The sequence below is a fragment of the Mycobacterium sp. NGS66 genome, from assembly GCF_059812225.1.
This window is the reverse complement of record NZ_JCALCG010000020.1, coordinates 1-96,414: the sequence shown is the minus strand read 5'-3', so window position 1 is coordinate 96,414 and position 96,414 is coordinate 1. Positions and strand designations below refer to the sequence as shown.

91 protein-coding genes, 1 tRNA gene and 2 pseudogenes are annotated in these 96,414 nt (G+C 65.5%); 68 read left to right on the top strand and 26 right to left on the bottom strand.

The features are described 5' to 3' along the window. The first annotated feature begins 120 nt into the window (after positions 1–120). The 3 genes from AC5Y2L_RS27030 to AC5Y2L_RS27020 are packed head-to-tail and all read left to right on the top strand — an operon-like array spanning position 121 to position 1,432. Entirely contained in the window at positions 121–345 is a 225-nt protein-coding gene (locus AC5Y2L_RS27030; protein ID WP_499945377.1) for a hypothetical protein, read from the top strand. Next, complete coding sequence (locus AC5Y2L_RS27025) at positions 342–743, top strand: RusA family crossover junction endodeoxyribonuclease (protein ID WP_499945374.1); 402 nt, start codon at positions 342–344, stop codon at positions 741–743. Before AC5Y2L_RS27030 ends, AC5Y2L_RS27025 begins: the two co-directional genes overlap by 4 nt. A 14-nt stretch (positions 744–757) precedes the next feature. Next, the gene (locus AC5Y2L_RS27020; protein ID WP_499945372.1) at positions 758–1,432 is read left to right on the top strand and encodes a DUF7341 domain-containing protein; all 675 of its coding nucleotides are present in this window, start codon (positions 758–760) and stop codon (positions 1,430–1,432) included. 160 nt (positions 1,433–1,592) lie between these two features. Here the strand turns inward: AC5Y2L_RS27020 and AC5Y2L_RS27015 are convergent, their stop codons facing one another. After that, a complete protein-coding gene (locus tag AC5Y2L_RS27015) occupies positions 1,593–1,715 on the bottom strand; it encodes a hypothetical protein (protein ID WP_499945382.1) in 123 nt (40 codons plus the stop codon). A 115-nt stretch (positions 1,716–1,830) separates the two neighbouring features. Between AC5Y2L_RS27015 and AC5Y2L_RS27010 the strand changes: the two genes are divergently transcribed. From AC5Y2L_RS27010 to AC5Y2L_RS26855, 32 genes are all read left to right on the top strand, one after another. After that, positions 1,831–2,046 (top strand): HNH endonuclease, encoded by a 216-nt coding sequence (locus tag AC5Y2L_RS27010; RefSeq protein ID WP_499945370.1) that lies wholly within the window; start codon positions 1,831–1,833, stop codon positions 2,044–2,046. Positions 2,047–2,592: 546 nt separating this feature from the next. Next, positions 2,593–2,967 carry a phage terminase small subunit P27 family gene (locus AC5Y2L_RS27005; protein ID WP_499945368.1) on the top strand — a complete coding sequence of 125 codons (375 nt, stop codon included), beginning with the start codon at positions 2,593–2,595 and terminating at the stop codon, positions 2,965–2,967. Next, positions 2,918–4,738, top strand: coding sequence for a terminase large subunit (locus AC5Y2L_RS27000; protein ID WP_499945366.1), 1,821 nt, complete (start codon positions 2,918–2,920; stop codon positions 4,736–4,738). The genes AC5Y2L_RS27005 and AC5Y2L_RS27000 overlap by 50 nt, the downstream gene beginning before the upstream one ends. 81 nt (positions 4,739–4,819) lie before the next feature. Next, complete coding sequence (locus tag AC5Y2L_RS26995) at positions 4,820–6,142, top strand: phage portal protein (protein ID WP_499945364.1); 1,323 nt, start codon at positions 4,820–4,822, stop codon at positions 6,140–6,142. Then, positions 6,129–6,932, top strand: a complete 804-nt coding sequence (locus AC5Y2L_RS26990) for an HK97 family phage prohead protease (protein ID WP_499945362.1) — start codon at positions 6,129–6,131, stop codon at positions 6,930–6,932. The genes AC5Y2L_RS26995 and AC5Y2L_RS26990 overlap by 14 nt, the downstream gene beginning before the upstream one ends. Further along, complete coding sequence (locus tag AC5Y2L_RS26985; protein WP_499945360.1) at positions 6,932–8,203, top strand: phage major capsid protein; 1,272 nt, start codon at positions 6,932–6,934, stop codon at positions 8,201–8,203. The genes AC5Y2L_RS26990 and AC5Y2L_RS26985 overlap by 1 nt, the downstream gene beginning before the upstream one ends. Next, positions 8,200–8,388 carry a hypothetical protein gene (locus tag AC5Y2L_RS26980; RefSeq protein ID WP_499945358.1) on the top strand — a complete coding sequence of 63 codons (189 nt, stop codon included), beginning with the start codon at positions 8,200–8,202 and terminating at the stop codon, positions 8,386–8,388. The genes AC5Y2L_RS26985 and AC5Y2L_RS26980 overlap by 4 nt, the downstream gene beginning before the upstream one ends. Then, complete coding sequence (locus AC5Y2L_RS26975; RefSeq protein ID WP_499945356.1) at positions 8,381–8,929, top strand: hypothetical protein; 549 nt, start codon at positions 8,381–8,383, stop codon at positions 8,927–8,929. Before AC5Y2L_RS26980 ends, AC5Y2L_RS26975 begins: the two co-directional genes overlap by 8 nt. Beyond that, the gene (locus AC5Y2L_RS26970; RefSeq protein WP_499945354.1) at positions 8,926–9,240 is read left to right on the top strand and encodes a hypothetical protein; all 315 of its coding nucleotides are present in this window, start codon (positions 8,926–8,928) and stop codon (positions 9,238–9,240) included. Before AC5Y2L_RS26975 ends, AC5Y2L_RS26970 begins: the two co-directional genes overlap by 4 nt. Next, the gene (locus AC5Y2L_RS26965; protein WP_499945352.1) at positions 9,237–9,539 is read left to right on the top strand and encodes a hypothetical protein; all 303 of its coding nucleotides are present in this window, start codon (positions 9,237–9,239) and stop codon (positions 9,537–9,539) included. Before AC5Y2L_RS26970 ends, AC5Y2L_RS26965 begins: the two co-directional genes overlap by 4 nt. Beyond that, positions 9,536–9,919: a hypothetical protein gene (locus AC5Y2L_RS26960; protein ID WP_499945350.1), complete on the top strand. Its 384-nt coding sequence runs from the start codon at positions 9,536–9,538 to the stop codon at positions 9,917–9,919. The genes AC5Y2L_RS26965 and AC5Y2L_RS26960 overlap by 4 nt, the downstream gene beginning before the upstream one ends. Positions 9,920–10,020: 101 nt before the next feature. After that, positions 10,021–10,827 (top strand): hypothetical protein, encoded by an 807-nt coding sequence (locus tag AC5Y2L_RS26955; protein WP_499945348.1) that lies wholly within the window; start codon positions 10,021–10,023, stop codon positions 10,825–10,827. After that, complete coding sequence (locus AC5Y2L_RS26950) at positions 10,827–11,141, top strand: adenylosuccinate synthase (RefSeq protein WP_499945346.1); 315 nt, start codon at positions 10,827–10,829, stop codon at positions 11,139–11,141. Before AC5Y2L_RS26955 ends, AC5Y2L_RS26950 begins: the two co-directional genes overlap by 1 nt. 173 nt (positions 11,142–11,314) lie before the next feature. Then, on the top strand, positions 11,315–11,527 hold the full coding sequence (locus AC5Y2L_RS26945) for a hypothetical protein (RefSeq protein ID WP_499945345.1): 213 nt from the start codon (positions 11,315–11,317) through the stop codon (positions 11,525–11,527). Between the two features lie 2 nt (positions 11,528–11,529). Beyond that, the gene (locus AC5Y2L_RS26940; RefSeq protein WP_499945343.1) at positions 11,530–14,187 is read left to right on the top strand and encodes a VldE C-terminal domain-containing protein; all 2,658 of its coding nucleotides are present in this window, start codon (positions 11,530–11,532) and stop codon (positions 14,185–14,187) included. Further along, positions 14,188–15,600, top strand: a complete 1,413-nt coding sequence (locus AC5Y2L_RS26935; RefSeq protein WP_499945341.1) for a hypothetical protein — start codon at positions 14,188–14,190, stop codon at positions 15,598–15,600. After that, positions 15,597–17,348 (top strand): Gp37-like protein, encoded by a 1,752-nt coding sequence (locus tag AC5Y2L_RS26930; RefSeq protein ID WP_499945339.1) that lies wholly within the window; start codon positions 15,597–15,599, stop codon positions 17,346–17,348. Before AC5Y2L_RS26935 ends, AC5Y2L_RS26930 begins: the two co-directional genes overlap by 4 nt. Next, positions 17,345–17,734, top strand: a complete 390-nt coding sequence (locus AC5Y2L_RS26925) for a hypothetical protein (RefSeq protein ID WP_499945337.1) — start codon at positions 17,345–17,347, stop codon at positions 17,732–17,734. The genes AC5Y2L_RS26930 and AC5Y2L_RS26925 overlap by 4 nt, the downstream gene beginning before the upstream one ends. Further along, a complete protein-coding gene (locus AC5Y2L_RS26920) occupies positions 17,731–20,481 on the top strand; it encodes a glycine-rich domain-containing protein (protein WP_499945335.1) in 2,751 nt (916 codons plus the stop codon). The genes AC5Y2L_RS26925 and AC5Y2L_RS26920 overlap by 4 nt, the downstream gene beginning before the upstream one ends. After that, the gene (locus tag AC5Y2L_RS26915; RefSeq protein WP_499945333.1) at positions 20,478–22,169 is read left to right on the top strand and encodes a hypothetical protein; all 1,692 of its coding nucleotides are present in this window, start codon (positions 20,478–20,480) and stop codon (positions 22,167–22,169) included. Before AC5Y2L_RS26920 ends, AC5Y2L_RS26915 begins: the two co-directional genes overlap by 4 nt. A 12-nt stretch (positions 22,170–22,181) precedes the next feature. Then, on the top strand, positions 22,182–22,589 hold the full coding sequence (locus AC5Y2L_RS26910; protein ID WP_499945331.1) for a hypothetical protein: 408 nt from the start codon (positions 22,182–22,184) through the stop codon (positions 22,587–22,589). 21 nt (positions 22,590–22,610) lie between these two features. Beyond that, positions 22,611–22,805 carry a hypothetical protein gene (locus AC5Y2L_RS26905; protein ID WP_499945330.1) on the top strand — a complete coding sequence of 65 codons (195 nt, stop codon included), beginning with the start codon at positions 22,611–22,613 and terminating at the stop codon, positions 22,803–22,805. A gap of 69 nt (positions 22,806–22,874) precedes the next feature. After that, entirely contained in the window at positions 22,875–22,997 is a 123-nt protein-coding gene (locus tag AC5Y2L_RS26900; protein ID WP_499945328.1) for a hypothetical protein, read from the top strand. Between the two features lie 286 nt (positions 22,998–23,283). After that, the gene (locus AC5Y2L_RS26895; protein WP_499945326.1) at positions 23,284–23,790 is read left to right on the top strand and encodes a hypothetical protein; all 507 of its coding nucleotides are present in this window, start codon (positions 23,284–23,286) and stop codon (positions 23,788–23,790) included. After that, positions 23,787–24,191: a hypothetical protein gene (locus AC5Y2L_RS26890; RefSeq protein ID WP_499945324.1), complete on the top strand. Its 405-nt coding sequence runs from the start codon at positions 23,787–23,789 to the stop codon at positions 24,189–24,191. Before AC5Y2L_RS26895 ends, AC5Y2L_RS26890 begins: the two co-directional genes overlap by 4 nt. Continuing rightward, entirely contained in the window at positions 24,191–25,522 is a 1,332-nt protein-coding gene (locus AC5Y2L_RS26885) for a glycoside hydrolase family 19 protein (RefSeq protein WP_499945322.1), read from the top strand. Before AC5Y2L_RS26890 ends, AC5Y2L_RS26885 begins: the two co-directional genes overlap by 1 nt. Continuing rightward, complete coding sequence (locus AC5Y2L_RS26880) at positions 25,519–26,733, top strand: peptidoglycan-binding protein (RefSeq protein ID WP_499945319.1); 1,215 nt, start codon at positions 25,519–25,521, stop codon at positions 26,731–26,733. The genes AC5Y2L_RS26885 and AC5Y2L_RS26880 overlap by 4 nt, the downstream gene beginning before the upstream one ends. 21 nt (positions 26,734–26,754) lie before the next feature. After that, positions 26,755–27,138, top strand: a complete 384-nt coding sequence (locus AC5Y2L_RS26875) for a hypothetical protein (protein ID WP_499945317.1) — start codon at positions 26,755–26,757, stop codon at positions 27,136–27,138. Further along, the gene (locus AC5Y2L_RS26870) at positions 27,131–27,541 is read left to right on the top strand and encodes a hypothetical protein (protein ID WP_499945315.1); all 411 of its coding nucleotides are present in this window, start codon (positions 27,131–27,133) and stop codon (positions 27,539–27,541) included. Before AC5Y2L_RS26875 ends, AC5Y2L_RS26870 begins: the two co-directional genes overlap by 8 nt. After that, on the top strand, positions 27,541–28,035 hold the full coding sequence (locus tag AC5Y2L_RS26865) for a hypothetical protein (protein ID WP_499945313.1): 495 nt from the start codon (positions 27,541–27,543) through the stop codon (positions 28,033–28,035). The genes AC5Y2L_RS26870 and AC5Y2L_RS26865 overlap by 1 nt, the downstream gene beginning before the upstream one ends. A 13-nt stretch (positions 28,036–28,048) precedes the next feature. Next, a complete protein-coding gene (locus tag AC5Y2L_RS26860) occupies positions 28,049–28,732 on the top strand; it encodes a hypothetical protein (RefSeq protein WP_499945312.1) in 684 nt (227 codons plus the stop codon). Next, the gene (locus AC5Y2L_RS26855) at positions 28,729–28,950 is read left to right on the top strand and encodes a hypothetical protein (protein ID WP_499945310.1); all 222 of its coding nucleotides are present in this window, start codon (positions 28,729–28,731) and stop codon (positions 28,948–28,950) included. The genes AC5Y2L_RS26860 and AC5Y2L_RS26855 overlap by 4 nt, the downstream gene beginning before the upstream one ends. Positions 28,951–29,555: 605 nt before the next feature. Here the strand turns inward: AC5Y2L_RS26855 and AC5Y2L_RS26850 are convergent. Both AC5Y2L_RS26850 and AC5Y2L_RS26845 read right to left on the bottom strand, forming a co-directional pair. Further along, entirely contained in the window at positions 29,556–30,386 is an 831-nt protein-coding gene (locus AC5Y2L_RS26850; protein WP_499945308.1) for an Rv2253/PknI dimerization domain-containing protein, read from the bottom strand. Positions 30,387–30,412: 26 nt separating this feature from the next. Beyond that, entirely contained in the window at positions 30,413–31,102 is a 690-nt protein-coding gene (locus AC5Y2L_RS26845; protein WP_499945306.1) for a tyrosine-type recombinase/integrase, read from the bottom strand. Between the two features lie 366 nt (positions 31,103–31,468). On the opposite strand from AC5Y2L_RS26845, the gene AC5Y2L_RS26840 reads away from it, so the two are divergent. From AC5Y2L_RS26840 to AC5Y2L_RS26800, 9 genes are all read left to right on the top strand, one after another. Further along, positions 31,469–33,151 carry an acyclic terpene utilization AtuA family protein gene (locus AC5Y2L_RS26840; protein WP_499938089.1) on the top strand — a complete coding sequence of 561 codons (1,683 nt, stop codon included), beginning with the start codon at positions 31,469–31,471 and terminating at the stop codon, positions 33,149–33,151. After that, positions 33,148–34,296 (top strand): acyl-CoA dehydrogenase family protein, encoded by a 1,149-nt coding sequence (locus AC5Y2L_RS26835; protein WP_499937927.1) that lies wholly within the window; start codon positions 33,148–33,150, stop codon positions 34,294–34,296. The genes AC5Y2L_RS26840 and AC5Y2L_RS26835 overlap by 4 nt, the downstream gene beginning before the upstream one ends. 49 nt (positions 34,297–34,345) lie before the next feature. After that, on the top strand, positions 34,346–35,941 hold the full coding sequence (locus AC5Y2L_RS26830) for an acyl-CoA carboxylase subunit beta (RefSeq protein ID WP_499937925.1): 1,596 nt from the start codon (positions 34,346–34,348) through the stop codon (positions 35,939–35,941). A 5-nt stretch (positions 35,942–35,946) separates the two neighbouring features. Beyond that, positions 35,947–37,923 (top strand): acetyl/propionyl/methylcrotonyl-CoA carboxylase subunit alpha, encoded by a 1,977-nt coding sequence (locus tag AC5Y2L_RS26825; RefSeq protein ID WP_499937924.1) that lies wholly within the window; start codon positions 35,947–35,949, stop codon positions 37,921–37,923. Beyond that, positions 37,923–39,089, top strand: coding sequence for an acyl-CoA dehydrogenase family protein (locus AC5Y2L_RS26820; RefSeq protein ID WP_499937923.1), 1,167 nt, complete (start codon positions 37,923–37,925; stop codon positions 39,087–39,089). Before AC5Y2L_RS26825 ends, AC5Y2L_RS26820 begins: the two co-directional genes overlap by 1 nt. Beyond that, positions 39,089–39,892, top strand: a complete 804-nt coding sequence (locus AC5Y2L_RS26815) for an enoyl-CoA hydratase family protein (protein WP_499937921.1) — start codon at positions 39,089–39,091, stop codon at positions 39,890–39,892. Before AC5Y2L_RS26820 ends, AC5Y2L_RS26815 begins: the two co-directional genes overlap by 1 nt. Positions 39,893–40,013: 121 nt before the next feature. Next, positions 40,014–40,616: a DUF1707 SHOCT-like domain-containing protein gene (locus AC5Y2L_RS26810; protein ID WP_499937920.1), complete on the top strand. Its 603-nt coding sequence runs from the start codon at positions 40,014–40,016 to the stop codon at positions 40,614–40,616. Positions 40,617–40,725: 109 nt separating this feature from the next. Continuing rightward, entirely contained in the window at positions 40,726–41,079 is a 354-nt protein-coding gene (locus tag AC5Y2L_RS26805) for a WXG100 family type VII secretion target (RefSeq protein ID WP_499937919.1), read from the top strand. Then, on the top strand, positions 41,060–42,748 hold the full coding sequence (locus AC5Y2L_RS26800) for an alpha/beta hydrolase (RefSeq protein WP_499937918.1): 1,689 nt from the start codon (positions 41,060–41,062) through the stop codon (positions 42,746–42,748). Before AC5Y2L_RS26805 ends, AC5Y2L_RS26800 begins: the two co-directional genes overlap by 20 nt. Before the next feature lie 82 nt (positions 42,749–42,830). Here AC5Y2L_RS26800 and AC5Y2L_RS26795 read toward each other — a convergent pair whose 3' ends face one another. The 6 genes and pseudogenes from AC5Y2L_RS26795 to AC5Y2L_RS26770 all read right to left on the bottom strand — a co-directional run bounded on the left by AC5Y2L_RS26795 (position 42,831) and on the right by AC5Y2L_RS26770 (position 50,799). Next, positions 42,831–44,819, bottom strand: a complete 1,989-nt coding sequence (locus AC5Y2L_RS26795; protein ID WP_499937916.1) for a vWA domain-containing protein — start codon at positions 44,817–44,819, stop codon at positions 42,831–42,833. Then, on the bottom strand, positions 44,812–46,194 hold the full coding sequence (locus AC5Y2L_RS26790) for a sigma 54-interacting transcriptional regulator (protein ID WP_499937915.1): 1,383 nt from the start codon (positions 46,192–46,194) through the stop codon (positions 44,812–44,814). The genes AC5Y2L_RS26795 and AC5Y2L_RS26790 overlap by 8 nt, the downstream gene beginning before the upstream one ends. A 46-nt stretch (positions 46,195–46,240) precedes the next feature. Further along, complete coding sequence (purH, locus tag AC5Y2L_RS26785) at positions 46,241–47,806, bottom strand: bifunctional phosphoribosylaminoimidazolecarboxamide formyltransferase/IMP cyclohydrolase (RefSeq protein WP_499937913.1); 1,566 nt, start codon at positions 47,804–47,806, stop codon at positions 46,241–46,243. Positions 47,807–47,813: 7 nt separating this feature from the next. After that, positions 47,814–48,455: a phosphoribosylglycinamide formyltransferase gene (gene purN / locus AC5Y2L_RS26780; protein ID WP_499937912.1), complete on the bottom strand. Its 642-nt coding sequence runs from the start codon at positions 48,453–48,455 to the stop codon at positions 47,814–47,816. 76 nt (positions 48,456–48,531) lie between these two features. Beyond that, positions 48,532–49,806, bottom strand: a pseudogene (locus AC5Y2L_RS26775) (cell division protein PerM); the annotation flags it as partial. 39 nt (positions 49,807–49,845) lie between these two features. Beyond that, a complete protein-coding gene (locus AC5Y2L_RS26770; RefSeq protein WP_499937910.1) occupies positions 49,846–50,799 on the bottom strand; it encodes a DUF5336 domain-containing protein in 954 nt (317 codons plus the stop codon). Between the two features lie 145 nt (positions 50,800–50,944). On the opposite strand from AC5Y2L_RS26770, the gene AC5Y2L_RS26765 reads away from it, so the two are divergent. Further along, positions 50,945–51,793: an LLM class F420-dependent oxidoreductase gene (locus AC5Y2L_RS26765; protein WP_499937908.1), complete on the top strand. Its 849-nt coding sequence runs from the start codon at positions 50,945–50,947 to the stop codon at positions 51,791–51,793. Between the two features lie 64 nt (positions 51,794–51,857). On the opposite strand, the gene AC5Y2L_RS26760 is transcribed toward AC5Y2L_RS26765, so the two are convergent. From AC5Y2L_RS26760 to sucC, 3 genes are read right to left on the bottom strand one after another with little or no spacing between them, the layout of a single operon-like run. Then, entirely contained in the window at positions 51,858–53,384 is a 1,527-nt protein-coding gene (locus AC5Y2L_RS26760) for an acetyl-CoA acetyltransferase (protein WP_499937906.1), read from the bottom strand. A gap of 54 nt (positions 53,385–53,438) precedes the next feature. Continuing rightward, positions 53,439–54,341, bottom strand: coding sequence for a succinate--CoA ligase subunit alpha (gene sucD, locus AC5Y2L_RS26755; RefSeq protein ID WP_499937904.1), 903 nt, complete (start codon positions 54,339–54,341; stop codon positions 53,439–53,441). A gap of 21 nt (positions 54,342–54,362) precedes the next feature. Further along, positions 54,363–55,526, bottom strand: coding sequence for an ADP-forming succinate--CoA ligase subunit beta (sucC, locus tag AC5Y2L_RS26750; protein WP_499937902.1), 1,164 nt, complete (start codon positions 55,524–55,526; stop codon positions 54,363–54,365). 283 nt (positions 55,527–55,809) lie between these two features. On the opposite strand from sucC, the gene AC5Y2L_RS26745 reads away from it, so the two are divergent. Both AC5Y2L_RS26745 and AC5Y2L_RS26740 read left to right on the top strand, forming a co-directional pair. Further along, positions 55,810–56,892 carry a M23 family metallopeptidase gene (locus AC5Y2L_RS26745; RefSeq protein WP_499937900.1) on the top strand — a complete coding sequence of 361 codons (1,083 nt, stop codon included), beginning with the start codon at positions 55,810–55,812 and terminating at the stop codon, positions 56,890–56,892. 4 nt (positions 56,893–56,896) lie between these two features. Continuing rightward, a complete protein-coding gene (locus AC5Y2L_RS26740) occupies positions 56,897–57,451 on the top strand; it encodes a hypothetical protein (protein WP_499937899.1) in 555 nt (184 codons plus the stop codon). A gap of 19 nt (positions 57,452–57,470) precedes the next feature. On the opposite strand, the gene pcrA is transcribed toward AC5Y2L_RS26740, so the two are convergent. Continuing rightward, positions 57,471–59,825 carry a DNA helicase PcrA gene (gene pcrA / locus AC5Y2L_RS26735; RefSeq protein ID WP_499937897.1) on the bottom strand — a complete coding sequence of 785 codons (2,355 nt, stop codon included), beginning with the start codon at positions 59,823–59,825 and terminating at the stop codon, positions 57,471–57,473. A gap of 200 nt (positions 59,826–60,025) precedes the next feature. On the opposite strand from pcrA, the gene AC5Y2L_RS26730 reads away from it, so the two are divergent. Together AC5Y2L_RS26730 and pgi are read left to right on the top strand one after the other, a co-directional pair. Continuing rightward, positions 60,026–60,340, top strand: a complete 315-nt coding sequence (locus tag AC5Y2L_RS26730) for a chorismate mutase (protein WP_499937895.1) — start codon at positions 60,026–60,028, stop codon at positions 60,338–60,340. A gap of 86 nt (positions 60,341–60,426) precedes the next feature. Next, complete coding sequence (gene pgi / locus AC5Y2L_RS26725) at positions 60,427–62,088, top strand: glucose-6-phosphate isomerase (RefSeq protein ID WP_499937893.1); 1,662 nt, start codon at positions 60,427–60,429, stop codon at positions 62,086–62,088. A gap of 65 nt (positions 62,089–62,153) precedes the next feature. Here the strand turns inward: pgi and AC5Y2L_RS26720 are convergent, their stop codons facing one another. Next, entirely contained in the window at positions 62,154–62,735 is a 582-nt protein-coding gene (locus AC5Y2L_RS26720) for a TetR/AcrR family transcriptional regulator (RefSeq protein WP_499938087.1), read from the bottom strand. 86 nt (positions 62,736–62,821) lie between these two features. On the opposite strand from AC5Y2L_RS26720, the gene AC5Y2L_RS26715 reads away from it, so the two are divergent. Further along, positions 62,822–64,141 carry an oxygenase MpaB family protein gene (locus AC5Y2L_RS26715; RefSeq protein WP_499937891.1) on the top strand — a complete coding sequence of 440 codons (1,320 nt, stop codon included), beginning with the start codon at positions 62,822–62,824 and terminating at the stop codon, positions 64,139–64,141. 82 nt (positions 64,142–64,223) lie between these two features. On the opposite strand, the gene AC5Y2L_RS26710 is transcribed toward AC5Y2L_RS26715, so the two are convergent. The 4 genes and pseudogenes from AC5Y2L_RS26710 to cobF form a co-directional block, all read right to left on the bottom strand. Then, entirely contained in the window at positions 64,224–64,973 is a 750-nt protein-coding gene (locus AC5Y2L_RS26710; protein ID WP_499937889.1) for an SDR family oxidoreductase, read from the bottom strand. Positions 64,974–64,989: 16 nt separating this feature from the next. Beyond that, positions 64,990–65,457, bottom strand: coding sequence for a zinc finger domain-containing protein (locus AC5Y2L_RS26705; RefSeq protein ID WP_499938085.1), 468 nt, complete (start codon positions 65,455–65,457; stop codon positions 64,990–64,992). A 159-nt stretch (positions 65,458–65,616) separates the two neighbouring features. Continuing rightward, a pseudogene (locus AC5Y2L_RS26700) lies at positions 65,617–65,949 on the bottom strand (DNA-formamidopyrimidine glycosylase family protein); the annotation flags it as partial. Then, positions 65,894–66,634 (bottom strand): precorrin-6A synthase (deacetylating), encoded by a 741-nt coding sequence (gene cobF, locus AC5Y2L_RS26695; protein WP_499937887.1) that lies wholly within the window; start codon positions 66,632–66,634, stop codon positions 65,894–65,896. The gene cobF and the pseudogene AC5Y2L_RS26700, both read right to left, overlap by 56 nt. A gap of 123 nt (positions 66,635–66,757) precedes the next feature. Here cobF and AC5Y2L_RS26690 point away from each other — a divergent pair, with 123 nt between their 5' ends. The 4 genes from AC5Y2L_RS26690 to AC5Y2L_RS26675 all read left to right on the top strand — a co-directional run bounded on the left by AC5Y2L_RS26690 (position 66,758) and on the right by AC5Y2L_RS26675 (position 70,931). Then, complete coding sequence (locus tag AC5Y2L_RS26690; protein WP_499937886.1) at positions 66,758–67,663, top strand: AurF N-oxygenase family protein; 906 nt, start codon at positions 66,758–66,760, stop codon at positions 67,661–67,663. After that, positions 67,660–68,916 (top strand): DUF4873 domain-containing protein, encoded by a 1,257-nt coding sequence (locus AC5Y2L_RS26685; RefSeq protein WP_499937884.1) that lies wholly within the window; start codon positions 67,660–67,662, stop codon positions 68,914–68,916. Before AC5Y2L_RS26690 ends, AC5Y2L_RS26685 begins: the two co-directional genes overlap by 4 nt. 297 nt (positions 68,917–69,213) lie before the next feature. Beyond that, entirely contained in the window at positions 69,214–69,987 is a 774-nt protein-coding gene (locus AC5Y2L_RS26680; protein ID WP_499937882.1) for an STAS domain-containing protein, read from the top strand. A 74-nt stretch (positions 69,988–70,061) separates the two neighbouring features. Further along, complete coding sequence (locus AC5Y2L_RS26675; RefSeq protein ID WP_499937880.1) at positions 70,062–70,931, top strand: TIGR03619 family F420-dependent LLM class oxidoreductase; 870 nt, start codon at positions 70,062–70,064, stop codon at positions 70,929–70,931. Positions 70,932–71,155: 224 nt separating this feature from the next. Here the strand turns inward: AC5Y2L_RS26675 and AC5Y2L_RS26670 are convergent, their stop codons facing one another. The 4 genes from AC5Y2L_RS26670 to AC5Y2L_RS26655 form a co-directional block, all read right to left on the bottom strand. Next, on the bottom strand, positions 71,156–71,962 hold the full coding sequence (locus AC5Y2L_RS26670; RefSeq protein WP_499937878.1) for an enoyl-CoA hydratase/isomerase family protein: 807 nt from the start codon (positions 71,960–71,962) through the stop codon (positions 71,156–71,158). A gap of 93 nt (positions 71,963–72,055) precedes the next feature. Then, positions 72,056–72,358 (bottom strand): YciI family protein, encoded by a 303-nt coding sequence (locus AC5Y2L_RS26665; RefSeq protein ID WP_499937876.1) that lies wholly within the window; start codon positions 72,356–72,358, stop codon positions 72,056–72,058. Between the two features lie 135 nt (positions 72,359–72,493). Further along, a complete protein-coding gene (locus AC5Y2L_RS26660; protein WP_499937874.1) occupies positions 72,494–74,425 on the bottom strand; it encodes a fumarylacetoacetate hydrolase family protein in 1,932 nt (643 codons plus the stop codon). Continuing rightward, positions 74,422–76,725 carry an ATP-dependent DNA ligase gene (locus AC5Y2L_RS26655; RefSeq protein WP_499937872.1) on the bottom strand — a complete coding sequence of 768 codons (2,304 nt, stop codon included), beginning with the start codon at positions 76,723–76,725 and terminating at the stop codon, positions 74,422–74,424. The genes AC5Y2L_RS26660 and AC5Y2L_RS26655 overlap by 4 nt, the downstream gene beginning before the upstream one ends. 186 nt (positions 76,726–76,911) lie before the next feature. Between AC5Y2L_RS26655 and AC5Y2L_RS26650 the strand changes: the two genes are divergently transcribed. The 7 genes from AC5Y2L_RS26650 (at position 76,912) to AC5Y2L_RS26620 (ending at position 86,262) form a co-directional block, all read left to right on the top strand. Continuing rightward, positions 76,912–78,450, top strand: a complete 1,539-nt coding sequence (locus AC5Y2L_RS26650; RefSeq protein WP_499937870.1) for a mannitol dehydrogenase family protein — start codon at positions 76,912–76,914, stop codon at positions 78,448–78,450. Beyond that, entirely contained in the window at positions 78,447–79,304 is an 858-nt protein-coding gene (locus AC5Y2L_RS26645) for an HAD family hydrolase (RefSeq protein ID WP_499937868.1), read from the top strand. The genes AC5Y2L_RS26650 and AC5Y2L_RS26645 overlap by 4 nt, the downstream gene beginning before the upstream one ends. Before the next feature lie 70 nt (positions 79,305–79,374). Then, complete coding sequence (locus tag AC5Y2L_RS26640) at positions 79,375–80,754, top strand: mannitol dehydrogenase family protein (protein ID WP_499937866.1); 1,380 nt, start codon at positions 79,375–79,377, stop codon at positions 80,752–80,754. Further along, positions 80,751–81,617, top strand: a complete 867-nt coding sequence (locus AC5Y2L_RS26635) for a carbohydrate kinase family protein (protein ID WP_499937864.1) — start codon at positions 80,751–80,753, stop codon at positions 81,615–81,617. The genes AC5Y2L_RS26640 and AC5Y2L_RS26635 overlap by 4 nt, the downstream gene beginning before the upstream one ends. Positions 81,618–81,704: 87 nt before the next feature. Further along, positions 81,705–82,604 carry a non-homologous end joining protein Ku gene (gene ku / locus AC5Y2L_RS26630; protein ID WP_499937862.1) on the top strand — a complete coding sequence of 300 codons (900 nt, stop codon included), beginning with the start codon at positions 81,705–81,707 and terminating at the stop codon, positions 82,602–82,604. A 60-nt stretch (positions 82,605–82,664) separates the two neighbouring features. Further along, the gene (gene pstS, locus AC5Y2L_RS26625; RefSeq protein WP_499937860.1) at positions 82,665–83,780 is read left to right on the top strand and encodes a phosphate ABC transporter substrate-binding protein PstS; all 1,116 of its coding nucleotides are present in this window, start codon (positions 82,665–82,667) and stop codon (positions 83,778–83,780) included. 223 nt (positions 83,781–84,003) lie between these two features. Next, positions 84,004–86,262 carry a serine/threonine-protein kinase PknD gene (locus AC5Y2L_RS26620; protein WP_499937858.1) on the top strand — a complete coding sequence of 753 codons (2,259 nt, stop codon included), beginning with the start codon at positions 84,004–84,006 and terminating at the stop codon, positions 86,260–86,262. A 4-nt stretch (positions 86,263–86,266) separates the two neighbouring features. On the opposite strand, the gene pstA is transcribed toward AC5Y2L_RS26620, so the two are convergent. The 3 genes from pstA to pstS (AC5Y2L_RS26605) are packed head-to-tail and all read right to left on the bottom strand — an operon-like array spanning position 86,267 to position 89,298. Beyond that, positions 86,267–87,172 carry a phosphate ABC transporter permease PstA gene (gene pstA, locus AC5Y2L_RS26615; protein WP_499937856.1) on the bottom strand — a complete coding sequence of 302 codons (906 nt, stop codon included), beginning with the start codon at positions 87,170–87,172 and terminating at the stop codon, positions 86,267–86,269. Then, positions 87,169–88,167, bottom strand: a complete 999-nt coding sequence (gene pstC, locus AC5Y2L_RS26610; protein ID WP_499937855.1) for a phosphate ABC transporter permease subunit PstC — start codon at positions 88,165–88,167, stop codon at positions 87,169–87,171. The genes pstA and pstC overlap by 4 nt, the downstream gene beginning before the upstream one ends. 3 nt (positions 88,168–88,170) lie before the next feature. Beyond that, on the bottom strand, positions 88,171–89,298 hold the full coding sequence (gene pstS, locus AC5Y2L_RS26605; RefSeq protein ID WP_499937853.1) for a phosphate ABC transporter substrate-binding protein PstS: 1,128 nt from the start codon (positions 89,296–89,298) through the stop codon (positions 88,171–88,173). Between the two features lie 264 nt (positions 89,299–89,562). On the opposite strand from pstS (AC5Y2L_RS26605), the gene AC5Y2L_RS26600 reads away from it, so the two are divergent. From AC5Y2L_RS26600 to AC5Y2L_RS26590, 3 genes are all read left to right on the top strand, one after another. Beyond that, positions 89,563–90,354: an SDR family oxidoreductase gene (locus AC5Y2L_RS26600; protein ID WP_499937851.1), complete on the top strand. Its 792-nt coding sequence runs from the start codon at positions 89,563–89,565 to the stop codon at positions 90,352–90,354. Between the two features lie 87 nt (positions 90,355–90,441). After that, complete coding sequence (locus AC5Y2L_RS26595) at positions 90,442–91,521, top strand: NAD(P)H-dependent amine dehydrogenase family protein (protein ID WP_499937849.1); 1,080 nt, start codon at positions 90,442–90,444, stop codon at positions 91,519–91,521. A 101-nt stretch (positions 91,522–91,622) separates the two neighbouring features. Continuing rightward, positions 91,623–92,849 carry an Nramp family divalent metal transporter gene (locus AC5Y2L_RS26590; RefSeq protein ID WP_499937847.1) on the top strand — a complete coding sequence of 409 codons (1,227 nt, stop codon included), beginning with the start codon at positions 91,623–91,625 and terminating at the stop codon, positions 92,847–92,849. A 15-nt stretch (positions 92,850–92,864) separates the two neighbouring features. Here the strand turns inward: AC5Y2L_RS26590 and AC5Y2L_RS26585 are convergent, their stop codons facing one another. Continuing rightward, positions 92,865–93,509 carry a TIGR03085 family metal-binding protein gene (locus tag AC5Y2L_RS26585; protein ID WP_499937845.1) on the bottom strand — a complete coding sequence of 215 codons (645 nt, stop codon included), beginning with the start codon at positions 93,507–93,509 and terminating at the stop codon, positions 92,865–92,867. A 214-nt stretch (positions 93,510–93,723) separates the two neighbouring features. Between AC5Y2L_RS26585 and AC5Y2L_RS26580 the strand changes: the two genes are divergently transcribed. From AC5Y2L_RS26580 to AC5Y2L_RS26565, 4 genes are all read left to right on the top strand, one after another. Then, positions 93,724–94,776: a poly-gamma-glutamate hydrolase family protein gene (locus tag AC5Y2L_RS26580; protein ID WP_499937844.1), complete on the top strand. Its 1,053-nt coding sequence runs from the start codon at positions 93,724–93,726 to the stop codon at positions 94,774–94,776. A gap of 26 nt (positions 94,777–94,802) precedes the next feature. Next, positions 94,803–95,627 carry an LLM class F420-dependent oxidoreductase gene (locus AC5Y2L_RS26575; protein WP_499937842.1) on the top strand — a complete coding sequence of 275 codons (825 nt, stop codon included), beginning with the start codon at positions 94,803–94,805 and terminating at the stop codon, positions 95,625–95,627. 115 nt (positions 95,628–95,742) lie between these two features. Next, positions 95,743–95,991, top strand: a complete 249-nt coding sequence (locus tag AC5Y2L_RS26570) for a type II toxin-antitoxin system Phd/YefM family antitoxin (RefSeq protein ID WP_499937841.1) — start codon at positions 95,743–95,745, stop codon at positions 95,989–95,991. A gap of 342 nt (positions 95,992–96,333) precedes the next feature. Further along, positions 96,334–96,406 (top strand) — tRNA-Arg (locus tag AC5Y2L_RS26565). Positions 96,407–96,414: the final 8 nt, after the last annotated feature.

Here is a 96,414-nt window from a genome sequence, read left to right as displayed (position 1 = left end):
ATACTGGGTGTTCGTCCGGTATGTCGGCGACGGCCATTCGAAAGCGACCACACCATCCGAGCTAGAGCTACTCGCCACCGATGACGATGACGACTACACGCTGCGCCACATGGTCGGCTGATGAGCGCCACTATCAGCCGCGAACTCACCCGACTCATGCACGGCGGCCCACTAGCCCAACTGCTTTCACAGCACGCCCCGTACCTGTCCAAGCGCAGCGACAACAAGCTCTGCCTACGCTGCCTCGACCAAGACGCCCACGGCGAATTCCTGACCGTCGACGACTGGGCAGCCCACGTCGCCGCAGAACTCACCGCGGCCGGATGGAAACGCGCACGCCGATGACCGTCGAATTCTTCGTCCCAGGCCGCCCAATCCCTCAAGGCTCCAAACGCCACGTCGGTCGCGGCATCATGGTCGAATCCGCCAAAGACCTCGGACCCTGGCGCGAACGCGTCGCACTCGCCGCACACAACGCCATGCACGGCCAACCACTCATGACTGGGCCCCTCACCGTCGAACTCGCTTTCGTGCTGCCCCGACCGAAATCAGCGCCGAAACGCTCCACGCCGGCGGCCACCAAACGCCCGGACGTGGACAAACTCCAGCGCGCATGTCTCGATGCACTCACCGGATCGGCGATCTACGACGACGCGCTCGTCGTCGACATTCGTGCCACCAAACGCCTCGCTGAACACGGCGAAACCCCCGGCGTCCACATCCGAGCCGAGCCCCACCAGTGAGCACCGCCGCCACGATGACCGAACGCCCAAAACACACCGACGACCTACCCCACGCCCGCGAACAACTCCACAACGCCATCCACACCCTCATCGACCCACAACCCACCACCATCAACGACGAAATCCACTGGACCGACTCCCGCTACACACAGCTCGTCAAGGCCATCCCCGGCCAATACCTCGGCCGCACCGGAGCCCCCCAATCACAACCACCCGTCTGGGTCGCAGCCATCGACCACCTCCGCCTCATCGACACCAAAGCCCGCGAATGGCAACCCGACCTACACGACCACGCAGTGTTCAACCTCGGTGGCCGCATCATCCACGCCCGAATCCACATCCCCAACCCCACACTCCGACGCCTACGCCTCCTCGCCAACCACACCTGGCGACCCCAAGACACCAGCTACATCACCAACATCGCCAACCAGATCACCGGCCTCGCCCAAAAGATCGACACCCTGTTCACCGAGCACCACACCAAACACCTGCCCGCACCCTGCCCGGCCTGCTCCACCAAAACCGTCTACCGCACCGACGACGCCGGCGAAAAAGTACGCCAACCAGCCCTGCAAATCACCGTCAACGGCTGCGAATGCCTCAAATGCCGCACCACCTGGGGCCCACACCTGTTCATGCACCTCGCCCGCGTCCTCGGCTACGACAAACCCCAAGGAGTCCTGGAATGACACGCCGCAAATTCCCGCGAAATTGCATGCACGTAATTTCCGCTGCTACATTGGCGCCATACCACCAGTGTGCCCACAGCCACCTGGTGGTTTCGCCGTCTCAAGGAGAGGAAAACCCTCGATGATCATCCTCGGCCTCGTCCTACTCCTGCTCGGCTAACTACTCGCCATCCCAATCCTCGAAACCCTCGGCATCATCCTGCTCATCATCGGCCTGATCCTCCTGCTCCTCGGCGGCATCGGACGCCCCGTCGCAGGCCGCCGCTACTGGTGGTAACACCATCGCCACAGCACCACCCAGAGCCTGCGCACGCTGCCACCAACCCGTACCCCGCGGCCAACGCTGCCCATGCCGACCCGCCTACGAAGGCAGCACCCACATCGGCGGCAAAACCGACATGCGCATGCGCCGCAGCATGGACACCTACCGCGCCACACACCCTTACTGCGAGATACCCGGCTGTCCACGACTCATGGACCAGGTAGACCACATCGTCCCACTCGCCGAAGGTGGCGACCGATACGACTGGAACAACTACCAGTCCCTATGCAGACCACACCATGACCACAAGACCGTGCAGGACGCACTGCGCGGCAAGACCAGAGCGAGGTGACCACGATGGCCATAGCCGTAGACCTACGCCACACGCCAACGCTAGGCCACCAAGCCAGCAAACACAGCAAACACCAGAGTCCCATGCCTCCTGACGCAGCAAACACCGAGCTACCCACAGTTAACCCACGGCAGTGTCCAGCAAACACCGAGCACACCGCCTCGCTATCAGTGCAGGTCACAAGCGCAGCAACAGGCACAGCCAGCAAACACCTAGCTAGCCCAAATACGTGGCTGACCAGGGGGGATGTAATCGCTACGAACCCCCAGCGACCCCCACGCCGCGGTGCGCCTCTTCATTTCTGCACAAAATTGCTGGTAGGGGGGCTATTTCGGCCTTGGGGCGCGTTTCCTCAGCTAAGTCTGTCCCTGTTGCAGCAAACTTCGGCCGTACGCCAGCAAACTTTGGTGGCGAACGGTGGGTAGACCGCCTCAGCCAGCAAACTTGCTTCTGCTGAACGGGAGAGGTCAGGGGAAGGACTCTGCTGGGCGCCCGGTCGCTCCGCCGCCGGCGTTCAAGCGGTTGGCGCCGAAGCCGCCGACGTGGATGTCCGCCGAGGCGAAGGCTGAGTGGCGTCGCATTGTCCCTGGTCTGACGCGTCTGGATCTGGTTAAGCCAGAGGATCGGGCGGCGCTGACGGCGTACTGCGAGTTGTGGTCCCGGTGGGTAACGGCGGTGCGCGACATCGCCGCGAACGGCCAGGTTGTGCGGAACACGTCGGTGAAGAAGGACGGTACGGAGTCGGTCTGGTGGACGAAGAACCCGTCGGTGGCTGTGGCGGAGCAGGCTGAGACGCGGCTGCGGCAGTATGCGAATGATTTCGGGTTGACGCCGGCGGGTGAGCGGAACGTGTCGAAGCGGGATGACGATCGTGGCGAGCACGAGGCGAACCCGTTCGCGGGCACCGTCGGCGACGACTGACGAGGTCGATAATGGCTGGTCAGACGCCGATCTTGACGAGCTGAAGCTGAGTCTCGAGGTTGCCTGGTACCTGGAGTCGCGTAGCTACGGTGTTCCGGACTGTCCACCGTTGATCAAGACCCCGGAGCCGCGGGATGTCCCCGGCGCGCGGTTTGATCCGGCGCGGGTTGACCGGGTGATCTCGGCGTTTCGGCAGTTGCGGCACACGAAGGGCCGGTTCGCGGGTCAGCGGTTCGATCCGGAGTCATGGCAGGTCGCGTATCTGCTGGCCCCGGTGTTCGGATGGGTGCGCCGGTCGCCTGACTCGGGCAACTGGGTGCGGATCATCACGATTGCGTATTTCGAGATGCCACGTAAGAACGGCAAGACGACAACCGTCGGCGGTATCGGGATCTACCTGACGGCGGCTGACGGCGAGTTCGGCGCCCAGGTGGTTGCGGCCGCGACGACGAGGGATCAGGCCGGGTTCGTGTTCGAGCCGGTCCGGCAGCTGGTGAACAAGTCGCCGGGGCTGAAGCGCCACATGCGGGCTTTGAAGCACCGGATCACTCACGCGGCGTCGGGGAGTTACTTCCAGCCGATCGCGAATGCGGGTGATGCTCAGCACGGCGCCGACATCCACGGCGGTCTAGTTGACGAGTTGCACCTGCACAAGGTGATGGATCTGATTGAGGCGCTGGAAACCGGCACTGGTTCGCGCGAGCAGCCGTTGATCGTCTACATCACGACGGCGGACGCAGGGAAGCGGCACACGCCGTATGACGAGAAGCGGTCGCTGATTGAGAAGCTCGCCAAGGGTGTGCTGAGGCGGCCTACGACGTACGGCGTCGTGTTCGCTGCGGAGAAGCCCGAGTACCACGACGGGAAACTCGTGGAGGGCGATGATCCGTTCGCCGAGGCGACGTGGAAGAAGGCGAATCCTGGGTACGGGATCTCGCCGACGAGGCGCTACATGGTTGAGGCTGCGGAGAAGGCGAAGGACTCTCCGGCCGAGCTGGCGCGGTTCCTGCGGCTGCACTTGGGGATTCGCACGAAGCAGGAGACGCGGTATCTCGACGTTGATCAGTGGGACATGAACGCGTCGATCGTCGACCTGCCGCGGTTGAAGGGTCGCGAGTGCTGGGGTGGGCTGGACCTGGGGTCGACGTCGGACCTGTGTGCGTTGGCGTGGGTGTTCCCGGCCGACGACGGCGCGTTCGATGTGCTGTTGCGGTGCTGGGCGCCGGAGGACTCGCTTGACGCCCTGGACGCGCGGACCGCGGATGCGGCGTCGGCGTGGGTGAAGCAGGGGTGGTTGACGGTGACGCCGGGTGATGTCACGGATTATGACTTCATCAAGGCGCAGATCGGACGGGATCGCGATGAGTTCCTGGTCCAGGAGATCGCGTACGACCGGTGGAACGCGACTCAGATCGTCAACGATTTGACGATGGATGGTGCGCCGATGATCACATTCGGGCAGGGGTTCGCGTCGATGTCAGCGCCGACGAAGGATTTGCAGCGGCTGATCAAGGTGGGTGCGCGCGCCGACGAGCGTGGTGAGCCGGTGAAACCGTTGATCCGGCATGGCGGCAATCCGCTGTTGCGGTGGATGGTGGACAACTTCGCGGTGGCGCTGGATCCCGCGGGAAATGTGAAGCCGGACAAGAAGAACGCCGGCGACAAGATCGATGGTGTGGTGGCGCTGATCATGGCGCTGGCGCGCGCGGTGGCGGCTAAGGAAACGGAGACACGTAGTGCGTATGAAGACAGCGATTTCATCGCGTTGTGAGGCTGACCGGTGGGCTTAGCCTCCTGGCTTGGGTTTAGACCGAGCTCGCCGGCTCCGGTCGCCAGTCTGCCGGTCCGCCCCGTGTACGAGCTGATCCCGGAGGGGATGTCGCTCGACGAGTACCTCAGAAGCGTGCTGCATCAGCCCGTCGAGAAGCTGTGGCGGGAGCAGCCGCATCTGCGGACGGTGGTCGGGTTCGTGTCACGCAATATCGCGCATCTGGGTTTGCACGCGTTCGAGCGTGACGACCAGGATGGCCGCAACCGGATCCGCTCTGGACCGCTGTTCGACCTGCTGAATGAGCCGAACGCGAACATGACGCAGTTCGACCTGATCGAAGCGACCGTGGCGTCGCGCATGCTGTACGACGAAACGTACTGGTACGTCGCTCGGGATTTGTCGGCGCCGTCCGGGTGGGTGATTCGGCATATCCCAACGTCTTGGGTGATCGGCGTGACCGGTGCTGCGGCGTTCGATGTGGGCGGATACAAGGTGGCGGTGCCGGGGTCGAGCGGCCGATGGGTAGAGATCCCAGCAGACGACATGATCGTGTTCCGCGGGTGGAATCCCGTCAACCCGACATCGGGTGTTTCGCCGGTGCACGCGCTGAAAGCCATTCTGGCTGAGCAGGTGCACGCCCAAGTGTTCCGCGATCAGATGTGGAAGCGCGGCGGCCGCGTGGGGAACTTTCTGACCCGACCCGTCGGAGCGCCCGACTGGGGCAAGTCCTCCGGCCCGGATCAACCGAGTGCACGCAGCCGATTCGTTGAGCAGTGGCAGGAGAAGTTCTCTGGTGACACCGGCTCCAATGCTGGCGGAACTCCGCTACTCGAAGATGGCATGGAGCTCAAGACGACGCGTTTCTCGGCGAAGGACGAGCAGTTCATTGAGGCGTCCAAGCTGTCGCTTGAGACGTGCGCGCAGGTGTACTTCGTGAACCCGACGATGGTCGGGATTCTGGATAACGCGAACTACTCCAACGTTCGCGAATTTCGAAAGGCGTTGTACGGGGACAACCTTGGTCCCGAGATTGAGCGCGTGACTCAGCGGATCAACAAGGAACTGGTGCCGAAGCTGGCCGACCGCAGCCGCGTGTATGTCGAGTTCAATTTGCAGACGAAGCTGGCGGGCTCGTTTGAGGAGCAGGGTGCGTTGCTGCAGACCGCGATCGGCGGCCCGTACATGACCCGCAACGAGGGCCGCTCGCGGCTGAACATGCCGCGTATCGATGGTGGCGACGAGCTGATCGTCCCCCTGAACGTGACGGCCAACGGCGATCAGAATCCGATCCCCGCCGCCGCGCCGCCCGACGAGAACCCGGATCCAGAATCAACCGAGGAGCCGAAACACAATGGGCACACCCATAACAACGAGTACGCGCGAGGGCTCCATGTCACCGTCTGACCCGCGGATGGGCACGGCCGGCGTCAAGTCCGTCGTCGTCAAGTTCAAGACCGACGGCCTGGCTGAGGGCGAATTCACCGGGTACGCATCAGTGTTCGGCAACAAGGATTCGTACGGCGACGTCGTGATGAAGGGCGCATTCGCGAACACGCTTGCCGAGTGGGAGCGTAAGGGTGTCCCGATCCCGCTGCTCTGGGGCCACAACTGCGCGGACCCAGACTTCAATCTGGGCGAGATCGTGTCGGCCGAAGAGGACGACCGCGGCTTGAAGGTGCACGGCCGACTCGACATGGAGTCGCCGAAGGCGGCCCAGACATATCGGTTGCTGAAGTCCGGTCGCGTCAACCAGATGTCGTTCGCGTACTCGATAGTTGACGGCGCGTACGTCGAGCCGATCAGCGACGACGGGACGACGTCGTGGCGCGATGCTTATTACGAGCTTCGCGAGCTCGACCTGTATGAGGTGTCGATCGTGCCGATAGGCGCCAATCAGGAGACCGAGATTCTGGCGGTGAAGTCCGTCATCGGGTCGCTGGCGGCGAAAGCTGGCCGCACCCTGTCGACGAAGAATGAGGAAGCGATCCGCGGAGCGCTTTCCCAGGCGGAGGAGATCGTCTCTGCCCTCAAAGGTGTGCTGCCGGAAGACAGTTCGGCAGACGAAGAAGACCAGGACAAGACCAGCGGTAAGGAACCGTCCTCCGACGACGCCAAGTCGTCCGATGCGACCACGCCAAGCCCGTCCGTCCTCCTGGCGCTGGCCGAAATTCAAATCGCAGAAGGAGATATCTGATGACCGCACCCGCGGCAGCGCCATCCAAGGAACGGCGCGACGAACTGATCACCGAGGCCAAGGCGATCGCAGAGAAGGCGAAGGCGGAGAAGCGTGACCTCACCGCCGACGAGCAACAGGAGATCGGCGGCAAGCTGACCGAAGTCAAGTCGATCAGCGAAGCGTTGGTGTCCGCGGCGAAGTCCGCCGACATCTTCGCCCAGCTGAACGGCATGGCAGCTTCGGCGCCCAGGGATGATGCACCCGGCGGACGCGGCAACGCCGATGTCGCGGCGAAGACGCTCGGCGAACACTTCATCAAGCACGCGCACGGCCGCATGCTCGACGCCAAGGGCCAGTCGGGTGTAACCATCTCGGCACCCGAGTTCAACGTGAAGGCCAACACCGACAACCACGTCGTCGGCGGATGGACCGACGGAGTCCCGTTCCTCACCGACTTCGACCGGACCATCGTCCAGGCGCTGCGGATCCGGCTCACCGTGGCCGACCTGCTCGGTCAGGGCACCGTCTCGGGCAACGCGATCTCGTACCTCGTCGAGGGCGCGATGGAAGGCGCGTTCACGACCGTCGCAGAAGGGGGCGCGAAGCCGCAGATCCACTTCGTCAACCCGACGCAGGTGACCGACGCCCTGAAGAAGATCGCCGGCTTCATCAAGCTGACCGACGAGTTCCTCGAAGACGCCGATTTCCTCAAGACGGAGATCGACAACCGGCTGATCTACCAGCTCGGCTACTTTGAGGAGCAGCAGCTGCTCAACGGCAACGGCACCGGCCAGAACCTGCTCGGCCTGCTGAACAGGTCCGGCATCCAGACGGAGGCGTCGGCATCGTTCGCGACGACCCCGACGGACTGGCCCGACGCGATCTTCCGCGCCATGACCAAAGTCGAGGTCAACTCGGGCTTCCCAGCCGACGGTCTGGTGATGCACCCGACGGACTACCAGACGTTCCGGCTGCAGAAGGACGGCAACAAGCAGTACTACGGTGGGGGGTTCTTCGAAGGCCCGTACGGCAACGGCGGGATCCCCGACAAGCCGCCGCTGTGGGGTCTGCGCACCGTCGTCACCCCGGCGATCGCGCAAGGCACCGTCGCCGTGGGCGCGTTCAAGTCCGTCGCCACGGTGTACCGCAAGGGCGGTGTGCGCGTCGAGTCCGCCACGCAGCACGCGACGGACTTCACGTCCAACCTGGTGACCATCCGCGCAGAGGAGCGGGTGGCTCTGGCCTGCCGCGTTCCGCTGGGCATCTGCAAGGTCACGCTGACCGCATGAGTGATGGGAGCAGTGGCATGAAGGAGTACACCTTCACACCGCCGGACGGCATGGAGACCACCGTGTTGCTGTCCGATGAGGACGCCAAAGCGCGCGGACTCACCGCGGCGTCGAAGGCGAAGACGCCGGCCAATAAGCAGGCGGCTCCGGCGAACAAGGCGGCGTCGAGCAAGGGCGATGGCTGAGCTATCTGCTGCTGACGTCGAGCGGTACACGTCAGGCCGGCTGGCGGCAAACGCTGCGGAAACGCAACGCCTGCTGTCAGCCGGCTTGACCGCTGCACGACGTTTCTGCGGCTGGCACGTGACCGGTGTCGTCGAGGACGATGAGGTCACGCTCGACGGCCCCGGCTCGGTGCTGTTGGTGTTGCCAACGCTGAAACTGGTCGCCCTGACCGGAGTCGTTGAGGACGGCGTCGCGCTCGACGTGGAGACCGATCTGTGCGTGTCGGCGCGCGGGCTGGTGCGGAAGCGTTCCCGCGGCTGCTGGTCTCGGCACTACGGCGCCGTCACGGTCACGATGGATCACGGGTTCGACGACGCCGACGACTTCAACGCCGCAGTCCTGTCATGGGTGGATCGGTCATCGTTGACTCCCACCGGCGGTCGGCTGAAAGCGGTGGGCCCATTCCAGTACTACGACTCCGAGGCGATGGCCGCCGGGTCCGCGTTCAGCGCTGTGGAGCGGTCGCTGCTTGAGCCATACCGGTTGGAATCAGCTCCGTGAGTGAGCAGGTGATCCGGCACCGCGGCGGCGGCCGCGACGAGAACGGACAGCTGATCCCCGCATCTGATGTGCCGTTGGTGGCGTTCGGGCTGGCGCCGAGTATTTACCCGGCGGAAAATTCGCGGGAGAGGGTCAGCAAAGGCCGCGACGGCGAGAACATCGGTGCTGTCGTTTACTTCTCTCCCGGAACGGATTTGGTCAACAGCGACGAACTCACCGTCCGCGGCGAGCGGTACCGGATCGTCGTCAACGACTGGCGGATGCAGGGCCGCGGAGGTCTTGAGGTCGTCTGTTTCCGGGGGCAGGGATGACCGAGAGCAAGATTGGTTTTCATCTTGACCTGGCCGGCGGCGCCGAGGTACTCAAGGAGATGGCCGCCAAGAGCGTCGCGGGGATAGCTGCGGAGGTCGCGGCTGCAGCGGGCCCGGACGCGCAGGTGACGCAGACGGTTACCGACCGTGCCCGCTCGACTGTGAGGGTTCCGGCTGAGCAGCAGGCCAAGGAAGGTGTGCTGAGCCGTGCGGCGACCGCGGCGGGCCTGGAAATTGTGCAGCGCCCGCGCAAACGGCGGCCGCGCAAGTCCCGCGCCACCAACAAGGCCGAGAAGTGACTTTTGAACCGGCCGACATGGCCAGGCTGATCAAAGACTGCCTGAAAACCGACCTGGCGCAGCGGTTCCCGGAACTGCAGGTGCGTTTGGAACTGCCGGGAGATTGGAAGCTGGGGGCAGCGCCGGTATTGATCGTCGCCGATGACGGCGGATCGATGGACTGGTGGCCAGCGGCCACCGCTTCATCGATCCGTTTGACGTCGTGGACGTCGGGCCGCGACCGCACCTACGTGAACGCCGCGACAGCGCGGGTACTGGCCGGCGGCATCCCCGGCATTGCAGCGACGGTGCCCGGCTCGGGGATCTTGGAAGGCCGCGATTCGTCGACCGGCGGCGATCTCGCCTCCGTCATTGTGCGGGCGGTCGCCCGCACCCAATAGCGCGCACCCAAGGCGCGCACCCTGTTCGACCCCGACCCAAACCGGGCCGGGGTTCTTTGGAGCCCGCAAGGGCAGAAACGCCCTTGAAGGAGGGAAACACTATGGCGCAGACCATCAATCCCGAAGCGACCATCATTCCGGATCAAGCCGAAGTGTGGTTCGCGCTCAAGTCCGACGTCACCGATCTCGCCACGATGACGCCCGACAACCCCGACGACGACCTAGAGGCTCTCGGCTGGGAGGAAGTCGGCCTGGTCGACGACCAGAAGGGCATCCCGCTCGACCCGAGCGGCGAGGTCAAGGAATACGACGCGTTCGGGCATCCGGCGTTTCGCACGAAGTTCTTCAAAGGCAAACTCAAGTCCGGATTCACGGCGTTGGAGTGGAACTCGGTGACCCGCAAGTTCGTGCTGCCGGGGTCAGCGGCCAACAAGATAGGCGCCCCGAAGGACGTTCAGGGTTACTTGCTATACCGCCACGTTGACGAGGATCGGTCTGTCGTGTGGTTGCAGCTACGGCCGGCGCTGCTCGAGCTGAAGTCGCACGGCGGCATCATCGAGGGTGCGCTGTCATTCGCCGAGATTGCGGTTCATCACACCGCGGACGCCGACGGTGACGTTTTCCAGGTCATCGGTGACACGTCCGATGATGTCGTGAAGACGTTCACGATCGACGCCGGCGTCACCGCGTACACGGCCACTGTGGGCGGGCAGACGACAGCGTCGATCGTGACGAAGACGGCCGCCGCGTTGCAGTCCGCGCTGCGGCTGCTGTCGACCGTGACCGCGCTGCCGGATTCCGGTGTGACCGTGGAGGGCCCGACGGGCGGGCCGCTTGTCGCCACGTTCACCGGCCCCGTCGGCACGGTGTCGGCGTCCGGTACCGGCGGCACCGTCACCGTATCCTGATGGCATCCGACGACGCGCCTGCGCCGCAGGACCACAAGCCCAAGAAGCCCAGAAAGTCGGCTGCAGCCAAAGCCCGCGAAGCCGAAGCCGCAGACGACTTCGTGGTCCTTGAGCAATGCGGCGTGAAGCTGCGAATCCCGATCGGCAATGTTCCTATCGCCGCGATCGACGCCGCCCGCGCTGGCGACAACTACGGCTGCACCAAGGCCCTGCTCGGCGAAGAGCAGTGGAAGGCGCTCAGCGACGCCGGCGCCGGATCCCGCGACGTCGAAGAGTTGGGCCGGAAGATCGCGGAGGCTACCGGGGGAAACTAGTCGGCCTCTGTGAGCAGCTTGACGAGCATGGCTCCGCGATAGAGGCAGACCTCCTCCCGTACGGTGTCGACCTTCTCGACTTCTACCGCGGCCGGGTGTCGCCGCGGCGGTTATCCGTCCTGATTGAAGGGCTTCCCGCTGATTCGGCGACCGCCCGGTCCATGAATGGCGGGATGCCGGTGTGGACGCTCACCGATCATCTGCTCGCTGATCTGTGGGTGGTGACGGTCGCGATGAACTCGCCGAAGAACTCGCTGCCGACGGGGTTTGATCACCCGCTGCGCGCCGCGATGACAGTCAAGGCTAAGGCCGCTGCGATGGCGCGGCTCAAGGCCAGATATCAGCAACGCAAACGCGACAGAGCGCAACGACGGAAGGGGGGATAGCCATGGCGGACACCACAATTGGATACGCTGTCCTGCAGGTCATCCCTTCCCTCAAGGGTGTGTCGGAGGCGATTGAGAAGCAGCTCGCCGGTCAGGTTATTCCGGTCACGATTGAACCGAAGACTGATGCCGCGAAGGTCGACAAGTCGATCAAGGATGCGGCCAAGAAGGCGAAGCCACCCGAGGTGGAGATCCAGCCTAAGGTCGATGCCGATAAGGTCGGCAAGCAGATCAACGATGCGGTGAAAAAGGCTGGCCAAGAAGCCAAGTCGCAGCAAATTGAGTTGCCGCCGATCGATCCGACGAAGGTCCGCGAGCAGGCCAAGAAAGCCGGCACGACGATCAGCGACGTGATCAAAGACGCCAAGAACACGAAGGTCGAACTGCCGCCGATCGACATAAATCAGGTTGGTGTGCAGGCGCGCGGCGCGGGCCGTGTTCTGGCAGAGACGATCAACGATGCGCTGCGGCAAGCTGCCGCCGATCAGGGGATGTCGCTCGACGAGCTGAAGTCTGCGATCGGTGAACGGATCGGGAAAGCGATCGGCGAGAGGGTCGGGCAGGCGATCGGGAATTCCCCGGTCGGCGAATGGCTACGTGAAGTCGGAGACCAGATCGGGCCGGCTGTCACCGGCGTCCAGCAACTTCGCGACGCGTTCCAGGGAATCAAGGATCATGACCCGGCGGCAGTCCTTGCGGGGGTTGATGGGGCGCTGCGAACCATAGGGCAATCCGCCGCGGCCGACCATTTACAGAGGATCGCCACAAGCGTCGGGAACATCGCAGCACTCGGCAAGGGTGCTAGAGAAAATATTCAAGGCATCGCAGAATCCGGTAAAGGATTAGGCGGGCTGTTCGCTAAAATAGGGCATAGCGGCGGGCTGATCAGCAATGTCACCGGAACAATTGTCGAATTAGCGGATATCAACCGCTACCTGAGAGATAACTTCTCTTGGCTCGACAGGTTCGAAAATAAGTGGTTTGAAGGCGGAAAACAGAAGTCAGCCACCGAAGAGTCTTTGCAGAATATCGCCACCTACATAGCCGCGATACCGCCCGGTAAAGACATTAGAGTCAGGGCACTAGACGACGGCGTTGAGGATCAACTTAAATCGTGGGGATTCCAAGTAACGCATTTACCGAACGGGATCATAACCATCACTGCAGATACGACGGCAGCTAGAAGCAAAGTTGAATCCTGGCGTCAACAGGAAGTCAGCAATCCTATTGATATGAAAATAAATCCGGATCTTGAGCCTGCTAATACAAAGATGAAGGATTTCATCGACGCGTGGACGCGGGCGATCATCGCTCCGCACGTCGAACCCCAGTCCCCCGGAGCGCCGCCGATCATCGGACCGCCGACACCGGCACCCAGCGCTCCGCCGGCATCCAACGCTCCCAGCGTTTCGCCCCCGCCTGGTGCTGCCCCCCCGGCTGCCCCGACTCCGGGCAAGAAAACTTGGCTAGACCTCCTTCCGCACGCCAGTGGCGGTACGGCCGAGGCGGTGAACGGGTTGATCCGCGGCCCTGGCACCGGCACGTCGGACAGCATCCTCGGCTGGCCGGCCGGCGTACGCGTGTCGAATGGCGAGTTCATCACCAACCAGCAAGCTACGGAACGTAATTTGCCGCTGCTGCGCGCGGTGAATGCTGGTGCGCCGCTGTGGGATTGGCTGAAGAGCATGCCAGGATTCGAGGGGGGAGGGCTGGTTGCCGGTTCCCAGCAGCTCCGCAAAATCATCATGGAACGCTTCGGAATCAGCGACATCGGTGGGTGGCGGCCCGCCGACAAGTACGGCGAGCATTCCACCGGCCGCGCGCTGGACGTGATGGTCGGAAACGACAAAGCCAAGGGCGACGCCGTCAAGGACTTCGCGCTGGCCAACGCCGCAGCGATCGATCTGAAGTGGGCGATTTGGCAGCAGAGGATGTGGTACCCCGGCGGCAGGTCCGAGCCGATGGAAGACCGCGGCTCGCCGACGCAAAACCACATGGACCACGTCCACATCTTCTCGGGGACGGGCATCGTCAACGGCCTTCTCGGCGCTCTGCAAGGCAAAGGCTCAGCAACCCCGCCGCTGGGTGGCACCCCGGGTAGAGGCGATGATGCTGCCACACCGGCAGGGCTGAAGGATGTGGGGGGCGCTCCGGGCGCAACCCCAGCCCCTGCAGTAGCGGGGCCAGGCGGATCGTCGGGCGGTGTGTCGATTCCGACGTCGTTGCCCGGCCTAGCCAGCTGGGGTTTCGACAACCTGGCCGCTGGCGCGGACAGCGGGCCAGGACACCGCAACCCCATGGCGTACTTCCCCAAGGCTGCGAGCGCCGCCGTCAGCGGGCAGGTGTCTTCGGCGCTCGACGCGTTCGGCGTCCCGGGTTCACCCCATTGGCTGCAAGGCATCTCACAGTTCGTCGGAGGCATATCAGTTGGTGGGCCAGGCAGCGGCGGACCCGGCAGCGGCGGTGCAGTCCCAGCGTCGCTGTCCGCGGGGGCGCGGACACCCGCCGCGGCGCCCGCAGACGTCAACGGGGGAGGCCAGCAGCCCGGCCCGCAAACCATATTCAACATCCAGACCGCCCGCGTCGAGGACGCCTTCGTCCGAGCGGAGCGCCTCGCAAAAGAGAAGGCTTTAGCGAGGGTGGAAAGGTTCGGGGTGTAGGTGGCGGTCTCCACGATCACCCTCGAATCATCCAACGGAGACAGCGTCGTCGTCTCCGCCCCGAACGACGACTACCTCGACGACGACATCATCCTCGACACCAACCCGCAGGGCTTGTACGACGTCGGCTTCAAAGTGCGCACCATATCCGGTGCCTTTGAAATCGGCGGCCGCCCGGTCAACGAGGACGTACCGATCCGCGAGCCGATCCTGCCGTTCTGGCTCACCCCCACCTCCCGGCCACGATTCCAAAGACTATGGGGCACACCAGGCAACTTGCAGAAGGTGAAGGCCACCTGGGACGGCCCATCCGGGGCGCGCTGGCTGATCTTGAAGCTGGCCAAAGAGATCAGCTACACCACCGAGGACGGCATGGACGCCGACATCGGCCAGGTCTATCACGCCGTCGTGTCCACGCACGCCTATAACCCGATGTACGAGGCCGCCGAAGACGCCCAGTCGTGGACCAACCCGGACGACCGCTTCACCGTCGCGATCGTCGCCACCGGCGGCACATACAGCTTGACGTTCGGCGGGGAAACCACCGATGTGTTCTCAGTCAACATCGTCGGCACAGGCGGCACATTCACCCTGACGTTCGGCGGGCAGACCACCACAGCAATCCCCTATGACGCGGCGCCGGCCACCGTGGAAGCGGCGTTGGAGGCGTTGTCCTCGGTCGGGGTGGACAACGTCAGCGTGGGAGGCACGGCCGGCAACTACCTCATGGTGTTCGCCACGTCCGACCCCCTGACCGGATCAGGCAGCAGCCTGACCGGCACAGGCCACGCGGTCAACATCACTGCGGGAATCCCGTACAACGCCAACGCCGCAACGGTCCAGGTGGCGCTAGAGGCCCTGTCTACGGTCGGCCCAGGGAACGTCACGGTCACCGGAACCCCCACCTCGTTCCTTGTGGTGTTCGCAGTCGGCACCAACGGTGTGCTCACCGGATCGGCGACCAACCTCACAGGCACCGGCCACGCGGTCACCATCGCCTACGCGCCCAACACCGGCTGGTTCGACGTGTGGAACCCCACCGATCAACCGCTATGGCTGGAATGGGCCCTCGACCCCGCGCAACAGTGGCAGTTCCCCGACTTCAGCTTCGGGCAAGAACGCAAATGGGGCCGGGCCATCGGCCAGGACGCCGCGCGGATGATCGTCACCCCGGAACTGACGCAGCTGCTGTCGGTGATGGCCGACCCGTTCATGGACACCTACGTCAACGCCGACCTGTCCAACGCGGCCGGTTTATTCAACGGCGTGGAACCGATCTACGCGGTTCCGCCGTACACCGGCACCGAAGCCGATCCGGTCCTAATGCCAGTGATCTGCCGCGGCCCGGCAGGATCGGAAGCAACTCTGCGGCAACGACGCTTCTGGTCAGCAGAAAGCGGCCTGGAAGCATGACCGCGGCGTTTGGTGAGCCGTTCACCGGCACCGACCACGACGACTTCATCGCATGGGCGCGCGAGCTACGCGCATACCGCATCGAACGCGCATACGACCCGCCCCGCGCCATGCTCTACGACGGCAACTGGGTGTACCGGGGCACCGTGTACGGCGAACTCGGCGGCTCGGTGAACATCATCGTCAACGAGACCGGCACGATCCAGTTACGGCTGCCGATCGACCTGGACGACCGGCGCGGCACCTGGGCGGCGTTCTGGGCGCTCGACGAGGAAGCCCGCGGCACAAGCAACATCCACGTCCGCGTGGAAATGATGGGCGCCCGGGTCTGCGGCCGGATGAAGCCCAAAAACGGCGTCACCGTCAAGCGCAGCGAGAAAGGCGACGAAGTCGTCCTCGACTTCCTCGACGACATCGAAGAACTGAAATACGTTCACACAGCGGGCAATCCGTTCCTACCATTGTCGCTGATTCAGCAGCCGAAGGCGTGGATGCTGCTACTCCAAGCCGACTACGCGATCCTGCTCACCCTGGCGGCGAACCTGCTCCGGCTGCAACTGACGAACATCAGCATCGAATCGATCCTGAACCTACTCAACCCCGCCCATTGGACGATAGACGGAATCCTCGACTCGCTGATGAACATCTGGCAGCAGTCGCAGATCATCGTCAAACCAAGAGCCTTCGGCGACTCAGTAGCGCCGCTGACCCTGCTAGTCGGCAGCATCAAAACATCCATCTTCGACGTCGCGGCGCCGATCCTGGAAGACGCCGAGCTGCAATGGGATTTACACAGGTGGTTCACCGGCGACCCCGAGCCGTGGGAAGGTGCGGGCACCGGCTGGCGCAACGGCACCCTGTTCGTCGGGATCGTCAACAAGTCAGGATTCCGTGAGGGCACATCGATCGGCGGGAATCTGCTGCTCGGCCTGACACGCACCATCGCCGATGTTCTGTCGAATTACGTTGAGGATTCCTACGATCTGTTCACCGGGGAAACCATCGACGAACGGTATTACCGGCTGCCCGGCATACTCGGCACGCTGCCGTCACACCCGTATGTGATCTATCGGGATGGCGACATCACCGGGATTGAGACGTCGGAGTTTTCGCGGTCACCCGGCGGCCCGGGCCGCATCACCGTGGGCGGTCAGTCAATGCCCGGCGTCAACGAACTCATTTCGGCGGCCATCCAGTACGGCGGAGATGTGTTGGGGGACAACCTGAGCGGGTATTTCGGAGGCGGTTTCAGCCTGGGATCGCTCGGCGGCGCGCTAGACAGCTTCCTCAATCCGATCTATAGAGACAGCATCCTGGCCCACATTTCGGTGCCGCTGCTGCTGCGCGTCTCCAAGCAGGGTTGGGGACACTACCTCGAAACCACCTCAACGAATGTGACGCAGGCGTTCACTGCGGCCAGCATCATGGACTTGCGGCGGCGTCGACGTGAAACCGACCCTGACCTTGTCTTCACGTTGACCGTGGCCCAAGCGGCGCCGTGGATGATCGGCGACAACGGCTTCGGGCATTGGTGGCTCGGTGATCGCGTCGGCGGCACCTCGAAGTATCTGATGCCGCGCGTGTTTGTCCGCCGCTGCCGAAGTCTCGACATCAGCTGGGGCGACGACAAAGGCGTCGACATTCAGGCGAAGTTCGGCGACACCCGCAACCTGATCGACGCGCTTGAGCGGATGGCGGGGCTGATCAGCAAGGCGATGACCGGATTGCAGGAAATAGGTTTGTGGTGAACGACCAAGAGTCAGTGAAAGCGCTTGACGTCATTCCGAAGAAGATCCCCGACATCGACGACGTCGACGGGCAGACCAAAGCCGTCGGCGGTGCCCTGGCCTCAGCGTTACTGACGGCCACGGAGATGCCGCTGCACGTGCTGCAACCGGTCGTCGGCGATCTGGCCGCCCAGCTCGTCGCGCTCGGTATCCGCCAAACCGAGCACATCGACCCCGCCGCGGTACACGCGCCGGCGTGGATCACCGACGGTATCCGGCAGGAGTCGATCAAACTGCCTGAGCAGCCGCAGCACACCGAGGCCGAGCCGTTCGTGACGCGTGTCGCTGAGGCCCCTTCGCCGCCGAAACGGATCGCTACGCATGCCAGGGCGGTGCGCCGCCGATGACCGTACCGGGAGGTGTGCCGAACCTTCCCGTCGGTGCGTTAACCATCGACACGCTGGCCGCCAAAACGCAGGACCAGTCGCCGGAGGAGATGCGCGCCCGCGCCATCGAACGGTTCTCCAGCATCTTCAACGTTTCCACGGGCGGCGATCCCGCGATCGACTTGACGCCGTTCGGGATCTTGACGCAGTTGTGGGCAGGGTTCAACTCGACTGTCGCGACCGCGGACCCGGCGGACATTCAAGGGCCGCAAGACCTTCCCGGTCTGCTTCTGGACTTCATCACCGATCTGCCGATGGACGTCGCCGACGAAGTGGTGAAGACATTGCTGTCGTTCTTCAGCGGCGGAACCATCACGTCAGGCAGCTTAGGTGATCTGACGTCGCTGATGGACAACGTGTTTTCCGGTGTGGACTTCTCGCAACCCAACTCGCTCGCGACGTTCGTCGACACGGCGATCAGTGCGGCGGTCGCCGCAATTCCTGGTGGCCAAGACCTGATGAACGTCATCGCTACCGGGCTGGGGTTGACCGGTAAAACGAACTACACCCTGGCCGATATCGCCGGCGCTTTCACCAATCTGGGGGGGCTGCTGGGCAGCAAGTCGCCGCTGGACGCATTCAACATTTTCGGCACCCTGCCCGAGCAGCTTCTGGGCCTGCTGCCGTTGGCCGCGCTGCGCAATGTCGTACCCAACTACCTGACCGATCCGCTCTTCGGTAACGGCACGATGCTCGCCGGCAGCGATTTTGCCCCCGACCCGCTGGCCCCGACCGGCGCGCTGGGATCGGCCAAGACGATCGCCGACGGGTCGGTCAAAGACCTGTACTCCAACGCGATTCCCGCGACCGCTGGCGACGTGCTTCCGGTGTCGATCAAAGCGTTCTGGTCGGGCCTGTCGTCCACAGGTGATCCGATCCAGATTCTGGTGTCGGCGTACGAGACGGTGATCAGCGGCGGCGAGGCGATAGTGCAGGAAGTCGAAACCACTGTCGTCGCCGCAGTGCCCACACCCGGCGCGAGCTCGGCCGCGCACCCCGACGCCGACGCTGACGGGTGGGTACCAATCACCGGCGACTACACGGTGCCCGATGTGCCCGGCCACATCATCGACCAGATCGTGATGCGCCCCCATGTCGAGGACACGGCCACCGCCGGGGCCATCCACTTCTCGTTTGGGTCGATGACCAAACAGCTCACCGAGTCGGTGGCCCCTCAATCGTGGATCACCGGGTTACCCGACGATCTGGCTGACCTGCTCGGCCGGTTCCAGTCGATCATCGACGCCACCGTCGGCGCATGGCTCCCCGACTTCGATTTGAGCGGCGGCGGCGGGCTGCCCACCGTTGACGACTTCGCGCTCGCGTTGACACAGGTCCCGTCGAACTATGTGCTCGGCGTGATCGGTGACAGCATCGCGCAAACGGTGACGATGATGTGGGACGCCGTCACCTCAGCCATGACCTTCAACAACCTCTTCGGCGTGAGCCTGGCTGATTTCGCCGAGGCCGCCCAAGGCACCGCCAGCAACGCCGCACAAGCCAACTTCCTAGGCGCGGTGCACCAGAACATTCTCGGTATCCGCACCAACAACCCGGTCATCGGCGCTTTGGAACGCACATCGGTGTCCAACATGCCGCTGACCGCGCTAGGCACCGGGTCAACACCAACGAATTTCGGTATCACACAAGGCGCATCGGCCATCGCGCTAGAGCGCATGTTCAACTCCGACACCAAAAGCATCCTGTACTGGCGGTCCTCGGGCAACAGCAACATCACCGGGTTCTACCTGAATTTCGGGAAGCTGAACCTCGACGGCACCGTCACGCACCTGTTCTCGTCGGCCAACCTGGCCGCGCAACTCACCTCCGGCTGGCAGTGGCAGCAATACACCTTCCCCGGCCCCAACAAAATCAGCCATGACGCCAGCGACGTCCTCGTCGTCGAGTTCCAGGTCGTCGGCTCAGGCACCGTATCCATCGCCGGAACCCCGCTGGCGTGGATGACCGACAACCACCCAGTTGCGACCACCAAGAAGACCGCGGCGTCCCGCAACACCGGGGCGAGCGGGCCGACCTCTTTGGCGATGTCGGCGGCCACCATGAACGCGCTCTATAGCGGCAACACCCCCTACATCGGGTTGGGCCGCAGCGACGTGCCGGTCGACTACATACCCGCCGAGGTTGCCACCTTCACCGATAACGGCGTGTGGAACCGGCCGACGTGGCTGGCACCCGGTGACCTGATCGACGTGTTCGTCCTCGCCCCCGGTGGTGGCGGTCAGTCGGGAGGGTACGGTGTGGCCGGTGAGGGCGGCATGCCCGGCGACTGGCAAACCCGCACCTTCGTCTACGCCAGCGACCCCAACGGCACTGGGTTCCCGATATGGCCCGCAGCCACCAACACCGCCACCGTCACGATGGGCAACGGCGGGGCCGGCGGCCTGAACCCGTGGGCGCTGGACCCCGGCGACAACGGCGGCAACGCATCAGTAGCCGCGACCGGCATCACCACCATCACCGCCACCGGCGGCCCCGGCGGCGGCCGCGCCGGCAACAACCGCAGCGTCCAATCCGGCGGCGGCTCAGGTAACCGCACCATCGCCGGATACACCGCCGTCGGCTCCACAGACGCCGGCACCAACGTCGACGGCGTAGCCCCCGGTGGTGGCGGCGGCTCGGGTTACCCGGCGTTCGGGCGGCCCGGCGCCAAAGGCAAAGTCTGGTTCCGCGCCAGGCAGGCCGGATGACCTACATACCCGCCTCAGTTCGGCCGCGCCGCTCCCGGCCCGGCTGGTCCCCCACACTGATCCCCCGCCCCCGCCCACCGATCGGCTGGTGGTCGCCGTACCGCGTCAAACTCACCGGCATCCCCTCCGGTGAGGCGTTCGGGACGCTGCTGGTGGCGCCCTCGCAGAAAATCACCCTCACCGGCATCCCGTCGGGTGAGGCTTTCGGGGCGCTCACCGCCCGCTACCCGCAAACCGTCGCCCTGGCTGGGATCGCGAGCGCGGAGGCGTTCGGCGGCAGCGACGTGCACCCCGGCGCGATCACCGTCGGCCTGTTCGGCGTCACCAGCGGCGAAGCGTTCGGCACACCAACCGTGGGGCGGGGCCCGGTCGCGATCAACCTCGCTGGTGTCCCGAGCGCGGAAACATTCGGGGCGCTCGACGTGGGCCGCGGCCCGGTCAGCGTCGACCTCGGCGCCGGCATCCCATCGGGCGAAGCGGTGGGTGACCTCGCTGTCGCTTATGTGATCGGGCCGCCCGGCATCCCGTCCGAGGAGGCGTTCGGTGCCCTATCGACCGCCTACAGCGTCAACCTGGCCGGCATCCCCTCGGCCGAGGCGTTCGGGTCGGCGACCGTGATCGGCCCCCCGCAGCCCGTCACACTCACCGGCATACCGTCAGCGGAGGCGTTCGGCGGCAGCGCGGTCGCGCCCGGCGCCGTCACGATTGGATTGCAGGGCATCGCGAGCGGTGAGGCGTTCGGCGCACCGACGGTGACACCGGGCCCCGTGTCGGTGGGGCTGGCTGGTATCACCAGCGCAGAAGCGTTCGGACTGCTGGCGGCCGCGGCCGCCGTCGCGATCACCGGCGGCATCGCCAGCGCCGAGGCGTTCGGCGCGCTCGCCGTCAACGCCGTGATAGCCCTGCAAGGCATCCCGAGCGCGGAGGCATTCGGCACCCCAACCGTCGGGCGCGGGCCCGTCACAATCACACTGTCGGGCATCGCGTCGGGCGAGGCGTTCGGCGGTGCGGCCGTATCGAAAACCATCAACCTCACCGGCATTCCGAGTTCGGAGGCGTTCGGCACACTCACCGCGACCGTCGGCTCGGTGCCCCTGGCCATCGAGAACATCAACTCGAGCGGCACCAACTCGGTAACCATCGGCGCCCACGCACCCGGCAACCTGATCCTGATTTTCGCGGCAGCAAGCACCAGCCTCAGCACCGTGTCGCCGCCAAGCGCGGGCGGCAACGTGCCCGCGTGGGTGCAGGAGGCAACCACCACAAGCGGGCTCAGCGGGTGCTGCTACTCGTTCATCGCGACCTCAAGCAGTCACACGTCGGGCTCGTGGACCAACGCCGTGCGAATGATGTCTGTCGTCATCTCCGGTCAAGCATCCGGCACCGGCTGGCGCGGCGGCAAAGCCCTGCAAGGTAACTTAAACCCCGGCACCAACACCCTGGCCGTCCCGGCTATCACCCTGTCCCAAACGGACGGCACCAGCCTTATCCTGCAACTCACCTCGACCGGAAACACGCAGGTCACCATGACCCCGCCGGCAGGCTACTCCAAGCTGAAACCACTGTCGGGCTCGGAGTGGATATTCGCCGCGCAAAAAGACAGCAGCACCAGCGACGGCGCTCACACGCAGTCGATCACCACCCCGACAACGTCTCTAGCGTTCCAAATCGAAATCAAACAACACTAGGAAAGGTCAACAATGGCAAACGCACTGTACGGAAAAGCCCGCGAGAAATTCCTCACGGGCGCAATCAACTGGACCGGCGACACCATCAAAGCGGTACTCGTCGACGTCGCCGACTACACGGTGGCGATCGACACGCACGAATTCCTGTCGGATATCGCCTCGGCCGGGCGGGTCGCCACCTCGGCGGCGCTGACCGGTAAAACCGCCACCCTCGGCGTCGCCGACGCCGCCGATTTCTCATTCACCGCGGTCACCGGAGACCCGTCCGAGGCGATCGTGTTCTACAAAGACACCGGCTCGGCCGCGACCTCGCCGCTCATCAGCTACCACGACACCGCAACCGGGTTGCCGGTCACCCCGAACGGCGGCGACATCAATATCGTGATCGACAACGGCTCAAACAAACTGTTCAAACTCTAAGTGAGAGAGGGTATTTCACCAATGATTACCGAGGTTGACATCGAGGAACGTAAGGCCGCTGGCCGGGCCGCCGCTTTGCAGGACATCGAGACCGCCGGCGGCGACGTCGAACCTAAGCCGTTCGGGCAGACCTCACCGGAAAATTACCCGTTCACGTACTGGTTCGTGGTCGGCTACAACGAGGCAGTCGACGAAAAGGCCGCCACCAAAACCTAGCCAGATGCCCGAGCACCTGATCCGCCGCTGTCTGCGGCGGCACGGCCACGCCTGCCACCACCCGCGGCCATGATCGCCGACCTGGTAACCGCATTCGCCGTCGTCGCGATCGCCTCAGCGTTGGGAGGCGCGATCCTCGAATACCTGTTCCACGCATGGCATTACCCGCACCGCAAGAAGGGCCACCGCTGAACTGTGGCCGCACATGGCGAGCCAGACCTGCCGCCTGAGGCCCGCTGCCCGATCTGCGGATGCCCCCTAGCCGACCACGTCGTGCTTCGCTACGCGGTGCGCGCGTGGATCCTGCACCGAATCCTGAGGTGGTTATAGATTGCCTGCTCTTGGCCGGTTAGTCGAGCATGATCCGCGGTCGCGGAACTTCCCGGCTCGCAAAGCTGTTGCGCCGCGGTCGGTGCTGTGGAGCCATCATGCGCCGGTGTTGGACCAGGGCTCGCTCTCGTCTTGTACTGGTAATGCGTTGGCGCAGCTGTTGAATACCGCGTTCTTCGCCCGCTCGCGCCCGAAGCGCCGCTACCTCGACGAGCAAGCGGCCATCGACTTGTATTCGGTGGCAACGGGATTGGACAACATCGACGGCACGTACCCGCCAGTCGACACAGGATCAACCGGGCTGGGTGTGTGCAAAGCCGGTGTGCGGCTGGGCTATTTGACCGCCTACACCCACAGTTTCGGGTTCGACCACTTCTGCCAAACCCTGCAAACGCAACCCGTCATCGTCGGAACTGACTGGCACGACGCGATGTTCGCACCTGACCAGTTCGGGTTCGTCGACCCCGACGGCGACCTCGCCGGCGGCCACGAATACCTCGCACTCGGAATCAACTACCAACAGAAGACGCTCACGTTCCTCAACTCGTGGTCATCCTCCTGGGGGATACGGGGGCGCTTCCGCATGACGTTCGATTCCTTCCGACAGCTCCTCGCCAACCAGGGCGACGTTACCGCACCGATAGGACAACCATGACCATCTGGGACAGTCTCGGCAAAGCCGTCGGCGACCACCTCGACATCACCGGGATCGCGAACAAACTGTTCGACAAGGTCACCCCGTGGGCCGAGAAGCAAGTCGAGGAGAAGGTGTGGCCATGGGCACAAGCCAAGCTGGATGAGATGGTCGACAAGTACACCCCGATCATCATCGAGAAACTGCTGGCCATGCTGCCGACGATTGTGGCGTCGGCGTCGAAGGTGGCTGTGGAGAAGGCTTTTGAGGGGTTGCCGAGTCTGCCGAATATCAAGCTGCCTGAGGTGGGTGAGCTGGCCGGTGAGGTGATCGACAAGGTCATTGATGCGGACCCGGACATTCCCGGCCTATCCGAGATCGTCGATATCAGTGAGCTTTTCAAGAAGTGGCGGCAGCACTGATGGCCACGGAAGACGGCTGGGAGCCGTCGCCGCGTATCGAGCCGGATTCGCCGCTGCTGGTGTGGAAGCAGGTTCCTGGCACCGACGTCACTCTGCAGGTCCGTAACGATGATGCGGGTCGGCTGATGTTGGCGTATGCCGCCGACTACCACGCCTATGTGGAGCCGCTGCGCGACGCAGACTCGGCGTGCTATACGCCGACGAATTCGGTGTCGACGTCGAACCATTTGAACGCGACGGCGATGGACCTGAACTGGGACACTCACCCGTTCCAGGTGCGCGGCACGTTCCACGACGCCCAGATGCGCGAACTACGGGCACTGCTGGCGTTCTACAACCCCTGGATGTTCTGGGCTGGTGATTGGGACGACCCCATCGACGAGATGCACCACCAGCTTGGTTACGGCACCTACCCGCTGGCGCAGGCAGGGGAGCTGTCACGGTGGCTGGCCGCGCACGTGCGCGCCGACGGCTTCTCGACGTACCGTCGCGGCGGCGGGACACCACAGCCCGCGCCCACACCTGCCCCGGCGCCCGCCGACACCCCGGCCACCGTGCTCTACGACGCCGTGCCCGTCATCGACGAAGACCGAGCCGCCGAACTCCTGCCCGCAATCCAAGCGGGGTTGGTCGCGGCGCAGTGCACGAACGTCAACCGCATAGCGATGTTCCTCGCCCAGACCGGCCACGAGTCGGATGGCTACGCCACGACCGAGGAATACGCCGACGGCGACGAAAGTCAGGACCGCTGGAAGTACAAGGGCCGCACCTGGATTCAGATCACCTGGCAGTCCAACTATGCGGCGTTCGGCAAGTGGGCCGCCGCCCAAGGGTTGATCAGCGACCCGAACTATTTCGTCGCCAACCCCAAAGCGCTGGCGGATCTGAAGTGGGCCGGCATCGGCGCCGCCTGGTATTGGGTCGTGGCCCGGCCGACGATCAACGCCCTGTGCGATCAGGGCGACATCGTTGGCGTCACGCAGTTGATCAACGGCGGCCAGAACGGCATCGCTGACCGGCGGGCCCGCTGGGATCAGGCCCGAGCGCTGGGCGACCGGCTACTCGCGCTGCTGCCCACCACCGACACCGACACCGATCAGGAGGACATCACCTTGCCCGACACGATCACTCGCGCGCAGTGGGACGAACTCGTCGCCGACGTGAAAGAGATCCGCGCACAACTGTCCGGGGACTGGCCGCAGAACGGCAACGACCCCACCGAGGCGGCCAAACTCGACCAACGCAAAGCGGCGGGTCAGCTGCGCACGCCGAACGACATTCTGTGCTGGCTGCGAAACCACGTCTCCACGCACAAGGCGCCGACGCCATGAGCCTCAAGCTCGGCGACAAGGGTGATGTGGTCGCTAAGTGGCGGCACGTCATGGCGGCCATGTTCCCCGCCTACGCGCGCACACTCGGCCCGCTGGCCCCGGGCAGCGAGTTCGGGCCGCGCGCCGAATCGTGGCAGAAAGAGTACGAGCGGCGCACCGGCCAGGAGCAGGACGGCGTCGTCTCGGACAAGGATCTGGCCGACCTGAAAATCGTGCTGCCGCACCGCCCGATCTGGTGCTACACCGCGCCCGGTAGTGGTGTGCCGTGGTGGGTGGGGCCGCCGTTCGATTTGGGTGAGCTGTGCAAGCATTGGCTGAACCTGAACCATCAGCCGGTCGGGTATCCGATCGGCGGCTACATGGGCCTGATGGGTGGCGACCCCGACCTGTCCTACCTCGACGTCATCACCGCCCTGGACACCGAATTGGAGCGGCTGCTCGATCAGCAGAACCCCGACATCAACAACCCTGACGTCGAGTTCTGGTTCTTCGGATACAGCCAATCTGCCGACGGCATGAAGCAGGCGGTGAACCGGCTGTTCGGCGACGGCGACGGGCCACTGACCCACGCTGGCGTTAAGGGGCAGCCCGGCAAGTACCGGCAGCTGCGGCCACGCATCAACGGCCTCGTCTTGTTCGGCGACCCCGGCCGCCGGCCCGGCCCGACACGGGTCGGCAATAACCCGCCCGGCTCCGGTATCTCCCGCGATACCTACCCGGCGTGGCTCGAGGCTCTGGTGTGGGACGTCACCAACCAGAGCCCGACACCGGACTTCTACGCGTGCGCCGACGACGAGATCCGGCCGCTGTTCTACGACTGGTTCATCCGCGCCGAAACCGAGCTGCCGTTCGTCATCTACTGCGCCCAGATCATCATCCCTGCACTGTTGAACCTGGTGGCACCGTTCCTCGGCGGTGACATCGGGAGCCGACTCGCCGTGCCCTTGCTGGCAAGCGCGACGGGCGCGCCCGGCAACCTGATCGGCTCCCTGATCGGCGGCATGTTGGGCACCCGCGAGCAGCCCGACCCCAAGCTGATCGAGTTCCTGTCGATCAAAGGCGTGCTGACCAACCTGCCCGCCCTGATCCACCTGCTCGGCCAGATCAACGGTGTTGCGGTGCACGGCGACTACTACGCGCCCAAACCCGAGTTCGGGGGCCGCTCCGGTTTGCAGGTCGGCTACGACATCGTGGCGGGCTTCCGCCGCTAGAGAGAAAGGGCCACAACCGCCATGGCTAGCGAATTCCTGACCATCAGTTTCTGGGAGGCCACCCTCACGCGGGTCGTCAACTACGCCGCCGCGTGCGCGTTGTCTGCGTGGGGTTTGGGTGCGGCGGGCAGCGCGACGGGCGGTGGGTTGTCGATTCCGGGGTGGGGGGTGGCGGTCGGCGCCGGCAACGGCGCCCTGCTCGGTCTGCTGCTCGCGTTGGCCGGGAGTCAGATTCCGGCGTCGGCGTCGAAGTTGGCTGTCACGCTGCCGGCACCCGGTGACGTCTTGCAGGTGCGCACCGCACCCAAGGCCGCCCGTAGACCGCGTAAGCGGCCGTCGGCGGCGGCCCCGCACCCGGAGGCGGCGATCCAGGCCGCCGCGCACGAGCCGCGCCACGATGATTAGCAACGGGTCGCCGTCACGCTGGCAGGCGTTTCTGCAAAACGGGGGCTTCGCCACCGTCGCGTGGCTCCTGGTCTTCTTCACCTACATCGGCTTTCACATCGCCAAGATCAACGATGAGCACAGCGATGACCTGTTCAAGACCATCCTGGTCGCGTTCACCGGGTTGTGGGTCAGCAACCTCGGCGTCTCGGTATCGAAGAGACGTGTCGAGAACACCGTGCGGGTTGAGCAGAAAGCCGACCATGCGGTAGCGGTCGCGGAGGTCGCCAAGGGCGTCGCGGAGGTCGCCAAAGATGTTGTGGAGACGGCCACCGGCGGCCTGCCGGTGCTCATCGAGGACGCCAGTGGTGAGCTGCGGCCGCAGCATCCGCCGCGGATCGCCCGCCCCGAAGGCGGTGAGTGATGCACGAGCAGTGGTATGACCTGTTCGACATCGGCCGCATGATCTACTTCCTGGCCGGCATGGCCGCCGGTGCCGCCTGGCACTACTTCAAGCTCAAGAAGCAGGGTATCGAGCTGGAGTTGGCGCCGCTGGGCATCATCGCCGGCGTAGCCGTCATGGTCTTTTTCGCCGTGCAGCAAGTCGGACTGTCATCCGAAATGAAACGCTGCCAAGCCGAATTCAACCAAGTCCTGCAAGACCGCGCCAAGTTGATCGACGAAACCGACACCCTGTCCGGGCGGATGATCGAAGCCAATTCCCAGTGGATACAGCGGCTGATCAACCCGCCGCCCAATATTGCGGCGCTGCCGACCAGTGACCCGGTGTACCGCGCGTGGGTGCAGGGCACGCTGCAGGACTACTCGAATCAGATGACCGCCATCAACGATGAGCGGCTGAAAGCCCTCGATGAGCGCAAACAGAAAGCGTACCCAGCCCCAACTTGCGGCAGATGAAAGGAATGCCAACGTGAAACGTCGTCTAATTGTGTTGGCAGCCTTGCTATTAGCTGCCGCGGCGTCGTTCGCCCTGTACACCCCGGCCACTGCGAGAGCCGACTACTTCAACTACCCGTGCCAGCCCCCGGGTGTCGGCACCGGCGTCGACGTCAACATCATCGTCGATGCCAGCGGCCAATTCTGCGACGGCCCCACCGAAATCAACCTCTCCCACTACCACTGCGAATCCGGCGGCGTCAACATCAACATCGGCGCCATCGGGCTCGCCCCGGCTGGGCCGTTCTCGGTCGGCGGGTTCGGCGGCCAGGGCGTCGGCGCCAGCGGGCAGGGCTGCTCGTGGCGCTGTCCGGACAACACGGTTGCGCCGCAACCCAACCCCCCCGGCGTGTACCAGCACTCCTACATCGACGTGACGGCGGTGATCAAACGGGGCAAAGCGTTCTGCGTCCGGGAGGGGCATTTGACGCCGGCGGGGCCGACGAGCGCGCTCGTGGACCCGGATGAGGGGTTCCCGGATAATCCGAGCGCGCCGTGGCAACAGCCCGGCGTGGGTGTGCAGATGCCGCCGCTACCTAGGCCGGGGCCGCAAGACTTGCCGCCGCCACCGAAACCGGAGGAGCCGCTGCCGCCACCGCCGCAACTGCCGCCGCCCCTGCCGGCCGGGCTGCCGGGACTGCCGCCGCCGCTGCCGTGATCGACTGGCACGCCCAAAGCGAAGCCGCCATCCTGTGGCTGATCATCGGGTTCATCCTCACCCAATGCCTGGTCGTGTTGATCGTGTCGTTCCTGCCCGAGCGTTGGCAAAACCCCGACTGGCTCAACCCCACCTACTGGCGGGCCGTGAGCCCCCGTAAATGGGTCCAGGTGCAGTGGTGGTGGCTGAAGAGCAAGGTCCGCGCGCGCAGACGGTGATCGCGGCCCTCCGGTCGGTGCTGGGCCGGTTCAGCAGCGCAGCCACCCAGCACCACAATCTCACCCTTTTGTGGAGGCGAACGATGAGTGTGTGCGTGTGCGGGCACACCGCCAACGACCACGACTACGTCCAAATGTCGAAACAGTTGCCGCCCCGCCCGCCGCTTTACCCGCTGCCCGCCGGGCTCAACAGCATCGCCATGACCCATCCGCGCGCATCGTATGCCCGCGACGAATGCCAACCGGTGCGGCTGCTGCGAATACCTCCCCGACCATGCGGCGGCCGGCTGACACCACGTTGATCGTCACGGGCTATGCGGCGATGATCGCCACCATCGTCCTCGGCTTGGCCGTGGCCTGGTTCTACGTCGGCTGAAACACAAACCGCCCCTCCATGATCCGGAGGGGCGGCTTTTGTCGTTGGCCGAGTATGCGTGATTACGTCAAGCTATATGAACTCGGTGACATCCGCGGTCGCAGTGGCTTGCGGCTCGTGCCCAATTCTTCGCGCCAGTTCCCCGGCCGGGAGCATCCACCCGGCTTGCCAACCAACCCGCTGATGAACCATCGCCGAGAATACTTCCGACTTTGCCGGGGGCTTAGACTCATTGGAATACTCCGGGTGGTGCATCACCGATACGTACAGCGGTCAAAGGCACCTCAAGCTTGAGGCTGCTACCCGGCCTGGTTCCGCACTCGTTCGTCATGACCAATCCGTGGTAAGTGCCCCGGAATGAACCGTCCGGCATAGGTGACAGAGTTGTCCAAATCTCCATTGTGTCGGCTCCGCTGGTGGTGTCGCATTTCAGTGAGACGTTGTGGCCCCCGTGAATCCCACCTTCTGCCGACTCCCAGTCGGTGCCGTACCAGCGGAGTGGTCGGTTGATCTTGTGGCCGGACTCGTCCAACTTTGCGGTCTGGTGAGTTACGTCATCCAGCATTACCGAGTGCGCTATGCATCCAGCGGGTCCGCAGTCCGTCCTGAACGCAACCCAGCTACTCCGGACGGGGGTGCGGGAGTCAGAACCAATCTCCCTGGTACCGTCGCGGTTGTAGGTGATCGCCTCTGGATTGTTTACGTCGACCCGGTAGGTGCCGTTGAGGTGCCATGCTGGCGGCTTCTCAGCGGGTGCCGGTACTGGTTTCGCGGCAGTAGACGAAGCCGGTGCGGCGGTGGGCTCGTGATACCGTCCGGCCCACGCGATGCCGCCAGCAACCACGGCCGCCGCGGCCACGATCACAGCGCCGATCACGACGACTCGACGCCAAGAGGCCGTGTGATGATCCTCCGGATCATCCAGCTCCACGACGGGGTGGTCGATAGACCACGCCAGCTCGACCTGCTCGGTTGCCGGGGCGCCGGGCACGCCGACCGTCTCGTCGTCGGCCCCGCCGACCATCGTTTCGTCGTCCGAACGGGCATCCTCGCCGCCCATGACGGTCCAGCGTAGCGACGCAATGCTCATTGCCGCAGTGGTTTCGTGTCAAACCGGTGGGCCGCCGCTTCAGCCACCGACCGAACATCCCGCCCTGACACCGCGGTATATCGCTGCGTGGTGGCGACCGAGGCGTGACCTAGGGCTTCTTGCAGCGCGCGAATGTCTTTGGTGCCAGCATATCCGCGGGTGGCGTAACGGTGCCGCAGCTTGTGCATGGTCCAGCCGTCGGGCATTAGTTGGCTGATCACTGTGCCGACCCAGCCGGGACTGATGTGGCCATCAATCTGGCCGGGAAACAGGTACCCGTGTGTGGTGCAGTAGTTGCGGATTTCGGCGGCCAGATCGGGCATGATCGGGACGACGCGCTGCCGTCCGCCTTTGCCGTGTACCAGAAGCGCCCACCCGTCGCCGTCGTGCATCAGGTCACCGGAGTGGCACACAGCGACCTCGGCGCGCCGCATTCCGGCCTCGGCCGCCAGCCGCGCCATCAGTCGTTCCCGCGGCGGCGCGGCGGCTAGCAGCTCGAGCCACACTTCGTCAGGCGCGGGCCGAGGCCGCGGAGTCACCGGCGCCACCGCGGGCAGCAACAGCGCCGGATTGGCATCGGCGATTCCATTGGTGATGGCCCAGTCGTAGAACGAGATGAGCGAGGCTCGGACGCCTTTGCGGTGCTCACGGGACCACTGTCGCTCCGAACACAGCCGGACAAGCATGTTGAGGGTTACCTCGCCTGGGTGGCGGGTACCTGATCGTCTGGCGACAGATCGGACGTGATCGCGGCGTAGCTTGATGGTGCCGTCGCGCTTCCCGGCAACACGAAGCCATGTGGTCCATCCGGACACCGCATCTTCCCAGGGTCGAGGTAGTGCGGGCGCCCGGGTACCCACAGCAAAATTATTGCGGGTTACTTGTGCATATGTCGCATAACGGAGATTTTGGTGGTTGTGGGTTAGCTGGCGAGTGCCGGTGTTCATGCTGCTGAGGGCATCTCGCTAGACTCACCTACCGGTTGGTTGGTTTGTTTCCCGCCGCCGCTGGTCCCAATGAAGGGAGGACGCGTGGCCCCATCGTCTGGTGCCGTGCGAATCGGGAACTGCTCGGGCTTCTACGGCGACCGGCTGTCGGCGATGCACGAGATGCTCACCGGGGGCGAACTGGACTACGTCACCGGCGATTATCTGGCCGAGCTGACGATGCTGATCCTCGGTCGCGACCGGATGAAGCACCCCGATCGCGGCTACGCCAAGACCTTCCTGACCCAGCTCGAAGAGTGCCTTGGCGTAGCGGTTGACCGCGGAGTGCGCATCGTCGCCAACGCCGGCGGACTGAACCCGGCCGGACTTGCCGAGGCCGTGCGCGCGCTGGCGCAACGGCTGGGCATCCCGGCTCGGGTAGCCCACGTCGAGGGCGACGACCTGCTGCCCAGGGCGGCCGAACTGGGACTCGGCACGCCCTTGACCGCCAATGCCTACCTGGGCGGGTGGGGGATCGCCGACTGCCTCAACGCCGGAGCCGACGTCGTCGTCACCGGCCGGGTCACCGACGCCTCGGTGATCGTCGGGTCCGCAGCCGCGCACTTCGGTTGGGGCCGCACCGACTACAACCAGCTGGCCGGCGCCGTGGTCGCCGGCCACATCATCGAATGTGGGGCGCAAGCGACCGGCGGCAACTTTTCCTTTTTCACCGAAATCCCTGACCTGATCCACCCGGGGTTCCCGCTGGCCGAGGTCTACCCGGACGGTTCGTCGGTGATCACCAAAAATCCCGGCACCGGTGGCGCGGTCACCGTCGACACCGTCACCGCCCAGCTGCTCTACGAGATCACCGGCGCCCGCTACGCCAACCCCGACGTGACGGCTCGGATGGACAGCATCGAGTTGTCCGATGCCGGCCCCGACCGGGTGCGGGTCAGCGGGGTGGTCGGCGAGCCGCCGCCGCCGACGCTCAAGGTGTCGCTGAACAGCATCGGCGGATTTCGCAACTCCATGACCTTCGTGCTCACCGGCCTGGACATCGAAGCCAAGGCCGACTTGGTACGACGGCAGCTGGAATCCAGTCTGACCGTCAAGCCCGCCGAGCTGCAGTGGACCCTGGCGCGTACCGACCACCCCGATGCCGACACCGAAGAAGCCGCCAGCGCGTTGTTGAGCTGTGTGGCCCGCGACCCGGACCCCGCCAACGTGGGGCGCCAATTCTCCTCCGCGGCAGTCGAATTGGCGTTGGCCAGTTATCCAGGGTTCACCTCCACCGCGCCGCCTGGTGACGGGCAGGTGTACGGCGTCTTCCGGCCCGGCTACGTCGATGCCGCCCAGGTGTCGCACGTCGCGGTACACGCCGACGGCACTCGCATCGAAATTCCCTGCGCGTCAGAGACTTTGGAGCTGGCACCCGCCGATCCCCCGCCGTTGCCGGACCCGCTGCCGGACGGTCCGACCCGGCGCGCGCCGCTCGGCCTGATCGCCGGTGCACGCAGCGGCGACAAGGGCGGGTCGGCCAACGTCGGCGTATGGGTACGCTCCGACGCGCAGTGGCGCTGGCTGGCCAACACGCTGAGTGTCGAACTGCTCAAGCAACTGCTGCCCGAGACGGCCGATCTGCAGGTCACCCGTCACCTGCTGCCCAAGCTGCGGGCAATGAACTTCGTCATCGAGGGAATACTCGGTGAGGGCGTCGCATACCAGGCGCGATTCGACCCACAAGCCAAGGGGCTGGGCGAATGGCTGCGCAGCCGCCACGTCGACATACCGGAGAGGCTGCTGTGAGCATCTGGACCACACCGGAGCGCGAGCAATTGCGAAAGACCGTGCGCTCGTTCGCCGAACGGGAAATCTTGCCCAACATCGACGAGTGGGAACGCACCGGCAACCTGCCGCGCGAGTTGCACCGGCGCGCCGGGGCGGCCGGCCTGCTGGGCGCCAACTTCCCGGAAGCCGTCGGCGGCGGCGGCGGAGACGGTGCCGATGCCGTAGTGATCTGTGAGGAGATGCACCAGTCCGGCGCGCCCGGAGGGGTGTTCGCGTCGTTGTTCACCTGCGGCATCGCGGTGCCGCACATGATCGCTTCCGGCGACCAGCGACAGATCGACACCTATGTGCGCCCGACGCTGGCCGGCGAGAAGATCGGCGCCCTGGCCATCACCGAACCCGGCGGCGGTTCGGACGTCGGGCACCTGCGGACCACCGCCGTGCGCGACGGCGACCATTACATCGTCAACGGGGCCAAGACCTACATCACATCTGGTGTCCGCGCCGACTACGTGGTGACCGCGGTGCGCACGGGTGGCCCTGGCGCAGCCGGGGTGTCGCTGCTGGTGGTCGACAAGGGCACGCCGGGCTTTGAAGTAACCCGCAAGCTGGACAAGATGGGTTGGCGGTCGTCGGACACCGCCGAACTGTCCTACACCGATGTCCGGGTGCCCGCGGAAAACATTGTCGGCGACGAGAACTCGGGATTTGCTCAGATCGCCCAGGCCTTCGTCTCGGAGCGCATCGGGCTTGCCGCCCAAGCCTATTCGAGCGCACAGCGCTGCCTGGACATCACCGCGCAGTGGTGCCGCGACCGGGAGACGTTCGGCCGGCCGCTGATTTCGCGACAGGCCGTGCAGAACACGCTCGCCGAGATGGCCCGCCGCATCGATGTGGCACGCGTCTACTCCCGCAGTGTGGTGGAGCGTCAGCTGGCGGGCGAAACCAACTTGATCCCGCAGGTGTGCTTCGCCAAGAACACGGCCGTCGAAGCCGGCGAATGGGTGGCCAACCAAGCGGTCCAGCTGTTCGGCGGCATGGGCTACATGGCCGAATCGGAAGTCGAACGTCAATATCGGGACATGCGAATCCTGGGCATCGGCGGCGGCACCACCGAGATCCTGACCGCGCTGGCCGCCAAACTTCTGGGATACCAATCGTGATTTCACCGCCTCCTCCTCATCTCTTCGTTCTGCATCGTCGGCGGTGGTCATGACCGTCCTGCAGTCGACGCTGGACCCGAACGCCGACGGCTTCGCCCAAGCCGCTGCGGCGGCGACCGCACGCCTCGACGAGATCGACGCCGAGCTGGCCAAAGCGCTGGGCGGCGGCGGGCCCAAGTACGTCGAGCGCCATCATGCTCGCGGCAAGATGACTGCCCGGGAACGCATCGAGCTGCTCGTCGACCCGGATTCGCCATTCCTGGAGCTGAGCCCGCTGGCGGCCTACGGCAGCGCGTTCACCGTCGGTGCCAGCCTGGTCACCGGGATCGGCGCGGTGTCCGGCGTGGAATGCATGATCGTCGCAAACGATCCCACCGTCAAAGGCGGCACCAGCAACCCGTGGACCCTGCGAAAGATACTGCGCGCCAAGCAAATCGCAATGCAGAATCGGTTGCCGGTGATCTCGCTGGTGGAATCCGGCGGCGCCGACCTGCCCACCCAGAAGGAAATTTTCGTCCCCGGCGGTCAGATGTTCCGCGACCTCACCCGGCTGTCGGCCGCGGGCATCCCCACCATCGCGCTGGTGTTCGGCAACTCCACGGCCGGCGGAGCCTACGTGCCGGGCATGTCGGACCACGTCGTGATGATCAAGGAACGCTCCAAGGTGTTCCTGGCCGGTCCACCGCTGGTGAAGATGGCCACCGGTGAAGAGTCCGACGACGAATCACTGGGTGGTGCCGAAATGCACGCCCGCATATCGGGTTTGGCCGACTACTTCGCCGTCGACGAATTGGACGCCTTACGGATCGGCCGTCGCATCGTGGCCCGGCTGAACTGGCGGAAGCAGGGACCTGCGCCCAAGCCGGTGACCGAGCCGCTGTTCGACGCCGAGGAGCTGATCGGCATCGTCCCGGCCGACCTGCGCATCCCGTTCGACCCGCGGGAGGTGATCGCCCGCATTGTCGACGGCTCCGAATTCGACGAATTCAAGCCGATGTACGGGTCCTCACTGGTGACCGGATGGGCCCAGCTGCACGGCTATCCGGTCGGCATCCTGGCCAACGCGCGTGGCGTGCTGTTCAGCGAAGAGTCGCAGAAGGCAACCCAATTCATCCAGCTGGCCAACCGCTTCGACACACCACTGTTGTTCCTGCATAACACCACCGGCTACATGGTGGGTAAGGATTACGAGGAAGGCGGGATGATCAAGCACGGCTCGATGATGATCAACGCGGTGTCGAATTCGACCGTCCCGCACATCTCCCTGATCATCGGCGCGTCCTACGGGGCCGGCCACTACGGCATGTGCGGGCGCGCCTACGAGCCGCGGTTCCTGTTCGCCTGGCCGAGCGCCAAATCCGCGGTGATGGGCGGCGCGCAGCTCTCCGGGGTGCTGTCGATCGTGGCCCGGGCGGCCGCCGAGGCTCGCGGCCAACAGGTCGACGAGGCGGCGGACGCTGCGATGCGTGCCGCGGTAGAGGGCCAGATCGAAGCCGAGTCGCTGCCGATGGTGCTGTCCGGGATGCTTTACGACGACGGGGTGATCGACCCGCGCGACACCCGCATCGTGTTGGGAATGTGCTTGTCCGCCATCGCGAATGGCCCGATCAAGGGGACGTCGAACTTCGGCGTCTTCCGGATGTGAGCCCCATGATCACTCGAGTGCTGGTTGCCAACCGGGGTGAGATCGCCCGGCGGGTGTTCGCCACGTGCCGGCGGCTGGGCCTGGGTACGGTCGCCGTCTATACCGATCCGGACGCCGACGCGCCCCACGTCGGCGTAGCCGACGCCCGGGTGCGGCTGCCGAAGGTCAACGACTATCTGAACGCTGGGGCGATCATCGCTGCCGCGCAGGCCGCCGGCGCCGACGCGATACACCCCGGATACGGATTCCTCTCGGAGAACGCCGAATTCGCAGCGGCGGTACAGGAGGCCGGCCTCACCTGGGTGGGGCCGCCGGTGGACGCGGTGCGGGCGATGGGCTCCAAGATCGAGTCCAAGAAGCTGATGGCCGCGGCGGGCGTCCCGGTGCTCGACGAACTGGACCCCGATACCGTGACCGAAGCGCAGCTGCCGGTCCTGGTCAAGGCTTCGGCCGGCGGTGGCGGCCGCGGCATGCGGGTGGTTCGCGAATTGTCCACGCTGCCTGGCGAGGTCGCGGCGGCGCGGCGTGAAGCCCAGTCCGCTTTCGGGGACCCGACGGTGTTCTGCGAGCGCTACTTGCCCACCGGTCACCACGTCGAGGTCCAGGTCATGGCCGACGCCCACGGCACCGTCTGGGCGGTCGGCGAACGCGAATGCTCGATCCAGCGTCGCCACCAGAAGATCATCGAGGAGGCACCGTCACCGTTGGTGGATCGGGTGCCGGGCATGCGCGCCAAGCTCTTCGACGCGGCCCGGCTGGCAGCCGGCGCCATCGGCTACACCGGCGCGGGGACCGTGGAGTTTCTGGCCGATGACGACGGCGAGTTCTACTTCCTGGAGATGAACACCCGCCTGCAGGTCGAGCACCCGGTGACCGAGGAAACCACCGGGGTCGACCTGGTCGAACTGCAGCTTTTGGTCGCCGCTGGCGGTCGGCTTGACGCCGAACCTCCTGCCGCCCAAGGCTATTCGATCGAAGCCCGGCTGTATGCCGAGGATCCGGCGCACGGCTGGCAGCCCCAGGCGGGGCTGGTGCACACCATCGACGTGCCGTCCGTTGCCGCCGAATTTTCTGCGCTGGGCCGCCGGACCGGGATCCGGCTGGATTCCGGCATTGTCGACGGCTCGACGGTGTCGATCCACTACGACCCGATGCTGGCCAAGGTCATCTCTTATGCGCCCGCCCGCCGTCAGTCGGCACTCGTGCTGGCCGACGCGCTGGCCCGCGCCCGCCTGCACGGCCTGCGCACCAACCGCGAGTTGCTGGTTAACGTGCTGCGGCATCCGGCCTTTCTCGACGGCGCCACGGACACAGCATTTTTCGACACGCATGGGCTGGCAGAGCTGTCCGCGCCGCTGGCGGACCCGGAGACGGTGCGATTGTCCGCTATCGCCGCGGCGCTTGCCGACGCCGCACGTAACCGCGCGAATGCAACAGCGTTCGGTTCAATTCCCGGCGGCTGGCGGAACCTGGCGTCGGGCTATCAGGTCAAGACCTACCGCGACGACACCGACTCCGAGCATCAAGTCCAGTATCGGTTCAACAGAACGGGATTAGCGCTGCCCGACGATCCAGCGGTACACCTGGTCTCGCTGGCGCCCGACCAGGTGGTGTTGGCCACCGACGGGGTGGCCTACCGCTTCCTGGTCGCACCGTATGACCAAGACGTCTACGTCGATTCGCCCCGCGGGCCCGTCCACCTGGTCGCGCTGCCACGCTTCCCGGAGGGGGGTTCGGCCGTCGAGCAAGGATCTTTGGTGGCGCCGATGCCGGGCAACGTCATCCGGCTCGGCGCTGACGTCGGCGATGCCGTCACCGCCGGTCAGCCGCTGATCTGGCTCGAGGCAATGAAGATGGAGCACACCATCACCGCGCCGAGCGACGGCGTCCTTGCCCAACTCAACGTCAGCACCGGCCAGCAAGTGGAAGTCGGCGCCGTTCTCGCGCGAGTGGAAGCGCCTGACGCAGAAGGAGATTCGTAATGGTCGACACCAGCTTCATCGAAAGTGAGGAGCGCCGGGCGCTGCGCAAGGCGGTATCCGAGTGGGCCTCCAACTACGGCAGCGAGTACTACCTGCAGAAAGCACGCGCCCACCAGCACACCGACGAATTGTGGTCGGAGGCAGGAAAGCTCGGCTTCTTGGGAGTGAACCTGCCGGAGGAGTACGGGGGTGGCGGCGCGGGAATGTACGAGTTGTCACTGGTGATGGAGGAGATGGCGGCCGCGGGTAGCGCATTGCTGCTGATGGTGGTGTCGCCGGCCATCAACGGCACCATTATCAGCAAGTTCGGTACCGAGGAGCAGAAGAAGCGCTGGATCCCGGCCATCGCCGACGGCTCGCTCACCATGGCGTTCGCGATCACCGAGCCCGACGCCGGTTCCAACTCGCACAAGATCATCACGACCGCCCGTCGCGACGGCAGCGACTGGATCCTCAAGGGCCAGAAGGTTTTCATCTCCGGAATCGACCAGGCCCAGGCGGTGCTGGTGGTGGCCCGCACCGAAGAGGCCAAGACCGGGAAGCTGCGCCCGGCCTTGTTCGTGGTGCCCACCGACGCGCCGGGCTTCACCTACACGCCGATCGAGATGGAGCTGATCAGTCCCGAGCGCCAATTCCAGGTGTTCATCGACGACGTGCGACTGCCCTCCGACGCGCTGGTCGGGGCCGAAGACGCTGCCATCGCACAGCTTTTCGCGGGCTTGAACCCCGAGCGCATCATGGGTGCGGCCAGCTCGGTCGGCATGGGACGCTTCGCGCTGAGCAAGGCCGTCGACTACGTCAAAACCCGCCAGGTCTGGTCCACCCCGATCGGCGCACACCAGGGCCTGTCACATCCGTTGGCGCAGTGCCACATCGAGGTCGAACTGGCCAAGCTGATGATGCAGAAGGCGGCGACGCTGTACGACAGCGGCGACGACGTGGGGGCTGCCGAAGCCGCCAACATGGCCAAATACGCTGCCGCCGAAGCGGCTAATCGTGCCGTCGATCAGGCCGTGCAGTCGATGGGCGGCAACGGGCTGACCAAGGAATACGGCGTGGCCGCCATGATGACGTCGGCCCGGCTGGGACGAATCGCGCCGATCAGCCGGGAAATGGTGCTGAACTTCGTCGCGCAGACGTCGCTGGGCCTGCCCCGAAGCTACTGATGGAGACGGTCGTTGAGTATGCCGGCCCGGCCGAATGCGGCGGGCCGGTCGCGCGGCTGACGCTGAACTCGCCGCACAATCGCAACGCGATTTCCACCGCGCTGCTCACGCAACTGCACCAGGGGTTGCGCGACGCCGCGTCGGACCCGGCGGTGCGGGTGGTGGTGCTGGGACATACCGGCGGCACGTTCTGCGCCGGCGCGGACTTGAGCGAGGCCGGCGGTGGGGACGTGTACGACGCCGCCGTGGCGCGGGCCCGGGAGATGACCGCGTTGTTACGCGCCATCGTCGAATTGCCGCTGCCGGTCATCGGCGCTATCAACGGCCACGTCCGGGCCGGCGGGTTCGGACTGGTCGGGGCCTGCGACATGGTGGTCGGCGGTCCGCGCAGCACCTTCGCGCTTACCGAGGCTCGGATCGGCGTCGCACCGGCGATCATCTCGCTGACACTGCTGCCCAAGATGTCGTCGCGGGCCGCGTCGCGCTATTACCTGACCGGCGAGACATTCGACGCGCGGATCGCGGCCGAGATCGGACTGATCACCATGGCGGCCGACGACGTGGACGCCGCGGTGGCCAGCCTCGTCGCCGACGTCGGCAAAGGGTCACCGCAGGGCCTGGCGGCTTCGAAGGCCCTCACCACGGCGGCGCTGTTGGAAGGTTTCGACCGGGACGCCGAACGCCTCACCCAGGAGTCAGCGCGGCTGTTCGTCTCCGACGAAGCCCGCGAAGGAATGCTCGCGTTCTTGCAAAAGCGGCCCCCGAGCTGGGCGGCTTCCTCAGCTGACAATGGCAGCAGCTGACAATGGCGGTCAGACCGCCCGGCGCCCCTCAACCCATCGTGACCAGGCGAAATGTGGCACGCAGGTTGCAGTTTAGCGAACCCACTTGCCCTGCGACCTGGACGTCGTACGCTCGTGGGTGATGAGCAACTCCGCTCGACGTGATACGAGGGACGCGCGTGACGAACAGTCGCGTGCGGGCGACACCGATCGCATCATGCTCGCGCAATTGCTGGGTTATGCGGCCGAGCAGGGTCGGTTACAGCTCAACGACTACGAAGACCGGCTGACCAAGGCGTACGCCGCCACCACCTACGAGGAACTGGATCGGCTCCGCGCAGACCTGCCGGGCGCGCCGATCAACCAACGCCGCGGCGGCAAACCCAACCCCGCACCGTCGACCCTGCTGCTGGCCCTACTGAGCGGGTTCGAGCGGCGCGGCCGGTGGAATGTGCCCAAGAAGCTGACCACGTTCACACTGTGGGGCAGCGGGGTGCTGGATCTGCGCTACGCGGACTTCACGTCGACCGAGGTCGAAATCCATGCGTATTCGGTCATGGGTATGCAGACCATCCTGTTGCCGCCCGAGGTCAACGTCGAGATCCACGGTCACGGTGTGATGGGCGGCTTCGACCGGAAGGTTCTGGGCGAAGGTGTGCGCGGAGCACCGACGGTGAAGATCCGCGGCTTCTCCTTCTGGGGCGGCGTGGCCATCAAACGCAAAGCCCGCCGGCCGCGTAGTTAGACTGCCGAGCAGACGCAAAATCCCCTGAAACCCACCGGTTTTGGGGGATTTTGCGTCTGCTCGCCGTGGTGAGTAGCCCGCCCGGTAGGTGCGTGCAATACTCCGCGCGATGCACCCGAGAGTTGTTATGCCGCAACAGTTGCGGTCGACTCCCGACTCGTTGGCCAGGATCGGCAACGAGCTTGCCGAGCATGGCGAGTCATTGCTGGCCTTGCAGCAGTCTTGCCACGGCGCGGCCGAGGACGCCCGACGGGGCTGGGTGGGATCGTCGGCGCACGCGTTGTCGGAATTGCTGGACCGGTGGACCCTCAACAGCACCACCCACATTGCACGCTTTGGCGAACATTCCTGCGGCATGCATTTCGCCGCCACCGAATTCCGCCAAATGGAGCAACGCAACGCCGCGGCCCTGGCCGAACCGAGGACGGTGGCGAAACCTGGCGATGACGCTGAGCTTGGCTGACATCGAACATTGGGACCCGGGGGCGGTCGCAGCCGTGTTCGAGGCCGCGATCAAACGTGCCCACGGCACAAGGGTGGCGTCCGCAGCGCTGCGCGACACCATGCGGTTGGTCGACTTCGGAGGTGACACCGCAGCCGCGGCCAACCTGGCCATCCACCGCACCGCGGTCATCCTCGACACCCACGCCGACGCGTGCGAGGCGGTGGCCCGGGCCGCGGAAACCTCGATCGGGGAGATCACCGCGATCAAGTCGCGGCTTGCGTCGATCAGCCAGACCGTCCAGGCGCAGGCCCTGACCCTCGACTATGCCACTGGCACCGTCCTGCCACCCGCGGACATTCCCGGGATGCCGGCCGTCGAGCGCAACCGGATCTGTGCAGCGCTGGTCAATCTCACGCAAAGCATTACCGACCTGCTGGCCGACGCTCGACGCGCCGACGAGGACCTTGCCGCCGCGATCCGCGGAGCCGACGGGGACCTGTCCGCCGATCAGGTGAATGTCCAAACCAGCCATAGCGCAACCGAACTCACGCGGCCGCCACCACCGGGCAGTAGTCCCGCGGTCGTCAACAGATGGTGGCATTCCCTGACTCCGGCTCAGCAGGATCAAGTCAAGCAGCGGTCCGGTGACGATATCCGCAACCTCGACGGCATACCCGCCGATGTCCGCGGCGAACTCAATATGCCTGTGCTGCAACGCGAAATCGAACGGCTGAAGAACGGCTGGCTCAACGCCGACGGCTGGCACACCAACCCGGATCAGCTCGCGGATCTGACTGCGCTGCAGCAGGCTTTGGCCGGGCAGCCGGACGCGCGACTGATCTTGTTGAATACCGGTCATCCACGAAAAGTGCTCGCGGCGATCGCTATCGGCGACGTCGACGACGCCGAATGCGTCGGTGTTACCGTCGGTGGCCTCAACACCCGCGCCAGCTCCAGCGTCGGGCAGATGGTGCGCGAGGCCGAGGCGCAACGTAACAAGGCAAGCGAATTGCGCCGATTGGCGGGCAAGCCCGGATATGACTCAGTGGCATCGGTGGTGTGGCTGGGCTATGACGCACCGGATAGCCTCACCGACGTCACCAACGTCGCGCTGGCGCGTCGCAGCGCGGCTGCGCTGAACAGCTTCTACCACGGGTTGGCGGCTACCAGCAATGTCAGCGACCAGCGCATCACCGCGTTCGGACACTCCTACGGGTCCCTGGTGACCAGCCTGGCGTTGCAGCAGGGCGCGCCGGTGAGCGACGTCGTCTTATACGGCTCTCCCGGCGTCGAACTGAGCGACGCCGCGCAGCTGGGCGTCCGACCTGGGCATGCGTACTACCTGATCGGTGCCAATGACCATGTGGCCGACCTGATTCCGGGGTTCGGCCTGTTCGGTCACGCACCGCAGGATGTGCCTGGAATGACCGAGTTGTCCACCAGTACGGGCTTGGCCCTGGGCGGGCGGTACGGAGACGGCCAGGTTCACGAGCGAGCGTACGGCCACTCGGAGTATCCCCGCGTCGGAAGCAACGGAGAGCTTCGGATGAGCGCCTACAACATGGCGGCGGTGTTGGCCGGGCTGCCCGACGACCTGATCACGCCGCGGGCAACAGGCGTCGACCGGCTCCCCGGCGGGGCCGGTCCATACGAATTGCCGCCCGCCCCACCACAACACCAGTTATGAGCGCGAGCCATATGAGCGCGAGCAGACGCAAAATTACCCGACACGCCGTGCTTTTAGGGAAGTTTGCGTCTGCTCGCGCAACTTAGCGGTGGCGTCGGGAGCGAAGGTAGTCGCCGACTACCGCCGCTCCCAGCCCGTCGAGATCGGGCACCACGACTCGCCCCTCGACCCGTCGCGCCACCTGGTCGATGAACCGTGCCAAGCCGGGGTCGCTGCCCAGCCGGAAGATGGTGATCTGGGCGCCCAGCCGGGCCATGTCGTCGAACCCGCGCACGGTGTGGGCGATGGTCCGCGGATGCGGCGGGTAGTCGAAGAAAACGGCACTGCCGTCGCCGTCGAAATCCTCCAGGTGGGCGGTCGGCTCGCCGTCGGTCACCACCAGCACGACGGGCTGGGCGTTGGGATGCCGCTTGAGGTGACGGCCGGCCAGCGCGAGGGCGTGATGCAGGTTGGTGCCCTGCTCGTAGACGCCCTCCAAGCCGGTCAGCTCGGCGGCGGTCACCGTCCGGGCGTAGCGGCCAAACGCGATGATCTGCAAGGCATCTGAGCGGAACCTGGTACACACCAAATGGTTGAGCGCCAGCGCTGTTCGCTTCATCGGTAGCCAGCGGTTCTCCATCACCATCGAAAACGACGTGTCCACCAGCAGCGCCACCGCGGCTTGCACCCGGGTCTCGGTCTCGGAGACCTCGACGTCGTCGACGGTGATCCGAATGCGCGAGTCCAGACGCTCCGATGGCGTCCCGGCCTGGCGCAGTACGGCATTGGTGAGTGTGCGGGGGATGTTCCACGGTTCGGTGTCGCCGAACTGCCAGGGCCGGGTGGCGCCGGTCAACTCCCCCGCCGCGCCCGCCCGGCGATGGTCACGCTCGCCGCGACGGCCGGAAAGTTGTTGTGCCACATCGCGTAACGCCGCCTCGCCCAGCCGTCGCATCGCCTTCGGCGACAGCCGCCACTGGCCGTCGGAACCGCGGTCGAAAAAGCCTTGATTGACCAGCGCCCGTTCCAGCTCGGCCAGCGTGCGGGCATCGATGGCGGCCTGGTCACCGAGCTGGCGGGCGAGTGCGTCGAGGTCGACGTCGTCCATGGTGGCACCCGGATAGCTTTGTGACAGCTGCTCGGCCAGCTGCTCCAGCTCGCCGATGTCGGCCAGCGCCTGCGTGCCTTCGCCCATGCCCAACGGATTGTCGCCGGAGAACTCCTGCGATCCCATCCAGTCCTCGCCCGGCCGCGCCGCCTGCAGATGCGCGTCCAGCCGATTCAGCGCCTGCATCAAAGCCGGCGATCCAAATGCCTGCTGTGCCAGCGCATCCAGTTCCGCCCGCTGCTCGGCGCTGAGGCTGTTGCGAAAGCGTTGGGCCGCGGCGGCGCGCTTGGCCAGCGAGTCCAGCAGCTCCTCGACGTCGCGCGGGTTCTCGGGGAAGAACTCGCCGTGCTTGGCCATGAAATCGTCGAAGTCCTGCTGGGTGTCCTCACCACGAGAGTGCTTGTCCAACAGGTCATTCAGGTCGTCCAGCATTTCGTTGACGCGCTGACGGTCTGCGTCGGTGGCGCCCTCCAGCGCCTGCTTCATGCCGGCGAAACGCTGGTCCAACATCTCGCGGCCCAGCAGATCCTTGATCTGCTCGTACTTTTGGCGGGCTTCGCCGCTGCGCCAGTTGTAGTCGGAGAGCTCCTGCACGGCCTTGGCCGGCGACGACGGCAGCGCATCCAACTGCAGCTCGCCGAACCGCGCGTCGTCGTCCAGAGCCCGGGCCAGCTCCTTGCGTTCGGCTAGCACCGCCTCGTCGAGCAGCCGCTTGATCTCCTGCAGTGTGCTGTCTAAGTTGTTGCGGCGCAGCAATTCTCGTCGACGACGGTTCGCCTCGGCGGCCAGCCGGTCGGCCCCGGTCAGGTTCTTGGTGCCGCGCCGCAGCAGCTCGGACAATGCCCGGCGCGGCGAGGTGCCCGCCATGACGTCCTGGCCGATCTGCTCGAGCGCCTCGCGCAGATCCACCGGCGGAGCCAGCGGGTCCGGTCCACCGGTGTACGCCGAGTATCGCGACGAGTGGCCCTTAACCGGTTTAGCCATAGACGGTTTGGCCCTCCCCGGACACCTTGTCAATCCGCTTCGCCAGGTACAGCGCCTCGAGCGCAAGCTCCAGCGCTGCGGCGCGCTCGCCTTCGGACTCGGCGTGCAGTTTCCTGGCGATACGGTCCACCACGGGCAGCCCCGGAACGGCGGCCAGCACGTTCTTCGCCGAAACCCGCTCGCCGGTCGTCACCGTGGAACCGCCTTCGACGGCCGCCACCAAGGAGCCGACGTCAATGCCGCCGAGCACCCGCGACGCGGTGTCGGCGGTCGCACGGCGCAGCAGGTGTTCGAGCACCGCCTGTTCGCGGCCCTCCTCACCGGACTCGAACTCGAGCTTGCCGCGCAACACGTCGATCACCGTGCCCAGGTCGACCACTCGGGCAACCGGGTCGGTCTCCCCGAGCACCGCCCCGCGGTGTCGCGCAGACGCGGCCACCGTCTCGGCCGCAGCGATCGCGAACCGCGCCGACACCCCGGAGCGCTGATCGATGGAGTTGGACTCCCGCAGATAGCGGGCGAACCGCGCGATCACCTGCATCAGGTAATCAGGCACCTGGGCGCTCAGGTGCGCCTCCTGCGCGATGACGCCCATCTCGGCCTCGAGCTCCAGCGGGTAGTGGGTGCGGATCTCCGCGCCGAAGCGGTCTTTGAGTGGGGTGATGATGCGACCTCGGTTGGTGTAGTCCTCGGGGTTGGCGCTGGCGACGACGAGAACGTCGAGCGGCAGGCGCAGCGTGTACCCGCGGACCTGGATGTCGCGTTCCTCCATGACGTTGAGCATCGACACCTGGATGCGCTCGGCGAGGTCGGGCAGTTCGTTGACGGCGACGATGCCGCGGTGCGCCCGCGGGATGAGCCCGTACGCGATGGTCTCGGGGTCACCCAGGCTACGGCCTTCGGCAACCTTCACCGGGTCGATGTCACCGACCAGGTCGGCGACGCTGGTGTCCGGTGTGGCCAGCTTTTCGGTGTAGCGCTCGCTGCGGTGCTTCCAGTGCACCGGCAGGTCGTCGCCGAGCTCGGCGGCTCGCCGAATGGATTCCGGCGTAATCGGCGTGTAGGGGTGCTCACCCAATTCCGCGCCGGCGATCACCGGCGTCCACTCGTCGAGCAACCCGACCAGCGCCCGCAACAGCCGGGTCTTGCCCTGGCCGCGTTCACCGAGCAGGACGAAGTCGTGGCCGGCGATCAGCGCCCGTTCCAGCTGCGGGAGCACGGTCTCGTCGAAACCCAGGATTCCGGGCCAGACATTGTCGCCGTCGGCCAGGGCGGTCAGCAGATTCTCGCGGATTTCCTGCTTGACACCCCGCTCACGATGACCAGCCGCACGCAGCTCGCCGACGGTCCGGGGCAGAAGGCTCGGTGACGTCACCTCTCCACGCTACGACGCGCACGCGCGCTGCGCGCTACCAACCTGGTCAATGCGCGAAGTGACGAGCTCCGGTGAGGTACAACGTCACCCCGGCTTTGGCCGCCGCCGCGGTCACCTCGTCGTCGCGCACCGAACCCCCGGGGTGAACTATCGCCTTGACCCCGGCGGCGGCCAGGGTCTCGAGTCCGTCCGGGAACGGGAAGAACGCATCGGAGGCTCCGACCGCGCCGCGAACCCGGTCACCGCCGCGTTCCACGGCCAGCCGGGCGGCGTCGACCCGGTTGACTTGGCCCATGCCCACCCCGATGGTGGCCCCGCCGGCCGCGATCACGATCGCGTTCGACTTGACGGCACGGCAGGCCCGCCAGGCGAAGACGAGGTCACCCAGGGTGGCCGGGTCGGCGGGTTCCCCGGTGGCCAGGGTCCAGTTCGCCGGGTTGTCGCCGTGCGCGTCGAGCTGGTCGCGCTGCTGCATGAGCAGTCCGCCGCTGATCGGCCTGAGTTCGTGGCCTCCGGTCAGCGGCTCGGAGGCCACCAGCACCCGAATGTTCTTCTTGCGCGTCAGCACCTCGACGGCGCCAGGCGCATAGGCCGGCGCCACGATCACCTCGGTGAAGATGGTGCTGACGTTTTCGGCCATCTCGACGCTGACCTCGGTGTTGGCCGCGATGACGCCGCCGTAGGCGCTCACCGGGTCGCATTCGTGAGCCTTGCGGTGGGCATCAGCCACCGAAACGTCGGAGATGGCGATGCCACATGGGTTGGCGTGCTTGATGATTGCCACACACGTCCGCTCGTGGTCGAAGGCCGCCCGCCAGGCCGCGTCCGCATCGGTGAAGTTGTTGTAGGACATGTCTTTTCCGTGCAGCTGCTCGGCCTGTGCCAGGCCGGGCCAGGCGCCTGGGTCGACGTAGAGCGCGGCCTGCTGGTGCGGGTTCTCGCCATAACGCAGCGTCGCGTGGCGCTGCCAGTTTCTGGCGAACCAGCGCGGAAACTGCGCTTGCGGATGCTCGGGTGCCAGGGTTTCCTGCATCCAGCTGGCGACGGCGATGTCGTATTCGGCGGTGTGCTGAAATGCCAGCGATGCCAATCTTTTACGCTCGGCGAGGGTGAATCCGCCGGCCCGCACGGCGGCCAGCACGCCGTCGTAGCCGAGCGGGTCGGTGACCACGGCGACGCTGGGATGGTTCTTGGCCGCCGCCCGTACCATCGAGGGTCCGCCGATGTCGATCTGCTCGATGCACTCGTCGACGCCGGCGCCGGATTCCACGGTCTGGCTGAACGGATACAGGTTGACCACGACGAGTTGGAACGCCTCGATTCCGAGCTCGTCCAGGGCGGCTTGATGGTCGGGCTTGCGCAGATCGGCCAGCAGACCGGCGTGCACACGCGGATGCAACGTCTTGACCCGGCCATCGAGCACCTCGGGGAAACCGGTCAGCTCCTCGACGGGTGTCACTGAAATACCTTCAGCCGCAATGGTCTTCGCCGTCGACCCGGTCGAGACGATCTCCACGCCGGCCGCGGCCAAGCCCTGCGCCAGCCCGGCCAGCCCGGTCTTGTCGTACACGCTGATCAGCGCGCGGCGAATCGGCATTTGGTCGGTGCTCATGCTGTGCTCATCCCGCAGTCGCCTTTCGTCCGATCGTCGCTTTCCCTCCGGCCACCGTCACGCCCTGGGTGGCGATCGCGGCCACCACGTCCACCAGCAGCCGCCGTTCGACGACCTTGATGCGTTCGTGCAGAGTCTCAACGTCGTCGCCGTCGAGCACCTCGACGGGTCGCTGCGCCACGATCGGTCCGGTGTCGGTGCCGGCATCCACGAGGTGCACCGTACAGCCTGTGACCTTGACGCCGCTGGCCAAGGCGTCGGCCACCGCATGCGCGCCGGGGAACGCCGGCAACAACGCCGGATGGGTGTTCAGGATACGCCCGTCGAAACGTGAAAGGAATTGCGGACCAAGGATTTTCATGAATCCGGCGGACACCACCAAGTCGGGCCGGTGGGTGGCGGTGGCCGCGGTGATGGCGGCATCCCAGGCGGCGCGGTCCGGGTGGTCTTTCAGCCGGACGGTGAAGGACGGAACCGCCGCCCGGGCGGCGACCTCGGCGGCGCGGCAGTCGCGATCCACCCCGACGGCGACGACCCGCGCCGGGTAGTCGCCCTGGGCGGCGTCGAGCAGTGCGCTCAGCAAGGAACCCGTGCCCGACGCCAGCACCACCAGCCGCGCCGGTGTACTCAAGGGCACGGGTTCCTGCACACCGGGCAGCCTAACCTGGCGTGGGTGAGCGCCGACCAGTTGGTGCCGAGCAGACGCAAAATCCCCTAAGTCATGGCGAATTTGGGGGATTTTGCGTCTGCTCGCGCTCCTCTGCGTCGGGCTCGTCTGCGTCGGGCTCGTCGGCGACGCGCTCCTCTGCGTCGGGCTCAGCGGGTGCGGCGGCGGGCTTCGGCCGTCTGGGCCGGCGTCGTATCCCGCCGGCCATCATCACCGTCAGGCCACCGACGACGGCAAACCAGAAGAAAACGCCAATTGCCAACGCGCCCTGGTCGACGCCGACGTCACCGAAGTTGCCCAACCGCCCGCTGCCGCCGTACGCCAGCAATGACATCGCCAGGGCCCCCGCGATCGCCGCCGCGAGCAGCTTGGCCATCGCCGGAACAAGCAGCAGCGGGCGCCGGGCGCACTGTTGGCCGACGGCCACGCCAGACGACGCGCCGACGATCAGCAGGGCGACCCAAGCCGGCCCCAGGTGTGGTGTCGGGAGTGCGGCCAGTATCGGCAACGCCGGAATATCACCGCCGAATACGGTGAACGCGCTGAACGTCGCGAAGCCAAGGTGCGCGCTGGCCCCGACGGAAACCGCGGCCGCACCCACGATGACGTTGGGCGCGTACAGGATCGAGAGCACGGTCAGACTGAGTTGACCGAATATCGAATCGGTGATCCCGTAAAGCTCCTGCATCGTCGCCCAGTGCACAACCAGCGACCCGACCGTCACCAGGCCCGAGAGCCCGAACAAAGCCAGCACACCGGCCGTCGCGGCACGCATCGAGTCGGCCAGCCAATTCGGCAACGGCGAGGCCGCCAACGCCCGTCGCCCCACCCGGGACCAGATACCGATCGCAGCGCCAATCGCGTGCACCACCAGCACGCTGGCGAATGCGCGCAGCGCGCTCGGTGTCTGCAGCTCGGTGAGCACCGACGACGCGTCATGGATGACCGCCAGCGCGATGGCCGCCAGCAGCAGAGGGCCGCCCAGCGCCGAGGCGACCACCCACCGGATGACCAGCCACGACGACTGCGGGGATGTCGCCCGTGCGGTGCTGCGCGCGGTCGCCCAAGCCATCAACAGGACCGGCAGCAACGGCATCACGCCCAGCTCGCGACCGCCGATGGAGATCGGCACGGCATGCACGCCCAGCCACATGCTGGCGATCGCACCCAAGGCGCCGGTCATGTCGCTGTTGGCGATCAGCAACTGCAGCAGCGTGACGGCCGCAATGATGACCAGCGCGATCAACGCGGGGCCGAATGCCACCCGGACGAGATCACGCGCCTGACGCGCGCCCCCAGCCCGGTAGTCCTCGCCTGCTGACACCCTTTTCACTCGTGGCGCATGTGCCCGACCAGACGCGGATGCGTCCGGTTAGGCCGGCGCCGACCCAGGTGCTGACTGCTGCCCCTGGCCGTAATTCTGTGACTGCTGGCCGCCGGACGGGTTTGAGTAGTTGACCGTCGCCCCAGCGTCAGACCCGCTGCCCGCGTTGGCCGACGGCGGCGGTGCATAGCTGGGGAAGCCGGTGGGCGGCGTGGTCGGTGTCTGGAATGTCGGCTGAGGTCCCGACTGTGCGGCCGGTTGAGGTCCTGACTGCGCGGCAGGCTGCGGTCCCGACTGGGCCGAGGGCGCGGCGCCGAATCCACCCGTCGACGGATTCGAGCCGGAGATTACGGTCTGCGACGCCATGTTGCCCGGGCTCGGCGGCTGGCCCTGGCCCGGGCTCGAGCCGTAGCCGCCGTAGGGCGAGCCGTACCCGGGTGGCGGTCCGGGTTGTTGTTGGGCCGGCTGACCGTAGTACGGCTGCTGCCCATACTGGCCGTACTGCCCGTACTGGCCATACTGCTGCTGGTACGGGTCGTACTTGGGCCGCGGCGGCGGCATGGTGATCGCGCCGGACTCCAGCAGCAGCGCCCCGACCGCGGACGCCGCCTGGAAGAAGGTGAAGGTCAGGACAAGCCAGAGTCCCCAGGGAGTGCCGCTGTCGGATGCGTTGACGGTCTCCGAGATCGCCAGCAGAAAGCCGAGCACCGAGATCGCGGCGACCACGCCAGGGTTGGCCTTCGGCTTGGGCACTAGGCCGGCGGCGGCGAGCAGTCCCGCGAGCAGGGCCGCGACGACCGACCGGACATGACCGCCCGGGCCGAAACTTGCGAAGTATGCCGCCAGGCCGAGGCCGATGACGGCGAAGCCCAGATACTGCGGAAGTTTGCTTTCCGCGGGCTCCTTGGCGAAATCGGGTGTCGCCGCCTGCGCGGCGCCCGGGTAGGACCCTGAGGGCTGCTGCGCGGGTGGATATCCGGGACTACCGGGTGAGTAGGTCATTGACTCCTCCTGTTGCTTCCCAGGCTGGCCGCGCTTGCATGGCGACGGGATTCGTTCACCAACGCTAGCGCACGTCGGGAACGCGGTGCGGGGGCGCTCAACTCCCGCTTGCCCCGCACAGGTAGAACACGTTCTAATCCTGTGCATGGATTACGGCCTTGTGCTTTTCACCAGCGACCGGGGCATTACCCCGGCGGCAGCCGCAAAGCTCGCCGACGACCACGGCTTTCGTACCTTCTACGTGCCGGAACACACCCACATTCCGGTCAAGCGTGAGGCGGCCCATCCGACGACGGGCGACGCGTCGCTGCCGGATGACAGATATATGCGCACGCTGGACCCGTGGGTGAGTCTGGGCGCGGCGTGCGCGGTGACATCGCGGGTGCGGCTGTCCACCGCGGTGGCGCTGCCCGTCGAGCACGACCCGATCACGCTGGCGAAAAGCATCGCCACCCTCGACCATCTGTCCGGGGGCAGGGTCAGTCTGGGCGTTGGGTTCGGCTGGAACACCGACGAGCTGGCCGATCACGGCGTGCCGCCCGCCCGCCGACGCACCATGTTGCGCGAGTACATCGAGGCAATGCGGGCACTGTGGACCCAGGAAGAGGCCGCCTACGACGGCGAATTCGTCAAGTTCGGGCCGAGCTGGGCCTGGCCCAAGCCGGTGCAGCAGCACATTCCGGTGCTGGTGGGCGCGGCCGGAACGGAAAAGAATTTCAAGTGGATCGCCCGCAGCGCGGATGGCTGGATCACCACGCCACGCGACTTCGACATCGACGAGCCGGTGAAGCTGCTGCAGGACATCTGGGCTGGGGCAGAGCGGGACGGCGCACCGCAGATCGTGGCGCTGGACTTCAAGCCGATCCCCGAGAAGCTGGCCCGCTGGGCCGAACTCGGCGTCACCGAGGTGTTGTTCGGCTTGCCTGATCGGCCCGACGCCGAGATCGCCGCCTACGTGGAGCGGCTGGCCGGCAAGCTGGCCGCGCTGGTTTAGCCGGCGAGCAGACGCAAAAGCACCCGACGCGCCGATGAAAAAGGTGATTTTGCGTCTGCTCGCCCTACAAAGTGCAGCGGTTGCCGTAGTCGAAGGAGCGCACCCGGACCGGTTTCCCAAGCGGATCGCCGTCGGTCAACTGCGCAATCGACTCGTCGTCCTCGGTGGTGGCCAGAAACCGGCTGCCATCGTCGAGACGACCGATGACGATGCCGGTCAGGCGGCCGTTGTCGCGGCGGACGGTGTAGGTCTCGACGGTGCCGTGCCCGTCGGCCCGCTCGGTCACCGGCACGCTGGGCGCGCTGTCGATCCGCGCCTGCAACGGCGCGCTGCCGTCGGGCTTCCATTCCGCCGCAGTGGTGGAGTAGACACCGACCGAGTATTTGCTCATGACTCCGCCGTTGGCGCCGACGATGCCGAACTGGCCTGGCGCACTCCGCATTCGGACGACGGTTTCGGCGATGCCATGCATCGAGTAGTTGTTGCCCGCGCCGCCGAAGAAGGGCAGCCCGCCGGTCAGGGTGAGACCGCGCGAGTCGTCGGGCGAGATGCCCATGCCGTCGCAGATGTTGAACACCGGGACCGGAAAGCAGCTGTACAGATCGAAGGTGGCGACGTCGTCGACTCCAATTCCGGCCACGCTCAGCGCCGCACGCACGGCCATGACGGCCGACGGGGCATGACCGAGATCCGGACGTTCCAGCAGACCCTGCTCCTGCAGGTCGGCGTGCCCGTGCAAATACACCCAGTTCTCCTCGGGCACGCCGAGCCGACGCGCGGTCGCGACCGACATCAGCAGCGCGGCCGCGCCCTGGTTCACCTGGTCGCGCGCGACCAGCAGCCGCGGGTAAGGCTCTGAGATCATTCGGTTGCGTTCGGTCACGGTGATCAACTCGTCGACGCTGTATTCGACCGGCGCCGCGGCGAACGGGTTGACCGCGGCGACCTTGGTGAACGGGGCGAACAATTCACCCATCCGCCGCAGATACTCGGCCGGCCCCAGTCCAGTTCCGGCCCGTCGCGCATTCTCCATCAGCGCGTATTGGGTCGGCGCATCGACCAGACCGTGAATGACGGTGTAGCGCGAGATGATTCCGTCGATGCCCTGACCGCGGTCTTCCAGGTCGCCGTCGACGGTCTCGGTGAAGTCGGGCTTGCGGTCGGCGTGCGCGAAGTGCCGAAGGGTCGACGTCGCGTCGGAGCCGAAGACCAGCGCGGCTTCCGAACGTCCCGCCGCGATCTCGGCGGCCAGCTCGCTGACCAGATGCTGGGGGCCTTGGCCGCCGACAATCTCCAGGATCGCGCGGGCGGGCCGTGCGCCGATCCGGTTGGCCACCGAGCGCGGGTAGTTGTTCGACCGTCCCAGCGGAGCGTTGACGACTGGTCCGGAGATCTCGAACTGGCGTACGCCGGCGACGGTGTCGATGGCGTCGGCCACCGATGCGGCGTCGGCACCGCAGTCCTTCAGCGCGGACTCGGCCGCGGCGGCGGCCAGCTCGACGGGTGACATGGCCCGGTAGTCGGGATCGTCGATGCGCTCGGCTGCCTGCCCGACGCCGACGACGACGGGCGTACGCCGATCAAGATTCATAGCCTTACTATCTACCGCAGGCCGGTCCCAGCGCCGCGGCTGGGGTGCGCAGCGCTAGAGGCTCTGCAGAATCTCCCGCGCCAGGGCCGCCGTCTCCGAGGGCGTCTTGCCCACCTTCACACCGGCGGCTTCCAGGGCTTCCTTCTTGGCGGCCGCGGTGCCCGACGAGCCCGAGACGATGGCACCCGCGTGGCCCATCGTCTTGCCCTCCGGAGCCGTGAATCCCGCCACATATCCGACCACCGGCTTGGACACGTTGGCCTTGATGAACTCCGCCGCCCGCTCTTCGGCGTCACCGCCGATCTCGCCGATCATCACGATGAGCTTGGTGTCGGGATCCTTCTCGAACGCCTCGATCGCGTCGATGTGGGTGGTGCCGATCACCGGGTCACCGCCGATGCCGATGGATGTGGTGAACCCGAAATCGCGCAGCTCGTACATCATCTGGTAGGTCAACGTGCCCGACTTGGACACCAGCCCGACGGGACCCGCTCCGGTGATGTTGGCCGGGGTGATGCCCACCAGCGACTGCCCGGGGCTGATGATGCCCGGGCAGTTCGGGCCGATGATTCTGGTCTTGCCGCCCTTCTCGAGGTTGTAGGCCCAGGCATATGCGGTGTCCTGCACCGGGATTCCCTCGGTGATGACCACCAGCAGCGGGATCTCGGCGTCGATGGCCTCGATGATGGCGTCCTTGGCGAACTTCGGTGGCACGAAGATGATCGAAACGTCGGCGCCGGTCTTCTCCATGGCCTCGGCGACGCTGCCGAACACGGGCAGCTTGACGATCCGGCCGCCCTTGTCCTCGTGGGTGACCGTGGTGCCGGCCTTGCGGGCGTTGACGCCGCCGACGATCTGCGTGCCCGCCTTGAGCATCCGCGCGGTGTGGACGGTGGCCTCGCTGCCGGTGATGCCCTGAACGATGACCTTGTTCTCTTTGGTCAAGAAGATGGACATGTGAGTCGTGGGTCCTTTCGCTCAGGCGCTCGCCAGTTCGGCTGCCTTGTCGGCGGCCTCGTCCATCGTCGGTACCAACGTCACCAGCGGGTGATTGGCCTCGGCCAGGATGCGCCGGCCCTCGTCGACGTTGTTGCCGTCCAGCCGCACCACCAGCGGCTTGTTCGCCTCGTCGCCGAGGATCTCCAGCGCCTTGACGATGCCGGTGGCAACCGCGTCGCAGGCGGTGATGCCACCGAAGACGTTGACGAACACGCTTTTGACCTGCGAGTCGCCCAACACCACGTCCAACCCGGCGGCCATTACCTCCGCGGAGGCGCCGCCGCCGATGTCCAGGAAGTTGGCCGGCTTGACCCCGCCGTGCTTCTCGCCGGCGTAGGCCACCACGTCCAGCGTCGACATCACCAGACCCGCGCCGTTGCCGATGATGCCGACCGAACCGTCGAGCTTGACGTAGTTGAGGTCGTGCTCCTTGGCCTTGAGCTCGAGCGGATCGGTAGCCGCGCGGTCCTCGAACTCGGCGTGGCCGGGCTGGCGGAAGGCGGCATTGGCATCCAGGGTGACCTTGCCGTCCAGCGCCAGGATCCGGTCGTCGGGTGTGCGGACCAGGGGGTTGACCTCCACCAGGGTGGCGTCCTCGGCGACGAACAGCTCCCACAGCTTGGCGATGGTGATCGCGGCGGCGTCCAGCACTTCGGCCGGCAGATGCCCCTGCTCGGCGATGGAGCGAGCGGTCGCGATGTCGACCCCCTTGACGGCGTTCACCGGGACCTTGGCGAGGCGGCCCGGCTTGGTGGCGGCCACCTCTTCGATCTCCATGCCTCCTTCGACCGAGCACATCGCGAGGTAGGTGCGGTTCGCCCGGTCCAGCAGGAAGGAGCAGTAGTACTCCTCGGCGATGTCGCTGGCCTCGGCCACCAGCAATTTCTTGACGATGTGACCCTTGATGTCCAGGCCCAGGATGTTCTTGGCGTGCTCGTAGGCCTCCTCCGGGGTCGCGGCGTATTTGACGCCGCCGGCCTTGCCCCGCCCACCGATCTTGACCTGCGCTTTGACCATCACCGGCCGGCCGATCTCGGCGGCGATGTCACGGGCGCCTTCGGCGGTATCGGTCACCCGGCCAGGAGTGCTGGGCACGTTGTGCTTGGCGAACAGCTCTTTCGCTTGGTACTCGAAAAGATCCATGGGCTCACTGTCTCTGCTTAGCGGGAGGCGGCACCGGTCTCGGCAACACGCACGGTGAACTGTATCCACCCACCGAACTCGATTCGCTTGTGGCCCCATCCCGCGCAGGATGACCACGCATAATCCGGAGCGGCACAGGTCATCTGGCACTTGAGCGGGTTAAACGTGATCAAGATCACAATCCGGCCCGTGATCTCGGCCGCGAGTTGCCAGTCCCGTAGGTCAGCGGATACCGTCTCAGGGTCCAGATAACGTTAAGGTCACGATCCGAGGACTTTTCAGGTTGTCGCAGCACCGACTCGCACGTTCTCGCGTCGCTGGAAGAGCAGTACGCACCAACCGCGAAAGCTGGACCCCTCACCGCAACGAAATCACCGAGATCCTTCCGCTGGACGGTTTCGACTTCGACGACCTCGACGATCTCTACGACACCGACCTCGGCGATCTGGAGTTGGAAGTCGAGTTCGCCGTCGACAACGAGATGCAGGTACTGCGGGCTCCTGAGCTCGATGATCTGCATGACACCGACAACCTGACTCCGCTGCGGTTGGCGTCCCCGCTAGAGCACACGGACGTGCTCCCCCGGGTCGTGGAGTTCGAGGCCGAACCGCGGCGCTACCGTCCCGACGAGCTGACCGTCGTGGAGATACCGCAGCGAGGTGGGCAGCACCGCAAGCAGCCGACCAGCGCGGCCAAGGGTCGCCTGATGATCTCGGCGATGGCGGCCGGCGCCGCGGCTGCGGCTGGACATGCGGCACTGACCCATTCCGACACCCACAAGACCGAGACCGTGCTGAGCGCCAACGCGTCGTCGCTGCTCGGAGGGTCGGGCGGCAGCGCAGCGCGGGGCGCGCAGGTTGTCGCCGTGCAGCCCGCCGCCAATGCCGCGGCCCACAACTTGGAACTCGCCAAAGGCGTGGCGTACGCCCAGGAGCGCGCCCAGCGCGAGGCGCGACTGCAACGACCGCTCTACGTGATGCCGACAAAGGGGATTTTCACGTCGAATTTCGGGTATCGCTGGGGTGTGCTGCACGCGGGAATCGATTTAGCCAATTCGATCGGAACACCGATCTACGCCGTGGCGGACGGCGTCGTCATTGACGCCGGGCCCACTGCCGGTTACGGCATGTGGGTCAAGCTGCGCCACGCCGACGGGACCGTCACCCTCTACGGCCACGTCAACACCACGCTGGTCAACGTCGGCGACCGGGTGATGGCGGGCGACCAGATCGCCACCATGGGCAACCGAGGCTTCTCCACCGGCCCGCACCTGCACTTCGAGGTGCAGCTGGGCGGCACCGAGCGAATCGACCCGGTGCCGTGGTTGGCCGCGCGCGGACTCAACGTCGGCAACTACGCCGGTTGAGCCGGTGACCGCGCCGAATACCCCACCCCCAGGCGCGCAACCGGCCGGGCCCGCTGCTTCGCCTGAATCGAAGGCCCGAATCATCCGGCGCGCGCCTACCGGCCCGATGCCAACCATCCCGGAATCGCCGACGAGCCTGATCCCGCCCCCAGTCGATCCGGGCGCGCGTCGCGTGTCCCCTCGGCTCGGTGAACCAACGGCCGGCACGACCATCGCCGCCTGCGCGGTCAGCATCGTCAGTGGGTGGGCCGCCTCGGTGGTGGCTACCGACCTGATCGCCGGTTGGTGGCGGACCGACCGCTTGTTCTGTATCGCGGTGGGTTTCCTCGCGCTGGTCTTTGCGTTGGCCACCATCTCGGGCGTGATCCTGCTGTTGCTGCACCGGCCGGTCGGGCGGTGGCTGATCGCGGCGGGCGGAGTGGTCGCGTTGCTGACTTACGGCGGCATCTTTCTCGCCGGCGCACGCGTTGCGTGGATCGTCTACACCCTTTGGGTGCTGCCGGTGGCCAGCATTGTGCTGGCGTGGCATCCGCGGACGAAGCGCTGGCTGCTGGGTTAAAGCGTCGGCTCAGTCGACGTCAGAGCTTGCTGACCGGGGCGTGGTTGTGCATCAGCTTGACTCGCCCCGCACTGCCGAAGTCGATCAGCGACATCGCCGACTCGCCCACGCCGGAAACTTCCTCGACGCGGCCCAGCCCGTATTTGTCGTGCGTCACCCGGTCACCGGGCTGCAACACCAGCACCGGACGCTTGCTGGCCGGTCGTGACGGGGACGGCCGCGGGGCGCCGAACCGGCCCGCGCCGCTTACCGGCGCGCTGAACGACGGCTTTGGCGCGGTGCGCCGCCAGTCGATCAGGTGCTGCGGGATCTCCCGCAGAAACCGCGACTCCGGGTTGAGCATCGGCTGTCCCCACGATGACCGGACGATCGCCCGGCTCAAATACAGTCGTTGCCGCGCGCGGGTAATGCCGACGTAAGCAAGCCGTCGTTCCTCGGACAGTTCGATCGGGTCGTCCAGCGCCCGTATGTGGGGGAACATCCCGTCCTCCCAGCCGGTGACGAAGACCACCGGGAACTCCAGGCCCTTGGCGGTATGCAGGGTCATCAGCGTCACCACGCCGGCATTGTGCTCGGGGATCTCGTCGCTGTCGGCGACCAGCGAGACCCGTTCCAGAAACGCGGCCAGCACACCGGTATCGGGCACATCCTCGTCCTCGGGTGGACGCTCGGCTTCCAGCGCGGCGGCGTTCGCCAGGTCGATGCTGAATTCGTGTGCGACACTGACGAGTTCGTTGAGGTTGTCCAGCCGCGCCAGCTCCTGCGGGTCGCTGGACGACTCCAATTCCCGACGGTAGCCGCTGCGTTCCAGCACCGACTCCACCAGTTCGCCGAGATCGTCATCCAGGCGGCCGCGCAGTTCGTCGAGCATTTCGACGAAGCCGGCGATGGCCTTCTCCGCTCGGCTGTTGAGCATCGGGACCTTGCCTTCGGCCGCGGCCACCAGCGCGTCGGCGAATGTGGCGCCGGTGTTCTCGGCGTACACCGCCACACAGGCTTCGGCGCGGTCACCGATGCCGCGGCGGGGGGTATTGAGGATGCGCCGCATGCTCACCGCGTCGCCGGGGTTGTCCAGCACCCGCAGATAGGCGACGATGTCGCGGATCTCCTTGCGTTCGTAAAACCGCACTCCGCCAACGACTTTGTAGGGAATCCCGGAGCGGATGAACACCTCTTCCAGCGACCGCGACGAGTTGTTGGTGCGGTAGAAGACGGCGACGTCGTTGTAGGTGATCTCGCCGAGCTCAACCAGCGCGTCGATTTCCTGGGCGACGAATCTCGCCTCGTCGTGCTCGTTGTCGGCGACGTAGCCGACGATCAGTTCCCCGTCACCGGCGTCGGTCCACAGCCGCTTCTCGCGGCGCCCGGCGTTGCGGGCGATCACCGAGTTGGCCGCCGACAGGATGTTCTGCGTGGAGCGGTAATTCTGTTCCAGCAGAATGGTTCTGGCGTCCGGGTAGTCGCGCTCGAAGTCTTCGATGTTGCGAATTGTGGCGCCCCGGAACGCATAGATCGACTGGTCGGCGTCGCCTACCACGCACAACTCCGCCGGCGGCACCGCGTCGGAGTCGTCAGAACCACGGCCTACCAATTCACGCACCAGCACGTACTGCGCGTGGTTGGTGTCCTGATACTCGTCGACCAGCACATGCCGGAATCTCCGCCGGTAGTACTGGGCGATCTGCGGGAAGGTCTGTAACACCGCGACGGTTTCGCCGATGAGATCGTCGAAGTCCAGCGCGTTGGCCGCCCGCAGCCGCCGCTGGTATTCGCCGTAGACCGACGCGACGGTGCGGGCCAGCTCGTCGGAGTCGTCGGTCAATGCCGAAACCGCCCGATACGGGTCGATCAATTCGTTCTTCAGGTTGGAGATCGCGTTGGCCAGCAGCCGCGGCGAATACCGCTTGATGTCCAAACCCATGTCGCGGCCGATCATCTGCAGCAGACGCCGCGAATCGTCGGCGTCATAGATCGAGAAGTTCGATTTCAGGCCCTCGATCAACGACGCCTGGTTGCGCAAGATCCGCACGCATGTCGAGTGAAAGGTGGACACCCACATGTACCGGGCCCGGTCACCGACCAGCCGGACCACCCGGTCGCGCATCTCGGCGGCGGCCTTGTTGGTGAAGGTGATCGCCAGGATCTGGCCCACCCCCACACCGCGGGCCGCGATCAGGTACGCGATGCGCCGCGTCAACACCGCCGTCTTCCCCGAGCCCGCGCCCGCGACGATCAGCAGGGGCGAACCCTCATGCACCACCGCCTGGCGCTGTTGCGGATTGAGACCTTCGAGCAGTCCATCCAATTCCGGGGGTGCCAATTCCGGGGGCGCCAATTCCCGGGGAGTTTGGGGGGCGGTTGCGTGCACACTCATGTCGCTCCAAACTTACCGCCGCCGGGGGACATCTTTGCGCCGGTGCGGCCGTTGATGGCACACTCGATTGGTGCTCCACCTGCAGCCCCGATTTTTTTATGGGTACCGACCAGCGGTGCCCTGGGTTTAGCTGCATTTCGCACGGCCCCGTGGTCCGCATCGGATTCGGGGCTCGTTTCTTGTGTGAGGCCTGAAACCGAATGAGACCAGAACCCCCACAACATGAAAGCGCGGAGTCAGCAGAGATGAACGCAGAGACAATCCAGGCCTCCGAGGTCGACATCGAAGAGTTGCGCCATGAGATCGACCGGCTGGACGCGGAGATCCTCGCCGCGGTCAAGCGGCGCGCCGAAGTGTCCCAGGCAATCGGCAGGGCTCGCATGGCGTCCGGCGGCACCCGGCTTGTGCACAGCCGCGAGATGAAAGTCATCGAGCGCTACAGCGAGCTCGGTCCCGACGGCAAGGACCTGGCAATGCTGCTGTTGCGGTTGGGTCGCGGCCGGCTCGGTCACTGAGCTGTGGTGCCGCTGCACCCCGCAGTTCACGCCTGATCGGTAGCGAGTACTGGGTAGCGGGTGCACGGGGCCACTAGGGTCGAGTCATGACCGTGCAATCAATCCCTGACATCACGGCCACCCCGGCATGGGAGGCCCTGCGCACGCATCACCAACAGATCGGACAAACCCACCTACGCCAGCTCTTCGCCGACGATCCCGACCGCGGGCGCGAGCTCACCGTCACGGTCGGGGACCTCTACATCGACTACAGCAAACACCGCATCACTCGCGAGACGCTGCGGCTGCTGGTCGATCTGGCGCGCGCAGCCAACCTCGAAGAGCGTCGCGACGAGATGTTCTCCGGTGTGCACATCAACACCTCGGAGGACCGCGCAGTCTTGCACACCGCCCTGCGGCTGCCTCGCGACGCCGAGCTGGTGGTCGACGGCCAGAACGTCGTCGAGGATGTGCATGCGGTACTGGATGCGATGGGTGACTTCACCGACCGGTTGCGCAGCGGCGAGTGGACCGGAGCAACCGGAAAGCGCATCAGCACCGTCGTCAACATCGGGATCGGCGGGTCCGACCTGGGACCGGTGATGGCCTATCAAGCGCTGCGCCACTACGCCGACGCGGGGATTTCGGCCCGGTTCGTCTCCAACGTCGACCCCGCCGACCTGATCGCGGAGCTGGCCGACTTGGACCCTGCCACAACACTTTTCGTTGTGGCTTCCAAGACCTTCTCCACCCTGGAGACGATCACCAACGCCACCGCGGCGCGGCGCTGGCTGACCGACGCGCTCGGCGACGCCGCGGTGTCCCACCACTTCGTCGCAGTGTCCACCAACAAGCGCCTGGTCGACGACTTCGGCATCAACACCGACAACATGTTCGGCTTCTGGGATTGGGTGGGCGGCCGGTATTCGGTCGACTCGGCGATCGGACTGTCGCTGATGGCCGTCATCGGACGAGAGGCGTTCGCCGATTTCCTGTCCGGGTTCCACATTGTCGACGAGCACTTCCGCACCGCCTCGTTGGAGTCGAATGCCCCTGTGCTGCTTGGTCTTATCGGCCTGTGGTACTCCAACTTCTTCGACGCGCAGTCACGCGCCGTACTGCCCTACTCCAACGACTTGGCGCGGTTCGCCGCCTATTTGCAGCAGCTGACCATGGAGTCCAACGGCAAGTCGACGCGAGCCGACGGCAAACCGGTGAGCACCGACACCGGTGAAATCTTCTGGGGCGAACCGGGAACCAACGGCCAGCACGCCTTCTACCAGTTGCTGCATCAGGGCACCCGGTTGGTGCCGGCCGATTTCATCGGCTTCAGCCAGCCGCTCGACGACCTTCCCACGGTCGAGGGCACCGGCAGCATGCACGACCTGTTGATGAGCAACTTCTTCGCCCAGACCCAGGTGCTGGCGTTCGGCAAAACCGCCGAAGAGATTGCCGCCGAGGGCACTCCGGAAGACGTGGTGCCGCACAAGGTGATGCCCGGAAACCGGCCGTCGACCTCGATCCTGGCAAACCGGCTTACGCCGTCGGTGCTGGGCCAGCTGATTGCGCTCTACGAGCATCAGGTGTTCACCGAGGGCGTGATCTGGGGCATCGATTCGTTCGACCAGTGGGGTGTGGAGCTGGGCAAGACGCAGGCCAAGGCGCTGCTTCCGGTGCTCACCGGCGACGGGTCACCCGGAAAGCAATCGGACAGCTCGACCGACGCGCTGGTCCGTCGTTATCGAGCCGAAAGAGGCCGCGCGGGTTGACTTCCCGCCGCGAGCGTCCGCAAATGCACACGCTCACTTGGCATATCGCGTACAAATGCGGACGCTCACCGGACGATTGCTGGTCCAGCGAGCTCGGAGCCGAGTCGGCGCACAAAGGTGCGCAGTCGTTCCTGGGTCGCGGTTTGCGGATCACTGAGATGAAGCTGCAGCAATTCGCGACCGGCCGCGTGCAGGATGCGTGCGGTGTATTCCGGCTCGTGCAGCGCGGGATTGTGGCGCAGCAGTTCCCGGACGAAAAACGCATTCACCACGGCCTGGGATTTAGCCAGGCGAGCATACAACTCAGGCGGAGCGCCCTGTGGCGGAAACAAGAAGAGCCGCCACGTTGCCGGGTAGGCGTCGACCGCGGCCAGCACCCCGTCGAACGCGTGGATGAGAGTCTGGTCGTCGTCGACCGCGTCCAATCCTGAGATCGCCTCGGCGAACTGCGCGCCGGCCCGCGCCGCCTCCCGGTCGATCAGTTCGACGAACAGCCCGGCCAGGTCGCCGAACTTCTGATAGATCAACGAGCGGTCGATCCCGGCCGCCTCCGCGATGCGGTTCGGTGTTGCCGCGTGGAATCCCTCGGCGTCGACGATCGCGTGCGTGACGTCGAGAATCTGCTCGCGTCGCTGCTCGGCGGTCATGCGCCGCCTGGGGCGTTCCACGCTTGACAGCATAACTAACACCTTGTGAGTATTACTCACTAAGTGTTAGTTAGCCGGAGGTTGTGATGGTCGCGTACTACCCCGAACTCGCCGAACGCGTCCGAAGCCAGCGCGATTTGCAGCCCGACCTGTACGGCGACTTTGATTTCGACCAGCAGCCGGATCGCCTGGCCACCGAACCCGACGTCGACTCCGCACTGCCCGCCTGGGTAGCCGATCGCGCGCCGATCCTGGCCGACGACCGCGTAATGGAACTGATCAGCACGGCCACCCTGCTCGGCGACGTCGTCGCCGATCCCTATGCGGCACTGATGAATACGCACAGCGTCACGCAGCTGATCGACATGCTGAAGCGCGCCTGCCGGGAGGGCATCGAGGCGGTACCTGAGGCGCCGGACGAGCTGGTGTCGTTCATCGCCGCAATGGAGGACACCCCCGAGTGGATCGACTTCGACCTGGTCCGCGAAGGCGCTCGGCAAGAGCGCATCCCCGCGGCGCTACTGGCCCCATTCATTACCCGCGGAGCGTTCATCGCGACCTTCACCAACACCTACGCCGCGCTCCCGATGGCGCTGACCGGCGCACTCTCGGGCAAACGCGCAGCCCGGCGGGTCAACGAGACGGCCAGTTTCTTCGCCGTCACCACCCTGCCCGGTGCGCTGGACAGGTACGGCCCCGGCTTCGAAGCCGCCGCCATGGTCCGCCTGATGCACTCGATGGTCCGCTACAACGCCCTGAAAAAGTCCGGCAAATGGGACGTCTCGGTCTACGGCATGCCGGTGCCGCAGGTCGACCAGATGCCCGCCGGGATGATCGGGCAGTACCTGTTGGCCCGCAAGGCTCGTCAACAAGGCCGGACGAAGTTCACCAAAGAGGAACGCGCCGTCGTCGAATTCGCCAGGTATCGCTGTTTTCTCCTCGGCCTGCCACCGGAACTGCTGCCCTCAGAACCCGCCGACATCATGCACGTCATGCATGCTCGTTCGGCGTTGCTCCGTGACGGATTCGACGACATCTGCCGCGAACTCGTCCGCGGGACGATGGCGGCGTATCTGCGCCCGGACACCACTCTGTTCGACCGTTGCGCGGAAGCGGTCGAGAAGAGTTTCAGCAAGCTGACGTTCGTCCGCACGTTCTGCGGAGGTGATCGCGACATCGCCGAGGCCATGGGCGTCTCACTCGGCCCAACGGATCTCCTGCTCGTCGCCCTGACCGCGCCGTTCATCATCGGGCGTTTCACCGCCGTCAGCCATGCCAGCCGTATCCCCGTGCTGCGGGACATCACCGACGCATACGTGATCGGGTTGCTCAAGCTACGGCTGGCGACCTACGGCAGGCCCGAATTCACCACCGACGCAGCGCATTACACACCAGTACCGCACTGAGTTAGTAGCGCGAGGGTGCGCAAATGCACGCACTTACTCGACATATCACGTACATTTGCGCACCCTCGCGCACGGAAAAGCGTCAGGCGAAGCGCTTGGTCAAAGGCGGCGGCAGCACTCGCATCAGCTGCACCAGCGGCGCCCAGGGCCACCACGGCACAGCGGCTCGGCCGGGCTCGCGCTCGATCGCGCCGACGAGTGCTTTGACGCCAGTCTCGTTGTCCACCATCAACATTGTGCTGCCCGACTTGGCCGTCATCTCCGACTCGATGTAGCCGGGCTCCATCACCGAGACCTTGATGGGACCCTTGGCGTACTCGGCGCGCAGCGATTCGCCGAGCGACCGCACGCCGGCCTTGCTCGCCGCGTAGGCGGCCTTGACACCCGGCACACCCTTGTTGCCGAGCACCGAGGAGATGAGCACCAGATGGCCCGACCCGCTTTTGTGGAACATCTCCAGCGCGGTCTCGATCTGGACGAGCGCCGCCACCAAGTTGGTTTCGATGGTCGCCTTGTTCGCCCACAGCTTGCCGGAGCCCAGCTTGGCGCCCTTGCCGATGCCGGCGTTGACGATGATGCGGTCGATGCCGCCCAACTCGTCGGCCAGCTCGGCGAATACCTTGGGCACTTGCTCGTGGTCGTTGACGTCCAGGGCGGCGACCGCGATCTTGATTTGCGGATATTGCTGGGACAGTTCGGTTTTCAGCTCGTCGAGCCGGTCGGTGCGACGGGCGCACAACGCCAGGTCGCGACCCTGGGCGGCGAAGGCACGCGCCATTCCGGCGCCCAGGCCGGAACTGGCCCCGGTGATGAGGATCTTCTGGCGAGTCACCCGGGCAGCATATCGGCTACTTCAGCAGCCGCGACATGCGCCGGTCGGCGAGCACCTTGCCGCCGGTCTGGCAGGTCGGGCAGTACTGAAAAGACTTGTCCGCGAACGACACTTCACGGACGGTGTCTCCGCACACCGGACACGGCAATCCGGTGCGGGCGTGCACCCGCAGTCCTGAGCGCTTCTCGCCTTTGAGCATGGCGGCGCCCTGGCCGACGGAGCGGCTCACCGCGTCCGTCAGCACCGACACCATCGCGTCGTGCAGGGTGGTGAGCTGTTCGTCGGTGAGCTTCGCGGCCGTCGCGAACGGCGAGATCTTGGCGACGTGCAGGATTTCGTCGCTGTAGGCGTTGCCGATGCCGGCTATCACCTTCTGGTCGGTGATGACGGTTTTGATGCGGCCGGTGTTGCTGGCCATCAGCCGGGCCAGGTCGTCGGGGCTGAGCTCCAGCGCGTCCGGGCCCAGCGCGGCGATGCCCGGCACCTGCTTCGGTTCCTCGACCAGCCACACCGCCAGCCGCTTCTGGGTGCCGGCCTCGGTGAGGTCGAAACCCGGTGCGCTTCCCGGGGTGCCCAGGTGGACGCGCAGCCCGATCGGTCCTTTGCCCGGCCGCAACGGCGCGGCGGCCAGCTGCTCCGACCAGCGCAGCCAGCCTGCCCGCGACAAGTGCGCGATCAGAAACAGTTCGCCCGCGCGCAGGCCCAAATACTTGCCCCAGCGCTGGGCTCCCTCGACGGTCTGGCCGTGCAGCGCGGTGATCGGCGGGTTGAAGGTCTTCAGCACCGACAGCGCGGCGACATCGACGCGGCCGACGGTCAGACCGACCGCGTGGCGCCGCAAATGGTCAACCAGCGCTTCGATCTCGGGGAGTTCGGGCACGCGACCAGTCTGCCGATTGCCGCAGCGACGTGTCCATCTGTCACGGCGCCCTGAGCAGATAGGTGTCCATGATCCAGCCGTGCCGCGCGCGGGCATCGGCACGCAGGGCCTGGATACGCGCGCCGACGTCGCCCACACGCCCCGCCACCAGCAACTCGTCGGCGGTGCCCAAATACGCGCCCCACCAGATCAAAGTGTCGGCCGGGCAAACCTGAAAGGAGCAGTCGGCGTCGAGCATCACCACCGCCGAGCCCGACAGTCCGTGCGCGCGCAGCGCCCTGCCCGTGGTGATCAGCACCGGTTCGCCAACCTCGTTGAGCGGGATGCGGTGCCGGGCCGTCAGGGCCTGGACCGCCGTGATGCCGGGAATGACGTCATAGTCGATGTCGGTCTCCGCGGCGACGGCGTCCAGGATGCGTAGCGTGCTGTCGTACAGGGACGGGTCACCCCAGGCCAGGAAGGCCCCCACGCCGTCCGGGCCCAGTTCGGCGGCAATCGCCGACGCCCAAACCCGGGCTCGCGCCGCATGCCAATCTGACACCGCCTGGCGGTAGTCGGTATCCGCCGCGCGGGACGGGTCGGAGAGCGTGACAAATCGATAGCCCGGCTCGCGGATGAACCGCGCGCAGATCTGCCGGCGCAGCGTCAGCAGATCGCTTTTGGTTTCGCCCTTGTCCATCGCAAAGAAGACCTGCGTGTCGTTGAGCGCCTCGATGGCCTGGACGGTCAGGAAGTCGGGGTCCCCCACGCCGATGCCGATGACGTGAATACGTCGGCTCACCCGGCAAGCGTATTCGAATCGATGCGGCCAAACCTCTAGCCGATACCTCTGGTACCGGATACCATGCGTATTGACTATCGATTGATTTCCCGACAGCCCAAAAGCACCGAAGGGACATTAACGATGACCACTGCGGTCAAACCGGACGGGCCGAGCCGCGAAGAGTTCTCCGAGCGTCTGCTCAAGGGCTCGGTCAAGAAGTCATACGAGCCGGTCGTCGATATCGACTGGGATGCGCCGCTGGACCCGGACAAGTTCTTCCTGCCACCCCGGCTGGTGTCCCTCTACGGCACCCCGATGTGGGACGAGATGACCCGCGAGCAGCAGATCGAGCTGTCTCGTCAGGAAATGGTCAACACGCTCTCGGCCGGTATCTGGTTCGAGAACATGCTCAACCAGTCCTTGCTGCGCACCATCCTGCACGAGGACCCCACCTCCAAGACGGTCCATTACAAGCTGACCGAGCTGGGCGACGAGACCCGCCACATGGTGATGTTCGGCAAGGCGATCGAGCGCATGGGCGCCAAGCCGGTACAGCCGCGGCGGTTCCATCGGATGATCATCAACCTCCTGCCGCTGGTGTTCCAGCGCGGCTCGATGTTGTGGGTGGCCGCCCTGATCGGCGAGGAGATCTTCGACTCGCTGCAGCGCCAGATGATGGACGACCCGGAACTGCAGCCGATGATCCAGCGCCTGATGCGCATCCACGTCACCGAGGAAGCCCGGCACATCCAGTTCGCCCGCGACGGCGCGCGCAAGCGAGTGCAGACCATGCCTCGGCTCAACAGATGGTGGATGGCCAACTTCAACGGGCTGGGCGGCTACTTCTTCCGCTACCTGTTCAACAACCCGATCCCGTACGCGCGAGTGGGTCTGGATCCGGCGCGGGCACGCAAGCTCGCGCGCAGCAGCCCCCACCGGCACGAGGTGCACAAGGCCGGGTTCGCCCCGCTGGCCGCGTTCTTGGCCGAGGTGGGGCTGCTCGGTCCGATCGCCCGCTTCGGTTGGAAGCGGACCAACTTTCTGTGACGGCCACGGCGGTCGTCGTCGGTGCCGGGTCCGCCGGCCGGGCGGCAGCAAACCAGCTGCTGGCCGCCGGTATCACCGACTTCCTGATCTTGGACAAGGCACCCACCGGGGACGATTGGACGGCCGGCAGGTTGAGGCCCGGCTGCGAGGTCGTCGGCGCGGTGTTCGACGACGACACCGACACCTGGACGTTGCGGACCAGTGCCGGTGCGACGTTCCGGAGTCGGGTGGTGATCGCCGCACACCGTCCGCCGTTTGTCCCGTGGGTACCAAAGCTTAACGGGTGCAACGACTTTCGCGGGGAATCATTCCACGCAGCGGCCTGGGGCGCCGATTTCGATCCGGTGGGCAAACGCATCGCGATGGTGGGCACGGATGCCAGCGCCGGCTACCACATCGGCCGGCTCAAGGCCGACCCCACGGCATCGGTCACCGTGTTCGCACACGCCCCGCGCTGGGTGGTCACGCACATGTCGCCCTGGATCCCGCTGCGCACCGTCCCGGCCCTGCGCTGGCTACGCGCCCACACCGGGGGTAGTCAGGGACCTTCGGTGATCGATTCGCCGATCGACACGCTGACGCCCACCGGCATCCGCACCCGCGATGGCGTCGAGCACCGCGTCGACGCCATCGTCTATGGCACCGGCTTTCAGGTTCCCGCATGGCTGCCCGACGAGGCGCTGGTCGGCGCCGGTGGCGCGACCATCCGACAGACCTGGTACGACGGCATGGAGCCATACCTGGGGGTCGCCGTCCGCGGTTTTCCCAACTACTTCTTCATCACCGGACCCGATGTCGACATGCAGACCCGCTTCGTCGCGCAATGCGTGGAACTGTTGCACCGCGACGGCCGCACCCGCATCGAGGTGCTACGCAGCAGCCAGCAGGTCTTCAACGAACGCGCGCATCTGGGACCGGACCGCCCCTATCGGGCGGCCAAGGCGTTCGACGTGACCGCCGGGCCGGCCGACGACGACGGGACCTACGACGGCGACGCGACGCTGACCATTGCCGGCGTCGTCCACCCGGTGCGGGTTCGGCTGCGGGGCCGTCTCGATCCCATCGACGGGCGCTACCACTGGCAGGGCACGGTATTCAGTTCGCTCCCCGACGACGCGCTCAAACAGACCCGGGGCGTGACGTTGACCGTCGGCGAACGCAGCGTCCCGGCACGCATCGTCGAGCAGACACCGTGGGGCACCCACTCGATCGCTGGGGTAGGCGCGCCTCCGTACCAGCTGAGCCGAGCTTGAGACACGACGGATTTCTTAGCTGTCGACATCCGGGGAATGCGGATAGGCTGACCCTCGAGGTTCCCACACAGCCCAAGTGGGTAATTGACGTTAGTGTTGCGCGCAGCGGAGGGCCAGACACGACGAGATCGACATGTTCGGCGTTAGCAAGGTGTTCACGCCCAGGGCCGTGCTGTCAACCGGCTCGCACGTCGACGATGGTTTAGGAGACATCAGAAGTTTTGTGCCGCCGAGAGGCGGCATTCGTCGGCATTCGACCAGGTCGCAATTCAAGGAGCGCCAGATGGAACGGGACGGGTGGGTGCGGTGAGCGCGATCGCAGGTTCGGCCAACTCGTTGGCCGTGGTGTCCCGAACCGAGGAGTCGGCGGTCGTGCTGACCGTCGACGGTGTGTTGGACACCGCCAATTCAGCGGCGTTGCTGGACAGCATCTTCAAGGCGATCCGCCAAGGGCCGTCAGCGGTGATTGTCGACGTCACCGCGCTTCGAGCACCGGAGGAGTCCGCGTGGTCGACGCTGATGAGCGCACGCTGGCAGAACGACCGCAGACCCGATATTCCGGTGCTGCTGGTCTGCGCGAACCGCACCAGCCGTGAGGTGATCGAACGCAGCGGGGTGGCCCGGTTGCTGCCGGTGTTCGCCACCGACAAGACGGCGCTGAAGGCCGTCGCCCGACTCGCGCGCACCAAGGTTCACCGGGCCAAAGCGGAGTTGCCCGCCCACCTGAGCAGCCTTCGGGAGTCGCGTCAGCTGGTCCGCGAGTGGTTCACCGCCTGGTCGCAGCCCGGGCTCATCCCGGTCGCCCTGGTGGTGGTCAACGTGTTCATCGAGAACGTGCTGGAACACACCGATAGTCAACCGCTGATGATCATCGAGTGCGACGGCCGCTCCGCGACCATCGCCGTATCGGACACCAGTTCGACGCCCGCGATGCGGCTGGAGTCGCCGGCGAAGGGGATCGACGTATCGGGCCTGGCGATCGTCGGGGCGTTGTCGCGGGATTGGGGCAGTACACCCACCGCGTCGGGCAAGACGGTGTGGGCGATCATCGGTCCGGATAACCAGCTCTAGCAGCACCCAGTCGCGGGCCGAATTAGAACACGTTCTACTGTCGTGCTAATGCCCGTTCGCGGAAGGTGATCATCGTGCGGTTCAGCTTTGCGGAGTCATTGACTGACCCTTCGTTCTACATTCCACTGGCCAAGGCCGCGGAAGACGCCGGGTACCACAGCATGACGATCGCCGACAGCCTCGCCTACCCCTTCGAGTCCGACTCCAAATACCCGTATACGCCCGATGGCAGCCGGGAATTCCTGGACGGCAAGGAGATCATCGAGGCGTTTGTGTTGATGGCCGCGCTGGGCGCGGTGACGACAACGCTGCGGTTCAACTCCTTCGTCCTCAAACTGCCGGTCCGGCATCCAGCGCTGACCGCCAAGCAGGCGAGTTCACTGGCCGCGCTGACCGGCAATCGCCTGGGGCTCGGCGTCGGGACCAGCCCGTGGCCGGAGGACTACGAACTGCTGGGCATTCCCTTCGAGAACCGCGGGAAGCGGATGGACGAGTGCATTGCGATAGTGCAGGGCCTGACCACCGGCGAATACTTCGAGTTTCACGGCGAGTTCTACGACATCCCGAAGACGAAGATGAGCCCCGCGCCCACCCAGCCGATCCCGATCCTGGTCGGCGGTCATGCCGATGCTGCGCTACGGCGCGCAGCTCGATTGGATGGCTGGATGCACGGCGGCGGCAGCACCCCCGAGGAACTCGACCGGCTCATCGCGAAAGTCAAGAAATACCGCGAGGAAGAGGACAAGACCGGACCGTTCGAGATCCACGTCATCTCGATGGACGCCTACACGGTGGACGGCATCAAACGACTCGAAGACAAGGGCGTCACCGACGCCATCGTCGGCTTCCGGTACCCCTACATCAAGGGGCCCGACACCGAACCACTGGAAAAGAAGATCCGTCACCTGGAGCGCTACGCCGAAAAGGTGATCTCGAAGGTCTAAGGCGGCGGTTGCCGCGCAGTCCAAGTCGGGCGCAGGGGCCCCCACAGTCCCAAACCTCGCTCGCGACTCGTCACACCTGCCACTTGAGTACCAGGAAACTGCGGCATATTGCGGTCAGCAAGTCGATATCACGGGCGATAGCGACTTACAGAATCACTGGTCGACCCTTGCAGGGACTGGTGTGGCTGATGTGACTGCTGCGGCTCCGTGGGCGCACGCAGTGTTTAGAGCCGATCCCATTTGGGCGACCGCTTTTCTTGGTGCGCCCTGGCGGCTTCGGCCGGATTGTTCGTGAAGCCGGTAAGCATCTGCGTGCGGTTCTCGATCTCGATGGCGTGCCGCAAGCTGGGCGCATCGAGTGCGGTATTGAGCCCAATCTTGGTTTGCCACACCCCAAATGCGTTGTTTTCCGCGATCGACCGCGCCATGTTCAATGACGCGGTGATCAGATGGTCCGGCGCGACCACCTCATGCACCAGCTTGATGCGATAGGCCTCGGCTGCGTCGATGATGCGACCGGTCAGCATCAGTTCGCGCGCCACGCCGGCTCCGACGATCTTCGGCAGCAGATAACTGGTGCCCATGTCCATCGACGAAAATCCCGCCTTGATGAACACCGAGCCGAACCGCGCGGCCTCCGAAGCGATCCGGATATCGCAGTGCAAGGCGAAGGCGAGCCCCCCACCGACGGCAACGCCGTTCACCGCGGCGATCACCGGGATGGGTAGCTCGTAGAGCCGGATGTACTGTTCGGCCAGGCGCACCTGAGCGTCATAACTGGCCTTGAACGGCGGGCTGGTGGGCTTCGGTTTGGTCCAGGCCTCGCCGGTGCCGGACAGGTCTGCGCCGGCGCAAAATCCGCGGCCGGCGCCCGTCAGGATCGCGACGCGGTATTCGCCCGAGCCGAGCGCGTCCAAGCAATCGTCCATCGCATCGATCAGCGACCCGTCGATGGCGTTCAGGCGCCGCGGGCGGTTCAAGGTGATCAGGGCGATCTCATCCTCGAGAGTTCCAAGTTCGACAGCAGTCATACCGGCACCGTAGCCGCGCCTCCGAGGTGGGTGCGTCGCTCGGTCCAGTCGAGGCACGCGCGGAACACCGGTCGCCGGCGGTGTCGGCGTTGACTATTGGTCACGTCCGCGCAGTGTGCCGAGCCAGTACGGCCGTAGCTCGCCGCGCATATACCCGCCGCTGGTCACCGGCTCCTGGGCGACGATGCTCTGCGCCGCCTCTTCGTCGGGTGCCTCGAAGATCATGATTCCGGTGTTGACTGGGCCCAGGCACGGCCCTGCCGCGATCAGGATGCCGTCGGCCAATAGCGCACGCAGCCAGTCGGCATGAGCGGCAAACGTCGAACGCTCGGCCTCGGTCATGGTGGCCATGAAGTTGTCGCGCGGAGGATGCATGAAAAAGACCCATTCGCCCATCCGCTCCATCCTTGCATTGCCAGCCCTCATCCCAAAGCTGCCGGCTGAGAAAAAGCCGCTGCGAGAGCGCAACTGTCGACGCCGTTACTCGGGAAATGCATTGGCAGTTGCACTTTCGCGGCAACGCACTGCTGGTTATCGCTTGGCCAGCCACTCCGCCTGCATCACCAGCAACGCCATTACCTCGAGTTGCGGCGTGTCAGGGTCGAGCTCACGGTAGCGCTGGTAGACGTTGACGACGACGCGCTCGGCGTCCAGCCAGGTCGCGTACTCGCCGAGGTCGATGGCGTCGGCGGCCTCCGACCACGACAGGCCTTTGCGGTAGGCGGCCTCGGCTTGTTCGCAGACGTGAGCGAGATACCCGCGGACCGCGCGGATGCCGTCCGGGTCGGTGACCGGACCGTGGCCGGGCACCACCGTCGGCGCATCCAGGGCAATCATGGTGTCGCAGGCCGTAATCCAGTTGGCGATCGGGCCGGCCCAGACGATCGGCGTGCAGCCGATGAACAACAGGTCACCGCCGAACAGCACGCCGGCGTCGGGTACGTGCACCACCGAGTCGGCGGCGGTGTGGGCCGGACCCAGGTTCAGCACCTTGACCTGCCGACCGCCGACTTCAACGCTGAGCTCGCGATCGAACGTCAAATCGGCGTTGCGCACCTTGATGCCGCTGAAGTCGAAGTGCCCGAAGCGTTCTCGTGAATACGGAGTTGCGACGGGACCGAGGTTGGCGGTCTGCGTCATCACCAGCATCTCCGGCGGCATGCCATGTGCGATCTCCTCGGCGGTGCCCTTGGCGGCAATGATTCGCACCGACGAGTCCAGCACCTGGTTGCCGTGGGTGTGATCGCCATTGGAGTGGGTGATCACCGCGTCGGTAATGGGTGCGCCATCGGTGATGGGCTTCATCGCGGTCAGCATCTCGCGGGTCAGCGTCAGGTCGAAAAGGGTGTCGACAAGCAGCGAAGCGCCCTCCCCGGCGACCAGCCCGGCGTTGCTCCAGCCATAGCCCCCATCCGGCAATGTCCACGCCCACACCCGGTCACCCACCTCGTGCAGCCCCCGCGTATAAGGCACCCGCGCCGGCGCGCGATTGACCCGACGCGGGGTGGCTGGGGCATCGGGGTTGGGGCGCGGCGCAAGCGGGTGTGGCGCGCGACTGGCGCGGACGGTTTGGCGGGTCTCGCCCAACCCCTGCACCTGCAGGGTGACCACGTCGCCGTCGTGCAACCAGCCCGGAAATGATTCCAGCGCAGTAAGACTCAGGTGTTCGACGAGTGTGCAGGTGGGCACCGTGCCGGAGCCGATGACGTCGCCGGGCAGCAGCGTCACCCCGCGTGAGGCGTAGGAAATGACTTCGCCGAAGGTCCAGTCCATCTGCGCGGTGGACCCGGTACCGATCACCGCGTCGTTCACCAGAGCGCGCACTCGAAGGTCGAGCTTGCCGTCGCGCCGGTAGCCCTCGAGCTCATCCGGCGTAACCAAGTAGGGGCCCAACGTGACTCCGCTGTCTTTGCCCTTGGCTTGCCCGATCGCCAACTGGCCCTCCAGCTGCTGCAGGTCGCGCGCGGACCAGTCGTTGAAGATCATGTAGCCGATGATGGCTCGTTCGGCTTCCTGCACCGTGAGGTCCCTGCCCTCGATACCGATAACCGCGGCGATCTCCAATTCGAAGTCCTGCCAAGCACTTCCGGGAGCCGTCGGCGCGTCGTCGTAGGGGCCGAGCACGGTTGCCGGGCAGGCGAAGTAGAACGCCGGTATGCGGTACCAGGTGTCAGCCAGTACCCGTCCGGCACCGAGTGCGGCCTGGCAGTTGCGCATGTGATCCAAGAAGCACAGCGAGTCCCGGATCGACGGCGGGCGAGGGATGGGCGCGCGCAACCGCACATCGGCCAGAGCAACCGGCTCGGAAGCCATTGCCTGCTCGCCGGCCTCGCGTAGCCCGTCGGCGCCTCGGCCGATCAACTCGAGCAGCGTCACGCCGGGCGGCATGGGGTGGATCAGGTCGCCGGACAACACGCCGGTGCGCTCACCGCCGTCCGGGCCTTGATACGTCACCCATTTCATTCGCGCATCACCTCACTCGGTTTCTTGTCCGGCCGCAGTCCCCGCCAACTCGGTTGTCGTAAACGGTTATCCGGGGTCCATTCGCTGTAGCGCACCTCGCCGACCAGAACCGGTTCGACGAAGGTAACCCGCTTGGTGTCGGGCGCGGGAAGCGGGGCGTCGAACGGAGATTTGTCGGTGTGCAGCGGCGCCAAAGTGGCCTTGAGGCTGGCCAAGTCGCGTTCGGTGAAGCCGGTGCCGACCCGCCCGGCGAACCGCAGCCCGCCGTCGCTGGGGATGCCGACCAGCAGCGCCCCGATGCCGCTGCTGCGACCGCCTTCCCCCGCACGCCAACCGCCGATCACGACTTCCTGGGTGTTCCAGTGCTTGTCCTTGATCCAGGACGCCGAACGCCGGCCCGGCTGATATGTGGAGTCGCGACGCTTGGCTACCACCCCCTCCCAGCCGTGCTCACGGGAGTACTCCAGCGCTTCGCTGCCGTCACCTGGCAGCAGCTCGGGAACGATGAGATCGCCCGCAGCAGCCAGTGTTTCAAGCAGCTTGCGGCGGTCGGAGTAACGGGCCCGCAGTAGCGAGCGGCCGTCCAGGTAAAGCAAGTCGAATGCCCAGAATTCGATGCGGGTGGCGCGCACCCGGTTCTGCATCTCGTTGAAGCTGGGTACACCGGACTTGTCGAGTGCCACCAGCTCGCCGTCGATTACCACATGGTGGTCAGCCAAACCTCGGGCCAGTGAACGTAATTGAGGGTATTCCTTGGTGACGTCGCGTCCGCTGCGCGACCTCAGTCGTACCTCACCGTGATCGGCGTCGACGAGCAGCCGGTAGCCGTCCCATTTGCCTTCGAACGCCCACTGACTGGCCTTCAGCTTCGCCACCGAGCCGTGGGTCGCGAACATCGGTGCCAGCGAGTCGAAGTCGAACGAGTTCTGGTCCTTCATCCGGTGCGCCAGCCATTGATCGCCGTTGGTTTGGATCAGGGCATAGCGCCCGGAAATCCGGCTGCCATGCAGGTTGACTATGACCTCCCCTTTTTCGCCGGAGTCGTTGAACTTTTCGGTGTCGTATGTGCCGGAGTCCCAGATGATTACCTTGCCCGCGCCGTACTCGCCCCTGGGGATATTGCCTTCGAACGTGCCGTATTCCAGCGGGTGATCTTCGGTGTGCACGGCCAGGTGGTTGACCGACGACGTCTCGGGCAGGTTCTTCGGCACCGCCCACGACACCAGCACCCCGTCGCGCTCCAGCCGGAAGTCGTAGTGCAGCCGTCGCGCGTGATGCTCCTGGATGACGAACGTATTGTTATGCCCGGTAACGGGTTTGGCCGCTGGCACCGGTTCCGGGGTCTTCGACGCGTCTCGCATGCTGCGGTATTTGGTCAGCCGGTCCGCGCCGGGCAGATCGGCGTCCAGCGCCGCCAGCAGATCGCCGTCGCGACCCACTCGGGCCAGCACCTCGTCGTAGCGCAGCTGACGCAGCGAATCGGGGTCGTCGAGCTCCTCCCAGCTGCGCGGCGCAGCGACCGTCGGATGCTCCCGGCCGCGCAGCGAGTACGGCGCGATCGTGGTCTTCGCGGCGTTGTTCTGGCTCCAGTCCAAGAACACCTTCCCGGCCCGCAGGCTCTTCGTCATCGTCGACGTGACCAGCTTGGGCATCGTCTTCTCCAGTTGCTGCGCAACACGTTTCGCCAACACCGACGCGCCCCTGCTGCTCACCGGCTCATCCATCGGCGCGTAGAGGTGCAGTCCCTTGCTGCCGCTGGTCAGCGGAAAGGTGGTCAGCCCGATGTCGGTGATCAGCTCGCGCACGGCACGGGCCACCTCGGCAAGCTGGGCCATCGTCACGCCCTCGCCGGGGTCCAGGTCGAACACCAATCGTGTTGCCGGGCCTGGGTTTAACTGCTCACCTTTGCGTGTCCACTCGGCGACGAACCGCCATTGCGGCACGTGCACCTCCAGCGCTGCCTGCTGCGCGATCCACGCCAGCCCGGTGGTGCTCTCGATGATCGGATACGTCGTGGTTCCCGACCGGTGCGTCACGCTGGCGCGCGGCAGCCAGTCCGGCGCCGACGACGCCAGCTGCTTTTCGAAAAACGAGCTTTCTTCGACGCCGTTGGGCCAGCGCTTGCGGGTGGCCGGGCGCCGCGCAATGTGCGGGACCATCACCTCGGCGATCGCGGTGTAGTACGCGAAGACCTCGGCTTTGGTGGTTCCGGTGGCGGGATAGAGCACCTTGTCGGCGTTGGTCAAAGTCACCCGCGGATGTGCTTTCGGCTCGGGAGGCCAAGCCCGCGGCAAGTCCATGCTGCTAAAACTACGCGCGCCGTCCGTGTTTTCAGCGGGCAATTCAGCGCGGCGTGTACCGGCCGCCGCCGTCCATGTGGCGCATTTCACCACATCGGCTAAACGGCTGTTGACGCCAGCAAGATAGGCCGCCACGGTGCGCTGTCGCTTTGCGACGGCCTGCACGATGGGTATGTTCGGCGACCGATGCGCTACGCCAACCACTTGACGAGTGTCGTCGCCGAGGGCTGCAGCAGTGGGGTTCCGCTGAGCGACGCCACATTACCCCTGCATTCTCCGCGGATAGACGTGCCAACCTATGACAGGTCGGCCCTCCAGCCCGGTGTTGTTCACATCGGAGCGGGCAACTTTCATCGTGCACACCAGGCCGTCTACTTCGATGACCTTGCCCGCTCGGGCATTTCCCAGGAATGGGGGGTCACCGGCGTCAGTCTGCGCTCCCGCGACGTCAAAGATCTGCTGTCGGCTCAGGATGGGCTTTACACCGTTGTACAGCGCGGCCATGACCGCCAGACGGCCCGCGTCGTCGGCTCGATCGGCTCCTACCACTTCGCACCGAACGACAACCCCGCGGTGCGTGCGGCGCTGGCTGACCCGCAAACCCGTGTCGTCAGCCTGACGATTACCGACAACGGGTACTTCCTCGATCCGGTTACGCGTGAGTTCGACGCCGACCATCCAGACGTGCGTGCCGATCTCGTCGCGTCGAATAGCTTTGCCACCGCGTGGGCTTACCTCGCCGAGGCACTCGAGCAGCGTCGCCGTGCCGGCACTGCCCCGTTTACGGTGCTCTGCTGCGACAACATCTCCGACAACACCCAGGCGGCGCGAACGGCGCTGGTGTCGTTCGCGGCTCTGCGAGACCCCGGTCTTGCTCGCTGGATCGACACACACGTCGCATTCCCGTCGACCATGGTCGACCGCATCACCCCGCAGACGTCGAACTCCGAGCGGCAATTCGTCGCGGACACGTTCGGCATCGCCGACAAGTTGCCAGTGCTGACCGAGCCGCATTGCCAGTGGGTCATCGAGGACATCTTCAGCGACGGCCGTCCGCCGCTGCACGAGGTCGGTGCCGAGTTCGTGACCGATGTCAGCGACCACAAGCTGGTCAAGACCCGTCTGCTCAACGGAACCCATATCGCGGTCGCATGTTTGGCCACGCTGGCCGGCTACCAGCGCACCGCCGAAGCGATGAGCGACCCGGTCATCTTTGACTACGTCGAGCAGCTCATGCGCGACGAGATCCAACCGCTGCTACCGGCGGTGCCGGGGATGAACACACCCGGTTATCGCCATACGTTGCTCACCCGGCTGGGCAATCCCCTTTTGAGCGACCAGTTGTCGCGCTTGGCTCGCCGCGGCTCGACGAAGATGGCGTCGTTTCTGCTGCCGTCCTTGCACGAGGCGATCGCGCAGGACAGACCGCACACTCTGCTGATGCTGGCCCTGGCCGGGTGGGCCCGGTATCTGCGCGGCTACGACCTCAACGGTGGCAAGATCCACGTCGATGACCCGGAGTCGGGATTGCTCACCAAGTTGGCGACCATGGGTGGCAATGATCCTCGTCCGTTGCTGCGGTACGAGATCCTCGCCGACCTACGCCTGATTCCCGGCTTCACCGAGCGCCTCGGCGCCATGATCGCCGACATCGATGAGCATGGTGTGACACCGACACTGCGCCGATCGTTGCGGGACGACACGCGGGAGCTGGTGTTGCAATGAACCAGCCCATCACATTTGTCCGGCAATTCGACCCCGCAGCGATAACCACCTTGCTCTGCGACGCCGACGACAACCTGTTTCCGTCGGAAAGGCCGGCCTTCGACGCATCGACGGAGGTGACGAATCGTTTCTTGGCACGATTCGGCGTGACGGCGCCGCTCAGCTCGGATGAGTTGCGTAAGCGGGCCGTCGGGAAGAACTTCCGTACCACCGCCCTCGACTTGGCGGTGCAGTGCGAGGTGCCGCTCGATCGGGCCCTGGCCCAGGGCCGTCCCGCCGCGGTGATCGCTTCGGCCAGCGACCTGGTGAGCGGCAACGCGTTGTCCGCCGACGAACTCGAGCAGTGGGTGCGTCAAGAGCGCGAGCAAGTCACCGCTCATCTGGCTGTCACCTTGACACCCGATCCGCAGGTGCTGGAACCGTTGCGAGACCTGGCAACGCACTACGCTCTCGCGGCCGTCAGCTCCAGCGCGAGCAAGCGTCTGCACGCCTGCTTCGCTGCCACCGGTCTCGACTCACTGATATCGGAGTCGGTGACTTTCAGCGCGGAGGATTCGCTCCCGGTGCCGACGAGCAAACCCGACCCGGCGGTGTATCTGCACTGCGGCCAGGCCCTGGGCGTCCAAGCCGAACAAGGTCTGGCCATCGAAGACTCCGTGGCCGGCGTGAGGTCGGCGGTGGCAGCCGGATACGCCACCGTCGGGAACCTGATGTTCGTGTTACCTGACGAACGTGCTTGCCGCCGTGCACAATTGATCGATGCCGGCGCGGTCGCCATCACCGACTCGTGGCGCGCTCTGGCCGATGTGCTGATGTTGCCGACCACCGCACGTGGACGTTCCTCGCTCAGGTAGGCCTCCGCGACTCCGCATCGACTGGTTATAGTCGCCGGACTTCAACCTCGACGATGCAGCGCTGACCAAGATGACGATCACCACGCCTGACTACGACCGCGGCGGCATCCGCGTCGGTATCGCGCATATCGGAACCGGTCACTTTCACCGAGCCCATCAGGCCATGTACATCGACCGGTTGCTGCAGGTCGGGTTGGGGCGCGAGTGGGGCATCTGTGGGATAGGGGTGTTGCCCGCCGACTGGCCAATGCGCGACGTGTTGCGTGACCAGGAGGGGCTCTACACGCTGATTCTGCAGAACCCGGACGGAAGCCGAGACGCACAAGTGATCGGCTCGATCATCGACTACCGCTATGCGCCCGACGATCCGGAGGCGGTGATCGAGTTGCTGGCCGCGGCAACCACCCGGATCATTTCGCTGACTATCACCGAGGGCGGCTACCGCGATCCAGACGGGCCCGCGTTCGGCTTGATCACCGAGGCTCTGGCCAGGCGCCGCGACCGAGGGATCGCCGCACCGACGATTCTGTCGTGCGACAACATCGAGAGCAACGGTGAAATCACGCGGCGGGTCGTCCTCGCACACGCCGAGCATCGGTATCCCGGTCTCGGCGAATGGATAGCGGAATACGCCCGGTTCCCCAGTTCGATGGTGGACCGAATCACCCCGGCCACAACACCGGAAATAGCTGCCGAGGTCCGGCGCGAGTTCGGCATAGCCGACCGGTGGCCGGTGGTGGCCGAGGCCTTCAGCAGCTGGGTCGTCGAAGACGACTTCGCGGACGGCAGACCGCCGTTGGAACAGGCCGGCGTGCTGTTGGTCGACGATGTCCGCCCGTACGAGTTGATGAAGCTGAGGCTGCTCAACGCGGGGCATCAATGCCTGTGCTACTTCGCGCATCTGTGTGGCTTCGAGTTTGTCCACGACGCGGCGCGCGACCCGTTGTTCGTCGAATTCCTGCTCGCCTATTTCGATTTCGAGGCCATTCCAACATTGCCGCCGGTGCCCGGGATCGATCTGCACGACTACAGCCGCGCACTCGTCGAGCGTTTCGCCAACCCGGGGATACGCGACACGGTGGCAAGGCTGTGCGCCTACTCGTCGGACCGCATCCCGAAGTGGCTGCTGCCGGTGATCCGCGACAATCTTGCCGGCGATCGGCAGGTTCGCCTGGCTGCAGCGACGGTGGCCAGCTGGGCCCGCTACGCCGAGGGGGTCGACGAGCGGGGCGAACCGATCGAGGTGGTGGACCAGCTGGCAGACTCGCTGGTGCCGATCGCCCGGTCGCAGCACCAGCACCGCATCGCGTTCATCGAGGTCACGGCGGTGTTCGGAGATCTGGCGCAGCACCCCCGATTCGTTGCGGCATATCTCTGGGCGCTGGATTCGTTGCACACCCGCGGTGCGCGGGCAACCCTGGAGATGTTGTTAGACCGGGAGGCACCATGACCCGCGGACTGGTGATCGGTGAAGCGCTGATCGACACCGTCGACGGGCACGACCATGTCGGCGGCAGTCCGTTGAACGTCGCAGTGGGATTGGCCCGGCTGGGCCGTGGTGTCGATCTGCTGACCCACATCGGCAACGACGCAGCCGGCCGACGCATCGCTGAATACGTGAAATCCGCTGGGGCGCAACTTCTTCCGAGCAGCATCTCGGCTTCTCGGACGCCGAGCGCCACCGCGACAGTGGCCGCCGACGGATCGGCCAGCTATGTGTTCGATCTGGACTGGGAGCTGTCCGGCATACCGCCGGTCACACCGCCGCTTTTCGTGCACACCGGATCCATCGCGGCGGTGCGCGAGCCGGGCTGCCTGGCCGTCGCCGCCCTGCTCGACACCTACCGCGTCTCGGCGACCCTGACCTTCGATCCCAACGTGCGGCCGTCGCTGATCGTCGATCGGGACCTGGCCCGGGAACGCATCGAGCATCTCGTCGAACGCTGCGACGTCGTCAAGGCCAGCGCCGACGACCTGCGCTGGCTGCAACCCAACCATCCGCCGGAGATGACCGCGCAGACTTGGCTGGCCTCCGGGCCCGCGGTCGTCGTGCTGACCCTCGGTGAGCAGGGTGCGGTGGCGTTCTGCGCGGCCGGTGAGGCCCGGGTGCCCGCGCGGCCAGTGCAGGTGGTGGACACCGTGGGCGCCGGCGACGCGTTCATGGTCGGCCTGCTCGACACGCTGTGGTCGCAGGGCTTGTTGGGCGGCGAACGGCGCGCCGCGCTACGCGGGATCGGGCTGGATGCGCTGACCGCGGCCATTGAGGCAGCCACTGCGGCGTCGGCCGTGACGGTCTCGCGCGCCGGAGCCTAACTCGCCGAACAGGTGTAAAAGCTCCCAAATTCGGCACGAATTGGCAGCTTTTGCGTTTGCTCGGCATTACCTGGGCATACTGGCACCATGCGCTCCATCTGGAAGGGTTCGATCGCCTTCGGGCTGGTAAACGTCCCAGTTAAGGTGTACAGCGCCACCGAGGACCACGACATCAAGTTCCATCAGGTGCACGCCAAGGACAACGGGCGCATCCGATACAAGCGGGTGTGCGAGGTGTGCGGCGAAGTCGTCGAATACAGCGACCTCGCCCGGGCCTACGAATCCCCCGACGGGCGGATGGTGGTGATCACCGACGACGACATCGCCACATTGCCCGAAGAGCGCAGCCGCGAGATCGAGGTTCTGGAATTCGTCCCCGCCAGCGAGGTCGACCCGATGCTGTTCGACCGCAGCTACTTCCTGGAGCCGGATTCCAAGTCGTCCAAATCCTATGTGCTGCTGGCCAAGACGCTCAGCGAGACCGACCGCATGGCGATAGTGCATTTCACGCTGCGCAACAAGACTCGGCTAGCGGCGTTGCGCGTCAAGGACTTCGGCAAGCGCGACGTGATGGTGATACACACCTTGTTGTGGCCCGACGAGATCCGCGACCCCGATTTCCCCGTGCTGGACAAGAAGGTCGATATCAAGCCCGCAGAACTCAAGATGGCCGGGCAGGTGGTCGAGTCGATGGCCGACGACTTCAACCCGGACCGCTACCACGACACCTATCAGGAGCAGTTGCAGGAACTGGTCGACGCGAAACTCGAAGGTGGGGAAGCCTTTACCGCCGAGGAGAAACCGACCGAGCTGGACGAGGCCGAAGACGTCTCCGATCTGCTCGCCAAGCTGGAAGCCAGCGTCCGGGCCCGCTCGGGTTCCAGCAAACCGGCGAAAAAGAGCCCCGCGAAGAAGACCACCGCAAAAAAGGCTGCTTCTGCTAACGGGGCCAAGAAGACCCGACCGAAACAGACATCGAAGTCCTAACCAAGGCGGCGTCGATTCCCGTAAGCTCATCGTGCTGCCGATCCTGAATTTAGGAGTCCCGTGAAGTTCGCTCGATCTGGCACCGCACTAAGTCTGGTAGTCGCCGGCACACTGGTGTTATCGGCTTGCGGCGGAAACTCGAACAACCCGTCGGCGTCAAAATCCACCACTCCCGCAGTCCCGGTGAACTGCGGTGGCAAGAAGAAATTGCATGCCGCCGGTTCGACCGCGCAAAAGAACGCGATCGAGCAATTCGTCTATGCCTACATCCACGCCTGCCCCGGCTACACGCTCGACTACAACGCCAACGGTTCGGGCGCCGGGATGAAGGCGTTCATCGGTGGGCAGGTAGATCTGGCCGGGTCGGACTCGCCGATGGATCCGGGCAAAGGTGAGCCCGACCGGGCGGCGGAGCGCTGCGGATCGCCGGCTTGGGACTTGCCCGTGGTGTTCGGTCCCATCGCGGTCACCTACAACATCAACGGCGTGAGCTCACTGAATCTGGACGGGCCCACCCTGGCGAGGATCTTCAACGGCGGCATCACCAAGTGGGACGACCCGGCGATCAAGTCGCTCAACTCCGGCACCAACCTGCCGTCGACGCCCATTCACGTCGTGTTCCGCTCCGACGAGTCCGGCACCACCGACAACTTCCAGAAATACCTGGACGCGGCTTCCAACGGCGCCTGGGGTAAGGGCGCCGGAAAGACGTTCAACGGCGGCGTCGGTGAAGGCGCCGCCGGCAATGACGGCACGTCGCAGGCTCTGAAACGAACTGACGGGTCGATCACCTACAACGAGTGGTCGTTCGCCGAGGGCCATCAGCTGAACCGGGCGCTGATCATCACCTCGGCGGGTCCCGATCCGGTGGCGATCACCCCGGATACGGTCGGCAAGACGATCTCGGGGGCGACCTTCAAGGGGCAGGGCAACGACCTGGTGGTGGACACGTCGTCGTTCTACAAGCCGCACCAAAGCGGCTCGTACCCGATCGTGCTGGTGACCTACGAGATCGTCTGCTCGAAGTACCCCGATGGCCCCACCGGCGCGGCGGTTAAGGCGTTTATGCAGGCCACAATTGGCGACGGCCAAAATGGCCTGGACGAGTACGGCTACATTCCGCTGCCGAGCTCATTGCAATCAAAACTGGTGCCGGCGGTCAACAGCATCTCATAACCAACCAAAGTACCCTGCGCACAACGGGTTTGGACGTGCGACCACCTGATGGGAGTTGGTGTTGCGCGCTTGCAACTGTTTGGAGAGTTTTCAGAATTCACTGTGAGTAATCCGATTCTCTGGGCACGCTGGTCGCCAAGGATTTACCGTGTGGTAACCAGCGGTTTTCCGAGGGCTTGTTCTGGCCGCCCGGATCAGGTGGCTGGTGAAGGGAGCGTCGACGGTGAGTAACGCCGTTTCGCGGGAGGGATCCCAGTTCGGGCCCTATAAGTTGGTGCGTCTCATAGGTCGCGGCGGGATGGGCGAGGTCTATGAAGCCGAGGACACCCGTAAGCGCCGGGTAGTGGCGCTCAAGCTGATTTCGTCGCAGTACTCCGACAATTCGGTGTTTCGTGCTCGGATGCAGCGCGAGGCCGACACCGCCGGGCGGTTGACCGAGCCGCACATTGTGCCGATCCATGACTACGGCGAGATCGACGGGCAGTTCTACGTAGAGATGCGCCTGATCGACGGCGTCTCGCTGCGGCACATTTTGACGCAGACCGGTCCGATGGCCCCGGCACGAGCGGTGGCGATCATCCGCCAAATCGCCGCCGCGCTCGACGCCGCGCACAGCGCCGGTGTCACCCACCGCGACGTCAAGCCGGAAAACATTCTGGTCACCAACCAGGACTTTGCCTATCTGGTGGACTTCGGCATCGCCCGGGCCGCCTCTGACCCCGGGCTGACCCAGACCGGCACAGCCGTGGGCACGTACAACTACATGGCCCCGGAAAGGTTCGGCGACACCGAGGTCACCTATCGTGCCGACATCTATGCGCTGGCCTGTGTGCTGGACGAGTGCTTGACCGGTTCACCGCCGTATTCGGCCCAGAGCGTGGAACGACTGATCGCGTCACATCTGATGGAGCCCGCGCCGCGTCCCAGCCAGATTCGGCCGGGCAGGGTGCCGGCGGCCTTGGACGACGTGATCGCCAAAGGCATGGCCAAGAACCCGCTCGACCGCTACCTCAGTTGCGGCGACCTGGCCGACGCCGCGCACGACGCGTTGACGACTTCCGAGCAACGTCAAGAAGCGACCATTCTGCGCCAGGGCGACAACGAAACCCTGATGGCCCCGGTTGTCGACCCGGGTTTGGCCTGGAACAGTTTTGGTGGCTCGGGTGCCCACGCACAGCACTCCTCGGGCGGCTACCAACAGCAGCCCTCGGGGGGCTACCCGCAACAGGTCTCCGGTGGTTATCCACAACAGGTCTCGGGTGGCTATCCGCAGCAGACGTCGGGGCCGCACCCTCAACAGCCCCCGGGTTCTTACGCCCAGCACCCCTCGGGGGACTATCCGGCCCCGACGGCGATGGGACCGACGCCGCAATACTCGACCGGCGACCAGACCATGATGCGTCCGGCGGCGCAATACTCGACCGGCGGGGAACAGACCATGATGCGTCCGGCGGCGATGGATACCGGGCAGGCTTCCGACCAACGGACCCAGGCCCACCCGGTGGCCGCCGGCGGCTGGCCCAGCCAACCCGGAGTCGCCACGCCCGGTCCATACACACCACCAGGCCAGTCGTTCCAGCCCACCGGCAAGCCCCGCGACAACAAGAAGTTGCTGCTGATCGCCGGTGGCGTCGCGGCGCTCCTGCTCGCGATCGTGTTGGTCGCCGTGTTTGCGTTCGGCGGGTCGGACCACAATGCCGGGCCGGGAGCCGAGCCGCAGGGAAAACAGCAGGTACTGCCGTTCAAAGATCTGAACTTCCGGCTCTCCCCCGGCGGCGTGGCGGTGGACAGTTCGGGCACCGTGTACGTCACCAACCAGGGCATGAAGGGCAGGGTGGTGACGTTAGCCGCCGGATCGAGCGCGCCGACGGTGAAGCCGTTCTCCGGTCTGTACGAGCCACAGGGCGTGGCGGTGGACAGCGCCGGCAAGATCTACGTCAGCGACTTCAACAACCGGGTGGTCTCGTTGGGGGCCGGGTCAAACAATCAGAGCGACATGCCGTTCCAAGGCCTGAACTACCCCGAGGGTGTGGCGGTGGATGCCCAGGGCTCTGTCTATGTCGCTGACCGCGGCAACAACCGGGTGGTGAAGTTGGAGCCGGGGTCCACCAACCAGATCGTGCTCGCGTTCGACGGGCTCAAGAACCCCGACGGGGTGGCCGTGGACAGCAACGGCAACGTCTACGTCACCGACACCGACAACAACCGGGTGCTGCGACTGGACGCCGGCACGAGCAACCAGTCCGTCCTGCCCTTCACCGGCCTGTCGGCACCGTGGGGGATCGCGGTGGACAAAGTCGGCAATGTCTACGTCACTGAACACGACAACAACCGGGTGCTGAAGCTGGCCGCGGGCGCGAGCACCTCGACCGAGTTGCCGTTCGAGGGACTCAACACGCCGCTGTCGGTGGCGGTGGATAAGGACGGAAACGTTTACGTCGCCGACCGCGGTAACGGCCGGGTGCTGAAGCTCAAGCCGTAACCGGCTAGCGACGCCGTCGGGTTGCCACGAAGCGGATCGCAGCAGCGGTCAGGCTGATCAGCGCCATGATGATGATCAGAGTCAGCGCCGCGCCCCAGCGCCGCTGGTTACTGGCTTCCCACGGGTCGGTGAGCGTGGTGTAGATCAACAGCGGGAGCGAGGCCATGTTGCCGTTGAAAATGTCGTAGTTGATCAATTGGTTGTAGCCGACGAGCACCAACACGGGCGCGGTTTCACCCAGCACGCGCGCGAGCGCCAGCAGAATGCCGGCGACGATGCCCGGCATCGCGATGGGGAAGACGATCCGCACAATCGTCTTCCATTTCGGAATCCCCAACGCGTAGCTGGCTTCTCGCAGTTCGTCGGGCACCAGCCGGAGCATCTCCTCGGTGGCCCGGACCACCACCGGTAACATCAGCAAGACCAGCGCCAGCGACACCGCGAAGGCGCTCTGCGGAAATCCCACGGTGGCGATCCACAGGCTGAAGATGAACAGGGAGGCCACGATCGACGGCACCCCGGCGAGCACGTCGACCATGAACGTGGTCACCCGGGCCAGCCGGCCAGAACCGTACTCCACCAGGTACACCGCGGTCATCACGCCGAGGGGTACGGCCAGAATGCCGGCCACCCCAGACTGCACCAGGGACCCGTAGATGGCGTGGTACACACCGCCGGCCAGCTGTTTGGGCACGACGCCGGCCAGGGAGTGGGTCCACCAGCCCGCGCGGGTGACGGCATACCAGCCCCGGATCACCACCACCCCCAGCAGCCAGACCAGCGGGATCAGTGCGACGACGAACGACCCGAGGAAAAACGTTGTGGCAAGGCTGTTTTCGATCCGCCGCCGGGTGCTCAGGGGCCGAAACACCGCCGCCTTCACCGGCCGATTGAGTAGGTCGGCACTCATCCGTTGACCTTCCCACCGGCGATTGCGCGAGCCACGGCATTGACCACGAAGGTCAGGACGAACAGCGCGAACCCCGCGGAAATGTACGCCCCGGTGGGCAGTGGCTGGCTGAATTCCGATGCGGCGGAAGCGATCTTGGAAGCGAAGGTGTAACCGCCGTCGAACAGGGACCACCGTCCCGGCTGCGCGGACGAGCGCAGAATGACCAACACGGCCACGGTCTCACCCAGCGCGCGGCCCAGGCCCAGCATCGATGCCGCGATCACGCCGCTGCGACCGAAGGGCAGCACGGTCATTCGGATGACTTCCCACTTGGTCGCGCCCAGCGCCTGCGCGGCTTCGATCTGCATTGGCGGGGTTTGCCGGAACACTTCTCGCGATACCGAGGTGACGATCGGCAAGATCATCACCGAGAGCACGATGCCGGCAGTGAAGATGGTGCCACCGCCCGCCATGGATACGTTGCCCTGCTTGAACAGGAACAACCACCCCAGGTGGCGGTTCAGGAATGTGGCGAGCGGCTCGAGCTTCGGTCCCAGCACGTAGATTCCCCAGAGGCCGAAGATGATCGACGGCACCGCGGCCAGCAGATCCACCATGGCGGCAAAGGGTCGCGACAACCTTGTCGGCGCGTATTGGGTGAGGAACACCGCGATCCCGATGGCGATGGGCACCGCCAACACCAGCGCGCAAATCGAACTGAGCACCGTGACCATGAACAAGTCGCGGATACCGAACGCCAGGTGGTTGGCGTCAGTGGTGTCGAATCGCGGACTGGTGAAGAAGTTGGCGTGATTCACCCGCAACGACGGGACCGCACGCATCAGCAGGAATACCGCGATCAGCACGATCGCGATGACGATGGTGGAACCGGCTGTTCCAGCGGCCAACTTGAACAGCCGGTCCCCACGTCGCGCGGCGCGTGCATCGGGAGCCGCTAGCGCAGGCTTCGCCACGCTCGGGCGATGCGGCCTGGCTAGCGGTCCTCGGGCCATGACTCAGGCGATGGCGTTGACCGCAGTCGACAGCCTCGCTTTGAAACTGTCCGGAATCGGGGCGTAACCGTTGTCGCCCAAGCCGTTTTGGCCGGGGCCGATGGTGGTCTGCAGGAAGGCCTTGACGGCCTTGCCGACCTGGGCGTCCGGATACTTCGAGCAGACGATCTCATAGGTCGCCAGCACGATCGGGTAAGAGCCCGCCTGAGCCGGCTTGTAGAACGAATTGGTGTCGATCACCAGGTCGTTACCCTGGCCCGAGATGGTGGCCCCGGAAATCGTTTTCCCGACCGACTCGGCGCTGATCGCCACCGCATCCGGACCGGCCGACGTGACGATTTTGGCCATATTCAGCTTCTGCCCCTGCGCGAAGGACCACTCGTTATAGGTGATTGAACCTTCGGTGGACTTGACGGCCGCCGAGGTGCCCTCGTTGCCCTTGGCGCCCTCACCGACGCCGCCCTTGAACGTCTTGCCGGCGCCCTTGCCCCATGCGCCATTGGAGGCCGCCTCCAGGTACTTCTGGAAGTTGTCCGTGGTGCCCGACTCGTCGTTGCGGAAGATGACGTGAATCGGCTCACCGGGCAGCGTGAAGCCCTTGTTCAGCTCTTGAATTGCCGGGTCGTTCCACGTCTTGATGGCGCCGTTGAAGATCTTTGCCAGCGTCGGGCCGTCCAGGTTCAACGAGTTGACGGTGTTCAGGTTGAACGTCACCGCAATCGGGCCGAACACCACGGGCAGGTCCCACGCCGGCGAGCCGCAGCGCTGCTGCGCCGCAGCGGCCTCTTCCTTGCTCAGCGGCACGTCCGAGCCGCCGAAATCGGTCTGGTTGCCGGTGAACTCTTTGACTCCGGCGCCCGAACCGTTGGGCGTGTAGTTCAGCGACTGACCGGAGCAGGCCTGTTCGAAAGCCTTGGTGAAGAGCGTCATGGCGTTGGCCTGGGCGGTTGACCCGCTCGCCTTCAAGGTCGCCTTACCGCCGCAGGTGACATTGACATTGCCGCCACCCGCCGACGGCGAGCCCGACGCCCCGCTTCCACCACTTGCATTTTTGTCGCTGCCACACCCTGACAACACCAGCGCGCCAATTGCCAGGACACTGAGCGCGACGCCAAATCGTTTGAGTTTCAATCTACTTCCTTACGGTCGAAATGAAACAGGTTGGCCGCGGCTCCTCTTCCGCGGCTTTGCCAGGCAGCCGTCTTCTCGCACGCCCCGACGTTACATGAGGACCGTTGCAAGTTCGATAGTTTCGCCGGGCGACACTTTCTTGCGGCCGTCGTCGAATGCGGTCGCCAGCCATGTGCCAAACTAGAACCTGTTACAAAAATGCTGTCTATCCGAACGGTCAGGCATGCTTCCGGTTCGGCCGACGACTGAAAAAGAGAGGCCGCAATGATCCTCGACAGGTTCCGTCTCGACGACAAAGTCGCCGTCATCACCGGTGGCGGACGCGGGCTGGGTGCGGCCATCGCAGTGGCCTTCGCCGAGGCGGGTGCCGACGTGGTCATCGCGTCGCGAACGCAATCTCAACTAGACGCCGTCGCGGAACAGGTCCGGGCCACCGGCCGACGGGTCCATGCCGTCGCCGCCGACCTGGCCCATCCCGACGCCACCGCGCAGCTGGCCGGCGAGGCCGTCGAGGCGTTCGGAAAACTCGACATCGTCGTCAACAACGTCGGTGGCACCATGCCGAACACGTTGCTGACCACCTCGGTCAAGGACCTCAAGGACGCGTTCACCTTCAATGTGGCCACCGCCCACGCCTTGACCGTCGCCGCCGTCCCGCTGATGCTGCAGCACTCCGGCGGCGGCAGCATCATCAACATCACCTCCACCATGGGCCGGCTGGCCGGACGCGGCTTCGCCGCCTATGGCACCGCGAAGGCGGCGCTGTCGCACTACACCCGGCTGGCGGCGCTTGACCTGTGTCCACGTATCCGGGTCAACGCCATTGCGCCCGGGTCGATTCTGACCTCCGCACTCGACGTGGTGGCCGCCAACGACGAGCTGCGCGAACCGATGGAGAAGGTGACCCCGATGCGTCGCCTCGGCGATCCCGTCGACATCGCAGCCGCCGCAGTCTATTTGGCCTCCCCGGCCGGCAGCTTCCTGACCGGCAAGACGCTCGAGGTCGACGGCGGCCTCACGTTCCCCAACCTCGACATCCCCGTCCCCGACCTATGATGCGCGAGCAGACGCAAAATCACCCGAAACGTATCGTTTCAGGGTGATTTTGCGTCTGCTCGCGGTCCTTACCCTAAGGAGCACGCCATGGCCATACCCGTCGTCCAGCTCGGCACCGGCAACGTCGGCGTCCACTCGCTGCGCGCGCTCATCACGAACCCGGAATTCGAGCTCACCGGCGTCTGGGTGTCGTCAGATGCCAAGGCGGGCAAGGACGCCGGAGAAATCGCCGGACTCGATACTTCGACCGGCGTGAAAGCCAGCACCGACCTGGACGCCGTGCTGGCCACCGGCCCGCAATGTGCCGTCTACAACGCCATGGCCGACAACCGGTTGCCCGAGGCGCTGGAGGACTACCGGCGTGTCCTGGCAGCCGGGATCAACATCGTCGGCAGCGGGCCGGTCTTCTTGCAGTGGCCGTGGCAGGTGCTGCCGGAGGAACTCATCACTCCACTGGAAGATGCTGCCCGCGAAGGCAATTCGAGTCTGTATGTCAACGGCATCGATCCTGGATTCGCCAACGACCTGTTGCCGCTGGCATTGGCCGGCACCTGCCAGAGCATCCAGCAGGTGCGCTGCATGGAGATCGTCGACTACGCGACGTACGACAGCGCCGTCGTCATGTTCGACGTGATGGGCTTCGGCAAGCCGATGGACGATATCCCAATGCTGCTGCAGCCCGGGGTGCTGAGCCTGGCCTGGGGATCGGTGGTGCGCCAAATCGCTGCAGGCCTTGGTATTTCGCTCGACGAGGTCACCGAAAGCTATGTGCGGGAACCGGCACCGGAGGCCTTCGACATCGCCTCGGGTCACATTCCCGAAGGCAGCGCGGCGGCGGTGCGGTTCGAGGTGCGCGGGATGGTCGACGGCCAGGCCGCCGTCGTGCTCGAACACGTCACCCGGCTGCGCGAAGACCTGTGCCCGGATTGGCCACAGCCCGCCCAGCCGGGCGGGTGCTACCGCATCGAAATCACCGGCGAACCGTCCTACGCCATGGACATCTGCCTGAGCAGTCCCAACGGCGACCACAACCATGCCGGGTTGGTGGCGACCGCGATGCGGATCGTCAACGCGATTCCGGCTGTGGTGGCCGCCGACCCCGGTATCCGGACGACCCTCGACCTGCCCCTGGTGACTGGGCGCGGCCTCTGGCGAGCAGACGCATAAGCTCCTCTTTCTAGCCAGAATCATGGGCTTTTGCGTCTGCTCGCCATGCTTCGGCTAACCTCACTTTTCTATCCGGGTCTACGAAATCGAGGGTCGAAACGTTGGCGCAGGGCACTCAGACGTCGCTCAAGACGCGCTGGTACCTGCTCGGTCCGGCGTTCGTCGCCGCCATCGCCTATGTCGATCCCGGAAACGTCGCGGCCAACGTTAGCTCCGGCGCGCAGTACGGCTACCTGCTGCTGTGGGTGATCGTCGTGGCCAATGTGCTGGCCGGCCTGGTGCAATACCTGTCGGCGAAGCTCGGGCTGGTTACCGGCCGCTCGTTGCCCGAGGCGATCGGCAAGCAGATGAGCCGTCCACTGCGGCTGGCTTTTTGGGTGCAGGCCGAACTCGTGGCGATGGCGACCGACGTCGCCGAAATGATTGGCGGGGCGATTGCCTTGCACGTGCTGTTCAACCTGCCGTTACTGGTAGGCGGGGTGATCACCGGGGCGGTCTCGCTGGTATTGCTGACGATCAAGGACCGTCGCGGCCAGCTGATCTTCGAACGCGTCATCACCGGGCTGTTGCTGATCATCGCGGTAGGCTTTGCGGCCAGCTTCTTCGTCGCCACTCCCCCGCCGGGCGACGTGCTCGGCGGCCTGCTGCCGCGGTTCCGGGGCACCGAGACGGTGTTGCTGGCCGCCGCCATCCTGGGTGCCACCGTGATGCCGCACGCGGTGTACCTGCATTCGGGCCTGGCCATCGACCGTCATGGGCATCCCGACGAAGGCCGGCACCGACGTCATCTGCTGCAAGTCACCAGGTTGGACGTGGTTTTGGCGATGGCGGTCGCCGGAACGGTGAACGCGGCGATGCTACTGGTCGCCGCGATCAACCTGCAGAACCACGGCGCGACCGGCTCCATCGAGGGCGCTTACACCGCCATCCACGACACCCTGGGCGCCACCATCGCGGTGCTGTTCGCGATCGGGCTGCTCGCGTCCGGGCTGGCGTCGTCGTCGGTAGGCGCCTATGCCGGTGCGATGATCATGCAGGGTTTGCTGCATCGGTCGGTTCCCATGCTCGCGCGTCGTTTGATTACGCTGTGCCCCGCGGTGGCGGTGTTGGCGCTGGGCTTCGACCCCACCCGCACGTTGGTGCTCTCCCAGGTGGTGCTGTCCTTCGGAATACCGTTCGCGGTGCTTCCCCTGGTCCGGCTGACCAGCAACCGCAAGCTGATGGGCACCGACACCAACCATCCGGTCACCACCGCCCTAGGTTGGGCGGTCGCGGTAATGGTGAGCCTGCTCAACGTCGTGCTGATCTTTCTGACGGTGACCGGCTGAAGATGCAGTAGCAATTCACATGCCAAAGTGCGTGCTACGCACTGCCGCAACGGCATCCGGCGATCCGCTCACTTCGACTTGTGCCGCCCCCTGGCGCCCAAAGAGATACAGGAGAAGCTCGCCTGGTGCACCACTGAGCCGAGCCGTCGGTTCGCCGCGTCGAGCCGTCGCCAACTCGTTGGTTCCATCCCACTCAATCTCGAGACCGCAACCATGTAGCCGCCGACTCAAGTAGGGGCTGCCACGGCTAACGTTTCGCCACAAAGCAGCCTCCAGTGCCGGCGTGAGGCTGCGAGGTCCTCGCCCGTTGGCTTGGCGAACGTCTTCATGATGAACAAAGAACTCGTTGAGATTCGCCAACGCACGGACCCAGCCGATGCGAAACAACCCGACGGGCGGCCCGGACCGGATCCGCGCAATGAGCCAGCCAAAGTCCCTGTTCGTGGCCAACCTTGTCCTGCGGCCTTCGGCGAACCGTTGGAAGGGACCGGGTAGCACGATGCAAGGACCAGCAACGAGATCGCGTTCGCGCAGCACGATGTGGGCCGCGAGATCGTGCGTCGTCCACCCGTCGAGCAGCGTGGGAGCGGATGGCCCGAGCTCGTCGAGAAGATCACAAAGTTCAAAACGCTCCTGCGCATCGAGTGGAACGCCAGCCATGCCGTCGGAGTCTACGGCGCGTGGGAAAGTTGTTCTAGCACATGCAATTAGGGTCGATCACCAGGCGGTCGCAAACTGTCCTCGAACCGCCGCAGGGCCGTGTTGAAGAAGGCTTCGTGCCTGCAGGCCGGACCATAGGGCAGGATAGAAACGTCGTCGTACGTGGAGGCTCGCGGGCTTGGTTCAGAATATTTCGCACGCGGTGACGGGCTGAATGCCGGCCCTCCGCCATTCTTATTTCGCATACGGTTCCAACCTGTGCGTCCGTCAAATGGCGGCGCGCTGCCCCGACGCAAGAGATCCGCGACCTGCGGTGCTCAACGATCACGACTGGCTGATCAACGAGCGCGGCGTCGCCACCGTCGAACCGTTCCTCGGCAATCAGGTGCACGGCGTGCTGTGGCAGGTGTCCGACCACGATCTGGCGGTTCTGGACAGCGCCGAGGGCGTCCCGGTTCGCTATCGGCGTGACCGGATGACGGTGCACACCGACGTCGGGCCGGCACCGGCGTGGGTCTACATCGACCATCGGGTGACTCCGGGTCCGCCGCGGCCGGGTTATCTGCCGCGGATCATCGACGGCGCCGTGCACCATGGGCTCCCGCAAAGCTGGGTTGACTTTCTGCATCGCTGGGACCCGGCACACTGGCCGCGCCCACTCGCCGCGTCTGGCCTTGGGCCGCAATCACTTTCGGCGTTGTTGACCGAGCCGGGCGTCGTCGAGGCGAGCACGCTGCGGTCGCGGTTCGGCTTTCTTGCCATTCACGGCGGCGGCCTCGAGCAGATGACCGACGCGATCGCCGAACGTGCGGCCGAGGCGGCCGGGGCGTCGGTGTATGTGCTGCGCCATCCCGACCGTTACCCGCATCATCTGCCGTCGGCTCGTTTCGATCCGAGCGAGTCACCGCGACTGGCCGAGTTTGTGGAACATGTGGACGTCGCCATTTCCCTGCACGGGTACGGGCGCACCGGACGCGGCACCCAGCTACTGGCCGGGGGGCGCAACCGCACCCTGGCCGCCCACGTGGCGCGGCACCTAGAACTGCCCGGGTACCAAGTCATCACCGATCTGGACGCCATGCCCACTGAACTGCGCGGGCTGCATCCGGACAATCCGGTCAACCGCGTGCGCGGCGGCGGGACGCAGCTAGAGCTGTCGGTCCGGGTCCGGGGATTGAGCCCACGCAGTCACCCGGCAGCCGACGGCTGGGCACCGATCACCATCAGCCTGGTCGACGGCTTGGTGGCCGCGGCGCGATCCTGGTAAGTGTTACTTAGCTCGTTTAACGGAGGTTGTCGGTGGCCAAGGATTTCCGCTTCGCGGTCAGCATGCGCTTCTTCAAATCTCGCGCGGCGTTGGAGGAGAAGGCTAAGCGCGCCGAAGACCTCGGGTTCGACGTCCTCTGCGTGCCTGACCATCTCGGCGCCGCGGCGCCCATGCCGACGCTGGCCGCGGTGGCGATGGTGACCACCACGATCCGGCTGAGCATGTATGTGCTCAACGCCGCTTTCTACAAGCCCGCCCTGCTGAGCCGAGACCTTTCAGCGGTGGACCGGCTCAGCGACGGCCGTCTGGAGATCGGGCTGGGCACTGGTTATGTCCGAGAGGAGTTCGAGGCCGCCGAGCTGCCGTATCCCAGCGCCGGAGCCCGGGTCGACTACCTCGAGCACATGACGGCATACCTGAAGCAGCACCACCCGACGACACCGATCCTGATCGCGGGCAATGGCGACCGAGTGCTGACGCTGGCAGCTCAGCACGCCGACATCATCGGGCTGACCGGTTCCAGAGTGCGCGACGCCGACGACCCGCTGGCCGAGCGCATCGAGTTCGTCCGCAACGCCGCCGGGGGCCGCTTTGATCCTCTGGAGCTGAACCTCGCGATCACCGCTCTGCCGGCCGAGGGCGAGACCATGCCCGACTTGTCGCTCACCCGCAGGTATGCATCCGAGCTATCCGACTCCGAGTTGCTGCAGCTGACTTCGGTGCTGACCGGATCGCCGGGCGAGATGGCCGACACGTTGGCCGGATACCGCGACAAATATGGCGTCACCTCGTTTACCGTCCAGGACAACCACATGGACAACTTCGGCAAGGTGATCGCGGAGCTGCGGTGACTTTGATGCGGATACGAGTCCAGGTCCTAAAGGAGCTTTAGCGCGAGGCCAAGCGTGGCGCGCGAGCACGAAATGACGCTTGCCGAAGTCGTTCTTCGCAGCAGAGGATTGCGCCATGGCCAGAAGGATCGCCCAGCAACATCTCCGGGACGACAACGCGAAGGTTCTCGACGCGGTAGCGGCGGGCGCAACGTTCGTCGTGACGCGCGACGGAGAACCGGTGGCCGAACTTCGCCCGCTGCGGGCCGTTCGCCGCACATTCATCCCTCGCGACGAGGTCGCGGCGCTGGCCAGCGCACCCGTGCGTATTGATCATCCTCAGTTCCGCGCCGACGTTGACGGGTCGATCGTCCAAGATATTTGAGGTGACATTCGGAAATTGGCACGCGCGATCGTCGGCCAGATCTCTACAGTCGGAACGCGGCCCATTTTTGTGGGCTCGAAGATCTGATCCGTATCGTCGCGATCTGACAATCGACGTTGCAGTCTCAAGGGTGCGGTGCCGATGCCGCACTACGACGCCTGAGTATGCGCGCCTGATGGACCGAGCCGCATGTGACCCTTGTCAACCCGGATACACTCACACCCTGCCGCAGTCGACAACACGACGCCGTCGTCGTGGCGCGACCAGGCACCCCGACGTCCAAGACGCCGCTGAATTCACTCCTCATCGGAGGGGTTCGTCACGTAGTCGAAGACGCCAACCGCCCTCGTAGCTCAGGGGATAGAGCACGGCTCTCCTAAAGCCGGTGTCGCAGGTTCGAATCCTGCCGGGGGCACTGCTGTC

Bases quoted from the DNA above. Each gene is read 5' to 3' on its own strand.
- AC5Y2L_RS27015 (WP_499945382.1), bottom strand. From the start codon at position 1,715: ATGGTGTTACCACCAGTAGCGGCGGCCTGCGACGGGGCGTCCGATGCC.
- AC5Y2L_RS26650 (WP_499937870.1), top strand. From the start codon at position 76,912: ATGCGCTACGCCAACCACTTGACGAGTGTCGTCGCCGAGGGCTGCAGC.
- AC5Y2L_RS27030 (WP_499945377.1), top strand. From the start codon at position 121: ATGAGCGCCACTATCAGCCGCGAACTCACCCGACTCATGCACGGCGGC.
- AC5Y2L_RS26655 (WP_499937872.1), bottom strand. From the start codon at position 76,725: ATGGACTTGCCGCGGGCTTGGCCTCCCGAGCCGAAAGCACATCCGCGG.
- AC5Y2L_RS26760 (WP_499937906.1), bottom strand. From the start codon at position 53,384: ATGAATCTTGATCGGCGTACGCCCGTCGTCGTCGGCGTCGGGCAGGCA.
- AC5Y2L_RS26865 (WP_499945313.1), top strand. From the start codon at position 27,541: ATGCACGAGCAGTGGTATGACCTGTTCGACATCGGCCGCATGATCTAC.
- AC5Y2L_RS26600 (WP_499937851.1), top strand. From the start codon at position 89,563: ATGATCCTCGACAGGTTCCGTCTCGACGACAAAGTCGCCGTCATCACC.
- AC5Y2L_RS27025 (WP_499945374.1), top strand. From the start codon at position 342: ATGACCGTCGAATTCTTCGTCCCAGGCCGCCCAATCCCTCAAGGCTCC.
- AC5Y2L_RS26715 (WP_499937891.1), top strand. From the start codon at position 62,822: ATGGTCGCGTACTACCCCGAACTCGCCGAACGCGTCCGAAGCCAGCGC.
- AC5Y2L_RS26890 (WP_499945324.1), top strand. From the start codon at position 23,787: ATGACCATCTGGGACAGTCTCGGCAAAGCCGTCGGCGACCACCTCGAC.
- AC5Y2L_RS26850 (WP_499945308.1), bottom strand. From the start codon at position 30,386: ATGGGCGGCGAGGATGCCCGTTCGGACGACGAAACGATGGTCGGCGGG.
- AC5Y2L_RS26770 (WP_499937910.1), bottom strand. From the start codon at position 50,799: ATGACCTACTCACCCGGTAGTCCCGGATATCCACCCGCGCAGCAGCCC.
- AC5Y2L_RS26885 (WP_499945322.1), top strand. From the start codon at position 24,191: ATGGCCACGGAAGACGGCTGGGAGCCGTCGCCGCGTATCGAGCCGGAT.
- AC5Y2L_RS26945 (WP_499945345.1), top strand. From the start codon at position 11,315: ATGCCGGTGTGGACGCTCACCGATCATCTGCTCGCTGATCTGTGGGTG.
- AC5Y2L_RS26980 (WP_499945358.1), top strand. From the start codon at position 8,200: ATGAGTGATGGGAGCAGTGGCATGAAGGAGTACACCTTCACACCGCCG.
- AC5Y2L_RS26845 (WP_499945306.1), bottom strand. From the start codon at position 31,102: ATGCTTGTCCGGCTGTGTTCGGAGCGACAGTGGTCCCGTGAGCACCGC.
- AC5Y2L_RS26800 (WP_499937918.1), top strand. From the start codon at position 41,060: ATGACGCTGAGCTTGGCTGACATCGAACATTGGGACCCGGGGGCGGTC.
- AC5Y2L_RS26910 (WP_499945331.1), top strand. From the start codon at position 22,182: ATGGCAAACGCACTGTACGGAAAAGCCCGCGAGAAATTCCTCACGGGC.
- AC5Y2L_RS26870 (WP_499945315.1), top strand. From the start codon at position 27,131: ATGATTAGCAACGGGTCGCCGTCACGCTGGCAGGCGTTTCTGCAAAAC.
- AC5Y2L_RS26875 (WP_499945317.1), top strand. From the start codon at position 26,755: ATGGCTAGCGAATTCCTGACCATCAGTTTCTGGGAGGCCACCCTCACG.
- AC5Y2L_RS26915 (WP_499945333.1), top strand. From the start codon at position 20,478: ATGACCTACATACCCGCCTCAGTTCGGCCGCGCCGCTCCCGGCCCGGC.
- AC5Y2L_RS26975 (WP_499945356.1), top strand. From the start codon at position 8,381: ATGGCTGAGCTATCTGCTGCTGACGTCGAGCGGTACACGTCAGGCCGG.
- AC5Y2L_RS27020 (WP_499945372.1), top strand. From the start codon at position 758: ATGACCGAACGCCCAAAACACACCGACGACCTACCCCACGCCCGCGAA.
- AC5Y2L_RS26955 (WP_499945348.1), top strand. From the start codon at position 10,021: ATGGCGCAGACCATCAATCCCGAAGCGACCATCATTCCGGATCAAGCC.
- AC5Y2L_RS26830 (WP_499937925.1), top strand. From the start codon at position 34,346: ATGACCGTCCTGCAGTCGACGCTGGACCCGAACGCCGACGGCTTCGCC.
- AC5Y2L_RS26990 (WP_499945362.1), top strand. From the start codon at position 6,129: ATGTCACCGTCTGACCCGCGGATGGGCACGGCCGGCGTCAAGTCCGTC.
- AC5Y2L_RS26900 (WP_499945328.1), top strand. From the start codon at position 22,875: ATGATCGCCGACCTGGTAACCGCATTCGCCGTCGTCGCGATCGCCTCA.
- pstC (WP_499937855.1), bottom strand. From the start codon at position 88,167: ATGGCCCGAGGACCGCTAGCCAGGCCGCATCGCCCGAGCGTGGCGAAG.
- AC5Y2L_RS26950 (WP_499945346.1), top strand. From the start codon at position 10,827: ATGGCATCCGACGACGCGCCTGCGCCGCAGGACCACAAGCCCAAGAAG.
- AC5Y2L_RS26585 (WP_499937845.1), bottom strand. From the start codon at position 93,509: ATGGCTGGCGTTCCACTCGATGCGCAGGAGCGTTTTGAACTTTGTGAT.
- sucD (WP_499937904.1), bottom strand. From the start codon at position 54,341: ATGTCCATCTTCTTGACCAAAGAGAACAAGGTCATCGTTCAGGGCATC.
- pgi (WP_499937893.1), top strand. From the start codon at position 60,427: ATGACCGTGCAATCAATCCCTGACATCACGGCCACCCCGGCATGGGAG.
- AC5Y2L_RS26905 (WP_499945330.1), top strand. From the start codon at position 22,611: ATGATTACCGAGGTTGACATCGAGGAACGTAAGGCCGCTGGCCGGGCC.
- AC5Y2L_RS27005 (WP_499945368.1), top strand. From the start codon at position 2,593: ATGTCCGCCGAGGCGAAGGCTGAGTGGCGTCGCATTGTCCCTGGTCTG.
- pstA (WP_499937856.1), bottom strand. From the start codon at position 87,172: ATGAGTGCCGACCTACTCAATCGGCCGGTGAAGGCGGCGGTGTTTCGG.
- AC5Y2L_RS26595 (WP_499937849.1), top strand. From the start codon at position 90,442: ATGGCCATACCCGTCGTCCAGCTCGGCACCGGCAACGTCGGCGTCCAC.
- AC5Y2L_RS26690 (WP_499937886.1), top strand. From the start codon at position 66,758: ATGACCACTGCGGTCAAACCGGACGGGCCGAGCCGCGAAGAGTTCTCC.
- AC5Y2L_RS26570 (WP_499937841.1), top strand. From the start codon at position 95,743: ATGGCCAGAAGGATCGCCCAGCAACATCTCCGGGACGACAACGCGAAG.
- sucC (WP_499937902.1), bottom strand. From the start codon at position 55,526: ATGGATCTTTTCGAGTACCAAGCGAAAGAGCTGTTCGCCAAGCACAAC.
- AC5Y2L_RS26820 (WP_499937923.1), top strand. From the start codon at position 37,923: ATGGTCGACACCAGCTTCATCGAAAGTGAGGAGCGCCGGGCGCTGCGC.
- AC5Y2L_RS26930 (WP_499945339.1), top strand. From the start codon at position 15,597: ATGACCGCGGCGTTTGGTGAGCCGTTCACCGGCACCGACCACGACGAC.
- AC5Y2L_RS26965 (WP_499945352.1), top strand. From the start codon at position 9,237: ATGACCGAGAGCAAGATTGGTTTTCATCTTGACCTGGCCGGCGGCGCC.
- AC5Y2L_RS26640 (WP_499937866.1), top strand. From the start codon at position 79,375: ATGACGATCACCACGCCTGACTACGACCGCGGCGGCATCCGCGTCGGT.
- AC5Y2L_RS27010 (WP_499945370.1), top strand. From the start codon at position 1,831: ATGCGCATGCGCCGCAGCATGGACACCTACCGCGCCACACACCCTTAC.
- AC5Y2L_RS26665 (WP_499937876.1), bottom strand. From the start codon at position 72,358: ATGGGCGAATGGGTCTTTTTCATGCATCCTCCGCGCGACAACTTCATG.
- AC5Y2L_RS26580 (WP_499937844.1), top strand. From the start codon at position 93,724: ATGCCGGCCCTCCGCCATTCTTATTTCGCATACGGTTCCAACCTGTGC.
- AC5Y2L_RS26670 (WP_499937878.1), bottom strand. From the start codon at position 71,962: ATGACTGCTGTCGAACTTGGAACTCTCGAGGATGAGATCGCCCTGATC.
- AC5Y2L_RS26720 (WP_499938087.1), bottom strand. From the start codon at position 62,735: ATGACCGCCGAGCAGCGACGCGAGCAGATTCTCGACGTCACGCACGCG.
- pcrA (WP_499937897.1), bottom strand. From the start codon at position 59,825: ATGAGTGTGCACGCAACCGCCCCCCAAACTCCCCGGGAATTGGCGCCC.
- AC5Y2L_RS26880 (WP_499945319.1), top strand. From the start codon at position 25,519: ATGAGCCTCAAGCTCGGCGACAAGGGTGATGTGGTCGCTAAGTGGCGG.
- purH (WP_499937913.1), bottom strand. From the start codon at position 47,806: ATGAGCACCGACCAAATGCCGATTCGCCGCGCGCTGATCAGCGTGTAC.
- AC5Y2L_RS26635 (WP_499937864.1), top strand. From the start codon at position 80,751: ATGACCCGCGGACTGGTGATCGGTGAAGCGCTGATCGACACCGTCGAC.
- AC5Y2L_RS26940 (WP_499945343.1), top strand. From the start codon at position 11,530: ATGGCGGACACCACAATTGGATACGCTGTCCTGCAGGTCATCCCTTCC.
- AC5Y2L_RS26765 (WP_499937908.1), top strand. From the start codon at position 50,945: ATGGATTACGGCCTTGTGCTTTTCACCAGCGACCGGGGCATTACCCCG.
- AC5Y2L_RS26660 (WP_499937874.1), bottom strand. From the start codon at position 74,425: ATGAAATGGGTGACGTATCAAGGCCCGGACGGCGGTGAGCGCACCGGC.
- AC5Y2L_RS26825 (WP_499937924.1), top strand. From the start codon at position 35,947: ATGATCACTCGAGTGCTGGTTGCCAACCGGGGTGAGATCGCCCGGCGG.
- AC5Y2L_RS26730 (WP_499937895.1), top strand. From the start codon at position 60,026: ATGAGACCAGAACCCCCACAACATGAAAGCGCGGAGTCAGCAGAGATG.
- AC5Y2L_RS26805 (WP_499937919.1), top strand. From the start codon at position 40,726: ATGCACCCGAGAGTTGTTATGCCGCAACAGTTGCGGTCGACTCCCGAC.
- ku (WP_499937862.1), top strand. From the start codon at position 81,705: ATGCGCTCCATCTGGAAGGGTTCGATCGCCTTCGGGCTGGTAAACGTC.
- AC5Y2L_RS26985 (WP_499945360.1), top strand. From the start codon at position 6,932: ATGACCGCACCCGCGGCAGCGCCATCCAAGGAACGGCGCGACGAACTG.
- AC5Y2L_RS26645 (WP_499937868.1), top strand. From the start codon at position 78,447: ATGAACCAGCCCATCACATTTGTCCGGCAATTCGACCCCGCAGCGATA.
- AC5Y2L_RS26810 (WP_499937920.1), top strand. From the start codon at position 40,014: ATGAGCAACTCCGCTCGACGTGATACGAGGGACGCGCGTGACGAACAG.
- AC5Y2L_RS26920 (WP_499945335.1), top strand. From the start codon at position 17,731: ATGACCGTACCGGGAGGTGTGCCGAACCTTCCCGTCGGTGCGTTAACC.
- AC5Y2L_RS26795 (WP_499937916.1), bottom strand. From the start codon at position 44,819: ATGGCTAAACCGGTTAAGGGCCACTCGTCGCGATACTCGGCGTACACC.
- AC5Y2L_RS26815 (WP_499937921.1), top strand. From the start codon at position 39,089: ATGGAGACGGTCGTTGAGTATGCCGGCCCGGCCGAATGCGGCGGGCCG.